Below are 112,478 nucleotides of genomic sequence, written 5' to 3' on the forward strand. Positions count from 1 at the left end.
TTCAGTCCCGATGAGAAGGCCGGCGTCAACGCTGCCATCGCCTTCAGCACCTGTTCCTGCGCCAAGCCGAACTGCTTAGCAGTCGCCTCCATGGCCGCGCCGTTTTGAGCCTGTAGCATCATGTCGAACAGCGGCAACATCGGCGATCCTCTTTCGGATGGAGCGAAGCATCTATACGTCACTATATCCGGAAACGTGCGTCCGCAAACCGGCTTTTTACCGCCGGTGGCGCAAAGTCACAGTGAAATCGGCAGGTTGCGGACGACAAGCGGTCGACGTCAGTACTGGTACTCGTCGAAGACGGGTTCGACCGAGCCGTTCCAGCGGCCCTTGTAGAGCGACAGGAGATCGTCCGCGAGCGTGGCGCGCTTGGCGAGTATTTCGTCCAGCGACCCGAGGAAGACACTCTCGTCCTGGCCCTCGCCATTGAGCCGTCCGCGGCGCTTCAGTCCCCCGCGCGAAATCGAAACGGTCTCCCGCGCGACGTCGTAAGCCGTGCCAGCTGCGAGCGGCGCGTCGAGACCGCCGGTCGGTACTGCGTTTCGAAGTGCGATCACGTCGGCATGCGACCAGGATGCGGTCAGCGCATCAGCGGCGTCCAGTGCATCCTGATCATAGAGCAGACCGACCCAGAAGGCTGACAGGGCACAGATACGCCGCCAGGGTCCACCATCCGCTCCGCGCATTTCGAGGAAGCGCTTGAGGCGTACGTCGGGGAACAGTGTCGACAGGTGGTTGGTCCAGTCGCCGAGAGTCGGTTCCCAATCCTTGATCTCACCCTTTAGCGCGCCGTTCATGAACTGGCGGAAAGTGATGTGGGTACAGTCGTGATAGCGCCCGTCGCGGACGACGAAATACATCGGCACATCGAGCGCCCATTCGACGTAGTCGGCGAACCCAAAATCGTCATTGAGCGTGAAAGCCGGCACGCCGGCGCGCGCATTGTCGGTGTCGCGCCAGATTTCGCCGCGCCAGGATCTGTAACCGTTCGGCCTGCCCTCGGTGAACGGCGAGGACGCGAAGAGCGCCGTCGCGATCGGCTGCAGTTTCATGCCGACGCGCATCTTCTTGCGCATGTCGGCTTCCGAGGAAAAGTCGAGATTCACCTGAATCGTGCAGGTGCGGTACATCATGTCGAGACCGTGGCTGCCGACCTTCGGCATGTAGCGCGTCATGATTTCGTAGCGAGATTTGGGCATCCGGGGCGTTTCGGCCAGCGACCACTTCGGGCTGCCGCCGATGCCCAGGAACCGGATGCCCATCGGCTCGGCGATCTCCCGCAGCATGGCGAGATGCTGGTTGGATTCCTTGCACGTCTCGTGCAGCGTCTCGACGGCGGCGCCGGACAATTCGAACTGACCGCCCGGCTCGATCGAGATGGCGCCCTGACCGCTGCCGCCGGCGAGGCCGATAATGTTCCCGCCGTCCATGATGGGTTCCCAGCCAAGCGTCTTTTGCATGCCGGTCAACAGCGCCGAGATGCTGGCCTCGCCGAAATACGGAACGGGAGAGTGGTCCGTCTTGAAGAAGGCGAACTTTTCATGCTCTGTTCCGATGCGAAACGCGCTTTCGGGTTTGCAGCCCCCGGCGAGATAGTCGGCGAGTTCTCCGACGGACTGGATGGGCGTCTGGTCGGTGGTGTCACGGGCCATGTGGAATACCTTGTGGCAGTGCCGGCCCGCGGGGGTCACGGCGTATCTCTGGCTGATTGGACCGGATTGAGCCGGTTCGCAAGTGAATTTCTTTCAACGGCTTGTCAAAGGCTGTAAACGGCGGCTCGCCCTGTTGTCGAAGCTATAGGGGAGTCAGGCCCAGTCCCCGACAGTCGCCTGGATAACGGCCATTGCCGCGACCGCCGCCGTGTCTGCGCGCAGTATCCGCGGACCGAGCGGGATCGCGGTGACGAAATCGCGGCTTCGCAAAAGCTGCCGTTCCTCATCTGAAAACCCGCCTTCCGGTCCGACGAGAAGCGCGAGTCTGCGTTCACGGATCGCCGAAAGCGCCGGGAGAGGGTTTTGCGTGCTGCTATCCTCGTCGCAGAAAATGATGCGCCGATCCGTCGGCCAGGCGTCGAGCAGGTCCTTGAGCTTCTGCGGCGCCTTTACCTTCGGAATTGCCAGCACCCCGCACTGTTCCGCGGCTTCGACGGCGTTGGCCTGGAGACGGTCGATGCTGCCGAGCTTGCCCTGCACGTGCTGGGTCATCACGGGTTGCAGAATGCCCGCGCCCATTTCGACCGCCTTCTGCACGAGGTAGTCCATCCGCCCGACTTTGAGCGGTGCGAAGAGAAACATCAGATCACAGGGCGAAGGTTGGGGTCGCGTCTGTTCCACAGCCATCATGACAATCTTCTTGCGGCTTGGAAACTCGACACGCGCTTTCCATTCGCCGTCGCGTCCGTTGAAAAGCAGCAGTTCGGTGCCTGCCTCGTATCGCAGCACGTTGGCGAGATAGTTGAACTGTTCCGGGCTCGCCTCGATCGAAGCTGCCGCCGAGAGAGCGGCTTCGATGTAGAGCCGCTGCATCTTGTAGTTCGCACGCATTGTCGTTCCGTTGTCCCTAGACGAAGACGGCGAACATAACCCAGTAGAGCACGGCGGCAAGGCCGGCCGATGCCGGAACGGTTACGATCCACGCCGCAACAATCGTCATGAAGTGGGAACGGCGGACAAGGTATCGGCGGCGCATCTCATCCGGGTTTGGTGGACGCCGGTCTTCGATCTCCCAGCGGTCCGCCTTCATCCGCATGTATTCCATGCGTCGCTTCGAGTTCCTCGTGTACCACTCGCGGAAGAAGCCGACACCGAAAACCGCGCCCACGGCTATGTGTGTGGAACTGACCGGAAGGCCAAAGGCGGAGGCGACGATGACGGTCAGCGCCGCCGAAAGCGCAACACAGAAAGCGCGCATCGGATTGAGCTTGGTGATCTGTTCGCCCACCAGCCTTATCAGGCGCGGACCGAACAGCAGAAGTCCGAGCGAGATGCCGGCTGCGCCGATCACCATGACCCAGAGAGGGATGTGAACATTCGAGGCGATCTCGTGGGATTGGGCTGAATAGACAATAGCCGAAAGTGGCCCGATGGCGTTCGCGACATCATTTGCGCCGTGGGCAAAGGATAGCAGCGCCGCCGAGAAGATCAGTGGCAGTTGGAACAGCCGCCGCAGTGACTGGTTCCGGTTTTCAAGTCCTTCGGACTGCCGCCGGATGAGCGGCACCGCGAGCACCCAGGAGGCGAAGCCGATTACAAGACCGATCAGGAGCGCGACCGGGAGCGTGATCGTCAAGACCCTGTTCAGCCCTTTCAGAGAGATGTAGGCCGCGAAAGCGCCGGCCATCACGGCGATCAGGACAGGAACCCAGCGACGCGCCGAGTCGATCTTGTCGTGCCGGTAGATGATGAATTCCTTGATGAAGGCGAGAAAGAGAGCCGCGACGATGCCGCCAAGCAGGGGTGAAATCACCCAGCTGGCCGCAATGCCACCCATCGATATCCAGTTGACGGCGGAAAAGCCTGCGGCGGCGATGCCCGCACCCATGACGCCGCCGACGACCGCATGCGTCGTCGAGACGGGTGCGCCGATCCATGTTGCAAGGTTTACCCACAGGGCCGAGGAGAGCAACGCGGCGAGCATGGCATAGGTGAAGGCATCGGCATTGCTGACAGAGGCGGGATCTATGATGCCTTTGGATATGGTGGAAACAACGTCGCCACCGGCAATCAGCGCGCCCGCCGTCTCGAACACGGCGGCGATGATCAATGCCGTGGTCATGGTCATGGCGCGCGAGCCGACCGCGGGGCCGACATTGTTGGTCACATCGTTGGCGCCGATGTTCATTGCCATATAAGCGCCGATGGCGGCGGCCGCCACCACGAGCAAGGCACCGGGTTTGTCCACGACGGTGACGCCGGCGATAAGCGTTGCGGCGATCAGGAAGATGAGCGAGAAACCGAGCGGAGCAAACCGGCGGGAAACGTGCTGCGTCGCCTCTTCCACATAGGTGATCTTGTCCAGATCCTTGTCGAGCGTGGGCTTGTAGAGCTTCGGCTTGGCCTTTGCCATAGACAGTATCTTTCCCGTCCGGGAGCCGGTTATCCGGCTCGGGAGCTATCGTTGTCGCAAGTTCGTGACATCTGGACGTCTTTCCGAATGGAAAACCTCCATCAATGGGGAGACTGCGTAACCGCAATCCCGGTCGCGATCAACATGACATTTCTGTGACAGGCTGATATTCTCAGGAATTCAGGGGCTTCCCGCTGCCAAGGCCATCATTTTTTGCGATTTGCTGCAGCTTGTGGAAAAGGACCTTCAATTCGGGTTCCTGCACCCGTGCGGCCGCCTCCTCGCAATTGACCCATTCCAGCCGACGGGAAGCTTTTTCGGGAAAGTCCTTGGACATGTCCTTCACTTCCAGCAGATGAACCTGCACCTGACAGGTGATCTTCAGGCCGCTATCCATGCCTTTCGGATAACGGAATGTGCCGAATGGCTCGCGCTCTGCCTTGCCTTTGACGCCAGCTTCCTCCCAAGCCTCCCGTTCGGCGACGGCGTGGGATTTCTTACCCTGCATCGGCCAGCCTTTCGGAATGACCCAACGTCCGGTATCGCGGCTCGTGACCAGCAGCACTTCGATGTCCTGTTGCTTCTTGCGCTTGCGATAGCAGATCGCGGCATATTGCTGGCGCGGTGGGCGGCGCAACATCAGCTGAACGTCATGGGCGATGCGGGTTATCAGGGTCAAGGTTGGCAAATCCTCCTACAGGAAAAGATAATGTACGGGGCTTGCGCGACAATGGTGTGCGCAGCCCATCAAGCAGAATCGATAGTTGATATGACTATCGCTGGTATCGTTTGCTACTGGTCTGGAACCGTCAAGCCGCGTTTTCTTTGCGCACCAACGGAAAAGTGACCATTATTGGTCGAGCCAGCGGCTGAGGCCTTCCACGATACCGTCCGCCTCGTCTTTGGTGGCGTGGTAGAAGCGGGGTTCGTTCCCGACGATACGCCTGAGTTCGTCCCGACCATTCCGCGGAATGATACCCCGGACATTGGGAAGCTCGAACATGGCTGCGTCATTGCCCGTGTCGCCGGCGACGACGACTTCGTCCAGGGCAATGTCCAGTCGCCCGCATATCCAGCGGAGTGCCATACCCTTATCGGCGGTGGCAGGAAGGATGTCGAGGTCGCGGTCGCTGGAGTAGACCACCTTCACAGACAAACCCTCCGCCCGCAGGCGCGCTTCCAGTTCGTCGAGGCTTTCTTCTGTCGCATCGTGAAAATACCAGCTGGACTTCAATGCGTGCTGATACCGGTCAGGTTGTCGCTCAAGGCCGGGCAGGCGCTGAAGCACAGCGGCGACCCGTTCGCTGTCGTAGTTTTCGCGCAGTGTCGCCGAATAGATATCTGACAGATCCGGGTCTTCGCCCGCGTGAAGCATCGTTCCGACGCCGCCGATCACGATATCGGCTTTTGGTAGGCCTTCGCCGGCCGTGAATTCCAGTATGTCGTCGACCAGCCGGCCGCTATTGTACACGAGCAGGGGGCGGGTGGACGCATCGAGAGTGTTCCAGAAATCGGCAAAGCGACGGGACGCGTCGCGGTTTCCCGCAAGCGTCCCATCGATATCCGATGAAAACAACCGGATCGCCATCAGTCGCCGTCGTTCCACGGTTCAGCCCAATCGCCCTCGTCCAACATGGCCTGCGCTGCCGGACGGCCCTCGACCAGCGAGATCATCTGCTGCGCGATCCCGGTCCAGGTAAACAGGCTTCGGGCCTTGTGAGCACCCATGCGTGACAGTCGACCGTAAAGCCGTGCGTGCTTGAAAGGCTTCATCATCGTAATGCCAAGATCCTCCTTGTCGAAAGGATCGGCGAAAAGGGCATGTCGGCCGTAGCTGACAGCACGGAAGAGACCGCCATGTACGGTAATGACGGTTGGCGTTCCGCTGGCCATGGCCTCGATGGCTGTCATGCCGAACGGCTCGTAGCGGCTCGACAGCACGAACATATCGGCGGCCCGGTAATAGTCGGGAAGATCTTCGTCCGCGATGAAGCCCGAGAAATCCACACGATCCTCAATGCCGAGTGTTTTTACACGTTCATGCAACTCGTCCAGGATCTTCTGCTCCTGCTCGTCCAGGTTCTCCCCGCCGAGCGCAAGATGCAGGCGCGCGTCCGGCACGCGTTCCGCCATCACCGAAAATCCGTCGATCAGAAGGTCGTAGCCCTTGTTGGTCGCAAGTCGACCAAGTGCCAGGACCACCTTGCCTTCGAACCCAAGGCGGTTGCGGATCATCTGTCGAGAAGCGTTCGAAACCGGATAGAAGCGATTGTCGTCATAGCCGGGCGGGATCATGTGCACGCGGCTCTTCGAAAGACCGTAGTCTTCCTGAAGCATGTCGAGCTGGATGGGCGTCGTCGCCACGACCAGCTGGCAGCTTCGGTAGATGATCAGCTCGTGCTGGATACGTTCCTTGAAATTAAACTCTTCCTCGAACTTGTCCGCACGCTCGGGATAGTCCGTCTCCATCTGGCGCTTTTTCCAAAGACCGAGAGAGTGTGGTGTGTGGATGTGCGGAATTCCCAACGCTTCCGACAGTCGCTGACCTGCCACGCCACCGTCCCAGTAGTGGCTATTCACGAACTGGTAGGTGAGTTGTTCGCGCTTTATGAAGCGCAACGCCTTCTCACCCCATTCAGTGAGGTATCGGTGCAGATATTCCTTGGGAATAAAGTCTTTTCCACCGCACGGTATGCGCACGACCCTGACAAGTTCGTCAACCTCGTCTATTTCCGGCTGGTCTTCGAAGCGACGCGTGTAGATGTCCACCTTGTGGCCGAGCTGCGCCAGTTTCTTGGCGAGCTCAAGCACGTAGACGACCTGGCCTCCTGTATCCGCCGCGCCCAGAGGTGGGTGGGCAGCCACATAGCCGTGGGTTGAAACCAGCGCAATACGCGGCACTTCGGACGTGTCGTTGTGTGTGTGCATGGTGATCCAATGTTAGAAATGTCTTGCTGCTGAAGCAAGATAAAAACGTTATGGGCTCCTATTTGTTCCTTGAAAGAGAATTTTTTTCCACCCTTGTGCCGGTAAATACTCCAGAGGCTGGCCAAACATCCCAATGTGTGGCGATCAGCAGAGTTTGGAGCGGATCAGCATCGGTTGAGGTGCTGCGTCAGGGAGTAGTTGGTCCCTGTCGTTGCAGAAGCCTCAGCCGCGAGACACGCCCGCGTTCGTCCGCACGTTCGGCATCATCGACAGCCTGCCTGACGAAGTCGATATGCGCCTGGGCAGCGCCCTTGGCGGCGGCCGCGTCGCTTGCCATGATCGCATTGTGAATGTCCAGATGCTGAGCGAGCAGGGCAGCGCCCGAATTGCCGTAGCGGAACACGGCCTGGCGATTGAAGAATATGCCTTCGCTGAGGAGCCGGTAGCAGGCGCGCATCGTGTGTAGCAGGATGATGTTGTGTGCTGCTTCGCCGATTGCGTTGTGAAACTCCACATCGGCTTTGAGTTCATCCTCCGCCCGTCCTTCGGCATGAGCCTTCCTCATGTCGTTCAGGATACGGGAAAGCAGCGCCTTGTCGGTGTCTGTTGCGCGGACGGCGGCCAGTTCGGCGGTCAGACCCTCGAGCTCCCGACGGTATTCCAGATAGTCCCGGCTGGCGCGCGGGTGGCGGGAGATCAGTTCGGTCAGCGGTCGGGAGAAAACCTGTCCGATGATGTCAGCGACAAACGTGCCGCCTCCATGATGGCTGACGAGAAGTCCGCGACCTTCGAGCTGCTTCAGCGCCTCCCTCAGGATCGGACGCGAGACGTCAAGTTCTGCGGCGAGGTCACGTTCCCCCGGCAACCGGTCGCCGTCGCGCAGCACGCCGTCAAGGATCAGGCCCTCGATCTGTCGCACCACCTCGTCCGCGGTGCGACCATGACTGATACCGGAAAACAGCTTGTTGTCGTCCACGGGCGGCCTCCTCAGAGGATGTCTACCGGTGCGCGGAGGTATGGTCAAATAATTGATCCACTTTGACGGCATCAGTGCGAAATGCGGCAAAAGAGTAGACTGCCGCAGGCCCCTGATATTTGTTAAGGATGAAGGAGACGGGCAACCGCTGGAGGGATCGCGTGGCAGGTGGTGGATTTGCGTTTCCGGTTGCACCGGAGCGGGCTCTTGTTCTGGGGGAGATACACGCGCGTCCATACGCGCTGGTCAAAACGAGCCGCGTCATTTTTCAACTTGCCTTTATGATGGACGGCGGCTCGGCTGTGCACCACTCCGTCATATCGGAACTCGCGCGCGCCCGCGGCGTCTCTCCGCCCGACAAGAATGCCAGGCATCACGCGATGGCCTGGGGTCAGGGCACGCTCCGGTGGGAGCGGCATACAGAGTTTTCAACCTTCTTCTGGGACGGACCTCTTCCGGAAAAATTCGGCGGCGAGGTGGCGGTCCATCCGTTTGGCGACGGTTTCTCGCCTCCTGGCTCCCTGATGTCTGGCATACGCCTCGAGATTCGTCCGGATGGTCCCGAGGCAGAGGCCGCGATTGCCTGCTTCGATCCGGCAAGTCTCTGCTACAGCGATCTGAAGAAGGGGCAGGCGGCGGTTCTCACGGACTTCTGTCAGGACGGTAACGGTTTGACGCAAATTTTGCTCATCGATCACGGCCTGACCGATGCGGGGCGGGGGGCGGTGGTGCAGAGGCTGCTCGACATCGAGACCTATCGCACGCTCGCGATGCTCGGGCTGCCGCTCGCACAGACGCTCTCGCCCGAGATGCGACGGATCGAGGACGGGCTGACTGCGGTGACGCAGCGGATGAAGGCGAACGCCCGGGAAGAATCCGACGCCATCTTGTCGGAGATCACTCGGCTTGCTGCCGAACTCGAGGCCAATGCCGCGCTCAGCCTATACCGTTTCGGCGCCTCGCGGGCCTATGATGGCATCGTCCGCGAACGGGTGCGCGCCCTCGATGAAAGCCCCGTGCCCGGTTACGAAACATTGGGCTCGTTTCTGGAGCGGCGCCTGGCGCCCGCCATGCGCACCTGTCAGTCCGTGGAAGAGCGCCAGGCGAACCTCTCCCGCAAGCTTGCCCGCGCGACGGGGCTCGTCCGCAGCTGGATCGACGTGGAGATGGAGCGCCAGAACGGCGACCTACTGGCCGCGATGAACCGGCGGGCGGAGATGCAGTTGCGCCTGCAGCAGACCGTCGAGGGACTCTCCGTCGCGGCCATCTCCTATTACGTCGTGGGCCTCTTGGGTTACCTCTTCAAGGCGATCCCGCACGAGATACTGCCGGTCGATCCGGCGATGCTGACGGGACTTTCGGTGCCGATCGCAATTCTGGGTGTCTGGTGGGTTGTCCGCCGGATCAGGCGGCATCACGACGTCTGATCCGGTCGTCTATCAGGCCGTTGCCTTGAGAGCGTGTCGTTTACCCTTGCCGATTGCTGGCAGAAAGATCGTCAGCAAGCCGAGCAGCGGCAGGTAGGAGCAGATCGTGTAGACGAATTCGATGCCCTGGCTGTCGGCGATCACGCCGAGCACGGCCGCGCCGATACCGCCGACGCCGAAGGCAAGGCCGAAGAACAGCCCGGCGATCATGCCGACGCGTCCTGGCACCAGTTCCTGGGCAAACACCACGATCGCCGAGAAGGCGGAGGCGAGCACGAAACCGATCACGACCGTGAGCACGATGGTCAGCGTGTAGCCCGCATAGGGCAGTGCGAGCGTGAAGGGCAGGGCGCCCAGGATCGAGAACCAGATGACGAACTTCGTGCCGAACCAGTCCGACATCGGGCCGCCCGCAATCGTTCCGACCGCCACCGCGCCAAGGAAGACGAACAGCAAAATCTGTGCCTGCTGCACCGAAACGCCGAAGCGCTCGATCACATAGAACGTGTAGTAGCTCGACAGGCTCGTCATGTAGAGGTGCTTGGAAAACACAAGCACGGCCAAAACGGCGATCGAGAACAGCACGCGGTTTCGCGACATAAGAATCTGCGGGATGGCGACGGGGCGTTTGGCGTTGGTCCTGCGATGATCCGCATACCAGCGCCCGACGCGCCAGAGGATCGTCATGCCGACAAGCGCGATGACGGCGAACCATGCGACGCTCTCCTGGCCGCGGGGCAGGACGATGAAGGCCGCGAGCAGCGGGCCTATGGCCGTGCCGAAATTGCCGCCCACCTGGAACAGTGCCTGAGCCAGTCCATGACGCCCGCCCGAGGCAAGCCGTGCGACGCGGGAGGCCTCGGGATGGAAGATTGAGGAGCCCAGACCGACGACGCCGGCGCCCAGAAGCAGCATCCAGTAGCTGTGCGCATAGGCAAGCAGCACGAGGCCAGTGAGCGTCGAGGCCATGCCGGCGGCCAGCGAATAGGGAAGAGGACGCTTGTCGGTGTACATGCCGACCAGCGGCTGCAGGAGCGAGGCCGTCACCTGAAACACGAACCCCAGCAGGCCGATCTGGGTGAAGTCGAGCGCGTAGCTTTCCTTGATCATCGGATATAGCGCCGGGATCAGAGATTGCATCGTGTCATTGAGCATATGGCAGATGCTGATCGCCATAATGATACGGAAGACAGTGTCTTCTGCCCCAGGGGCACCCACGCTCATCGTCGTATTGCTCACGGAGATGTTTCCTCGATTTGTTTTTCGTCATGTCATAGGTTGGTTGTCGTTCGGCGGCTTTCGTGATTTGGTCCAGTTGTTTTGCAAGTGGGCCAAGCCGGGAGCGCGCAGATGGATTTCGAGTTTCTGCACAGCCTGAGGGAAATCGACGGTGCCAATCTTCCGGTGAAGTCGATGGCGCGCCGCTACGCCGCTGGTCACCAGGTGCCTGCGCACAACCACAATCGCGCTCAACTGCTCTATGCCAGCGAAGGCGTGGTGATCGTCTCGACGAGGGAGGGACGGTGGATGATCCCGCCCGAGCATGCGCTGTGGATTCCGCCCCATGTGGAGCATGCGGTGGAGATGCTGGTGGATGTGAAGATGCTGTCGCTTTACCTCGCCGCCGATATCGTGCCCGGCCTGCCGGACGCCTTCCGGGTCATGAACGTGACCGACCTCGCGCATGAGCTGATCGTCGCCGCCGTCGAGCCCGCGCCGGAGGATGACGTTCCGGGACGGCTCGAACTGGTAACACCGCTGCTGTTGCACGTCATTCCAACGCTGCCGCAGGTGCCGCTCGGTTTGCCCTTTCCTGCCGATCCGCGCTTCGCCGCCCTTTGCCGCCGTTTCATGGCGTCACCCTCGCCCGATGTATCGATCGAGCATTGGGCGGCTGAACTCTCGATGAGTCGGCGATCCTTCACCCGTGCGTTCCGGCGACAGACGGGACTCAGTCTCTCCACATGGCGGCAACAGGCGTCGGTCTTTTCCGCTTTGCCGCGTCTGGCTGCCGGCGAACCTGTTACCGGTGTTGCGCTCGATATGGGTTACGACAGCATTGGGGCCTTCATCACCATGTTCAAGCGGGTGCTCGGCGCCTCGCCGCGCGCGTACCTGACAGCCCGCGGCGGAAATCGGTCTCAGCGTTCCCAGTAGGGGGTAGGGCCATAAAGGTCGGCGAGGAAGTCGATGAAGAGACGCACTTTTGCCGGCAGAAATTGCCGGCTCGGATAGACGGCGGAGAGCTGGACATTCGATGAACCTTCATAGTCCGGGAGGACCTGAACCAGCCTGCCGGCCCTCAGCTCGGGGCCGACATCCCATGTCGAGCGCAATGCAATCCCGAGGCCGGACATCACGGCCTCCCGTATCACTTCGCTGGAATTGGTGACCAGCATGCCCTCGGGGCGAATGTTGATCGTGCCCTCCGGTCCCTTGAGGCGCCATGAATCCTGGTTGTGGGCCGGCAGGCACCGATGGTGTTTCAAATCCTCGATCGCCTTCGGAACACCATATCGTTCGATGTATCCGGGCGCGGCGCATAGAACGCGTCTGACGGGCGCCAGACGCCGGGCGACAAGGCTGGAGTCGGTGAGTTCGGCGATCCGGATCGCAAGGTCGAAACCGCCGCCGACGATGTCGGTGAAGTCGTCCGAAAGCACGAGGTTGATAGCGAGCTCTGGATGGGTCTCCATGAAGCGGATCAGATGCGGCGCGATATGCATGCGCCCGAACGAGGTGGGCGCGGAGATTTTCAGTGTACCGCGCACCTCCGAGGAACGACCGGCGGCGAAGGCTTCCGCCTCTTCCAGACCTGCCAGCACCGCCAGCACGCGTTCATGAAAGCCCTGTCCAGCTTCGGTAAGGGAAATCTGCCGCGTCGTTCGCTGCAGCAGGCGAGTGCCCAGCCGATCCTCAAGTCGCTTGATGCGTTTGGAGACGACCGCGGGCGACAAGTTCAGCGCGCGTGCCGCAGTCGACATGCTTCCTGTCGAGATCACACGGGCAAAGACTTCCAGATCGCCGAGATTGGTCATGAGCTATTCTTTCCGAAATCGTCATAAGTCTATACCATTGGCGCCTTCGCGGGTGAAGTGGTAAAGAAATAATACCAATTGCGGGTGTGTGGCCGCATCGTGTATGCCTTTATCAAAAGGGAGGCCTTCATGACGGAAGCGATAGCGTTCATCGATCCCGATCCGACGATCCTGTCGCGGCGGGCCGAAATCGTTGCCGACCTTGCCGATTTCCTGCCGCCCGAGCGCTTGATCCACGAGCCTTTCGAGCTCGTGCCGTTTGAGACCGATGGATTTCTCGCCTATCGGCGTCGACCTCTGGCGGTCGCGCTGCCGGAGACCACGGCACAGGTGGCGGCGGTCATGCGTTATTGCCACAAGTATGGGATCCCGGTCGTGCCGCGCGGAGCCGGCACCTCCCTTTCCGGCGGCGCGATACCGCAGGAGGATGCGGTCGTGATCGGGTTGTCTGCGATGACCCGCATTCTTGAGGTCGACTACGACAATCGATGTGCAACGGTTCAAGCCGGTGTCACCAACCTGTCGATTTCCGAGGCGGTGTCCGCCGATGGTTTCTTTTACGCACCTGACCCATCGTCGCAGCTCGCCTGCACCATCGGTGGCAATATCGGCATGAATTCTGGCGGCGCGCACTGTCTGAAATATGGCGTTACGACCAACAACCTCCTGGGCGTGAAGATGGTGCTGGTCGACGGCACGATCATCGAGCTCGGCGGCAAGGCCCTCGATGCTGAGGGGCTTGATCTGCTTGGTCTCGTCTGCGGCTCCGAGGGCCAACTCGGCATCGTCACAGAGGCGACGGTCCGCCTGCTCGCCAAGCCCGAGGGGGCAAGGCCGGTTCTTTTCGGTTTTGACAGCTCCGAGGCTGCCGGTGCCTGCGTTGCCGATGTTATCGGCGCCGGAATTGTTCCGGTCGCCATCGAGTTCATGGACAAGCCGGCCATCGAAATCTGCGAGGCCTTCGCTAAGGCCGGCTATCCCCTTGATGTCGAGGCCCTGCTGATCGTCGAGGTCGAAGGATCGGAACAGGAAATGGAGGCGATGCTCGCCAGCGTCGTCGAGATCGCCAAGCGCCATGGCGTCCTGACCGTGCGCGAAAGCCAGTCGGCGACCGAGGCAGCGCTGATCTGGAAGGGGCGCAAATCCGCTTTCGGGGCGACGGGACGCATAGCCGACTATATCTGCATGGATGGCACCGTTCCGCTCGGGCAGTTGTCCTATGTGCTGCGCAAGACGGAGGAAATTGTAACGCGCTATGGCCTGCGTTGCGCCAACGTCTTCCACGCCGGCGATGGCAACATGCATCCGTTGATCCTCTACAATATCAATGACCCCGAGGACGCGGCGAAGGCCGAGGCCGCCGGTATGGATATTCTAAGGCTCTGCGTGGATGCTGGCGGCTGCCTGACCGGCGAGCATGGTGTCGGCATCGAGAAGCGAGACCTGATGCGCCATCAGTATACTGACGCCGACCTGGCTCAGCAGATGGCCGCCCGGGCAGCCTTCGATGCCGACTGGATCCTCAACCCGTCGAAGGTGTTTCCGCTCGAGGGGAGAGGCTGATGCTGTCGCCGAACACGGAAGCCGAAGCCGCGGATATCATCCGCGCGCACGCCGACAAACACATGCCGCTGCAAATCGTCGGCGGTGGTACTAGGGGTGGGCTGGGAAACACGGTTCGAGCCGATGCGGCGATTTCCTCTGCCGGCCTGACGGGCATCGTCGCCTACAACCCGGCCGAAATGGTCATCACCGCTCGCGCTGGCACCACGATTGCCGAGATCGAGGCGGCCTTGGCCAAGAACGGTCAGATGATGGCCTTCGAACCGATCGACCATCGCGGGATCATGGGGACAACAGGCGAGCCCACCGTCGGTGGACTGTTTTCCACCAATGCCTCCGGACCCCGCCGTCTGTCTGTCGGTGCCGCGCGTGACCACCTGCTTGGCGTACGTTTCGTCAATGGTCGTGGTGAGGCGGTCAAGGCCGGCGGACGGGTGATGAAGAACGTTACAGGCCTGGATCTCGTCAAGCTGCTCGCCGGATCGCATGGTACGCTGGGTTTCCTGACCGAAGTCACCTTCAAGGTCCTTCCGCGTCCTCGCCGCACCGAGACGCTGGTGCTCTCGGGGCTCGACGACGAGCTGGCGACAAAAGCGATGGCCGCGGCCATGGCGCTGCCGCTCGAAGTGTCCGGCGCCGCTCACCTGCCGGAAAGCGTCAGGGGTCGTTTCATCGGCGGCCAGTTGCCCGACGGTCCCGCGACCGTGCTTCGCATCGAAGGGCTCGACGCCTCGGTTTCGCTGCGAATGGAGAAGCTGACCGCCGCGATGAATGGCTTTGGTTCCGCCGAACGTCTTGGCCCTGACCAGACCGCCGGACTGTGGTCGCAGATTCGCGACGTCGCACCCTATGCCGATGGTACTATGCGCCCGCTATGGCGTGTCTCGGTCGCCCCGACGGCGGGTGAAAAGCTCGTCGCCGCCCTGCGGCTGGAAGCGGGCGTCGATGCCTTTTACGAGTGGCAGGGCGGTCTCGTCTGGATGCGTATGGAAGCCGACCCCGAGGCGGACCTCGTCCGGCGTTACGTGAAGGCGCTCGGCGGCGGCCACGCCACCCTTGTCAGGGCCGCGGCGCATGCGCGCGAAGCAACATCCGTTTTCCAGCCGCTGACCCCGGCCGTAGCCGCTCTCACGGAGCGATTGAGAGAAAAATTTGACCCGGCCGGCATCTTCAACCCCGGCCGCATGGCAAGAGGAGAAGCAGCGTGACCGACCCGTACTCGCAGATCCCGCAGCGTCCCGAGCAGAGCTGGTTGGAACCCGGCAAGCTCAATGTCCAGCTCGTCTACGGTCTCTATATCGCCAGCCTCGTGCTCGGCGTCAGCTCGATCGTCGGCGTCGTCATTGCCTATATCAATCGGGGCAAGCTCGGCGGCTGGGTCGAGACGCACTACACCTGGGCGATCCGCACCTCCTGGATCGGGCTTCTCTACTCGCTGATTTCGCTGGTGCTGAGCTTCATCGTCATCGGCGTGCTCGGCTTCATCGCCACGCTCGTCTGGTTCGTCGTCCGTGTCGTGATCGGGCTTCAAAAGGCTGGTCGCGAGGAGCCGATCAGCAACCCCGAGGGCTGGATCGTCTGAGGTCGAGACCTCGCAACTGGAGTACCATCGTGCAAACCAATTTCACCGCCGAGCAGCTCGCCGATCCGCATGTGGCGGAGGCCGAGGGTATTCTGCGCAAGTGCGTGCATTGCGGTTTCTGCACGGCCACCTGTCCGACCTATGTGACGCTCGGCAACGAGCTCGACAGCCCTCGTGGCCGTATCTACCTGATCAAGGACATGCTGGAGAACGACCGACCTGCCGACAAGGATACGGTCACCCATATAGATCGCTGCCTCTCCTGTCTCGCCTGCACGACGACCTGTCCCTCCGGCGTCGATTACATGCATCTGGTCGACCACGCCCGCATCCACATCGAAAGGACCTATCGCCGGCCGTTCATGAACCGGCTGACGCGTAACATCCTGGCGCTGGTGCTTCCGTATCCTGCACGGTTCCGCGCGGCCCTGACGCTTGCGAAACTCGGCCGTCCGTTCGCGGGCATCTTCAAATCGATCTCACTGCTGAAGCCGTTTGGCGCAATGCTGGAGTTGGCCCCGGCGAGGATACCGGCGTCGTCGTCTTTCGCCCGTCCGGCAACGCACACCCCAACGACTGCAAGACGCGGTCGGGTCGCCATCCTCACCGGCTGCGCCCAGCCTGTCCTCGATCCGAAGATCAACGAGGCAACCATCCGTCTGCTGACGAGGCTCGGTGTCGAGGTGGTCGTGCCCGAGGGTGAGGGTTGTTGCGGTGCGCTGGTCCACCATATGGGCCGGGAGGAGCAGTCGCTGGAGGCCGCTCGTCGTAACGTCGACGTCTGGATGCGGGAGCTCGAAGACGGTGGCCTCGACGCGATCATCATCACCGCATCCGGCTGCGGCACGACGATCAAGGATTACGGCCACATGCTGCGCCTCGACCCGGCCTATGCTGACAAGGCCGCCCGAGTCTCCGCGCTTGCGAAGGACGTGACAGAATACCTCGTTTCGCTGGATCTGCCGCTTCAGGAGAAGAAGGGCCTGACTGTTGCCTATCACTCCGCCTGCTCAATGCAGCACGGCCAGAAGATCACCATGCTGCCGAAGCTCCTTCTGAAGAATGCGGGCTTTGCGGTGAAGGACCCGGCGGAAGGGCATCTCTGTTGCGGTTCGGCCGGCACCTATAATATCCTCCAGCCGGACATCTCTGCCAGGTTGAAAGCCCGCAAGGTCAAGAACATCGAGGCGACGAAGGCGGACGTCATCGCCGCCGGAAATATCGGCTGCATCACCCAGATCGCGAGCGGCACCGCCATTCCAATCGTCCACACGGTCGAGCTGCTGGACTGGGCCTATGGCGGCGAACGGCCGGGGGCGCTGGCCGACCGGTGACCTGTCCCACGGTGATACGATTGCCCGCTCGGTCGCTAAGTTAGAAATTAAGAATTTCCCGATAAAGTCGTCGCTTGAGGGCATTCGACTTGCCACCTGGAGGAGGTGCGACATGAACGGACGTCTAGCGGCATTCGGCGCGATCGTTCTCGCCCTGTGGCCGGCTGTCGCCGCCGCGGATCTGGTCTATTGCGCGACCGACGACAAGTGGTTGAAGTTGTCGGTGGAGACCATGCTCTCCGATGACAAGGACAAAGAGCCCGTGCGATTTCGCGGAGCTATGTTGCTGAAGCAGGCGGCGATGCCGGGTGACCACAGGGCAATGCGTTTCAACGGATCGATGATGCGGCGATACTGGGGCGAGGGCGACGACGTGAAGCTTCGCCTGTCCTCCGAAAGTCGTTTCGGCAAGCCGTTGTTGACGCTGGATATTGATCTCGGCAATCGCCAGGCCGATATCGGCCGCATACGCTTCTCAGGATCCTATTCGATGGTATTGGACCCCCAGGCGAAACCGCAGTCCGGTACGGACGCCGCCCTGAAGGGCCAGCTTCTCTGTCAGGTCCGCTGATCACCAACTGTATGTGAGCCCGGCGTTGACCGCGTTCGTGAGGATGCGGGTCTTCAATGTCGCGCCGCTGTCGATCTCGGCGTCGACCCAGGAATAATTGCCCTTGTACTCCACGAATGCGGACCATGCATCCGTGAACCTGTAGGCGACGCCGGCCTGCGCCTGGATTGTCGGTCCACCGATCTGGTACTCGCTGGTCTCGTTGCCGTTACGCGTTACCTCGACATGCGGAATGTTGACGCCGGCGCCAGCGCCGACATAGGGCACGAATCTCGAGCCCTCGATCGGAAAACGATAGAGGGCATTGACGGTCAGAAGATTGATACCGTCGGTGAATTCGAAATGGTCCCAGCCGCTCTTAGCCAGCGTTTCATCGTCCGCGTAAACCTTGGCATGGGTGTAGTCGATCGACAGGCCGAGATTGGGTCGGCCGAAATCCTCCAGCCACCATGTCGCCCGCGCGCCGTAATAGGGCGGCATCGAAAACGACTTGCCCTCCCAGCCCGCCGTGAAGTCCGGCTCGTCCGAAACCTCGACCTCGCTGTGCGGCGCCGACTGAAAGCCGCCATAGATCGAAACAGCCATTTCCGCTTTTGCTGGCAGTGCTGCCATGAAAACGGCGAGGGAGATCCCGATGAGTGTCAGGGCAGGCTTCTGAAACATGAAAGGTGTCCGCGCTTGAATATATGCGGCGCACCTTACAGGCCTTTTGTATCGGTTATTTGTCTGCCTTTGTGACAGGCTCGAACAGCAACAAAAAAGGCCGGACAAGGCTTCCGCTGTCCGGCCAGATGAGCTGATTGGGTGCGGTCAACCGCCGAACATCGTGCGCAGAATGTCGATGCCCTTGTCCTGGAAGCTTACTTCGCCTTGGCGGTTTCCGGGTCCGACCACGATGACCTTGGTGCCGACATCGGCCCGAGCATAGAGATGCTCCACGTCCTTGTTCATCATGCGAATGCATCCGGACGACATGTTCTGACCGATGGTCCAGGGCTGGTTTGTCCCGTGAATGCGGAAGATCGTGTCGCGTCCGCCCTTGTAGAGGTACATCGCGCGTGCGCCGAGGGGATTGTCTGGGCCGCCCTTTTGGACGATCGGCAGGATATGGCCCTTGGCGGCTTCGCGAGCGCGCATCGATGCCGGCGGGCGCCATTCCGGCCATTCCGCCTTTCGGCCGATCTTCACCACGCCGGACCAGCCGAAGCCGTCGCGACCGACGCCAACGCCATAGCGGGTCGCGCGGTTCTTGCCTTCGACGTAGTAGAGAAACTTGTTGTTGGTATCGATGATGATTGTGCCGGGCTTTTCGTCCGTCACGAGATGCACTACGCGCCGCTTGTACTTTTCCGCCACCTGCTTCTTCTGGGCCACGAGGACCACGTCGCTGCGGCTGTCCGCAGGCACGGCGTTCCCGGCATTTGTAAACGCGTGTGCGGATACCGGCGTCATGACGCTGGTAATGGCCAAGGCAGCAGCGGCCGCGGCATTGACGTATTTCGACATGATAATCCCTCTCAATCCTCAGGGGCGAGAGGTTTACCCAAGTTTCGCCGCAATTCAAGGCCGAGCCGTCACGGTAAAGCGGAATTGAAGATCTTCCGGCAGTAAAGTTATGCCGGAAGATCAATCATTGGCAATTCAGATCACGATGACCTTGGTTCCGACGTTCACGCGCTCGTAGAGGTCGACGACGTCCTCATTGCGCATGCGAATGCAGCCGGAGGAAACACCCGAGCCGATCGTCCATGGCGCATTGGTGCCGTGGATACGGTAGAGCGTTGAGCCGAGATACATTGCACGCGCGCCGAGCGGGTTTTCGGGGCCGCCTTCCATGCGTGCCGGAAGGTAATGGCCCTTGGCAGCTTCTCGAGCGATCATCTCCTTCGGCGGCACCCAGCTCGGCCATTCGCGCTTCGCCGTGACCTTATGCGTCCCGGCCCATTCGAAGCCCGGTTTGCCGACCCCAACGCCGTAGCGGCGTGCTTGTCCGCCTTCCATCACGAGATAAAGGAAACGGTTGTTCGTATCGATCACGATCGTGCCCGGTTTCTGCGCCGTCTCGTAGGCGACGATCTGCGGCAGGAACTGCGGTTCGATCTGTGTCTTGACCGGATTGTTCGGCCGCACCGCGACCGGCTGCATCTGCTGTTGGCCGCGCAAGATCTGGCGGGCAGGCGATCGCGGTTGGGGCGCCGCCGGCCGCGCGTAGACCCGCGGGCGAACGTCGGCGCCGCCAAGTTGCATTACCCAGGGCGCGCTGAGATCGGGACTGACGATCACGGGTGGCCGCTGCTGATAGCGGTCATTGGCCGTGGCCGGATGCAACGTCGCCAGCACGAGGCCGGCTGCCAGAAGCAGGGGTGTCTTCATCATCGGATCTACTCGCTATTATCAACCGAAGGACGGGGAGCACGGTGCTCCATCCCCGCGATGCTGGCATCATGCACCTGCCCATTTGGTAAAGAGAGGTTCATGAAAAGGCCGCCGATCCCGTAAACCTTTCGTCAGGGTTAGCGCCCGGTTTTGAAATCCGGTGAACAAATGGTAAACGCCTCCGACCAAGACGGAGAATCATCCCGATGCACACCGACGGCCTGATCACCGGCGAAGACTGCCTTTCCCGCTGCTTCTGGCACGGTGGGATGGAGGATTACCGGCGCTATCACGACGAGGAGTGGGGCCGTCCCGTCACCGACGATCATCGCCTGTTCGAGAAGATCTGCCTCGAAGGTTTCCAGTCGGGTCTCTCGTGGCTGACAATCTTGCGGAAGCGCGAGGCTTTCCGGGATGCCTTTGCCGGCTTCGATTTCCGCAAGGTTGCGGTCTTCGGCGATGATGATATCGCCCGTTGTCTCGCCGATGCAGGCATCGTCCGCCATCGCGGCAAGATCGTCTCGACCATCAACAATGCCCGCCGCGCGGTCGATCTGGTGGCGGAATTCGGCTCGCTGGCGCGTTATTTCTGGAGTTTCGAACCGCCGACCTCGGAACGCCCCCCGACAATGGACTACGCCACGCTGAAGGCAAACCCGACCTCGCCGACCTCCGTGCGCCTGTCGAAGGACCTGAAGAAGCGTGGCTGGACCTTTGTCGGCCCGACCACCGTCTATGCCTTCATGCAGGCCATGGGCCTGGTCAACGACCATATCGAGGGCTGCTGCTGCCGCGACAAGGTCGAGGATATGCGTCGCGCCTTCAAACGGCCCTGACCTAGTCGATCGTGACCGCCAGCACGCGACTGATTTCGGTCAGCGACCGGCCTGACTGGCTTCGCCACGTGTTGAAGGCCTGCTGAACCGCCGCCATGTCCCGCGCCGAACTCGGGACCTTGTCGACCACGCCTTCCGCGATCAAGCGGTTCACGACGCTTTGCGACAGGATGAAACTCTCCAGGCCGGAGAACCGCAGGAAATACTGCCCTGTATTGCCGCCCAGCCTGGCGCCGCGCTTTTTCAGGAGATCCAGCAGTCCAACATAGTTCTCCGACGGCCAATCGGCGAAGAACCTGCCGGCGCTTCCATGTTCCGTCGCGATATCCGCGATGAACCGTGCGTTCTCCTGAACCGCCCTGATCTTCGGACCATGCCGCACAATCCGGCTGTCGGAAACGAGCCGCTCGAAATCCTCGTCGTGCAGCATGGCACATCGACCGATATCGAAGCCGTCGAAGGCAGCCTCGAACCCTGGCCACATGGCCTCCACGACCTTCCAGTTGAATCCGGACTGGAAGATGCACTTGGTCATCAGTGCCAGGAAACGGTCGTCCGGCGTGGCGATGATCTCTGTCCTCGGCTTTGGAAACTGCAGCGTCGCTTCCAGCTCGGCGGCACCCTTGCGCTCAACCGCCATCGCCCACAACTCATCGAACGTCCGCATGTCTCCCCCTCTTTGACGATAGTTAGCGAAGCTGTTCGATCAGGTCGGGCAGTTCACCCAGATGGCCGATCTCCCGAAAACGGGGGGCATCGGCGGGTTTGTCCACATGCTCCAACACCCAGGTCAGTTCGTGCGGCACGAACACGCCCCAGGCACCGGCGGCGATCGCCGGCACGACATCCGACTTCAGCGAATTGCCGATCATCATCGCCCGCTCCGGTCCCTCGCCGTGTTTGCCGAAGATCCGGCGGTAGGTGGTGGCGGACTTGTCGGACACGATCTCGACCGCGTCGAAATAGTCGCCGAGCCCCGACTGCGCCAGCTTACGCTCCTGATCGAACAGGTCGCCCTTGGTGATCAGCACGAGGAAATGTTTTCCGACAAGCGCTTCCAGCGCTTCCCGCGCATGCGGCAGGCATTCGACGGGATGGTTGAGCAGTTCGCGGCCGATCGACAGGATATCGGCAACCACTTTCGTCGGCACCCGCCCTTCCGTAATCTCAAGCGCCGTCTCGATCATCGAAAGCGTGAAGCCCTTGATGCCAAATCCGTAGTGGCTGAGGTTACGCTTCTCCGCCTCCAAAAGCCGTTCGGACACATGCTCGCCCTCGGCAAAGTCTGCGAGAAGCGAGCGGAAATGCTCCTCGGTCAGCCGGTAATACTGTTCGTTCTGCCAAAGCGTGTCGTCGGCGTCGAAACCGACAACGGTGATGGGATGCTTGCTCATCGGACGATCCGTCCTGTCTTGTCGCGTTCTGCGAACCATAGGAGGCGGTTGCGGCGAAGGGAAGGCCGTCACGGTATTCCGAGCACTGCGATGAGGATAAGGCTCAATCCGCCGAGCACCAGCAGCGAGATCACCGCAGCCAGCATCACGCGACCGCCGGCTCGTGCCGTATGGCGGATATCGACCGAAAGCCCCAGCGCCGCCATCGCCACGATCGTGAGCATGCCGGATGCCTCTGCCAACGGTGCAAGCGCCATCGGCGGAATGAGATCGAGCGACCGCATTGCCATGAGCAATGCGAAGCCGACAATGAACCAAGGTACCATGTGCCTGAGCGAGGGTCGCTGATGTCTCCCGCCGTGAATGAGGCCGAGTGCGAAGATCACGGGTCCGAGCATAAGCACACGTATCAGCTTCACCAGGGTTCCGGTCTGGATACTCGCGATACCGATCGGTGCGGTCGCGGCGAGAACCTGCGGCACGGCATAGACCGTCAGGCCGGCAAAGGTGCCGTACTGGATGTCGGAGAGGCCGGCGACGGTGTTGAGAACAGGCATGCCCAGCACGACTGCCACGCCCAGAACGGCGGTAAAGGCGATCGAAGCCGCCACATCGTCGGGTTTCGCATCGATCACAGGCGCCGTTGCAGCGATTGCCGAATTGCCGCAGATGGAATTGCCGCAGGCGATCAGCGTCGCGAGCTTGGGCGGCAAGCCGACAGCACGGCTGACCCAATAGCTGAGCAGGATCGAGACGACGACGGTGAGTGCGATCCCGGCGACTAGCCAGGCGCCGGCGCGGCCCAAGGCTTCGAGGCTGATCGATGCGCCGAGCAAGACCACCGCGCATTCCAGCAGGATACGGGCGGAAAAGTCGATGCCGGGGTCGAAGCGTCGGTGAAGACTGAATGTCGAGCGAACCAACGTCCCGACCACAATCGCCAGCACCAGGCTTTCAAGCCAGCTGCGGCCGAATACGCTGAACTCAAGCTTTTCCAGCATGACCGCCGCGAGTGTAACGAGAAGGCTGAGGGCAATGCCGGGCAGGTGACGGATGGATTGGGAAAGTTGGGGCATTGAGGATGATCCGTTGTTCATCCGCATTTCCCATACCTTCATGTGGCTTTCCATCGAATAGTATGTCAGTGTTCGTTCGATGAAATCGAATGATGCCGCCTCATGACTTTTGAACAACTTGCCATCTTCATCGCCGTGGCTGAACGCGAGCATCTGACGCGTGCCGCGGATGCAATCCATCTGACGCCATCGGCCGTCAGTTCCGCGATCCGCAAGCTTGAAGCTTTCTACCGGGTGACGCTGTTCAATCGTATCGGGCGCCGAATCGAACTGACGCCGGAAGGGCGCGCCTTCCTGCCGGAGGCCCGTGCGGTTTTGGCGCGTGCCAAGGCAGCCGAGCTCATGCTTGCTGAAATGGGTGGCCTTGCCCGCGGCTCGCTCGCCGTCCGGGCCAGCCAGACGGTGGCAAGCTACTGGTTGCCGCAAATGCTTATGCGCTTCCATGCCGATCATCCCGGTATCAACCTCGCCCTAACGACCGGCAATACGGCGACCGTGACGCGTGCCGTCCTCGATGGCGAAGCCGATCTGGGTTTTGTCGAGGGACCGGTCGACGAGCCGGCGCTATCCGTGACGAGGGTCGCCGACGATGAAGTCGTCGTGGTCGTGGCGCCGGATCACCCTTGGGCGGCGGGACAGGCGCTTGAATTCGGGTATCTGGCGGAGAGCGGACGCTGGGTCATGCGCGAGGCGGGTTCCGGTACGCGCGCCGTCTTCGAGGATGCCCTCGCGACGAACGGCATCGACCGTGCCCGGTTGGTGATCGTGCTGGAACTTCCGTCCAACGAGGCGGTCCTGTCGGCTGTCCGGACCAGTGGCTGCGCGGCTGCCGTTTCCCGCATCTCTGCGGAAACGCTCTTGTTGGAAGGGCATCTCGTCAGGGCGAACATTGCGCTCCCGGCGAGGCAGTTTTCGCTCCTGCGCCACAAGGAGCGCCGCGTCAGCAAGGCCGCGCAGGTGCTGACCGAACTCTGTCTTTCCGTGTCCGACGCGCCGGAGATGGCATGACCGGCCGGCCTTGCAATGCATGAACCGCTCTGCATGATGACGGGCTGATGGCCACCGGGAGGACCAAACGGCGTCGCCATCGACCAAGCAAGGCAGGCAGCGAGGAGTTTGGTACTTGAAGAAAACACGGATTGCGCTGGTCGGCCTCGGTATGGCCGTCACGCCCCACGCCCGGGGGCTAATCGATCTCGCCGACACCGTCGAGGTCGCCTACGCCTTCAGCCCGAGCGAGGCGCGGCGGCGGGCCTTCGGCGAGAAATTTCCGTTTCCACTTTGCGACGACATCGAAACGATCCTCGCGGATGATAGCGTCGACGCCGTCGCTATCTTGACACCGGCCAATACGCATGGCGAACTGGTCGAGCGCTTCGCCCGCGCCGGCAAGCACGTGTTTCTGGAAAAGCCGCTCGATATCACCACGGACCGCGCGGAAAAATTGGTGGCGGTCTGCCGAGAGGCTGGCGTCAAGCTTGGCGTGGTGCTGCAGCACCGGTTCCGCCCGGCGGGGGAGACGCTGGCGAAACTGATCCGCGACGGCGATCTCGGAGCGATTGTCGGTTGCTCCACCATCATCCGGCTCTGGCGTCCACAGGGCTATTACGATGAACCCGGCCGTGGAACCTTCGCGCGCGATGGCGGCGGTGTGCTGATGTCGCAGGGTATCCATACGCTAGATCTGATGCTGAGCTTGGCGGGACCCATCAGCGACGTAACCGGTTTCGCCGTCACGACGCCGGTGCATCGCATGGAGACGGAAGACATGGTCTGCGCCGCCGTGCGTTTCGAAAATGGCGCGATTGGCACGATAGACGCGACCACGGCCGCCTTTCCGGGTTTCGCCGAAGAAATCATCCTGACCTGCGAGAAGGGCACCGCCGTGCTGCGGGGAACGGAACTGGTCGTGCAATTGCAGAACGGCCGCCGGATTGCGATTGAACCCGACCGCTCGGCTGGCGGCACCGGCGCCGACCCGATGGCGTTCCCGCACGACTATCATCGCGCTGTGATGGCGGATTTCGTCGATGCGATCCGGAGGAACCGCGAGCCGAGAGTGACCGGCGAGGAGGCGCTCAAGGTCCATCGCCTGATCGACGCTCTCATTGAAACGGGCCGCACCGGCGGACCGATGCGGCTTTCTTCGTGAGACTTGCGGCTACTGCTGGCCGTTCTTCGCCAGCCAGTCCCGCATGAAGGCGATTTCGCCTTCCTGCGCAGCGATCACCTCTTCGGCAAGCTTTCGGATCTCCGGATCCGTGCCGTGTTCCAGCACGATCCGCGCCATGTCGATGGCGCCCTGATGGTGCGGGATCATGCCGCGCACGAAATCGACATCGGCATTGCCGCTATAGGCAATCGCCATGTCGGTATGCATGCGCGCATTGGCCTCTTCGAAGGCCTTGGTTGAGGGCGCGGCATCCTCCGAGTGACCCATCGCGGTATGGCCGCTGTGATCGGTGGCCTCTTGGGCATGGGCGATGCCAGCGACGGCGATGACGGTCGCGGCGAGAAGTGTCTTCAAGGACATGATGTTTCCCTTTCTGAACGGGACAGAATCTAAACTCTGCCGGCTTTCCGGCGGCTGCATTCGGTCGCGTCAGTAACGGGGAGGAGGATCGAGCGGTGCCCGTGTAAGCGAAACGAGGCGGATGGAGTTCCGCGCGGCTTCGGCGGCACGCGCCGGTTTGCCCGGCAGGGGCGAACGGAAATCCGCCGGCAAGGTCAGGCAAGCCGTGCAATGGGCCGTCGGCTTCAGGGTTTTCGCTGGAGCGTGCTTGGTACTATCGTTCATCACCGACTGGTCGGCTGTGTGCACAGCGGAGTGGGGACAATCCGCCTCCATCGTGCCTGCCGGCAGTTCGGCCATAACGGCGGCCGACGCCACGCCAACCATGGCGGTGAACGGCATGGCGCCGTAGGCAAGCGCCGAAAGGACCAGCAGGAGGCGGATCATCGCTGTCATGGCGTCGACTTTATCCGCCCTCGTGTCCAAAGTCAGGCGGCGTTTGGTCACATCGTGGTGTTCGTCGCGGCGATGACCGTATGCACGATCTTGTAGTCGCCGCTCTCCTCGCCAAGGGGCGCCACCGGCCATTCCCATTGTGCGCTATGATCCGGCGGAGTGACCCCGAACAGCAGATCGAACGCCTCATGCAGGTGCCCTGTCCGGTCGATCACAGCATACGATATGTCCGTGACCAGACACGTCGCGCAGGGCAGGTGTCGCATGCCCTCGATATGTGACGAAACGAGCGCATGTGCCGGGCCGGCCCAGTCTTTCCCTACCAGCTCCATCCGACGCTTCACCGCCATGCCCATCTGCGAGGCGAGATTGGCCGAAATGACGAAGTCGAGATAGGGAACCTGCCGCAGGAAGGCGAGCGGTTCCGGATCCTGCACGCCGCTGCCCGCATCGAAACCCGAAACATCGCGTTCGATCAATCGCACGTTATGCAGCCGCTGTCGCCGAAGCCTGAACCGCACGCTGGCGAGATGCACGAGGTCGACCAGCACCACCGTGTCGAAGATCTGCGACAATTCGCGGATCGGCACGTCGCGCAGCAAGCCGGAGCCGAGCACGACCGCCGTTCGCCTCTGCTTCAACGTCGCGGCGGCGGCAAGGATCGTCGCCTTCGTCTGGTCTTCGTGCCCGCGCCACGCCTTCGCGCAACGGTTCGCGCGGGACCAGAGGTTTACGGAATAGCGGATCGCACCGCGATGCGCGGGCGTGGTCAGCGGCCATGTCGCCGCATAATTCAGGACTTCGAGGATCATGGATTTTTATGTCTGCAAAAGGCGACTATTGCGTCCGGGCGTCGTTTGGCGCGTCGGGGCTTTCGCCGTCGACAGGCGCGGATGCATCAGGCTCGCGCGCGGCGCGGGTGATCACCATGTCGCTGAGATAGGCTTGGAGGCTGAGGCCCGCGTCGGCCGCCTGCTGCTCGAGCGCGGCGCGCATCTCTTCCGTCATCTCGATCGTCATCTGCTTCTTCAACGGCAGGCCCCCTCGTTTTAGAGGGTGAACATATCACCCGTTTGAAGCCTGTTCCAGCCTTCGCAAGTGTTCCGCCCCTTGCCGCCAAAACCTTGATCCTCTAAGACACCGGCACCTGAAAATCACAAGAAATCCGGTGCCCGCATCATGAGCGACAAGAACAAGAAGCCCCAGAAGCTGAAGGCCCGCCTGCCGCGTGGTTTCGTGGATCGCGAGGCCGCCGATATCAGGGCCGCCGCGGAGATGATGGAGAAGATCCGCGAGGTCTACGAGCGCTACGGCTTCGACCCGATCGAGACCCCGCTTTTCGAATACACCGACGCGCTCGGCAAGTTCCTGCCCGACTCGGACCGCCCGAACGAGGGCGTCTTTTCGCTGCAGGACGACGACGATCAGTGGATGTCGCTGCGCTACGATCTGACCGCCCCCATGGCTCGTCACGTCGCCGAGAATTTCCAGGAAATCCAGCTGCCCTACCGCACCTATCGCGCCGGCTACGTCTTCCGCAACGAAAAGCCAGGCCCCGGCCGCTTCCGCCAGTTCATGCAGTTCGACGCCGATACCGTCGGCGCACCGGGCGTCCAGGCCGATGCCGAAATGTGCATGATGATGGCCGACACGCTGGAAGCGCTTGGCATCAAGCGCGGCGACTATGTGATCCGGGTGAACAACCGCAAGGTTCTCGACGGCGTGATGGAAGCCATCGGGCTGGGTGGAGAGGAGAATGCCGGTCGGCGGCTAGGTGTGCTGCGGGCGATGGATAAGTTCGACAAGTTGGGAATTGAAGGCGTACGTTTGCTGTTGGGCAAAGGTCGAAAGGACGAATCCGGCGACTTCACAAAAGGTGCTGAACTCGATGATGAACAGATTCGAATTGTCACCAATGCGCTGTTTTTTTCACCATCAGAAACAGTCGAAGATGGTGCTATAGTCCATAGTAATCAGCGCGTTCTGGCGTTTCTAGCAGCTAACCAGCGGTCCAATGACTCGCTGCAGCAAGGCTATGACGAACTCTGGTCGATGTCCGAAATGTTCAGATCGGCCGGATATAAGGAAGATCAAATTCGAATTGACGTGTCCGTCGTCCGCGGCCTGGAATACTACACCGGCCCCGTCTACGAAGCCGAACTCACCTTCGACGTCACCAATGAAAAGGGCGAGAAGGTCGTCTTCGGTTCGGTTGGCGGCGGCGGGCGGTATGACGGTCTCGTCTCGCGCTTCATGGGTCAGCCGGTCCCGGCCACGGGCTTCTCGATCGGCGTCTCGCGCCTCATGACGGCCCTGAAGAACCTCGGCAAGCTCGGTCAGGACGACGTGCAGGGTCCGGTCCTCGTCACCGTCATGGATGGCGATGTCGAGAGCATGGGCCGTTACCAGCGTTTCACGCAGGCTCTGCGAGCCGAGGGCATCCGCGCCGAAATGTACCAGGGCAACTGGAAGAAGTTCGGCAACCAGCTGAAATATGCCGACCGCCGCGGCTCGCCGATCGCCATCATCCAGGGCGGCGACGAACGCGAACAGGGCGTCGTGCAGATCAAGGACCTGATCGAGGGCAAACGCCTGTCCGGCGAGATCACCGACAATGCCGAATGGCGCGAGGCCCGCGTCGCGCAGGAGGTGGTGCCCGAGGCGGAACTGGTCGCCAAGGTGAAGGGCATCCTCGCCGCCCAGGCGGAAGATCGCCGCCGGGCGAAGGGCGGCTGAAATGCCCCGGACCGACATGCCGGAATTCGCTGGCACCATTCTGCAGGAATTCGGCTCGCGTGGCACCACACGCGTCGACACGCCGGTGATCCAGCCGGCCGCCCCCTTCCTCGACATGGCAGGCGAGGATCTGCGTCGTCGTATCTTCCTCACGGAAAACGAGCGCGGCGACAGCCTCTGCCTGCGCCCGGAATTCACCATCCCCGTCTGTCTTCGCCATATCGAAACAGCAACAGGCACGCCGAAACGATATGCCTATCTCGGCGAGGTTTTCCGTCAGCGGCGTGAGGGCTCCAACGAGTTCTATCAGGCAGGCATCGAGGATCTCGGTGATCCCGCCGTTGCTGCCGCTGACGCAAGGGCGATCGCCGATGCGCAGGCAGTGTTGGCGCGCCTCCTCCCCGGTCGTCGTCTGTCGATAACGCTGGGCGATCAGAGCGTGTTCGAGGCAGTGGTCCACGCGCTCGGCCTGCCGGCCGGCTGGCGCAAGCGGCTCATCCACGCATTCGGTGACGCCGATCATATCGAGCAATTGCTGCTGAAGCTCGCCTCGCCGCAGAATGGCAGCGGACTGGAGCCACAGGTCGCGACCCTTCTTGCACGCGGAGACGAAAGGGCACTCATTGCCCATATCGATAAAACCATGCAGGAAACCGGCTATTCCACCAATGCCAGCCGCTCACCAACCGAGATCGCCCAGCGCCTGAAGGAGAAGCTGACGCTAGCCGAAACTCGTCTCGATGGCGCTGCACTTCTGCTTTTGCGCGAGTTCCTCTCGCTCGAACTGCCGTTGTCGGAAGCCTCCGCGGCACTCTCCGGTTTCGCCGATGCGGCGGGTCTGAGGCTGGGCGACGCGGTGTCGCGCTTCGACGAACGCGTCGCGGCGCTCGCCAATCTCGGCGTCGATCTCGAGGGGGTTGTCTATCGCGCTGCCTTCGGCCGTCCGCTCGACTATTACACCGGCCTTGTCTTTGAAATCGCGATGGAAGGCCAGGGCGCCATCCTCGCCGGCGGCGGTCGCTTCGATCGCCTGCTGACCTTGCTCGGCGCCGAAACCCACATTCCGGCGGTCGGTTTCTCGCTCTGGCTCGATCGCATCGAGAGCGCGAGGAGCGTGCCATGACGATCACCATCGCACTGCCGTCCAAGGGCCGGATGAAGGATGACGCCACCGCTGTCTTCGAGAAGGCCGGCATGAAGATCGCTGCCGTCGGCAATGACCGATCCTATCGCGGTCGCGTCGAAGGCTGCGATGATGTCGAGATCGCCTTTCTTTCAGCGTCGGAGATTTCGCGCGAAATCGGTAATGGTACGGTCGATTTCGGCGTGACGGGGGAAGACCTCGTACGCGAGGGACTGGCCGATGCGGATGGTCGCGTGGAATTCTGCGCGCGCCTGGGCTTCGGCCACGCCGATGTCGTGGTTGCTGTTCCGGAAATCTGGCTCGATGTCGACAGCATGGCCGATTTGGGCGACGTGGCGGCGGATTTCCGAACACGCCATGGCCGCCGCCTGACCATCGCGACGAAATACTGGCGTCTCACGCAGCAGTTCTTCTCCCGCCAGCACGGCATCCAGCTCTACCGCATCGTCGAAAGCCTCGGCGCGACGGAAGGTGCGCCCGCTGCCGGACAGGCGGACATCATCGTCGACATCACCTCCACCGGCTCGACGCTCCGGGCAAACCATCTGAAAATCCTGTCCGATAGCGTCATCCTTCGATCCGAGGCCTGTCTGGTTCGAGCCCGCAAGGCGGAGCATGAAGCTGACGCGACGGTGGCGCGGATCGTCAGCGCGATACAGTCGGTGCTCTGATGGATGAGGCCGAACGGATCGTTGGCCTTTACGAGCGGCATGCGGTTGCCTTTGATCGCATAAGAGGCCGGAACCTGTTCGAGAAACCATGGCTCGATCGGTTTGCGGAAGGCCTTTCGACGAATGCTGCGGTGCTCGATATCGGGTGTGGTTCCGGTGAACCGATGGCCGCCGAGCTTGTAGCGCGAGGACTGCGTGTCACCGGCATTGACAGCTCGGCGACGCTGATCGACCTCTGCCGCAGCCGGATGCCGGGTTCCGAATGGCTGGTGACTGATATGCGAACGATGGACCTTGGGCGGCGCTTTCAAGGTCTCATCGCCTGGCACAGCTTCTTTCACCTCACGCAGGATGACCAGCGATCTATGTTTGCCCGCTTTGCCGCGCATGCGGCGGCGCGCGCGATGCTGATGTTCACCTCCGGTCCCGCCGACGGCATAGCAATTGGTGAATTCGAGGGTGAACCTCTCTATCACGCGAGCCTGGCGGCGGAAGAATATCGGGTACTTCTGAAAGACAACGGCTTTGTCGTCGTCGATCACGTGGCGAATGATCCTGATTGCGGCGGGGCGACGGTGTGGCTGGCGCAAAGGGTATGAATTTGCCGGTCCCGCCAGCCTTCTGACCTGTCCCTACTTCATCGTGATATGGACCCAGCCGCCTGTTTCACCGGTCAGCACACCCTGGTCGGCCGGAGCAGGGCGCTCGAGAGCCTTGAAGAGAGTCTCGGTCTTCGTCCAATAAGGCACATACCATTCGCGATCGACATCCATGATCAGAACCCGGTCCGTTGCGGCATCATAGGCACCGATCGGCGACACGTGCGGTCCGTCCCAGTCTCCGGTAACCACACCCTGGTTGAAATAGACCAGCATGAGGTCCTTTGCCGATTCCTCGTTCGCGGCCAAGAGCGCGCGGAACGCATCAAGTGTCGCCGTCGTGTCCTTCGTCGGCTGCGCGGCCTCGACCTTCGCATCAATGTTGAATGCTTTCAGACTCTGGGCGGTATCCTCGGTGAGGTCGGCGAAGGTCACGCCGTCCCCCTCGTCGGCTGCCTGCTCGGCCCAGCGTTCATCCTTGGTCGCTTCCAGGAGGTTGTCCTGGGTCACGAGGGTGTCCTCGGCCATGGCGGGCAGTCCGCGAAGCGTGTTCACCGCAATCGTTACCGATGCGAGCGAGCATGCCGACGATGTTTGTTGGTGGATGTAGAACGGGGAAATTGCCCAGTAGTCTGGCGCGGCGGCGGTTTTGAGATAAGCGTGATCGGCCGTGATCGGTGTCGCATCGGCTCCAAGTTTCGGCTTCGGCGGGTCGGCCGCTATGGCAGCGCCATTCGCCGTCAGCAGTGCGATCGACAGGGTTGCTGTTCGTAGGAATGTCATGTCTGCCTCTCCGATCATTTGACGAGGCACTATCCCACAAAGGCAAGCGAAAACAAGAAGAGGCCGCCGAAGTTCTCCGGCGGCCTTCCGATCAGTTCTCGACGGTGTATCAGGCGATTGCGGTAGCGGCGCCGCGGCGGGCGTCGATCGAGTAGGCGCCGGCGCCGATGACGGCGAGAAGGATATAACCGCCGGCGAGGGTGATGTTCTTCATGACCATGATCTGGTTCAGCGTGTTGATCCAGCCGAGCGCGCCTTCCGGCCAGCCTTCGATGGCCACGGTGCCAGTGTGGAAGACGAGACCGGTGAAGACGCAGAAGAGCGCCACCGTCCAGGCGGTGATCCGGGTCTGGAAGCCGACGAGCAGGAAGAGGCCAGCGATCAGTTCATAGAGGCCGGCGAGGTAGGCAAGTGCGGTTTCTGCCGGGAGACCGGCGCCGGCGATCATGCCAGCGGTGCCGGCCGGATCGGCAAGCTTGCCAAAACCGGACATGATGAACATGAAGGAAAGCAGCACGCGGGCAAGAAGAATGAGCACGTTATTGGTCGAGGACATGTGTTTCTCCTGAAACGATGGAACGGACTTGCTATGCGCAGTGGCCGCAAGATGCGTTTTTTCCATCGTCTCGCATAGATAAACAACGATGCACATTTCGTTCGAGAAACGTGAACAGTAGTCTTTTAATGCTGCTGTCGTCTTACGCGAGCCGGGCGAGGGCGGCGGCGGAAATCTTGAACTTAGGAAACAGAAAGACGCCGGCCATGGTGCCGACTTCGGCCTGTTCCTCCAGTCCTGTCGATTCCCCGATGCAGAACACCGGCTGGCGTCGACCATCGCCGTGATGGATTGTCGTGGAGTAGCAGAAGGACGACGAGGTCGTCGCGGCTTGTTCGAAAAGTCCCAGGATGTGTGCCCTGTCCTGGGTTTCGTAACACCGCATCATGCTCAGCAGCCCACACTCGGGCCCATCCACACCGTGGAGCGCCTTTGCATATTCGCCAAGGCGGATGACGCCATTGGCAAGGTCGCCGACCCAGCCCTCGGCCATTGAAAATCGATTGATCAGGTCCAGGCCACTCTCATCCGTGGCGTTATGCGATGCGTCGAAGGCTTCATCTACGCTGGACTTGCATATTTTGAACAAGACGATCCCCCAAAAGTCTTAAGCCAAAGCAGGCTTCTCCGGCAGCGCGGAGAATTTTAAGAAGATTGCCGCCAACGGCCCCCCGGGGCGGCAAATTCAGTATCAGTTTTACGCTACTCGACCCCTCGACGATACGATTGCAACCAATCGTCGTCACCGGCCCCGCAATATGTTTCCGTCTGACGCATGTCCGATCGCCGCCGTTGATTTTTCCATCGGAAGCCCTCGGACATCGAAATATTCCGAACGACATCTAATGCGTTGGCGGGTGATTGAAACTCGGGCAGCGTTATAGTTGCTTTTTCCTCTTCGGCAATTCTTTTTTGCATAGCGACGAGAATGCTCGCCTAAGTCATTGTTTTTGCCGTTTGTGTACCATTTCGTTACAGTTCATTTTTCCACATGTCGCGTTCGACCGTCGGAACTCCCGGCGCCGCTGGCGTGGTGATGGTCGTAGACCCCTGGCCAGAATTCGCGTCTCGCGGATTGCGGTCTTCCTTTTTTAGAAACTCTAACATCACCGATATATAAATCAATTGCCGATTGAGCCTTCCCCTCGGGCCTGTTCTTTGCTTTTTGGAGTAAAGCCAAAGAAAAGGGCGGCCCGGAGACCGCCCTTCCAAATGAACCGGCTGGTTCAGATATGAGGCATATGCCTCACATCATGTCCATGCCGCCCATGCCGCCCATGCCGCCCGGCATGCCGCCGGCAGCTTCCTTCTTCGGAAGTTCGGCGATCATGGCTTCGGTGGTGATCAGCAGCGATGCAACCGAGGCTGCGTTCTGCAGGGCGGTACGAACGACCTTGACCGGGTCGACGATACCCATGGCGATCATGTCGCCATATTCCGACGTCTGGGCGTTGTAGCCGAAGTTGTCGGTGTTGCTTTCCAGGATCTTGCCGACCACGATCGAAGCTTCGTCACCAGCGTTGGTGGCGATCTGGCGAACCAGCGACTGCAGCGCCTTGCGGACGATGTTGATGCCGGCTTCCTGGTCGTCGTTCGCACCCTTGACGGTGATCTTAGTGGACGAGCGCAGCAGAGCCGTGCCGCCGCCGGGAACGATACCCTCCTGAACAGCCGCGCGGGTCGCGTTCAGGGCGTCGTCGATACGGTCCTTGCGTTCCTTGACTTCGATTTCCGTCGAGCCACCAACGCGGATCACGGCAACGCCGCCAGCGAGCTTGGCAAGACGTTCCTGCAGCTTTTCGCGGTCGTAGTCCGAAGTCGTTTCTTCGATCTGAGCCTTGATCTGGGCAACGCGGCCTTCGATGTCCGACTTCTGGCCGGCACCGTCGACGATCGTGGTGTTTTCCTTGGAGATCGAGACCTTCTTGGAGCGGCCGAGCATGTCGAGCGTGACATTCTCGAGCTTGATGCCGAGATCTTCGGAGATCACGGTGCCGCCGGTCAGGATCGCGATGTCTTCCAGCATGGCCTTGCGGCGGTCGCCGAAGCCCGGAGCCTTGACGGCAGCGATCTTGAGGCCACCACGCAGCTTGTTGACGACGAGCGTTGCGAGAGCTTCGCCTTCGACGTCTTCAGCGATGATGACGAGCGGCTTGCCGGTCTGGACGACAGCTTCGAGAACCGGGAGCATGGCCTGAAGGTTCGAAAGCTTCTTCTCGTGCAGCAGGATGTAGGCATCCTCCAGGTCAGCAACCATCTTTTCCGGGTTGGTGACGAAGTAGGGCGACAGGTAGCCGCGGTCGAACTGCATGCCTTCGACGACTTCGAGTTCGGTTTCAGCGGTCTTGGCTTCTTCGACGGTGATAACGCCTTCGTTGCCGACCTTCTGCATGGCTTCCGCGATGTCACGGCCAACCTGCGTGTCGCCGTTTGCCGAGATCGTACCGACCTGGGCGACTTCTTCCGAAGTCGAGATCTTCTTGGCCTTGGCCTGGAGGTCCTTGACGACTTCAGCAACAGCAAGGTCGATACCGCGCTTCAGGTCCATCGGGTTCATGCCGGCGGCAACGGCCTTGTTGCCTTCGCGAACGATGGCCTGGGCAAGAACGGTTGCGGTCGTGGTGCCGTCGCCGGCGATGTCGTTGGTCTTCGAAGCAACTTCGCGGACCATCTGCGCGCCCATGTTCTCGAACTTGTCTTCGAGTTCGATTTCCTTGGCGACCGATACACCGTCCTTGGTGATGCGCGGAGCGCCGAAGGACTTGTCGATGATGACGTTACGACCCTTCGGGCCGAGGGTAACCTTCACGGCGTCAGCGAGGACGTCGACGCCATGCAGCATCTTTTCGCGCGCGGTGCGGCCGAATTTGATTTCTTTAGCAGCCATATTCAAAACTCCCGGAGCTTAGCTCTTTGGTGAATTGTTGATGTGGGATACGGATCGGCAGATCAGCCGATAACGCCCATGATGTCGGATTCCTTCATGATCAGAAGGTCGACGCCATCGAGCTTGACTTCGGTGCCCGACCACTTGCCGAACAGGACGCGATCGCCGACTTTGACGTCGAGAGCCACCTGCTTGCCGTTTTCGTCGCGGGCACCCGGGCCGACGGCGACGATTTCGCCTTCAGCCGGCTTTTCCTTGGCGGTGTCCGGAATGATGATGCCGCCCTTGGTCTTTTCTTCGGACTCGACGCGCTTTACAACGACGCGGTCGTGCAGGGGGCGGAAGTTGGTGCTTGCCATTGTCTAATCCCTCGATCAAATGACATTGGCGGATCTCAGGGACCCGCGTGATGATGTTAGCACTCGCCATTGAAGAGTGCTAGCGACGTCGATTTAGGGATAGCATCGTGCGGAGTCAAGAACGGCTCCGAAAAAACCGTGAGCCGCACCTGATTGGGTGACTAGAGTGCGCGAGGCAGCGCTGGCGGTCAGAGCGGCATCATCTGAAACACGCCGAAATGCCCAGCTATGCGGTTCTCCGCCAGGAACGCAGCGGGTTCGAATTGCGTGCTCTCGTAGAATGCGTCGACGGCCGCCTTGGCCTGGCGGAGTGATGCCGCGTTTTCCCATTCCACCACCGTCACCACTTCGATCCGATCCTCGACTTCCATGATCGCGACCCTGTTGTAGAGGCAGCCGGACAGAGTGTCGAAATAGCCATGGATGAGCGCGAGACGGTCTGCAAAGGCAGCAAGGCTGTCGCGAGGGCAGTCGAAGCGATCAATACGGAAAATGCTTGCACTACGAGGAAACACGGAAGCGGCGTTCATGAGGGTTCTCCGGAAGAGTTGTCATTGAATACCGCAGACGATAGAACCTCAAGTAAACTTGAGATCAAGGGCAAATGATGACGAGTGGCAGGAAAATGACGGACGGGTTTCTGACGGTCGGCGAGGTCGCGTTGCGCGCCGGTATCGCCGTCTCCGCTCTTCACTTTTACGAGCGGGAGGGTTTGATCGGCAGTTGGCGGACTTCCGGAAACCAGCGCCGCTATCCGCGCGGCGTCCTTCGACGGGTCGCGCTCATCAAGACGGCGCAACGGCTCGGAGTGCCTCTCGCCGACGTCCGCGAAGCGCTCGCCACCTTGCCGCAGGACCGCTCGCCGACGGCCGCTGACTGGCGGCGGCTGTCAACCAATTGGCGTAGTAAGCTGGACGAGCGCATCCGCACGCTCGTGGCACTCCGGGATCAACTTGACACTTGCATCGGATGCGGCTGCCTGTCGCTGGATGATTGCCCGTTGCGCAATCCGGATGACAGTCTTCGCAAGGAAGGTCCAGGCCCGCGCCTTATGCCCTGATAGCGCTACGCGGCAAAAGACCTTGCCTTTGGCCTCCGCCTTTGCAATGTGGGCCGCTGACTTCATCGAACCGGGATCGGGGTACATGGCCGCGCGCATCGAAAACCTGAACGCTATCAGCGATCGTTATGACGTCGTGCTCTGCGACGTATGGGGCGTGCTGCACAACGGCGTGGACGCCTTCGCGTCGGCGTCGGACGCCCTGTCCCGCGCTCGGGAGAACGGCTTGACCGTCGTTCTTATCACCAATTCGCCTCGCCCGTCGCCGGGCGTCATCAGCCAGTTGCGGATGATCGGCGTCGCCGATACCGCCTATGACCGGATCGTGACATCGGGAGACGTGACCCGCACGCTGATCGCCGCAGGCCCGAAGAAAATCTTCTTCCTGGGGCCGGACCGGGACCTGTCGCTCCTTGATGGCATCGATGTCGTGCCGACAGACGTATCGGACGCCGAAGCCATTGTCTGCACCGGATTCTTCGATGACGAAAAGGAAGTTCCGGAAGATTATCACGAGATGCTTGCCGGCTTCTCCGCCAGGAGCATTCCGTTGATCTGCGCCAATCCGGATCTCATCGTTGAGCGTGGTAGCCGAATGATCCCGTGCGCCGGAGCCATCGCCGCCTACTACCAGCAACTGGGTGGAGCGACCCGGATCGCTGGAAAGCCGCACAGCCCGATCTACGAGGCATCGCTCGTGGCGGCCCGCGATGCCCGTGGCGGCGAGGTTGATATGACGCGCGTTGTCGCCATCGGCGACGGTATGCCCACGGACGTGCGTGGCGCTCTCGATTATGGCCTGGACCTGCTCTACATCTCCGGCGGCATTCACGCTGCCGAATACACCGTAAACGGTAAGCCGGACGAGGCGATCCTCAATGCTTGGCTCGAACGCGAGAATGCGACACCGAAGTACTGGATGCAGCGCCTCGCCTGAGAGAATTCCCGATGACGGTTTTTCATCGCAACGAGAAGAAGGACCTGCTGCCGGACCGCCTGAAAGGCGGTGTGGTCGCCATCGGTAATTTCGACGGCGTACATCGCGGACATCAGAGCGTGCTGGACCGTGCGCTGGAACTTGCCGGAGACCGCGGTGTTCCGGCGCTCGTGCTGACGTTTGAGCCGCATCCTCGCACTGTTTTCCGTCCCGATGCCCCTGTGTTCCGGTTGACGCCGGCGCCATTGAGGGCACGCCTCCTGGAGGCGATGGGTTTCCACTGTGTGATCGAGTATCCCTTCGACATGGAGTTCTCGCAACGCTCTGCCGAGGAGTTCGTGAGGACCATTCTTGTCGATTGGATCGGCGCCAGCGAAGTGGTCACCGGTTTCGATTTTCACTTCGGCAAGGGCAGGGAAGGAGGGCCAGCCTTCCTGATGAACGCGGGGAGCCGCCACGGCTTCGGCGTCACTCTCGTCGATGCGTTCCGGGATGAGGGATCTGAAGTGGTCTCGTCCAGCCGTATCCGCAAACTGCTGTCGGAGGGCGCCGTTTCCGAGGCCGCCGGGCTGCTTGGCTATCGCTTCACTGTCGAGGCGGAGGTCATCAAGGGGCAGCAACTGGGCCGGACCTTGGGCTATCCCACGGCGAACATGGCCCTTGCTGCAGAGTCTGAACTGAGGCCCGGCATCTATGCCGTCCGCTTCCGCCGACAGAACGGAACTCTCCACGACGGCGTTGCGAGCTTCGGCTATCGTCCGACGGTCACCGATCACGGCGCCGCACTGCTTGAGACCTATGTCTTCGATTTCGCAGGAGATCTTTACGGTGAACTCTGTTCCGTATCCTTCTTCGGCCACCTGCGGGACGAACTGAAGTTTGATGGACTGGAGCCCCTCGTCGCTCAGATACGGCAGGACGAAGATGAGGCAAGAGCGCTTCTTTCGGACGTGCGGCCGCTTGGCTCTCTGGATGCCTCCATTTCGTTCTGAATGCTGTTTTTCGAACGAGTTTTCGGCTAGTCCAAACGAGAATACGACTTCATCAATTATTCTGAAACCTGTTGCCTATCTAATGTAACAACACACAATTTAAAATAGAAGTGTTGGATGCTCGATCTCAGTACGGTCTTTCTTTATACCGCGCTGCTTAATCTCGCGGTTGCGATAGCGACAACAGTTGGCTGGCTGAGCAATCATCGTCAGAAAGAGCTGTTGATCTGGTGCCTTGCTGCCTGGTCCATCGTTGTCGGCGGCATGATGATGGCCATGCCGAAGACCGTTGGCTTGCAGGCGATCGAGTATATAGGTGGCATCGTTTATATCTGCATGGCCGGCCTTCTGGCGCTCGGCTTCAAGGAATTCTTCGGACTGCGCTACCGCTGGTGGGAGGCGTTCGTCGTCTCGCTAGTGGTGTCCATTTGCCGGGTTGGTCTGAAAGTCATGGATTTTCCGATTTCGGCCCACGTTCCTCTCATTTACCTTGGCACAGCGGCGAATCTGGTGTTCGCGGCGACCGTGATTCACCGGGCGACGCGTGGCAGGAAGCTGCCCTCCAGTCGCCTGGCGGTGGTGGTTTATAGCCTGTTCGCATTTGCCAATGCCGTGGTGGCCGCAATAGCGGCTGTATCTCCATTGCGCATCGAAGATGGTCTTCCGGTCGCGTCCTGGCTCGGCCCGACCAGTATTCTCCTTGCCATCTTCACGTTGAGCGCATTTCTGCTGACGATCGTCTTGAAGCTTGAACGGGTGAGCGAAGACCATCGCAGGCTCGCCGATACCGATTACCTGACGGGTATTCTCAATCGCCGCCGGTTCATGGAGGAGGCGGAACTGCTCTCACGCACAACGGGCGGCGCGATCGCGTTGATCGATATCGATCATTTCAAGCGCATAAACGATACCCACGGCCATGCTGGCGGGGATGATGCGCTGGTTCAGTTTTGCGAACATGTTGTCTCGGCAATGCCGGCGAACGCCGTCTTCGGCAGGTTAGGCGGAGAAGAGTTCGGTCTTTGCCTGCCGCGCCACGACCATGCGGCTGCGACCATCGTCCTCGAACATTTGCGGAGTGCGATCGCCGCCCGCGAAATCCGCTCCGGAAAGAGTGCGTTCTACCTTACATTCTCATGCGGCTTTACAGTCATGGATCGCGACGACCGGGCGCTTGACGCATGGGTGGTTGAAGCGGACCAAAGCCTCTACGTCGCCAAGACGGAGGGCCGCAATCGTGTTGTCGCGACTCCGGTCAATCGTGAGCCGTCGACCCCAACACACGTCTATTCCCGTACGGCCTGACCGACCGCGAAACCGTTTCGGGAAATAATAGTGCGCCCTTTGTCGGCCTCCGACATTCTTGTTCCCGACCTCTTCCTTTTCCCCGTAAAACCGCTTAAACAACCGCCACCATGACCCGGGTTTGGCTGCGTATCTCTATTCGAATTATTGGCCCGGCCTTCCGCGCGCTTTGAAAGCTGCCGGAGGGTCCGGGTTCTCGGCGCTTTTCCGGCGCCTCCTCAACCGCCAGATTTCCCGATTTTTTCCGGCGCATACGCGCCGCTGCGATGGCTAGATCATGACCGATACCGCTGAAAAAGTAGACTACTCCTCCACCCTCTATCTGCCCGAGACCGACTTCCCGATGCGCGCCGGCTTGCCGCAGAAGGAGCCGGAAATGGTGAAACGCTGGCAGGAGATGGGCCTCTACAAGCGCCTGCGCGCCTCCGCCGCCGGCCGCGAGAAGTTCGTCCTCCACGACGGCCCGCCCTATGCCAACGGCAACATCCATATCGGCCACGCGCTCAACAAGATCCTGAAGGACGTCATCAACCGCTCCTTCCAGATGCGCGGCTTCGACGCCAACTATGTGCCCGGCTGGGATTGCCACGGTCTACCGATCGAGTGGAAGATCGAGGAAGAGAACTACCGTTCGAAGGGCAAGGAAAAGCCCGACCTCAAGCAGCCCTCGGCGATGATCGAGTTTCGCAAGGAATGCCGCGCCTATGCCGAAAAGTGGATCGGCGTCCAGTCGGAAGAGTTCAAGCGTCTCGGCATCGAGGGCGACTTCGACAATCCCTACACGACGATGAACTTCCACGCCGAAGCCCGCATCGCCGGCGAACTGCTGAAATTCGCCAGCTCCGGCCAGCTCTACCGTGGATCGAAGCCGGTGATGTGGTCGGTCGTCGAGCGCACGGCGCTCGCGGAAGCGGAAGTCGAATACCAGGACTACGAGAGCGACACGATCTGGGTGAAGTTCCCGGTGACGGAAGGGCCGGCCGATCTCAAGGGCGACTTCGTCGTCATCTGGACGACGACCCCGTGGACCATGCCGGGCAACCGCGCGATCTCGTTCTCCTCGCGCTTCGCCTACGGTCTCTACAAGGTCAAGGCGGCTGAAAACGACTTCGGTCCGCAGCCCGGTGAAAAGCTGATCTTCGCCAAGCGGCTCGCAGACGAATGCGCCGCCAAGGCCAAGGTGACCTTTGAATTGGTTCGCGATATCGAAGGCGATGAACTCGCATCGATCACCTGCGCCCATCCGCTCGCCGCACTCGGCTACGACTTCAAGGTGCCGCTCCTCGACGGCGACCACGTCACCGACGACGCTGGTACCGGTTTCGTGCACACCGCGCCCGGCCACGGCCGTGAGGACTTTGACGCCTGGATGGACAATGCCCGGGCGCTTGAGGCTCGCGGCATCTCGTCCCGCATCCCCTTCACCGTCGACGATGCCGGCTACTACACCAAGGATGCTCCTGGTTTCGGCCCGGATCGCGCAGGAGGTCCGGCGCGCGTCATCGACGACTCGGGCAAGAAGGGCGACGCCAACAAGGTCGTCATCGAAGCCCTGATCGCCGCGAACAACCTGTTCGCTCGCGGCCGCCTGAAGCACACCTATCCGCATTCCTGGCGCTCCAAGAAGCCTGTGATCTTCCGCAACACGCCGCAATGGTTCGTCTACATGGACAAGGACCTCGGCGACGGCTCGACCCTGCGCTCGCGTGCCCTCAAAGCCATCGACGAGACCCGCTTCGTGCCGGCCATGGGCCAGAACCGCCTGCGTTCGATGATCGCCGACCGTCCGGACTGGGTTCTGTCGCGCCAGCGCGCCTGGGGTGTGCCGATCTGCGTATTCGCCGATAGCGATGGCAATGTGCTGAAGGACGAGAAGGTCAATGCCCGTATCCTCGAGGCCTTCGAGGCCGAAGGGGCGGACGCCTGGTTCGCCGAAGGCGCCAAGGAGCGGTTCCTCGGCAACGAGCATGATCCGGCCAAGTGGACCCAGGTCATGGACATCCTCGATGTCTGGTTCGACTCGGGCTCGACCCACGCCTTCACGCTCGAAGACCGACCGGACCTCAAGTGGCCGGCCGACGTCTATCTCGAAGGCTCCGACCAGCATCGCGGCTGGTTCCATTCGTCCCTGCTCGAAAGCTGTGGCACGCGCGGCCGCGCACCTTACAACGCCGTCATCACCCATGGCTTCACCATGGCGGAAGACGGCCGCAAGATGTCGAAGTCGCTCGGCAACCAGGTCTTCCCGCAGGACGTGATGAAGGAGTCGGGCGCCGATATCCTGCGTCTCTGGGTCATGACCACCGACTACTGGGAAGACCAGCGTCTCGGAAAGTCGATCATCCAGACCAACATCGATGCCTACCGCAAGCTTCGCAACACCATCCGCTGGATGCTCGGCACGCTCGCCCACGACAAGGGCGAGGAGATCGACTATGCCGACATGCCCGAGCTCGAAAAGTTGATGCTGCACCGCCTGTCGGAACTCGACGGCATGGTGCGTGAAGGTTACGACCAGTTCGATTTCAAGAAGATCACCCGCTCTCTGATCGATTTCTCCAACATCGAGCTGTCGGCCTTCTACTTCGACATCCGCAAGGACGCACTCTATTGTGACGCGCCGTCGTCGCTGCGTCGCCGGGCGAGCCTCGCGGTCATCCGCAAGCTGTTCGATTGCCTGGTGACATGGCTCGCGCCGATGCTTCCCTTCACCATGGAAGAGGCCTGGCTGTCGCGTAATCCTGCCGCCGAGTCCGTTCATCTCGAACAGTTCCCGGCCGTTCCCGCCGAATGGCGCAACGACGCGCTGGAAGCGAAGTGGGCCAAGATCCGCGACGTGCGCTATGTGGTCACCGGCGCTCTCGAAATCGAGCGCAAGGACAAGCGCATCGGTTCCTCGCTGGAAGCCGCCCCGGTCGTCCATGTCGCCGATCCGGAACTGCTTGCAGCGCTCAACGGGCAGGACTTCGCCGAGATCTGCATCACCTCCGCTATCACGGTCGTGGGTGACGAAGGTCCGGCGGATGCTTTCCGCCTGCCGGAGGTGGCCAAGGTCTCGGTCGAGCCGAAGCTTGCCGAAGGCAGGAAGTGCGCCCGCTCTTGGCGGATCACCACCGATGTCGGCTCCGATCCCGATTACCCGGATGTGTCGGCGCGCGATGCGGCGGCACTTCGGGAGCTTGCGGCGCAACGTTAAGGAAAAGTCACCGGATGATTTGCGCTTTCGCGGGTCATCCGGTAAATTTGCCTGAAATTGGCCGGAATTTTCCGTCAGGCGGTGGACAAAGGTCGTCTGTACGGCGGGCCGGCAAGGCTGGAAGGTTTTCATGATCAGGGCAGACGCGTTTCGAGTAACCGCTGGTTTGGCGGGCATTTTGCTGGGTTGCGTGGGGCTGACGGGCTGCGTGGGGAGCCCGACCTACGGCACCGACAAAACGGCAATGGAGCAATTGGTCGATGACCTCGGGTCAGCCGTGTCCGTCGGGGCGTCACCGAACAAGAACGCCAACGTCAAATACAATCCACGTCCCGAACTCGTGATGCCGCCGTCTTCGGCGCAGACCGCGCTCGTGGCGCCGCAGCCCTCGGTCGCCAATCGCGAACTGAACCCGGAATGGCTGGAAACGCCGGAAGAGGCGCGCGAACGTCTTCGCAAGGAAGCGGACGAGAACGCCGACAATCCGAATTACAAGTCACCGCTGCTTGAAGGCTACGGCACCAGGGGAACGATGACCGAGAGCCAGAAATGGGAAGCCTTCCGCGAAGCGCGTCAGATCCAGAAGGGCGCCTATCTCGATCAGCGCCGTTTCCTCGCCGACCCGCCGACGCAGTATCGTACGGCGTCGGACCCGGCCGTTCTCGAGGACTTGGGTGAGCCGGAACTCAAGAAGGAGCGGCGCCGCAAGAAGGAAGCCAAGGCCGCGCAGCAGACCAGCCAGTGGTGGATTCCCTTCCAATAAGCTGAATTCCAAAGGTACTATCATAGGCAGGCCCATGGCCTGCCTTTTTCTTGAGGTGACCATGAATTTTGAGGTGCGCGACTCCACGCCGGCCGATGTAGGCACGATCCTGCGTTTCATCACCGAACTCGCCGACTATGAGAAGGCGGTCGATCAGGTCGAGGCGACGGTCGAGAGCCTGACCGCCACCCTTTTCGGGCCCGGCGCGGTCACCAGAGCGGTGCTACTGGAGGCCGATGGTGTTCCGGCCGGCTTTGCCGTCTGGTTCTACAGCTATTCCACGTGGCAGGCCAGAAACGGCCTCTATCTGGAGGATCTCTACGTCTCGCCCGACTATCGCGGATCTGGTGCAGGCAAACTGCTGCTGCGCCATCTGGCGAAAGTGGCGGTCGAAAGCGGATGCGGGCGGTTCGAGTGGAGCGTCCTCGACTGGAACGAGCCGGCGATCCGCGTATACGAGGCGATCGGCGCAGAGCCGCAAACGGAGTGGATACGCTACCGTCTCGCGGGTGACCAACTCCGCGATTTCGCCGCCGGATAGATATGTCTGGCTCAAGACAGGTTTCGGGTCTGTCGTCCGATCAGCGCAATATGCAGAAGGTGTACGACCGGGCCGACCACCGATAAAATCAGCAGCGCGATGTCGCGCTCGGCAAGCTCGGTTTCAAGCGCTATCACAAGCAGCATGATGGCCGAGATCAGCAGCGGCGTCAGGGAAAGAGCCACCAGCCGCGGCGCGGTCCAGTTGACCCTGCCGGATACGGACCATTGCATCGGCAACCGTCGCATGCCCGGCGCGACGATGAAGTAGGCTGAAGCCGATATCGCTCCCATGCCGAGCACAGCCAGAATGGCGACCAGGATCATCCCACCTCCCTCTTCTCTAGGAAGAATGAGCGAAGCAGCTCCGCTGCCTCGCTTTCGGCCAGCCCAGAATAGACGTCAGGCGCATGGTGGCAAGTCGTCTGGGTGTAGAAGCGCCCCCCATTGTCGACACCGCCGCCCTTCGGATCCTCGGCGCCGTAATAAAGCCGGCGGATACGGGCGAAGGAAATCGCCGCGGCGCACATCGCGCAGGGTTCGAGCGTGACGTAGAGATCGGCGCCCGACAGTCGCTCCTGACCAAGCAGCGCGCTCGCGGCGCGTATGGCCTCGATCTCTGCATGCGCGGTGACGTCGTTCTTCTCCCGTGTCCTATTTCCGCCTCGCCCGATGATCGTTCCGTCGAGCACCACGACCGCGCCGACCGGCACTTCGCCCCGCTCTGCGGCTGCCTTTGCCTCCGTCAGCGCGGCCTGCATGAACCCGTGCGATTCCGCCATATGACGAATTCCTCTTAACCCCGGCGTCCTGACCTGATAGGAGACGGACAAAGCTCAAGGCAAATATCAAATGACATCCAAAGACAAGCCCAGAAAATCCGCAACCGGGCCATCCGGTCGCGGCGGAAAAGACGCAACACGCAAGCCCGCGCCGGACAAGGCGAAACGGTCGCCAAAGCCCACCGCAATGGCAGCGGCTGCCACTCCTGCCGCCGATGAGGCAAAGCCGGAACGGATCTCGAAGCTGTTGGCCCGTGCCGGCGTCGCATCCCGTCGCGACATCGAACGCATGATCATGGACGGCCGCGTGCGGGTTAACGGAAAGGTCCTGGACACGCCGGTGCTCAATGCCACGTTCGCCGATCGCATCGAAGTGGACGGACAGCCGATCCAAGGCATCGAGCGGACCCGTCTCTGGCTTTATCATAAGCCTGCCGGTCTGGTGACCACCAATTCCGATCCGGAAGGTCGTCCGACCGTCTTCGAGAATTTGCCGGAAGATTTGCCGCGCGTCATGTCTATTGGTCGCCTCGATATCAACACCGAGGGACTTCTACTTCTCACTAATGATGGCGGACTGGCGAGGGTGTTGGAACTTCCGACCACCGGCTGGCTCCGGCGCTACCGTGTCCGGGCCCATGGCGAAATCGACCAGGCGGCGCTCGACGCGCTGAAGGATGGCATTGCCGTTGACGGCGTGCTCTATGGATCGATCGACGCCACGCTCGATCGCTCGCAAGGTCGCAACGTCTGGATCACCATGGGTCTGCGCGAAGGCAAGAACCGCGAGATCAAGAACGTGCTTGGTGCGCTCGGCCTCGATGTAAACCGTCTGATCCGCATCTCCTACGGTCCGTTCCAGCTCGGCGATCTCGGCGAAGGCAAGGTCGTCGAGGTGCGGGGCCGCATGCTGCGCGACCAACTTGGGCCACGACTGATCGAGGAGGCCAAGGCCAATTTCGAGGCGCCGCTTCACGACCGCAAGGCCGTCGACGCCGAGGATGAGACCGAAAAGCCCGCCAAACGCGCGAAGCCAGCCCGTGAATGGGGTCGTGACGACCGCGAGGCGGCCCGTGACCGTCTCGACACGCGCAAGCCTGAGGGCCCTCGTGGTGACCGGAAGGGCAAGTCCGAAGGCTTCCGTCGCGATGATCGGGACCAAGGACGTGGCGGTGTTGGCGACCGGCCGAAGCGGACGCCCGCGATGAAGAGCCGTACGAGCAATGTCTGGATGGCGCCTGGCGCCCGCCCCATAGCGGAAAAAAAAGCCGGCGACGAGTCTGCTTCCGCCAAGGCTCCGCGTCGCGAGGCGGCAGGTCCCGGCAAGCGCTATGGGCGGGACAAGGACGGAAAGCCGACAAAGGGAATGACGCGCTTCGATCCCGATCGGAAGAGTTTCGATGACCGCGGTCGCCGCGACGAGGGGCCGCGGGTTCAGGTGAGCCGTGCCCGCGACGAGGATGGCGAATGGATCCGCGCCGAGTCGCCCGCCAGCAATCCGCGAGGCGGCGACGATGGCAAACGCGGTTTCGGTGAACGCGGTCCCCGGCGAGATTTCGGCGATCGGCCGGAGCGAGGCGATCGTCCGAAATTCGATCGCGGCGAGCGTTCGGGTGCGCCGCGGGGTGATCGGCCGACATTCGACCGAGGCGACCGCCCGGCTGGCGATCGCGCCGATCGTCCGCGTGGAGCCAAGCCGTTCGGGGATAAGCCGAAGGGTGGAAAATCGTTTGGCGGCAAGCCCGCCGGTAAATCCTTCGGCGGCAAGCCGGGTGGCAAGCCTTCCGCAGGCCGTCCCGGCGGCAAGGGACTTGGCGGCAAGCCGTCGGGCGGCGGCCGTGGTCCCGGTCGTGGTCAGAGGTAAACCGCTGTGAGGGTAGTCGGCGGTGAATTCCGTGGCCGCTCGCTGGCCACGCCGAAGTCCAATGCGATCCGACCGACGACGGACCGGGCGCGCGAGAGCCTTTTCAATATTCTGGCGCACGCTTATCCCGAAGCTCTGGACGGGACCCGGATACTCGATCTGTTCGCCGGTACCGGTGCCGTCGGCATCGAAGCGCTGTCGAGGGGATGTCGATCGGCACTGTTCGTCGAAAACAGTGTCGAGGGACGCGGCCTGATCTGGGAAAACATCGATGCCTTGGGCCTGCATGGCCGTGCGAGGATGTTGCGTCGGGACGCGACATCACTCGGGTCGGTCAGTAACATGGAGCCGTTTCATCTCCTCTTTGCCGATCCGCCCTATGGCAGGGGTCTGGGAGAGAAGGCGCTGAAAGCTGCGTTTCAGGGTGGCTGGCTGTTGCCCGACGCTCTTGTCGTTCTGGAAGAAAGCGCGGATGTGACCGTCGTCCTCGATCCGGTTTTCAGGCTGATCGAGGATCGCGATTTCGGCGATACACGCATGCATTTCTACCGCTACAAGCCGACCTGATGCAGGAGGCTCCATCAGGCCGGCTGAGAGAGATTACTCCGTGACAGACAACGCCACTCCGTCCCTGAGCAAAGCGAATGATCCGACGGTGGCTATTGCGCTCGGTGCGGGCGGTGCCCGCGGTTTTGCCCACATTTCCGTCATCGAGGCGCTCGACGAGATGGGCATTCGCCCTGTCTGCATCGCCGGCGCGTCGATGGGAGCCTTGATCGGTGCCGGCATGGCGGCCGGAATGCGCGGCCGGGAAATTCGGGAATATGTTCTCGAAACGGTAGGGAAACGGTCGACAGTCGCCAATCGTCTCTGGAATCTGGGGCCGGGAACCATGCGGGACGCGCTCGGCGGCTTTCGGCTGGGGCAGTTCAACCTGGAACGCATCCTAGCCGCGTTCTTGCCGCCTGAACTGCCGGCGGACTTCTCTGCGCTGCGTATTCCGCTGAAAGTGGTCACCACCGACTATTATGCCCAAAGCGAGTCGATCCGTGAGGAAGGAGCGCTGCATCCTGCGCTCGCCGCGTCTGCCGCGATACCGGTACTTTTCATGCCGGTCGAGATCGATGGTCGCATCATGGTCGATGGCGGCATCGTCAATCCCGTACCCTATGAACACCTTCGGCCTCTGGCGGACATCGTGATCGCCGTCGATGTCGTCGGAGCCCCGGATGGGGAGGGCGTGCCCAATCGCTTCGACAGCCTTTTCGGCGCATCGCAACTGATGATGCAGTCCATGATCGCACTCAAACTCAAGCTGTCAAAGCCGGACATCTTCCTGCGGCCGCCCGTCAACGCCTTCCGGGTTCTGGATTTCGTCAAGGCCCGTCAAGTGCTGGAAGCAGCGGATGGCGTAAAGGATGATCTGAAGCGGCAGATCGAGACCGCGATCGAGGTGCGCCTTCGCAGTGCGATCGCCTAGCGATCCATCTCCTCGCCAACGGCCTCGGGGAAGCGAGCAGCAGACTCCCCGTCGTCGCTCTGCCGCTTCGGCTTGACGAGAGGCTCGGGACGCACCGGTCGGTTGTGGAGCATGTGACGTCCTGCCAGGATACCCTCGGCAGCCTGTATTTGCAGCCTCTCCTCATCGCGGACGCGAATGTCGTCCAGGATCGCTTGTGCTTCGGTCTCTGTCATTCCGAGTGCTTCTAGCGTTTTGCGACCAAAAAGCAGACCCGATTCCAGCGTCTCTCGCAGTTCGTATTCGACGTCGCGCGACCGGAGCGACAGGCTATGGATACGGTCGTAGGAGCGGACGAAGAGCCGCGCCTCGGGATACTCCTCCTTCAGGAGGTCGACGATCCGATCGGTGGTTTCCTTCTTCTGCGTACAGATCGCGACGATCTTCGCGCGTTCGATGCCGGCGGCGCGCAGCACGTCGAGCCGCGTTCCGTCGCCAAAATAGATGCGAAAGCCGAAGGAGGCGGCCTGACGAACACGGTCGACGGAATCGTCTATGATCGTCACGTCCCTTCCGCTTGCAAGCAGGATTTGCGCCGCAATCTGACCGAAGCGGGAGAAGCCCACCATGATGACATCGGCATCGGCGCCTTCGAAATCCTCGTCCATCTTCTCAGCCGCGTCTTCCGTTTGAAGACGCCGCGCAAGGATTGCACCGAGCGGCGTCAAGGCCATCGTAAGTGTCACCATCGAGATGAGCATGGAGGCAGTCGCCCCCGATAGCAGTCCGACAGTGGTCGCGGTGGTGAACAGCACAAAACCGAACTCGCCGCCCTGGGGCAGAAGGAAGGCGACGCGGATCGCGTCGTCACGGCTCGATCCGGTGGCGCGGCAGAGCAGATAAAGGACGATCGCCTTCAGGATCATGATGACCAGTACGCCGCCGACGATCAGAAGGAGATTGTCGAGGATCACGTCGATCTGCATCGACATGCCAACTGCCATGAAGAACAGCGCCAGCAGGATGCCGCGGAACGGCTCGATATCCGCTTCAAGCTCGTGGCGATAAGACGACTCCGCGAGCATTACGCCCGACAGGAAAGCGCCCATGGCCATGGAGAGACCGGCGACCTGCATCAGAGTTGCGGAACCTATCACGACGAGCAACGCTGCTGCGATCATCACCTCTCGCGCGCCTGTCCTGGCGATGACGCCGAACATCGGCGTCAGGATGTAGCGACCGGCAACGAGCATAGCCACGATCGCGCCAACCGCGATTGCCGCTTCCTGGTAGAAGGGCGTCTCCGCCCCCTCCGCCTGGCCTCCGAGAAGGCTGACCATCGCAAGCAGTGGGACGATGGCGAGGTCCTGCAGCAGAAGAATGGAAAAGGCTCGCTGGCCATACCGCGTGTTTCGGTCGCCCTGGTCGTTCAGAAGCTGGAGCGCGAAGGCCGTGGACGAAAGCGCAAGGCCAAAGCCGATGACGAGGCCACCGCGCCAGTCCACCAGTCCCATCAACACCGGAAGGACGGACAGGATCAGCCCGCTGACGACCACCTGTGCCGTGCCAAGGCCGAAAATATCGGCGCGCATGTGCCAGAGGCGCGATGGTTTCAGCTCAAGGCCGATGATGAAGAGCAGAAAGACGACACCCAGTTCGGACACGCTGAGGATTTCCCCCGTCTCCGAAATGAGGTGCGCCAGCGGTCCGATGACCACGCCCGCCGCCAGGTATCCAAGCACCGTGCTGAGGCCCAACTGCCGAAACAAGGGCGCTGCCACCACCGCTCCGCCGAGCAACAGAAGCGTTTCGGTGAACATGACGTGCGAGGTGCTCATGCCTGGTTGTTCCTATTTGGGTGGCAATCCGGGGGAGATGAACCCTTTTTCCGGTATTCGACGCCGGCGGCCTTGATGACCGTTGTATTGCACAATAAATGGTGCCGGAACGAAAGGCCAAGCCATGTCTTCTGAAATCGACTCCGGAAACCTTCTGTCGCGTGCCGAGCAATTGGTCAACCTGGCGCGCGCCGCCGGCGCGGATGCGGCCGATGCGGTCGTTGTCCGGTCGCGGTCGCGGTCGGTATCTGTCCGCCAGGGCAATGTGGAGTCAACGGACTCCGCTGAAAGTGACGACTTCTCGTTACGGGTTTTTGTCGGCAAGAAGGTTGCCAGCGTGTCCGCCAACCCGGGCTTCGATCTCAAGGCCTTGGCAGAACGAGCCGTGGCCATGGCGCGCGTTTCTCCGGAAGATCCGTTCGCGGGACTGGCGGACGAGACCGATCTTGCCCGAATGCCTCTGGATCTTGAACTCTTCGATTCCACGGAGATGTCGAGCGAAGCCTTGACCGAGGCCGCACTTGCCATGGAAGCGGCCGCTCTGGATGTTTCAGGGGTCAGCAAGTCTGCCGGGGCTGGCGCGTCCGCCGGCATGGGTGGGCTCGTGCTGGTCACCTCACACGGCTTCTCCGGCAGCTACAAGGCCTCACGCTTCGGCCGGTCCGTTGGTGTCATCGCGGGCGAAGGCACGAAAATGGAGCGCGACCATGATTTTGACAGTCGTCTCTACGCCGCCGAACTGGATGCGCCCGAACTGATCGGACGTCGCGCCGGTGAACGTGTGGTGCGGCGCCTGAATGCACGTCAGGCGGATACGGGGTCGAACATCACGGTCGTCTTCGATCCGCGTGTTGCACGGGGATTTGTCGGACACATAGCGGGCGCCATCAACGGCGCGGCCGTCGCGCGCAAGACCTCCTTCCTTCGCGATCGAATGGGTGAGCAGGTCTTGAAGAAGGGCATCAACATCACCGACGAACCGCTGCGTGTTCGTGGCCCCGCCTCTCGCCCCTTTGACGGCGAAGGTGTGCGGGGAGAGCGATTGGTCATGATCGAAGACGGTGTTCTCAAGCACTGGTTCCTGTCTTCCTCCACAGCACGGGAACTTGGCCTGCGCACCAATGGTCGCGGCGCTCGCGGTGGAACGACGGTCTCCCCTTCATCCACGAACCTCGCATTGGAGCCCGGAGATATGTCACCGGAGGATCTGATCCGGTCGATCGGTACTGGCTTCTATGTAACCGAGCTCATCGGGCATGGCGTGGACATGATCACCGGCGAATACAGTCGGGGCGCCAGCGGTTTCTGGATCGAAAACGGCGAGCTGGCGTATCCCGTATCCGAAGTGACGATCGCATCGAACTTGAAGGATATGTTCATGCGATTGACCGTGGCTAATGATATCGATCGTAAGTTCGGTGTGGCCGCTCCCACGATTGCGATCGAAGGGATGACACTGGCCGGCCGCTGAACCGCCGTAGACTAGGGGTAAGGCCGATGGTGGCCCTCGCACAAACTGACTGGCTCGCCGACCTCGCTTTGATCGGCGAGGCTGCCCGCCGCGCAGGCGAGGTGGCTTTGTCGTATTTCGGGCAGTCGCCCGATGTCTGGTTCAAGAACGAGGGCCGTTCACCCGTCAGCGCGGCCGATCTCGCCGCGAACGAGATGCTGGAAACCATGCTCCGTGGTGCGCGACCCGGTTATGGTTGGCTTTCAGAAGAGACCGATGACGACCCCGCCCGGCTCTCCCACGATACCGTATTCGTCGTTGATCCGATCGATGGCACGCGTGCTTTCATTGCAGGTGAAAGAACCTGGTGCGTCAGTGTCGCCGTCGTTCATGAAGGGCGGCCGGTGGCAGCGGCACTGTATGCTCCGGCGCTCTCCGAGGAATATCTTGCATCAACCGGAGGCGCCGTCCGGAAGAACGGCGAGCCAATCGAGGTCGCGGGGCGCGATGGGCCTCGCCTTCGCGTCGCGACGCCGCAAGACATGCTGAACACGATAGATCCGATGTTTCGCGAGGGACTGGAGCGCGTAGCCCATATTCCCTCGCTCGCTTACCGTATCGCCATGGTGGCGGACGGGCGGATACACGCCACGTTCGTCAAGCGCAACTCTCATGATTGGGATCTCGCCGCTGCCGATCTCATCCTCGAACGCGCCGGCGGTCGTCTCACCGATAGCGCGGGAAGCACCTTGCAGTACAACCGGCCGGAAGTGCGTCACGAGGTGCTTTGTGCCGCAGCCGCCCCGTTGCTGCCATCCCTTCTCGCACAGCTTGCGCCAGCCTCTCGCGGTTGACCTTTGGAGCGAAATCGCGCAGATGAAATGTCGGTGAAATCATACTGGAAAGAACATCGCTTATGACGGAAACCGACGGTAAGAAGCAGCTTCTTCACCTGGTCTTTGGAGGCGAACTGTCGAGCCTTTCGGAGGTACAGTTCCGTGATCTCAATTCGCTGGATATCGTGGGCATTTTCCCGGATTATGCGAGTGCGCTCGCAGCCTGGAAGTCCAAAGCGCAGCAGACCGTGGACAACGCCCATATGCGTTATTTCATCGTCCACATGCATCGCCTGCTGAACCCGGCCGATACGCAGTGAGAAATCCGCGCCCGGAAGCTGTCGTTTCCGGGCGCCTCTATTTTAGCATAGTTATTGCGCATTGGATTTGTATGACAAACGGCAGAACGCCGGCAGACCCCTCCTCGAGAGTGATTGGGTAATCGGAGTATGAGCAGCGGGATGGCATCGGTCGCTCTTGCCGCCTATCGATGGGCCAGCGTCGTCGTCTATCCATTGACGGGGCCGTTTCTGGCCGTGCGCGCTGCCAAGGGCAAGGAAGACCGGGCCCGTCGAGCCGAACGGTATGGGTATGCCAGCCTGCCGCGTCCGGTCGGGCCGCTTGCGTGGGTGCATGCCGCCAGTGTCGGCGAGACGCTTGCTGTGGTGCCGCTGTTGAAGGAACTCCGTCGGCGCGAGATAAACGTCTTGCTGACCACAGGCACGGTCACCTCTGCAGAGCTGGTCAAGACGCGCCTGAGCGACGATATCATGCACCAATACGTTCCTCTTGACGTCAAGCCGGCCATCAAGCGGTTCCTGAGATATTGGAGGCCGGATCTGGCAATCTCGGTCGAGTCGGAGATATGGCCGGTGACAATGATAGAGCTGCAGCGCCGGCACGTGCCGCAGATCCTCGTCAATGCCCGCATTTCGGACAGGTCATTCGAACGTTGGCGCAATCATGCCTCGATTTCGGAGGCTCTGTTCGGCAAGCTTGCCCTGGTCGTCGCGCAGTCTGACCTCGATGCCGAGCGTTATCGCGATCTTGGTGCCTGGCCGGTGACAATCGCAGGCAACATCAAGGTCGATGCCGAGGCGCCTGCTTGTGATGCGGCCCTCGTGGAGCGCTACCGGCAACAGATCGGCCGTCGCAAGAGTTGGGCGGCGATCTCCACCTTTGAGGGTGAGGAAAAGGTGGCTTTGATGGTCCACCGCGCCCTTAAGGCGCACACCGGTCTCCTCACCATTGTCGTTCCACGTCATCCCGAGCGGGCTGACGACCTGGAAAAAATGATGCTGGAAAAAGGCTTCAAGATTGCACGCCGCAGCCGTGGTGACGTCGTGACCGACGATACCGACATCCTGCTAGGCGACACGATCGGTGAAATGGGCCTTTATCTTCGATTGACGGAAGTCGCCTTCGTCGGGCGTTCGCTGACGGCCGAGGGAGGGCAGAACCCGCTTGAACCGGCCATGCTGGGAACCGCCGTCTTGTCCGGCCCCCACGTTCAGAACTTCCGTGACTCCTACCAGAAGCTTGTGCGCTGCGGGGCTGCCCGTATCGTGCGGGACCCTGAAATGCTGGCCAAGGCCGTCCATTTCCTCAATACAAATGATCTGGCGCGCCACAAGATGATGGATGCAGGCACCGAATGCCTGCAGGACATGCGTGGCGCACTCGCCGCGACGATGAAGGGTCTCGAGCCCTTCATAAACCCGCTGACCGTCAAGGCACGGCTACAGCCGAAAGTGGCTTCGTGATGACAATCCTGAAAGATACGGCTTTGCCTCGGGATGAACGCCTGTCCAGTATCGAGGGCATTCTGTTCGACAAGGACGGCACCCTTCTGGATTTCGACGACAGTTGGGGGCCGGTCAACCGCGAAGTCGCGCTGCTCGCGTCCGGTGGCGACGCTGCGCTTGCGAGTACTCTTCTCAGGGCTTGCGGCATGGACCCCGAGACCGGCCACATCGTGCCAGACAGCCTGCTTGCTGCGGGTAACACGCGGGAAATAGCCGCAGGTTTCGTGTCAGCCGGCTCGCTCCTCGATGTGGAATGGCTGGTTCCCCGGATCGATGCCATGTTTGCGGGTGCTGCCGAAAAATCCGTGCCGGTCACCGATCTGGCAGAGTTGTTTGCCACGCTCAGTCGCCGGGGACTAAGGCTGGGCATCGCCTCCAGCGACAACGAGCTCTCCATCCGCCGGACAGCGGAGCGTTTCAGTCTTACGCCCTATGTCGATTTCATCGCCGGCTATGACAGCGGCCACGGCGTCAAGCCGCAGCCGGGCATGGTGCTCGGCTTCTGCGCGGCGACCGGCCTTGATCCTGCGCGCGTGGCCGTGGTCGGCGACAACAACCACGATCTACACATGGGCCGCAATGCAGGGGTCGGATTGAAGATCGCGGTGCTTTCAGGCACGGGATCGCGCGATTCACTTTCCGCATGCTGCGACATCATGGTGGACGACGTTTCCCATCTGCCCGGGCTTTTTTCGGTTCAGGCGGGCGAAGTCTGATCTCCTGTGACGGCTGACGCTTGCCGTCGCGTATCAGTTTCGTCTAAGTGGCATCCTTGGCCGGGGGGCACATGGGAGAGGCGAAGGATGATATCGGAAGCACCTCCGTTCTGGTGGACCGAAGCTGACTGGCGTGCAAGGCTCCTCTATCCGATCTCGCTGCTTTATGGTGCGGTTGCGGGATGGCGCATGCGAAACGCCAGTCGCAATGCCGTCTCGGTTCCCGTCATTTGCGTGGGCAATTTCACCGTCGGGGGGGCGGGCAAGACGCCCACCGCCCTCGCGATCGGCCGTGCCGCCAGCGCCAGGGGATTGAAGCCCGGTTTTCTGAGCCGGGGATATGGCGGTACTCTCGACGTGACCACGATTGTTGATCCTGAGCATCACCGCGCTGTCGACACGGGTGACGAACCGCTGCTTCTCGCCCGCGAAGGTGTGACTGTCATTACCCGTCGGCGCATAGCCGGCGCGCGTCTGCTCGTGGAGCAGGGCGTTGATCTGATCATCATGGATGACGGGTTCCAGAGCAACACGCTGCTTGCCGATGTCTCGCTCGTCGTCGTCGACAGCTATCGGGGCATTGGCAACGGACATGTCATGCCGGGCGGCCCCGTTCGCGCACCGATATCCACACAGATGAACCGTCTCTCCGCAATTTTGAAGGTCGGGGATGGTCCTGCCGCCGATGCTCTCGTGCGCAGAGCGTCGCGGGCGGGACGGGCCGTTCACATCGCTTCCGTGAAACCCCGACAGGATGCGGGTCTCGCAGGGGCTCGTGTTCTCGCCTTCGCCGGCATCGCCGACCACGGCAAGTTCTACCGCACGCTGGAATCCTTGGGCGCGACGATCGTCGAGCGGCGCGATTTTGCCGATCATCAGCATCTGGGCGACGACGAGATCGACGATCTGCTGGCAAAAGCCTCAGCGGAAAATCTGCAATTGGTCACGACGGCGAAAGATATCGTCCGGCTTCGCCATCACCATGGCAAGGCCGAGGAACTCGCCACGCGTTGCAAGGTTGCCGAAATCGATATGGTCTTCGATGATCCCTCGGTTCCGGACCGTCTCATCGACGAGGCGATCACAGCATGCCGCGATCGCCTGCTGAGAGACGCCAGGGACGAGGCGAAAAGATGATCAGCGCCGTTGGTTCGGCAGTGTCCCGGCTCTTTTTTCCGCCTCGAACGATGCCGCGGCGTCAGCATAGGGTTCCTGACGTCTGACGCTCCAGTACTTGAGTTCGTCGAGGATGATCGGGCGACCGGTCATCGCGCAGACGACATGGGTGCCAGGCGAGAGAATCTGGAAATCGGCATCGAGATAGCGGACCTTGGCCTCCCTGTTTCCGCCGCCTTCGAACCGGTTCATCATCGCTTTTCCTCTACGCTTGCGCCTGGACTGAAATAACGTGCGCAGGAGTTGAATTCCAGAAAAATCGCGCCGTCTCATCAACTGCGCCCGAACAGCCGCTCGATATCGGAGAGCTTGAGTTCCACATAGGTGGGGCGTCCATGGTTGCACTGGCCGGAGCCCGGTGTTGCCTCCATCTGGCGCAGGAGCGCGTTCATTTCCTCAACCCGCAGAACCCGGCCGGAACGGACCGAGCCATGGCACGCCATTGTCGCCGCCACATGGTCCAACTTTGCCGCCAGTCCGTTGGCCGTGTCCCATTCGGCGACCTCGTCTGCGAGCTGTCGCACCAGGGCAGCAGCATCCACCTCGCCAAGCATTGCCGGTGTTTCCCGCACCGCGATCGCTCCGGGCCCAAAACGCTCGATTGCAAGCCCCAGGCGGTCCAGTTCTTCCGAATGCGCCGCCAGTCTATCGCAATCCTCCTCCGGAAGATCGACGATCTCGGGTATCAACAGGCCTTGCGAAGGTAGCCTCTGGCCGCGAAGTGCCTCTCGCAGGCGTTCGAAAACCAGGCGTTCGTGCGCGGCGTGCTGGTCGACGATGACGAGTCCATCCTCCGTCTGGGCCACGATATAGTTGGCATGGACCTGCGCCCGTGCAGCGCCGAGGGGATGAGCCGCCGCCGGCTGTTCTCTCGCCTCGGGCGCGGGGGCGGTCAGTGGCTCGCTTCGTGCCGCAGGGACGGATAATACGTCGAACCGCGCCTGGGATGGCGCCGAGAAGCCGGACGCGGAATACGACACCGGCCGGGTGGGGGACGAATTGGCGTCCCAGTTGGCCGCCTGTCTCGACTCCGGCCGGAAGCCGGGTCGAAAGGCACGTATCATGCCCTCCGCTCCGGTGGTCGAAGCCCGGTCGCCCTCCCGGTGCAACGCCTCGCGAATGGCGCCGACGATCAGGCCCCTGACAAGCCCGGGATCGCGGAACCTGACGTCGGACTTCGCTGGATGGACGTTGACGTCGACGAAGGCGGGATCGAGCGTGATGGCAAGCGCGGCGACGGGATAGCGGCCTTGCGGAATGGTCTCCGCATAGGCACCCCGGATGGCCGACAGGATCAGTTTGTCTTGAACAGGCCTTCCATTCACGAACGCATACTGATGCGCCGAGTTGCCGCGATTGAACGTCGGCAGGCCGGTAAAGCCCGTCAGTTGCACATCCTCGCGTTGCGCGTCGAGTTCGATCGCATTGGCCCGGAACTCCACCCCGAGGACCTGGGCGATGCGTGCCAGGTGGTCGTCTCCTGTAGCCGGCAGTTCCAAGGTCGAACGATCGCTGCCCGACAGTGTGAAGCGGACTTTCGGAAAGGCGATCGCCAGCCGTTTCACGGTTTCGGTGATGGCGGCTGCCTCCGCCTTTTCCGTCTTCAGGAATTTCAGCCGCGCCGGCGTGGCGAAAAAAAGGTCGCGGACTTCCACCACCGTTCCGGGATTGGCCCCTGTCGGACGGATGGGTGACACCCTGCCACCGACGACGCTGATCTCCGCGCCTTCCCCCATGTCGCCGCGGCGGCTGGTGATCGAAAGCTTCGCCACCGAACCGATGGAGGGCAGCGCTTCGCCCCGGAATCCGAGGCTGCGAATATCCTCGAGCGAGCCGTCCAGCTTGGATGTGCAGTGCCGCCTCACGGCCAGTTCCAGGTCGGCGGCATCCATGCCGGAGCCGTTGTCCGTCACGCGCAGGAGACTCTTGCCGCCGCCAGCGGTCGCGATCTCGATCCGCGTCGCCCCGGCATCGATGGCGTTCTCGACCAGTTCCTTGGCGGCACTTGCCGGCCGTTCGATGACCTCGCCGGCCGCGATCTGGTTAATGAGGGTTTCAGGCAGTTGTTTGATGACCATGCACTATTTTCGCGGATTCGAGCCGTCGAGGAAAGGGCGATGCCGTGACAGCCTGTGCATGACCATGCGGTTCCTTGCAACCGTCCTTTAAGATCGCCTTAAGGGAAGGGTTATAACTTTAATCGTGAATGGTCGATCCGGACCGAGGAGGGGAGTGGCGTGACTGCCGGGTTATCTGAGATGACCGGCGCGAAACGCAATCTCTGCGGTGTGCAACCCCGGCGGCGGCACGCGGTGATGTCAAAGGGTCGGAGCCCGCGTGAGGGGTATTGAGGCGTGGACTTAAGCGAGTTGGCCAAGGTTTCGGGAAGACAGTCCGATCCGGCTGCCGCGTCCGCGGTGGAACTTCAGGCTGGTTTGCTAGATGCCATGGAGGAGGCGCTTGGGGCCGCTTTCATCGTCTACGACGGTAATGACCATATCGTTCATTCAAGCCGGCAGATCGGACATTTTTTTCCTGTCGCCCCACATTTCCTGAGGCCGGGAACACGCCTGCGCGATTTCCTCGGAGCCGTCTACGACAGGAAAATCGCAACCAATCCTGCACGATCGGCGACGGAAAGTGCTGGTCGCGAAGAGTGGATCGCCGAAAGCATAGCGACCCATTGGAAAGAGCGAACCGATTTTCAGCAGCAGGATGCGCTTGGACGCTGGCTGCGCTTTTCCAGGCGCAGGCTCCCGAATGGCTACGGTCTTTGCATCGTTACCGACATCAGTGAACAGAAGAAGCGCGAGGAACAGTGGCGAGCCGATATCGAACGGGTCCAGCTGACAGAGGAGATTCTCGACAATCTGCCATATCCTGTCGTGGTTCAGGATCGGAACATGACGGTTGTCGCGGTCAACAAGTCGTTCTGCAGTATGTGGAATGCCAATTATGAAACCGCTCTTGGCAATCCGGTCGCGTCGGTCTTCGACGAGCCTTTGGCCAGTGGGATGGTGGCGGCTTGCCGCCACACGCTTGACACCGGCGTTCCCTCCGTCGTGGCTGAAACGATAGCGTACGAAAATGGCGAAAGGGATGAGGTCAGGATTCGCAGCCACCGCGTCGGGAAGCCGGGTCGGTACTTCGTGGTCAGCGGGTTCGAGAGCGAGCTTCAACATCAGGACCATGATGGACCCCACAATCCCGCTCCGTCGCGGCAGAATACCCTGAAGCGTGTCGAGGTGTCGGCCGTACGGCCTTCACCAACTGTGCTTGCCGGCCGAAAAGTGGTGATCGTCACAGCCGATTCCGCCTTCGACGCAGCTTGCATGAAGGTCTTGACCGCAATGGGCGCCGAGACGTGCTCCGTGCGAAATGAGCGAGAGGCCGAAGCTCTTTTCGAGGTTGCGGCATCCGTAGCCGTTGTCGTGGATTTCGCCGTCGTGGATACGCAGATGGACCTGCGCTGCCTGGAAATTGCCGATTGCCACGCACGCGGCGTCATCGCCCTTGATCGCTACCGGATCGATACCGACCTTGCACCGCGTCTGCTGGGGCAAGTCAACGATCAGCCGCCAAGAGCACCTCTCGCGGATGATTGGGAAATCTCGATCCCGGAACAAGGACACCCTGTCGGGCATCAGTCGACTCCCGACGTTCTGGTAGCAGAGGACAACCCGGTCAACCAGATCGTCTTCTCTCAGATCCTGGAGGGGTTGGGTTACCGTTACCGGATCGTCGATACGGGCAACGAAGCCGTCCGCCTCTGGGAAGAATTGCGCCCTGCCATCGTGCTGATGGATCTGACATTGCCTGGGCTGAACGGTATTGAGGCCACCCGCGAAATTCGCCGCAGGGACGAATGCCTGGGCTATGCGACGCCGATCGTGGGTGTGTTGGTGCAGGCATTCGACAACACCGCCGACGACTGCATCGCCTCGGGAATGAACGACGTCGTGGTGAAACCCGTGAGCCCTGACATGATCGATGCCGTTTTGCGCCGTCTGGCACCGACACTGGCTTCAAAGACGCTTTCCTGATCGCCGGAAGCTGTGTCAATACCCGCGAACGGAGGATGCAAGGCGAGTGTTGATCCGCGGGATCGCTATGATTTTCTTAAGGTTTCCGACGCATTCTCGTTTTCGAAGACTGGGATAACCTGGAAAATCGAATGCCAGAGCCCGACGCAATATTGCCGGTCCCCACTCCAACCGACCTGCATGCAATGGCCTATACGGACTTGTTGACCGGGCTCGGCAACCGCTATCGCTTGCGCGACAAGGTCCGATTGCTTGCCGCCGAGCGGGCGTCAGATCCCGCTCCGTTTGCCGTGTGCATCGTCAATCTGGACGGCTTCAAGCCGATCAACGATCTTTTTGGCTCCCATGCCGGCGACGAAATTCTCTGTCAGGTCGCGCACCGCCTGAAAGCCTGCATCCCCGATGGCGCGACCGTGACGCGTCATGAGGGCGACGAATTCGCGATCGTACTGCCATTGGTCTTCGAGCGTATCAGCGCTGAACGCGTCGGGCAGATGATCAAGGACGTCCTTTCGGCGCCCTATGATCTCGGCGATCGAAACGTTCGCCTCTCCGCTTCCCTCGGCTTTGCTATTCATCCCTTCGCAGGCAGCGATTTCGACGAACTGATGAAGAGCGCGGAGACCGCGCTTTACCGGGCCAAACGCCGGGGACGCGGCAATATTGTCGTCTATTCCAGCGAAATCGCCAACGAAATGAAACGGGCGACAGAACTTGAGCAGGCGCTGCGCAATGCGATCATCAAGGATGCGGTCGACGTTCATTTCCAGCCGATCGTGCAGTTGAAGGGCGGCAACGTTGTCGGCTTCGAGGCGCTGGCGCGATGGAACGATCCGGACCTTGGCTTTGTTTCGCCAGCCGTCTTCGTTCCGCTGGCAGAGGAACGTGGTTTCATCGACATGTTGTCCGACGCACTTCTGCGCAAGGCGGCCGAAGCCACGCTCGCCTGGCCGCGCGATCTCTTCCTGTCGTTCAACCTTTCGTCCGCGCAGTTGACCGATCCGAGAACGGCATCGAACACGCTGTCTATTCTGACAAGCGTCGGTTTTGACCCGCGTCGGCTCGAGATGGAAATCACCGAAACCGCCGTGATGACGGCACCTGATACGGCCCGCCGCGTGATTGCGGATCTTCGCCAGGCTGGTGTCCGCATCTCGCTCGACGACTTCGGAACGGGGCAGTCGAGCCTCGGACGTCTGCGTGATTTTACCTTCGACAAGGTCAAGATCGATCGTAGTTTCGTTTCCTGCATCATCGACGACAGGGCTTCCGAACATATCGTCAAGGCGGTGATCGCGATGTGCAACGGTCTTGAGCTGGAGGTCGTGGCGGAAGGGATCGAGACGGAAGCGGAGGCCTTGAAGCTTCGTCAGATGGGTTGCGGCATGGGGCAGGGCTATTTCTTCGGCAAGCCCGCGGACGCAACGGCAACCTTGCGCTATCTGCAAAGCCATCATCACGAGTTTACCGTCGTTGACCGCGGTTGAAGCCGTACCGACCGTTCTCGCGTCTACCTGTCACGACCCTGACTGACGAGCCAGTCCCGCACCCGCGCCGCATGCGCATTCAGTTCACGCGCTTTCGGCCAGACGACGTAGAAGGCGAGATCCGAACGAAGCGCGTGGCCGCCCACCTCGATCAGTTGCCCTGATGCAACCTGCCGCTCGATGAGATGCCGCCAGCCGAGCGCCACACCTTCCCCTGCGAGAACCGCCTGGATGACGAGAACGTAGTCGTTGATCGCGAGCCGCCGGCCACTGGGCCGATACGCTATGCCGGCGCTTGCGAACCATTCGGGCCAGCTGCAGGCCTGGCGCACAGGTTCCTCCAGCCAGATCAGCCGATGCGTCACGAGATCCTCGGGGCTGGAAGGCATGCCATGGGCGTCGATGTAGCTGGGGCTGGCGACGGCGCTGATGGTCTCCGGCGCGAGAAGTTCGGCGTTGTATTCCGGCCAGTCCGCCGGATCGCCACCCCGCACGCCGAGCGGTATCGCCTCCTCCATCAGGTCGAGATCACGCACGCTGGTCTGGATGCGCAGGTCGATATCCGCGAGATCGGTGCGAAGTTTGCCAAGACGAGGCAGCATCCACATGGACGCAAACGCGGTGGAGGCGGCAAGTGTTACATTGGCCTGGCGGCCCTTCGCCCTCAATTCCTCCGCCGAACGGCTGATCCGGGAAAGTCCTGCTGAAACGTCGGCGTGAAACCGCTCACCCGCTTCGGTCAGTTTGGCCGCGCGATGCAGACGAAGGAACAACGGCGTTCCCAACTGATCCTCGAGATTACGAATGGCATACGAGACCGCGGCCTGTGACAGCCCCAACTCTTCAGCTGCCCGCGTGAAATTTTCATGCCGTCCCGCCGCCTCGAAGATGACGAGGCTGTTGGGAGAGGGCAGTTGCCGACGGACGTGTTCCATAAATACAGCTTATTGCATTCCTCGATATTTTCCAGCGTCACAAAGATTTTTTCGGCGGATAGCATCAGCCCAAACGAAGGGAGAACTATCATGTCGATGGACATCGTCGAACCGGAACAGAGGGAAAAGCGCAGCCGCGGCGGCCGTTCCAATCGCCGAGAGGCGGGATCGATGGTTGTGAAGGTGCCGTATATCCGCCGCAGCATCCCGACCTACGACATTCTCTCCGAGGAGAATCTAATCCGGATTGAGCAAACGGCGGACCGCATTCTCGCCGAGGTAGGGATCGAGTTCCGAGACGATCCGCAGGCTCTGGAACTTTGGCGCAAGGCCGGAGCCAAGGTCGATGGAGTCCTCGTGCGGTTCGAACCCGGAATGTTAAAGGAGATCGTCTCGTCGGCGCCGGCGACCTTTACGCAGCATGCCAGAAATCCGGCCAACAATGTCGAGATCGGCGGCGGCAACGTCGTGTTCTCCCCGGCCTATGGCTCACCCTTCGTCATGGATCTGGATAACGGCCGCCGTTACGGCACGATCGACGACTTCCGCAATCTGATCAAGCTCGCCCAGTCGAGCCCCTGGCTGCATCATTCCGGTGGAACGATCTGCGAGCCGGTCGACCTGCCGGTCAACAAACGCCATCTGGAGATGGTCTACAGCCATATCAAATATTCCGACCGCGCTTTCATGGGCTCAGTGACGGCAGAAGAGCGGGCGGAAGAATCCATCGCGATGGCACGCATCCTGTTCGGTGCCGACTTCGTCGACAGGAACTGCGTGATCCTCGGCAATGTCAATGTCAACTCGCCGCTCGTCTGGGATGGTACGATGACGAAGGCGCTCCGGGCCTACGCCCGCGCCAACCAGGCGGCGGTGATCGTTCCGTTCATCCTGGGCGGCGCGATGGGCCCAGTCACCAATGCCGGAGCGATCGCGCAGTCCTATGCCGAGACCTTGGCCGGCTGCGCGCTGACACAGCTGGAACGCAAGGGCGCGCCGGTGATCTTCGGTAACTTCCTGTCGTCAATGTCACTGCGGTCGGGCTCGCCGACCTTTGGCACACCGGAGCCGGCGATTGGCTCCATGGTTATCGGGCAGCTCGCGCGGCGGCTTAAACTGCCGTTGCGTTGCGCCGGCAATTTCTCGAACTCCAAGTTGCCGGATGCCCAGGCGCTGCAGGAAGGCGTGATGTCGATGATGTCCGCCATCCATTGCGGTGCCAACTTCATCCTGCATTCCGCCGGCTTCGTCGACGGACTGCTGTCGATGTCCTACGAGAAGTTCATGATGGACTGCGATTTCTGCGGTGCGCTCCATTCCTATCTGGCCGGCGTCGTGGTCGACGACAACACGCTCGCCATGGATGCCTTCCTGGAAGTCGGACCCGGCAGCCACTTCCTCGGCTCCGCGCATACCATGCGCAACTATACCTCGGCATTCTGGGATTCGGCCGTCTCCGACAACGAGCCGTTCGAGAAGTGGAACGAGGCCGGCGGCACGGACATGGCCACGCGCGCCAATCGGCTATGGAAGAAGACGCTCGCCGAATACGAGGCGCCGCCCTTGGATATCGCCATCGACGAAGCGTTGCGCGACTATATCGACCGTATCAGCCGGGACCGGCCGGATGCGTGGTATTGAACGGGACCCGACTACTGCATGACCAACAACAAGGATCCATTGCTCCAGCCCTTCCAGCTGAAGCATCTGACCCTCAAGAACCGGATCATGTCGACAGCGCATGAACCGGCTTATTCGGAAGGCGGCATGCCGACGGATCGCTACCGCCTCTACCATGTGGAAAAGGCTAAGGGCGGCATCGCACTGACAATGACGGCCGGCTCAGCAAGTGTCAGCCGGGATTCGCCGCCCGCCTTCGGCAACCTGCTGGCTTGGAAAGACGAGATCGTCCCCCACCTGAAGCGGCTCGCCGACGACTGTCATAGCTATGGCACGGCGGTCATGATCCAGCTCACCCATCTCGGGCGCCGGACGAACTGGAACAAGGGCGACTGGTTGCCGGTGCTTGCGCCGTCCCCGATCCGTGAGCCGGCCCACCGGCACTTCCCGAAGGAGATCGAGGACTGGGATATCGAACGCATCGTCGCCGACTACGCGAGCGCGGCCCAGCGCATGCAGGAGGCGGGTCTCGACGGTATCGAGTTCGAGGCCTATGGCCATCTGATGGACAGCTTCTGGTCGCCGGCCACCAACCGGCGGGAGGACGAGTTCGGCGGCTCGCTGGAAAACCGTATGCGCTTTTCCAATATGGTCGTTGATGCCGTACGACAGGCGGTGGGACCCGACTTCATCGTCGGAATCCGCATGGTTGCCGACGAGGATTGGGACAAGGGTTTGTCGCGTGAGGAGGGCGTGGAGATCGCCCGACGTTTTGCGGCGTCCGGAAAGATCGATTTCCTGAACATTATTCGCGGCCATATCGATCACGATGCGGCGCTCAACGACGTTATTCCGATCCAGGGCATGGCTGCCTCGCCGCACCTCGACTTTGCGGGAGAGGTGAGGGCGGCGACGAGATTTCCGGTCTTCCACGCCGCCCGGATCGCCGATGTCGCGACTGCCCGTCATGCCATCGCAGAGGGCAAGCTCGACATGGTCGGCATGACCCGTGCCCATATCGCCGACCCGCATATTGTCAGAAAGATCATCGATGGCCGCGAACAGCAGATCCGTCCCTGCGTTGGTGCCACCTATTGCCTCGATCGCATCTATGAGGGCGGAGAAGCACTCTGTATCCACAATGCGGCGACCGGCCGCGAGGGGCTGATCGCTCATGAGATCGCGAGAGCGGAAAAGCCACGGAAGGCTGTAGTGATTGGTGCGGGGCCTGCCGGACTGGAGGCAGGCCGCGTGCTGGCCGAACGCGGCCACTCCGTCGAACTGTTCGAGGCGACCGGCAAGGCCGGCGGACAGATCAACCTGATGGTTCGCAATCCGCGTCGCAAAGAGATGATCGGAATCGTCGACTGGCGTCTCGCTGAGCTGGAACGACTGGGTGTTCCCATTCACTATGACACCTATGCTGGTGCTGAGGATGTGCTGGCGCTTTCCCCGGACCTTGTCGTCGTCGCGACCGGCGGCTTCTCGCAGTCTCCGGAGTTGGACGCCGGCGATGATCTTGTTGTCTCCTCCTGGGACATCCTGGCAGGTACCGTGAAGCCGGAAGGACCAGTTCTGCTGTTCGACGACAATGGCGGCCACCAGGGCATGAGCGCGGCAGAAGTCATCGCCAATGCCGGGGTTGACCTCGAAGTCGTCTCGCCAGAGCGTTTTTTCGCGCCTGAAATGGGAGGTATGAACCACGTTCCCTATGCCAGACTTTTCGCCGAAAGGGGTGTCCGAATAACCATCAACACGCGCCTAAAGTCGGTCAGGCGCGAGGGAAATGGCCTCGTTGCGACGCTCGGGTCTGATTTTTCCAAAGGCACGATGGAGGAGCGTCGCGTGGCGCAGGTTGTCGTCGAGCACGGAACGGCCGTAAACGCCGATCTGTATTTCGAACTCAAGCCGCATTCCCGAAATATTGGTGCAGTCGACTATCCCGCCCTTGTGGCCCGACGTCATCCACTCCCGAAGCGTAACCCGGAAAGCGGGTTCGATCTCATACGCATCGGCGACGCGATTGAGAGCCGCAACATCCACGCATCGATTTACGACGCCTTGAGGTACTGCTCGCTTCTCTAGCAAAAATCGGCATGACAAAATGGATTGATAATGAAAAGGCGGCGCCGAAGCGCCGCCTTAAAGATTACGAATTCGGCTGGGGTTTAGTTGCCCGTCGACGAAGTCGTGGTTTCATCTGTCGGCATCGTAGTTGAGTCCGAAGCGTCTGCCTGCTCTTCGAGCGTCGTGAATTCCGGAGCCGCCTTGAGGGTTTCAGCCGTCTCCATCGTTGTGAGACGAACGTCCTCGCCATCGCCGTCCTGAGAAATGGTGATCTTGCTCATCGGCAGGGCGACGTTCTTCTCGCCGATTCCGAGGAAGCCGCCGACACCGATCACAGCAGCGGCAACACGGCCATCCTTCTCGATGATCAGATCATTGATGTCACCGATGCTGTCCTCGCCGGTATAAACAGGGGCACCGATGAACTCGTTGGCGCTAACCTGAGTAGCCGACTGCTCGGTCAGGTAGGTATCCGTCGTTTCGGTCTGCGCGAGCGGCTGTGTTGCAGCACCCGACGACATCGAGTCAGTCGACGAAGTAGCCGGAGCTTCGGTAGCCGGAGCGGCAGGCGCCGTTGCGTCCTGGGCCATGGCGACCGGAGCGATGGCGGTGGAACCCAGCAGGGCGGCGGCGGCGATCAGGTTGAGCGACTTTTTCATATCGGTATCCTTTCCTCTCGGTTGACTGGCGCGGTGTGCGGGAGGAGCACGCCGCGCCGGTTCGGCAGGAAAATGCGCGTAACCGACTGGAGTTCCGAAAAAAAACGCCGGTGGCAAAATTGCTGGCAGGCGGAACCCAATGCTATTTGACGCGTTTGGGCCGCCCTCTCAACCCTTTGACTCAGAGACGGAAATCGGGTTCGGCGCGGCCTTTCACGGCAATGCCGAGATCGAAAGTCTGGCCGTCGCCGTCGGTCGCCGTATCGCCAAGGCCGTCACGGGCGGACGTAACGAGAAGCCGATCCAGTCCGCCACCGATGAAAGCAGGGCAGGTAACCTGTTTCGCCGGCACGGCATAGCTCTCGACGTGGCGTCCCGCGGGATCGTAGCGGTCCACGCATCCCGCCCCCCAACGCGCGTTCCAGATAAATCCATCCGCATCACAGACCGAACCATCGAAGTCCCCGTCTCGGCCCTGTCCATCGACAAGTACCGTAGGCGCGGCGGTTGGCATTCCCGTCGCCGGATCGACGGCCACCGACATCAGTTTGCCGGCTTTGGAGTCGGTGAAATAGGCCGTCGCCCCGTCGGGAGAAAAGCAGATGGAATTGGGGATCGAGACGCGCGGATACAGCAGCGTCACGGACTTGCCGCGGACGTGATATATAGCTCCGGCTTCGTCCTCGCCCGACTTGCCCATGGTCCCGATCCAGAGCGCTCCGCTCTGGTGCATGCGTCCGTCGTTGGAGCGGTTCCAGGGCTTGTCAGCCTCCAGCTCTGCCAAAATGGAAAGTTCTCCGGTCGCGACTTCTCGGACGAACAAACCGTCTTCGGCGGCGATCAACTGGCGTTCGCCATCAATTCTCGCCAATGCGCTGGCCATGAACGGCAATCCATGAACGGTCTTTCGTCCTGAAGGCAGGTGCAGTTCGTGAAGGGCCTTGCCCTTGATATCGAACCACCACGCCGTCTCACGACCCACGTCATAGGTCGGACCTTCCCCCAAAGTGAGGCCGGCAGCGCAAAGAACCTTTCCACCAAATGGTGTGCTCTCTATCATGGGTAGTCGTCCTTCTTCTCAAGAATGGCAGTCACGCCCGATCGGGGAGGTTGACCCGATACCATAAAAGACGCGACTAGACTGCTGCTGGCTTGTAAGGCTATGTTCGCGCGTTGAAAAGAACGAGATTCGAATTTTATCTGACGCATCTGCTCACTACTTCGATGTAACCTGTTTAGTTGTGGGTGGTCTATCTTTCATTTTTACTTTTCGGAGATTTGGATTGTATCGGATCTTTCCATCGAGAATGCGTGATAGATTGGGTTTCGCCTGTTTTTCACATATTCCTACATGTACATTTTTGCAGCGCACATAAATTCCAAAACGCGTTCATGATAACCGAGAGTTTAGTGGCAGTCGTCTAAAGCTTGCCACGGTTCGAGATAAGAAGAGCCGGATATGTCCGAAGTCGAAAGTTATTCCGCACAACGACCCATAGGGGCGTTGATTGACGAATTGATCAGTTACAAAACCCAGTTCGACGTCTTTCGTTTCATGAAACGCGCAACGGAAATTTTCGGCGCGCGAACATTCATGGTGTTCAATCTTCCTGCTCCCACGTCTCTGGATCTCTCCAGCAACTCGATCATCACCAATTGGCCCGCGGAACTGTTGAGTGCGTACGACCAGACCCAACTGCTGAGCGACAGTCCCGTTATTCTGCATTTGCGAACATCGACCGTGCCTTTTCAGTATGATTTCGACAGGCCTGGTGGACGCTTCACGTACTCGCGCCCATTTGAGGAGCCGCGAGACCTGTTTTGCCGCTTCGGACTGCCACGCGGCGCGCATTTCCCGGTGCACGATTCCTCCGGAAGCCGCGGCGCCGTCTCCTTTGCCGGAGATCGTCCTCCATTTTCACTCAGTGAGCTCATCGAGCTTAGCTATCTGTCCATGTATGTCTACAATCGTCTCGCGGAGATACGCGACATGGACAATCGCGCCACCGAAATGCTGACCGAGCGCGAGATCGATTGCCTGAACTGGACGGCCGCTGGCAAAACGAGCGTGGAAATCGCCGAAATCCTCGGGCTCTCGGAACACACGATCAACCACTATCTCAACAGGGCGACGAAGAAGCTTGATACGGTCAACCGAACCCAGGCCGTAGCAAAGGCCTTGCGCATAGGCCTCATCAAGTAGTCGTGCTCCTCGTCCGGACCTCGCCGATGTTGCCGATTTTTTGGGCGACACCGGCGGCAATATAGGCGTCGCGCCATCAAAAACGCATCAGAGTAGCCCGAAACGGGCAAAACAGCTGAGTTAGGCGAATTGGCACGGTTTCTGCATTCCGTAACGGCAGGTCCAGAGGGGACTGGTACGAGAAGCGCCGCCAGAGGCCGCTCCGATCGGGCCGTCGAACCGGAATGGTTCGGCGGCCCCCAATCTTCGAGAGATCTGTGCGTCACAGCCCAATCCGTTTTTCCAGTTGGCGAAAAACGCCCGCTCCACTATCTACGCAGGAGATCGATGTGGAGTGGCAGGCATGACCGACGTGACCAAGAGCGCAATCCTTGAAAAACTGAGGACCGTTCGCGGGCCAGATCTCGAGGGCAACATCGTCGATCTGGGCATGGTGTCGGACATCTTCATTTCCGACGGTAAGGCTTACTTCTCCCTCAACGTGCCGGCGGCCAGAGCCAGAGAACTTGAGCCGCTGCGTGCCGCGGCGGAGAAAGCCGTCAAAAGTGTTGATGGCGTCAAGGGCGCGCTCGTGACACTGACGGCGGAGAAGAAAGCGGGCGCGGCTACCGAAGCGCCGCCGCCACCGCACTCCCATGCAGGTCACTCTCATGGCGCAGCTCCCGCCCGCCCTGCCAAGGCCGGCGTTCCAGGCATCAGCACGATCATCGCCGTCGCCTCGGGCAAGGGCGGCGTCGGCAAGTCGACCACGGCTGTCAATCTCGCACTCGCGATGAAAGCAAACGGCCTTCGCGTCGGCATACTTGATGCCGATGTCTACGGACCTTCAATGCCGCGACTGCTTGGAATTTCCGGGCGGCCGAAGCAGATCGAGAACCGCATCATCGTGCCTATGGAAAACTATGGCATCAAGGCGATGTCCATGGGCTTCCTGGTGGACGAGGGAACCGCGATGATCTGGCGTGGTCCGATGGTGCAGTCGGCGCTTATGCAAATGCTGAGGGAAGTCGCCTGGGGGGATCTCGATGTCCTCGTTGTCGACATGCCGCCCGGCACCGGCGATGCACAGCTGACGATGGCGCAACAGGTTCCACTGACCGGCGCTGTCATCGTCTCCACGCCGCAGGATCTCGCGCTCATCGATGCGCGCAAGGGCATCAACATGTTCAAGAAAGTCGAGGTGCCCGTCCTAGGCGTCGTTGAGAACATGAGCTACTTCATCGCTCCCGACACAGGCGTCCGTTACGACATCTTCGGCCATGGTGGGGCAAAGGCCGAGGCGGAGAAGATCGGGGCACCATTCCTTGGCGAAGTTCCACTGACGATCGCCATCCGCGAGACCTCGGATGCCGGTACGCCGGTTGTCGTCTCGGATCCCGATGGTCCGCAGGCCCGTGTCTACCGCGAGATAGCGGCAAAGGTCTGGTCGGGTGCAACGGGAGCCCCCACGCGCGCGGCGCCCGCGATCGTTTTCGAGTGAAAGAGACAAATCGCCTCGTGTGGGAGGCATCGACCAAGTCGTTGAAGCGAGCGGTCGAGCAGGCATGGAGGCCGGATCTTGATCAGAGCCTATCACGTCAATGGGCGGGCGGAGGAGATTTCCCCCGCCAACCCACAGACTGAACTTGCGAGTGATATCGTCTGGCTAGACCTGATACGCCCGGATCGTGATGAAGAAGCGCTCGCTGAAAATCTTCTCGGCATTCCCCTTCCGACGCGCGACGATCTGAAGGACATCGAACCGTCGAGCCGTCTCTATGTCGAGGATAGTGCTGTCTACATGACGGCGTCGCTGATCTGGAAAGTCGAGACGGAACTGCCGGAACTGACAGACATAGCTTTTATCCTGGCCGGGCACCGGCTGGTGACGATCCGTTACGCCGAGCCGCGTGCCTTCGAACTCTTCAGTGCCGGTCTTCTGCGAACGCCCGGCCGCTGCAAGACCGGACCGGAAATGGTCGCCCGTCTGCTCGAGACGATCGTTGATCGGACCGCCGAGATTCTTGAGCTCGCGGTGGCAAGGGTCGACGCGCTTTCCGGAGCGGTCTTCGTCAGCCGGAAGGAGGCAAAACGCCGCGCTCCGAAATTCCTGGAAGACAAGCTTCTCGACATCGCCAGTCACCACCGGCTGGTCAGCAAGGCGCGTGACAGCCTCGTCTCGCTGTCACGCCTCGTGATTTTCCTGCGTTCGCTGCAACTCGTGCACAAGGACCAGGAGGCGGACGCCCTTTGCCGCACGGTCGCCCGGGACATCCAGTCGCTTGCCGAGCATGCCGGCTTCGTTGCCAATAACATCACCTTCATGCTAGATGCGGCCCTCGGTCTCATCAACGTCGAGCAAAACGCCATCATCAAGATCTTTTCGATCGCGTCCGTGGTGTTCTTGCCGCCGACCCTCGTGGCATCGGTCTACGGTATGAATTTTCATTTTATGCCGGAACTCGACTGGAACCTTGGCTACCCCTTTGCCCTTTTCCTGATGCTGATGTCTGCCGTCATCCCTTTTTTGTTGTTCCGCTGGAAAGGCTGGCTCTGAAAGCCAGGTCGCCCCATGAATTCAGAACCCGAACTTGCTTCGGCTGAACCTGCCTCGGTGCGCAGGCTGCTCGCGCTCGCGCTCGGTTCCGTCGGTGTCGTCTATGGCGATATCGGCACCAGTCCACTCTATGCCTTCCGTGAGGCGCTTAAACCGATCGGGCATGACGGAGTTACGCGCGTCGAGATCATTGGCCTGATCTCCCTGATGATCTGGGCGCTCACCATCATCGTCACGATGAAGTATGTTCTTTTCCTCCTGCGCGCCGACAACGACGGCGAGGGGGGAACGCTTTCGCTGCTGGCTCTTCTGTCGAAAAAGGCAAGCCGCCACGCCTCCGCCTTCATGGTGCTCGGCCTGATCGGTGCCGCGCTCTTTCTCGGCGATGCGATGATTACGCCTGCGCTCTCGGTACTTTCCGCGGTCGAGGGGCTGAAGCTCGTCGCGCCCGACATGTCCGGCTATGTTCTTCCGATCTCGGCCACGATCCTCGTCCTGCTTTTCGCGGTGCAGTCGCGCGGGACCGAGGCCGTGGCAAATTTCTTCGGGCCGGTTACCGCGCTGTGGTTCTTGGTCATGGCGGCGGGCGGTCTGCTACATATCTCCGACGACTTCGGCATCATGGCAGCCTTCAATCCCTGGTATGCCGTGAGCTTCATGATCCGCGAAGGCTTTGTCGGTATCGTTGTGCTTGGAGCGGTCTTCCTGACCGTCACAGGCGCCGAAGCACTCTACGCCGATCTCGGACATTTCGGCCGCAAGCCGATCCAGCTGGCCTGGTTCGCTCTGGTGTTCCCGGCCCTCGTGCTGAACTATCTGGGGCAGGGCGCCCTGGTTTTGAAGCATCCCGAACGGGCCAGCGATCCCTTCTTTCTCATGTTTCCGGATTGGGCTTTGCTGCCTGTCGTCATACTCGCCACGGCCGCCACCATCATCGCCAGCCAGGCCGTGATCACCGGTGCCTTTTCCATGGTTCGACAGGCAATCCATCTGGGCTTTCTGCCGCGCATGCAGATTTTTTTCACCTCGGAAACCCATACCGGGCAGATCTACCTACCAGCCGTAAATACCCTGCTTCTGTGCGGGGTCGTCGCGCTCGTCCTCCTCTTCGGAAGCTCCGAGGCGCTTGCAACGGCTTACGGCATATCCGTCACCGGAGCGATGGTCGTTACCACCATCATGGCGTTCCAGTTCGTGAAGACCCGCTGGGCTTGGCCAACTCCGCTGTCGATTGCTGTCCTTTTGCCGCTGCTTCTGCTGGAAATCGTGTTCCTGGGAGCCAACGTGCTCAAGATTCACGATGGCGGTTATGTGCCGGTTGCCTTTGCGGCGTGCTTCACAATTCTGATGTTGACGTGGCGAAGCGGCAGCCGGATTCTGTTCGAGAAGACACGACACGCCGACATCCCGCTTTCGTTCTTCGTCGAAACGATCGAGCGTGGCGGCGAGCACGGGCCGGTGATCGTCCCGGGCACCGCGATTTTCCTCACCAGTGATCCCCAGACTGCTCCGGCCGCTTTGCTCCACAATATCAAGCACAACCATGTCATTCACGAGCGGAACATCATTCTGACCATCAAGACGGTGGGAAGGCCCCGTGCAACGGATGAGCAGCGTTTCGAGGTCGAGACCATTTCCGAGCATTTCTCGCGTGTGGAAATACGGTTCGGTTTCATGGAGACGCAGAATGTCTCGCGGGCGCTTGCAAGCCTGAGACGCGGCGGGCTCAAGTTCGATATCATGTCGACCTCCTTTTACCTCGGTCGTCGAAAGCTGGTTCCCGATGCCAAATCCGGCATGCCCTATTGGCAGGACAGGGTCTTCATCGCCATGGCCAACGCCGCTGCCGACCCGTCCGATTACTTCCGGCTGCCTGCGAACCGCGTGATCGAACTGGGCTCGCAGGTGATTATCTAGAATGTCCGATTCACGGCAATGTTATCTTCGCGGTCAAGGCTTCCGCCCCGGATGGAAGAGCGGCTCCATTAGCGTTAACTGCGCGTCAAGGTTAATGAGGCATTTTCTTCAGGTCTGACCGATGTGCGTATGGAGTTCCGGTTTTGCCTCCGAAGACCCGTTTGACGAGAAGCCCCAAGTCCGCTGCTGCCGACTGGGTATCGCCCGTACTGTTCGGCCTTTCCGCCTGGCTCGCCTTCCCCTCCATGGCCGCGCACGCGGATTTGGCGGCCATGATCGCCGGCTTGGACGGCAATGGCGCGGCCCGCTGGCGCATGGTTTTGACGGAGTCTCCCGCCGGTTCCGTGCACACGGCCGAACTGGTTTTCAAGGATGGTGCGCCAGCCGCGGCGGTTTCCGGTGATGCAGGCATGGTTATGCCCGACGGCAGGACAATCGCGTTCTCGGAATTGCACAAGCCCACCGTGGAAACCCCGGACGAAGCCCGTGTGACCCGAAGCCTCAAAAAGAGCCGGGTCGTTGCCGTGGAGCCGATGTTGCCGCCGAAGGCGTTTACCGCTGGATCGATCCTGCAGCGCACGTCCTCTCTGATGCAACCGGTGGAGAAACATGGCGAGCAGACGGCCTTCGTCAGGACCAAACCCAAGAATGTCGAAGTGGCGAGCTTCTACCATCGTCAGGACGAGCCCAAGGCCGTCGGCGTTCCGACCATGCTGGCGGATCTCGTGACCAATCGTCAGGCGGATGTTCTGGCGACCGCCTATGCTCCGCCCAAGCCGGACTATGCTCGCGTATCACCGTTTGATTCGATTCTGGCCTCTCCGGACTCCGGACGGTTTCGGCCGAAAATCTCGCCGCAGGATCATGCCTGGGCGGCAAATGTGCTTCCGGCGGAGGTGTTTTCCGCCAAGGAGCAACAGTGTCTCGCCTCCGGCATCTATTTCGAGGCCCGTGGGGAAACCGTGAAAGGGCAAGCGGCGGTCGCTCAGGTGATATTGAACCGTGTGCGTAACCCCGCTTATCCCGATACCATTTGCGGCGTCGTCTACCAGAATGAGGATTGGCGGAACCGCTGCCAGTTTTCCTTCGCCTGCGACAACATCAAGGACCGCGTAAACTCCAAGTATCACTGGAAAATCGCCCGAGAAGTCGCGCTCGCGGTCACCGCGGGCAAGATCTGGTTGAATGAGGTTGGCTCGGCTACCCACTATCATGCCGTTTACGTACGTCCCGGCTGGGCTCGCACCATGAAGAAGGTCGGACGCATTGGCTTGCATGTCTTCTACAGAACATATGGTGGCGGCTGGAGCTGACAGGCCCCTGATATCCTGCACGCAAGCTTCGGCAGGGAGTCGCGCCGGTGCTGCGGCGAAGTGGCCTGTTTTGCCGACTGTCATTCGGGTGGAATCTGTGAACTAGGCGTAAGCGATTGATTTAGAACAATATATTTGTTCTGAATCTACCCTTTCGTATGCCTTGACTATAGTGCCTCGCAAAATTATGGTGCGCCCGACTTCAAAACGGGCCGGACGCATATATTTCCGAGCCGTTTGCTTATCTGTTTCGGGCGCTAAATGTGATCCTGTAGCGGAAATCGGACGGAGGAAATGCTATGTCTGGCGACCACGAAGAAAGTCTGGAAGAGCGCCGCAGGCGTCTTGGCACCGAGCTTGCCGGGATACGTGCGGAGGCGAGGGACGAAGAGGCGAACGAAGCAAGGTCCGAGCAGAGCCGCAAGGGTTATGCGCAGGCCATGAAGCTTTCGAGCGAATTCATCTCCGCCATCATTGTAGGTGCGCTTCTCGGCTATCTGTTCGACCGTTTTGTCGGTACGGCGCCCTGGGGACTGGTTGTTCTCCTGCTCCTGGGCTTCTGTGCCGGAGTACTGAATGTTCTTCGCTCCGCCGGCGTCGTGGCCGCGCCCCATCCGGCGGACCGCAAGACAGGAAAAAGACCGGGTGAGGGCTAAGGCGGAAACGCCGGCGTCCGAACCAAGATCGAGAGAATTCCGCTTCGGCGGCAAAGCGAGAGAGCAACACGGTGGCAAACGATCCGACTCATCAGTTCCTGGTCCAGAAGATTGTACCGATCGAAATCGGCGGAATTGATTTCTCGTTTACCAATGCTTCGCTGTTCATGGTCGCGACTGTCGGTGCTGCCTCGGCGTTTCTCTACTTTTCCACCGCAAGCCGCGGCCTGATTCCGAACCGCATGCAGTCGGTTGCGGAGATGTCCTACGAGTTTATCGCATCCATGCTGAGGGAAGGCGCAGGAAGCGCGGGAATGAAATTCTTCCCGATGGTCTTCTCGCTCTTCATGTTCGTTTTGACCGCGAACCTGCTCGGCATGGTGCCGTATTTCTTCACCGTCACCAGTCAGATCATCGTCACCTTCGCGCTGGCGCTGTTCGTCATCGGAACGGTCTTGGTCTATGGCTTCTACAAGCACGGCCTCCACTTCCTGCAGTTGTTCGTTCCATCGGGCGTTCCCGGCGCGCTTCTGCCGCTTGTCGTGGCGATCGAGGTTATTTCGTTCCTGTCGCGCCCGATCTCGCTGTCGGTTCGTCTGTTCGCCAACATGCTGGCGGGTCACATCACGCTCAAGGTGTTCGCGGGCTTCGTTGCCTCGCTTGGAACCATGGGCGCACTGGGCATCGGCGGAGCCGTACTTCCCCTTATCATGACGGTCGCCCTGACCGGTCTCGAGTTCCTCGTCGCCTTCCTGCAGGCTTATGTCTTTGCGGTACTCACCTGCATGTACCTCAACGACGCGATCCATCCTGGCGGGCACTAAGGATAACGACATTGGCGTCCTGAGGCGTCAGTCATCAGCCGCAACAACCCATTCGAAGGAGTTTTCACATGGAAGCGGAAGCAGCAAAGTTCATCGGCGCGGGTCTGGCTTGCTTTGGCATGGCCGGTACGGCTCTCGGCCTCGGCAATATCTTCGGCAGCTACCTCTCGGGCGCCCTGCGGAACCCGTCTGCCGCTGACAGCCAGTTCGGCCGCCTCGTATTCGGCTTCGCCGTTACGGAAGCTCTGGGCATCTTCTCGCTGCTCATCGCTCTCCTCCTCCTGTTCGCCGTCTAATAACGGCCGGGATCGGGATCACGGCAGGCGCTGACGCGTCCGCCGTGATCTCACGCTTTTGAAGTACACCTGGAGGTGAGCATGCTCGTGACCCCCGCCTTTGCCCAGGAAACTCCTGCAGAAGGCCAGCTTCACACGGAAACCGGTGTTGCCCATGACGAGGGCCACGGTGGCGGCGTATTCCCGCCGTTCGACCAGTCGACGTACGCCTCCCAGCTTCTGTGGCTGGTGATTACGTTCGGCCTTTTCTACATGCTCATGCAGAAGGTCATCGTCCCGCGCGTCGGTGGCATCCTTGAAAACCGTCACGACCGGATAGCCCAGGATCTCGACGAGGCTGCGCGCCTGAAGTCTGAGGCCGACGCCGCCATCGAGACCTATGAAAGAGAATTGAGCGCCGCGCGCGCCAAGGCTGGTCAGATCGCCGCAACCGCGCGCGATGAAGCCAAGGCCAAGGCCGACGCTGAGCGTGCGGCCGTCGAGGCCGAACTGAATGCGAAGCTGACGTCTGCGGAAGCCCGCATCGCCGAGATCAAGACCAAGGCATTCGCAGAGGTCGATGAAATCGCCAGTGACACGGTCACAGCCATCGTCGATCAGTTGATCGGCGCCAAGGTCACCAAGGCTGACGTGAAATCGGCCCTGACCGCATCCGGCAAGGAGGCCTGATCCTATGCATTTCGATGCAACCTTCTTCGCCTTTGTCGGCCTCATCCTTTTCTTTGCTCTGATCGTCTACCTGAAGGTGCCGGGTATGGTGACCAAGTCGCTCGATGAGCGCTCGGACCGCATCCGTGACGAACTGGCGGAAGCCAAGCGCCTCCGCGAGGAAGCGCAGCATGTGCTTGCCGAATACCAGCGCAAGCGCAAGGAAGCTGAAGCCGAAGCCGCTGGCATCGTCGCTGCTGCAGAACGCGAGGCAGCCATGTTGGCAGCTGAGGCCAAGCAGAAGACTGAGGAATTCGTGGCACGGCGCACGGCTCTCTCCGAGCAGAAGATCAAGCAGGCAGAGACGGACGCCGTAAACGCCGTACGCGCCGCCGCCGTCGACCTGGCAATTGCCGCCGCCGAAAAGGTGCTTGCCAAGAAGACGGATGACGCCGTCAGGGCTGACCTGTTCAAGTCCGCCATCGGTGAGGTAAAGTCTCGGTTGAACTGATCGTGGCCTGAACGCCGTCGCGTTGAAATTCAGGGAGCCTCGGATCGTTCGATCCGGGGCTCTTTTTCGTTGGAGGATCTGCATGCTGGAGAATCTGCGATTGACCGGATTTGGTCTCATAAGCGCCTGCGCAATAGCCGTCCCGCTCCTGACAGTCGGACCAGCCACCGCTGCGCAGAGCGTCGACGGCGACGCCTGCGACATCTGGGCGTGGTCGATTGATGATGATCCAAAGGGTCTCAACGTCCGGAGCGGCCCCTCAACGGCTCATGGCGTGATAGCGGTCCTGCCGCCGCCAAAGCGGAAAGAGGGTTACGTCTTCCGGACGGAAGTGGAGGTCAAGGAGAGCCAGGCCGGTTGGTTCCGGATTACCCAGGCTGTCGTTCCCGACTATTTGGATGAGGGTGGCGACCAGACGGTCTTCGAAGGGGAAGGATGGGTATCCGGCGGCGGTCTTGGATTGCTGCTCAACCGTATCAAACTATACGAAGCGCCATCCACCGAAGCGACGGTGGTCGCAGAACTTCTTGATGGAAATGTGGATGGTCCTGATAGCTTTACCGTCGAACGGCTATACGCCTGTACCGGCTGGTGGGTTGAGGTGGAGGCGACGCTCGGGGAACGGCGGCACCGGGGCTGGGCGAGTGGGACATGTTCAAACCAGGTGACGACCTGTCCCTGACGCGCGGGACTCTAGTCCTTGCGCAACGGCCGGAAGCTCATGCGATGCAGGACGCAGGCGCCGTGGACGACGATCGCGTCACGATGCGTGACGGTCGCATATCCGGCATGGGTTTCGAAACCGTAGGCCGGGAATACGCGACTTGCTCTGGCCATCATCCTGTCGCGCGATACCTTTGCGACGATCGATGCCGCAGCGATGGAATAGGAGCGGCCATCTCCCTGAACAAGGGCGTCGGCGCCGCAAGGGAGGCCTGGCGGTATGTCCCGGCCGTCTGCCAGAACATGCGCAGGCGGCACGGGTAGGCCAGCCACTGCACGTCGCATGGCGTCCAGGCTCGCCTTGCGGATGTCGATCCTGTCGATGAGTTCGGCGCTGGAGGAGGCGATGCTCACAGTGGCGCGCAGAAGGATTTCATCGAACAATTCGTCCCGTCGCGCTGCCGTCAGCTTCTTCGAATCGTCCAGCCCGTCCGGGATATCGTCGGGATCGAGGATGACGGCTGCGGCCACGACCGGACCCGCAAGCGGGCCGCGACCCGCTTCATCGGTGCCCGCGACCGGCCATATGCCCCTTCTGTGCAAACGCATTTCCGTCGAGAAATCCGGTCCCTTTGGAAGGCTCTCGAATAAAGGCGGAGAATCGGGCGGCGTGCGAAACTTCATGCGGCAGAAGTTGCACGCCGCCCGACCACCTGCAAGCCCCCGGTTCGGCGGTGCCAGGGAACTGAACATCCGCCGAGGCGGCGTCCAGGGGCTCGACCGGCGCTGGGCGGGGATGGGCGCGCCGGTAAGGGAATGAACATGCGACGCGGCGTCTTCCGCCGCGCTCTAAAGCAGTGACAGTTGCACGCCACTGCCAGTGGGCGGCACGAAGAGATCATCGCGCATCTGAATGCCACGACGAATGAGGCCGAGGCGCTTGGTCGCCATCTCGAACCTGCGGCTGATCTGCCAGGCATAGGGACCGGCTCCCTTCATGCGCTTGCCGAACTCCGCATCGTAGTCCTTTCCGTCCCGCATCGACCGAACGAGCGACATGACGTGGCGGTAGCGATCCGGATAGTTCTGCAGCAGCCAGTCGCGAAACAGAGGGCTAACCTCAAGCGGCAGGCGAAGCAGCACATAGCTTGCCTCGCTTGCGCCGGCGGCCTTGCCCGAATCCAGAATGCGCTCGATCTCGTGATCGTTGAGCGCCGGGATAACAGGAGCGACCATGATGGCAGTCGGGATGCCCGCTTCCGAAAGCGCCTTCACAGCCTCAAGCCGGCGCGTCGGCGTTGACGCGCGTGGCTCCATCGTCCGTGCCAGCTTGCGGTCCAGTGTCGTCACCGAAATCCCAACCTTGGCGAGACCGCGTGCCGCCATGGAGGAGAGGATATCGATATCGCGCATCACCAGCGCGGATTTCGTCACGATCGCAACCGGATGATTGGCGCGGTCCAGCACTTCCAGGATTTGCCGCATGATTCGCCATTCCCGTTCAACCGGCTGGTAAGGATCGGTATTGGTGCCGATTGCGATTGTCCGCGGCTTGTAGCCAGGCTTTGAAAGTTCACGCTCCAGAAGCTTTGCGGCATCCGGCTTGGCAAACAGTTTCGTTTCGAAATCGAGACCCGCCGACAAGCCCATGTAGCTGTGTGTTGGCCGTGCAAAGCAGTATATGCAGCCATGTTCGCAACCCCGGTAGGGATTGATCGAGCGATCAAAGGGAATATCCGGCGATTCGTTCCGCGTGATAACGGTCTTTGGGCGCTCCACCTGCACCTCGGTGCGCAGGACCGGCATGTCCTCGAAGCTCTGCCAACCGTCATCAACTGCCACCCGCTCGGTGGGTTCAAAACGTCCAGCAGGGTTGAGACCCGCCGCCCGCCCGCGACGTCGCGACAAGTCGACCCGCAAGCCGGAAGCGTTGACCAGTGCATCGGCAATATCCGCCGTATTCGCAGGCTGGAAGGCAGCCTGCGCCATGGAAGTCAGTTCGCTCATCGTTAAATCTCCCGCGGGATGTCAGTCCCGTGTCAGTGACTTTATTCCTAATGCGGAAAGGAGAACAATGCAAGAACAAAATTGAAAATCTCGGTGTGGCAATTCTTTGTGCAATGCGATAACAATGGGCAATGCTGACAGTGATTATGGAATGCCGCGATCATGAACCTGAGCTTGCGCAAACGCTTGCGGGCTTGGTGGCCGGAGCTGTCGAGGGTTTGGTGAGCGATGTCGTGATTTTGGATCACGGCTCCACGGACGGTTCTTCCCGTGTTGCGGAGGCGGCCGGCTGCCGCTTTTATGAGCAATGGGACATGCAAGAGGTTGTGCGCGCCGCGCGTGGCGAATGGCTTTTGGTGGTGGAGCCCGGTGCTCGTCCAGCCGGTAGCTGGATAGACGAGATTTGCGAGTACATAGCGCTGAACACGGCGCCTGCGCAGTTTTCTCCTTCACGTAATCATCGCCTTCCGCTGCTGCGTCGCCTTGGACGAAAAGCCTCTCCCCTTGAGGACGGACTTCTTCTGTCAAAACGACAGGCCATGGACCTTGTCAAAAGCGGGACAAAACTTTGCGAACTGCCGCGCGGGTTGCGGATGCGCTCGCTGTCAGCGGAACTCGTGCCGGCACGCGTTGCACGTCAAACCCGTGCCGGCTTGCAGCAGGCGCTCAGAGGATGAAGTCGCCGCGCGACATGCTGGCCAGGCCGTTCATGTCGATCTGAAAGTCCGCGGACCGGTCTCCATTGACGTCGGCGCTAAGGATGCCGTTGTCGTAGCGCAACTGGCCGGCTGCCGAAAATGCAGCGTCACCAATAAAGCTGAAAGCTTGGTTTCCGCTGCGCGTCGTGTTCGCATCCAGCGTGGAGAGGTCGATCTTGTCGCCCTGGCCACGGTTGAAATCGGTAATGATGTCCCGGTTGGCAGCGCCGTTTGCGCTTTCGTTCAGCGCATTGTAGTCGAACCTGTCGGCGCCGCTGCCGCCTGTCAGTTGGTCCTTGCTGCGCCCTCCGGTCAGCACATCAGCCCCCCCATTCCCCTCGATTTCGTCGCGTCCGTTGCCGCCAAAGAGTTGGTCATTGCCGCCGAGACCAAGCAGCAGATCGTTGCCATTCAGACCCTCAAGCTTGTTGGCCCCGTTCGTGCCGTTGATTGCGTCGTTCGCATTGGTTCCGGCTGCATCCTCGATGCTGATGAGGGTCTCGAACCGGTTGTTGCCGGTCTGCGCCAGTCCCGTGGCAAGATCGATCGTGACGCCGGAGCCACCCAGAGTGGAGGAATCGTCGCGCGGTTCATAGGTAATACGGTCGCGCCCGGAGCCGCCGTTGAAGACGTTCTGCCACCCTTCGGAGGCGAACTTGTCGTTTCCGGCGTCGCCGAAATAGCGGCTCTTGAACGTGCTGACGGCGATCAGGTCGTTGCCGTCACCGCCGCGGACCACGTCGCCGATATCGCTGCCAAAGGAGCCGAAGCCGGTCCCGACATAGGTGTCATTGCCGGACCCGAGACGGATGTCGTTGCCGGATTCCTTGGCATTGGTCACGCGGTCGTTTCCCGACCCCGCATCGACGAAATTGCCACCGCCCAAATCGTCGCTTCTGTTGATGATGATCGTATCGTTACCGCCGAGGGTAAAGAGCCTGAACTCGATCGTGCTGGAAGTATTGCCCTGTACGAAACGGTCTGCACCCGAGGTGCCGCGAAAAGTCTGTCCCATGAACGTGTCTCCCTTTGCTCTGGATCACGTTCTATCGTTTTTTTTGCCCGCGCTAGGTGTCGCGCGTCACACCCTCGCCGACTGCCAGAAAAGGTCCGCCAACGAGAAGCTTCTACATCATCCCCGTCGCCGCAGATGTTCGTCGAGACGCGGCATGATCTCGACGAAGTTGCAGGGCATGTGGCGATAGTCGAGCTGCCATTTGAGGATACCGTCCCAGGCATCCTTGCAGGCGCCCGGAGATCCAGGCAGAACGAAGATGAAGGTGGAGTTTGCAACGCCGCCTGTCGCACGAGATTGTATCGTCGATGTTCCGATCTTGTCGTAGGAAATTCGGTGGAAGACTTCCGAAAAGCCATCCATGCGTTTTTCGAACAGGGGCTCCACCGCCTCGGGCGTCACGTCTCTGCCTGTAAATCCGGTTCCGCCCGTGGTGATCACCACGTCGATCTCGTCGGAAAGTGTCCAGGCATGGACGCGCGCTGCAATCCGGTCCTTGTCGTCGGGAACGATGGCCCGGTCGACAAGACGGTGACCCGCGTCCGTGATTCTTGCTGCCAGTGTGTCACCGGATTTGTCATCGGACAGCGTACGCGTGTCCGAGACGGTCAGGACAGCGATTCCGATCGGCAGAAAGGGCCGGGTATCATCAATGCGCGTCATGGTTTGGTCCCTGCAATAGTGCGCGTCAGCAGCACATACCAGTCCGGTTTGAAAGCGGAAAGGGCAAGGGCGGCCTTGAGTGCCGCCGCGTCGTCGCTGTAAAGACCGAAGCACGTTGCTCCCGAGCCGGACATCCGCACCAGTTGCGCTTCACTTTGCCGAAGAAGTTCTCTCGCCTCCGCGATTTCTTGGACAAGTGCTACCGCGGGCGTTTCCAGGTCGTTTCTCAGGGTCGAGAGCGCGGATATCCAGCGCCCCCCCTCTTGACCGTCCGGAAGCTCTCCAATCGGCAAATTGTCCCGCCGCTCCAGCCCTCGGAATACCTCTGGTGTCGAAACCGCTTTCAGCGGATTGACGAGAACCATAGGGAAGGATGGCATGGCGACGGGCTCCAGCGTCTCTCCGATGCCACGTGCCCGCAGTGGAACCGAGGCAAGACACATTGGAACGTCCGCGCCCAGCCGCAAGGCGATGCCAGTCAGGGTGGTATCGTCCAGTCTGGCGTTCCAGAGACGCATCAGTCCGCGCAGCGTGGCCGCGGCATCCGCTGACCCGCCGCCGATGCCGGAAGCGACCGGAAGCATCTTTTCAAGCGCGATCATCACCGGCGTGTATGGCTGACCGGTGTCATCAAGCGCGGCACGCAGCATATCGCGCGCTTTGACCACCAGATTGTCGCCATGCTCCGCGCCTTGCAGGGACAGCAGCCCCCCAAAGCGGCCTCCCAGTTTGAGGTCATCCTCGTCGCTTTCCTGAAAGACCAGTTCGTCGCCGTCCTCCGCGAACGTGACGATGCTGTCCAGCAGGTGATAACCATCCTCACGCCTGCCGGTCACATGGAGCGCAAGATTGACCTTTGCGGACGCGGTTTCGCGGATTGCGCCCTGTTCACTGAAGTGCATGAGGTCAAGACTTCTTGTCGACCTCGGTGGTCGCGGCCGGCGTCTCCACCGGCTTTTCCGCTGTTTCGCCAGCCTTGTCGAGAGGCGGCAGGCCGTTGGCGATCTTGGCTTCGATCTTCGGGATTTCTGCCGCTTCGGGAGATGACGCCAGCGCCCGCTTCCATTGGTAGACGGCTTCCAGCGTTCGTCCCACACGCCAATAGGCGTCACCCAGATGGTCGTTGATCGTTGCATCGCCGGCTCTGAGCTCAACCGCCCGTTCAAGCTCGGAAACAGCCTCTTCGAAACGCCCAAGGCGATAATAGGCCCATCCAAGCGAGTCGACGATGTACCCGTCGTCCGGCTTCAGCTCCACCGCTTTGCGGATCATGTCGAGGCCTTCTTCCAGGTTATCGTTCATGTCGACCCAGGAATAGCCAAGATAATTAAGCACCTGCGGCTGGTCGGGGTTCAATTCGAGCGCCTTGCGGAAATTGGGTTCCGCCTGCGGCCACTTCTTCAGGCGCTCATAGGCAATGCCCCTTTGGAAAAAGACCGGCCAATGCCCCCGTGTCGGGGTCGGCCCGATCATCGCCGCGGCCTTGTCATAGGTTTCCGCCATAGCCTCGTAGTTCTTTGCGTCGGAAAACACGCTGCCAAGCGCGAGATAACTGCGGAAATCGGATGGATCTGCATCGATCAGCGACTGCAGGTGCTGCGTCGCTTCATCGGTCTTGCCTGTCTGCGCGAGCGCGAGACCCAGTTGCATTTCCGAAAGCCGCCGCATCGGTGAGTCTTCCGGTACAGAACTGTAGTAAGCGATCGCGGCGTCCGTCTTATCCGCTTCCTCGGCAATGCCACCGAGCATGATCAGCGTGTCCGCCGACTTTTGATCGAGAGCCCGGGCAAACTGCAGATAAAGCATCACGGTGTCTTCCGCTCCGGGGCGGTTGAGGGCACCGGCGATCGAGAACAGAACACCGGAAGCACCCTCTGAGGCGTTCGTCACGACGGGATCGAGTTTCTTGCCAGCATTGATACGGTCACGAAGCGCCTTGAAGGGAGCGTAGTCGTTGAGCAGCGCGTCTCCGGCCGAGACAGCATCGAGCGCCTTCTGCTTGTTGCCCTGATTGGCCTCGACGGTTGCCAGGGCAATCACGGCGCGTACGAAGAGATCGGTTGCCGTTGCGGCACCTTCACGGTCGGTTACAGCACTCGTCAGATGCTTGCGCGCGGTATCCGCATCCCCAAGCATCGCTGCCGCCACACCCGCGTTGTAGTTTTTGAAGATGGCATACCAGGGCGGGCCATCCAGCGCAGCCATCTGGGCAACGGCTTCTTTCCCCTTGCCTGCACCGAGGCGAGCCCATCCGCTCAAGAGCGAATTGATCAGCCGGTCGAGATCGTTCGGACCCTTGTAGGAGAGGATTTTCTCCGCCGTGTTGTATTCACGGTTCCTGATGGCGTGGAGGCTTCGAGCCACCGTCGTCACCCGTTCGACCGAAGCATCGTTCTTCAGGTCATTGGCATAGCGGATTGCGGCGTCGAAGTCGCCGTGCATGAACAGCGCAAGCATCAGCCGTTCGCGAATCTCCACATTGCCCGGCTCTGATTCGAGAGCTTTCTTGTAAAGCGCGACCGCATTCTCGTAGTCCCTGTCCGCATCGGCGGTTCGCGCCGCCAGGAAGGCGCCTGCGAAGGTATCCACTTCGGCGGGATTGAATACCGTCTCCGTCTTCTCCTCAACGGCGGGTGTCTGGGCGGCTGTTGCCGACAGTCCGGCGAGGGATATCAGTGCGGCGAACGCGACGCTGGAGAACAGACGGGTGGCAAGATTTTGCCGCATGAACAGAGCCTTTCAACGAGCGACGCCGGCTGTTGCCGGCAACAAAAGCGATCCGGGATGCGCGAAACGATTCCCGAACACCATGGCTTTTTTGAAGCGGGGTCGCAAGGCAGCGCCGGTTTTCGCCTCAGTTCACGCGTTCGATACAGAAGTCGATGACTTCCAGCAGCGCTTTCTTCCATGGACCTTCCGGCAACGGCGCGAGCGCGTCGCGGGCGATCGTGCCGTAGTGAACCGCGCGAGCGATCGTGTCGCCGAGGCTACCGTATTTGTTGATCAGGCCGAGTGCCTTCTCGAGCTGCTCGTCGTCGGACTGGCCACCCTCGATGGCATCGCGCCAGAATTGCCGCTCCTCCTGCGTGCCGCGTCGATAGGCAAGAATCACCGGCAAGGTGATCTTGCCCTCGCGGAAATCGTCGCCGACGTTCTTGCCGAGATCGGCCGCCTTGCCACCGTAATCGAGCACGTCATCCACGAGCTGGAATGCCAGGCCGAGGTTCATGCCGTAGGATTTCAGCGCGTTCCGCCCGGCCTTGTCTGTGCCCGCGATGATGGGCCCCACTTCCGCCGCCGCCGCAAAAAGAGCTGCTGTCTTGGCCCTGATCACCTGCAGGTAATCGTCTTCCGTCGTCTCCATGTTCTTGGCGACGGAAAGCTGCAGAACTTCGCCCTCGGCGATGACGGAGGCTGCCGTGGAAAGCACATCCAACGCCTCGAGAGAGCCAACCTCCACCATCATTCGAAACGCCTGGCCGAGAAGGAAGTCTCCCACCAGCACGCTTGCCTGGTTGCCCCATATCATCCGGGCTGTCGACTTTCCGCGGCGCATGTCGCTCTCGTCGACCACATCGTCATGCAGAAGTGTCGCGGTGTGCATGAACTCGACGCTTGTCGCGAGCTTCACGTCGCCGTCGCCCTCGTAGCCGTAGAGCGCGGCCGAGGCGAGTGTCAGCATCGGCCGCAGCCTTTTGCCACCTGACGAAATCAGGTGGTTTGCGACCTCCGGGATCATCTGGACGTCGGATCCGGCCTTGGAAAGGATCAGCTGATTGACGCGCTCCATCCCCGGGCGGGTCAGATCCACCAGTGGTTTGACCGAAGCCAGTTTGTTTTTGTTTTCGCCGAGCGGTATGACTACACCCACCGGAACGCACTCCTGTTCACACGTGGGACAGACAATAGTAAACGGGTTACGCCGACGGCAAGAGGCGAATTGTCTCGTCTGGTCCAAATCACGGGAGTTTTAGAGGAAATGAGGGAGCTGATCCGCACCAACGATCCTGTTGTCTTGAGTTTTGCGGAGAGTTTGATGCGGGATGCTGGAATTCATTGCCTGATCGCTGATCAGGCAATGAGCATCATGGAGGGTTCGCTGGGCATGCTTCCGCGGCGCTTTCTCGTTGAGAACGATAGGGAGAGCCAGGCGCGCCGGATTCTATCCGAAGCCGGTCTCGGCGCCGAATTGCGCGACGATGGGTAAGGATATGGTAGTGCCGGCCCCAGCCATCGCCGAAACCGTCGATGCTTTCCATCGCGGCCGCTTCTATCTGGTGCAGCCGTCAGGGCGTGGGCATCGGGCCGGCATGGACGCAATGTTGCTGGCATCCCTCGTCGACGCTTCCGGACCCATCCGCGTCGCCGATCTCGGCGCAGGCGCTGGGGCAGCGGGCCTTGCCGTTGTGTCCCGGCTATCTTCGGCTAGCGCCGTTCTGTTTGAACGCTCGCCGGAGATGGCGGAATTCGCGCGCAAATCCCTGGTTCTGCCGGAAAACGCCGGGCTTGCCGACCGCGTCTCGGTGGTCGAAGCCGACGTGACACTGACCGGCAAGGCCCGCAACGATGCGGGTCTTGTCGACGACAGCTTTCACCACGTCATCATGAATCCGCCGTTCAACGACGCGGCGGACCGTGCCGCACCCGACCGGCTGAGGGCCGAAGCGCACGCGATGACAGGTGATCTTTTCGAAAGCTGGATACGGACGGCGGGCGCGATCATGATGCCCGGTGGTCAGCTTTCGCTGATTGCCCGTCCGCAATCGATCGCGGAAATCCTCGACGCCTGCGGTCGGCGCTTCGGCGGGATCGAGATCACGCCACTACATCCGCGTCCAGGCGAAAACGCGGTTCGCATCCTCCTGACCGCGATCAAGGGATCGCGCGCTCGCCTGCAACTGCGTCCGCCGCTCGTCATGCATGATGATCCGAGCTCGCATTCCTTCTCCGCCTTTGTCGACGACCTCAATAACGGGCGCGCAGCTTATCCGCGCAAATCCTGACGATTTTCAGGACCGTGTATTGAGTTCGACCCTGCTGACATTACATGTCCCTCACAATGTAATTGCAGGAAGTACGGAGCATGATGGAGCGTTTGAAGAGTTTGTTGCCGGCCCGGTTCAGGAAGAAGAAGACCGTCATCCCGGTTGTTCGCCTTGAAGGCGCGATCATGACCGGAGGCAGCAAGTTCAAGCCGGCACTCAACCTTGCAAGTGTCGCTCCAATGCTCGAGAAGGCGTTTTCGAAGAAAGATGCTCCGGCCGTTGCGATCGCGATCAATTCGCCTGGCGGCTCGCCCGTGCAGTCTCGCCTGATCTTCGAACGCATCCGCGCTTTGGCGGACGAAAAGAAGAAGACGGTTCTCGTCTTCGTCGAGGATGTCGCGGCCTCGGGCGGCTATATGATCGCGCTCGCCGGTGACGAGATTCACGCCGACCCGACGTCGATCGTCGGTTCGATTGGTGTTGTCTCCGGCGGCTTCGGTTTCCCGGAAATGCTGAAGAAGATCGGCGTCGAACGCCGCGTCTATACAGCCGGTGAAAATAAGGTGATCCTCGATCCCTTCCAGCCCGAGAAGGAAAGCGACATCGAATATCTGAAGTCGTTGCAGGTCGAAATCCACCAGGTGTTCATCGATATGGTGAAATCTCGTCGCGGTGCACGTCTCGCGGACGATCCGACGTTGTTTTCCGGCCTGTTCTGGACCGGGATAAAGGGTTTTGAGCTCGGTCTTGTCGATGGTCTTGGTCATATGCGCCAAATTGTTCGCGAGCGCTATGGCAAGGAGGCGAAACTCGAACTCGTCACCGGGTCCCGCGACTTCTTCGGCCGCCGCACGCCGGGTGTCTCCGGTTTGTCGGCGGAACGCATCGCTGCAGCTGCTGCTACCGGCCTTGCCGAGACTGTTGAGGAAAGGGCATTGTGGAGCCGTTTCGGGCTTTGATCGGCTGAGGGGGATTTATGCCGCAACTCGTATTCCTGCTTTTGCTCGTCGGTGGCGCGCTGCTGCTCTATCGTCGGTTCGTCGCCGACGCTCAGAAGCTGCAGAAGCGGTCCCAGGAGATGCAGAAGGAGCAGGAAAACGGCGCGATCGGCACGTTGGTGAAGGACGAGAAGACGGGGGAGTATCGCGTGAAGCGCGATGATGAGTGATTTGAGCTCGATGGCGCGCGCCTGTCGCATCCCTTGACCCATGAACGCCATCGTGGCACCAGTCGGGCTAATTTCCAGACCCAGTTGCCGGACCGAAAATTCAATGACCGATACCAGCCTCGCCCCGCACATGGACCCGAAGCGATCCTTCCAGGCGCTGATCTTGACGCTGCACAACTACTGGGCAGACAAGGGCTGCGCCGTTCTGCAACCGTACGACATGGAAGTCGGCGCCGGCACCTTCCACCCGGCGACGACCCTGCGTGCGCTCGGCCCCAAGCCCTGGAAGGCCGCCTATGTGCAGCCGTCGCGCCGCCCGTCCGACGGCCGCTATGGCGAAAACCCGAACCGTCTGCAGCACTATTACCAGTATCAGGTAATCCTGAAGCCGAACCCGTCGAACCTGCAGGAACTCTACCTCGGCTCCCTAAAGGCCATCGGTCTCGATCCGCTGCTGCATGACATCCGGTTCGTCGAGGACGACTGGGAAAGCCCGACGCTCGGCGCCTGGGGGCTCGGCTGGGAGTGCTGGTGCGACGGTATGGAAGTCTCGCAGTTCACCTATTTCCAGCAGGTCTGCGGCATCGAGTGCTCGCCCGTCGCGGGTGAGTTGACCTACGGTCTCGAGCGCCTCGCAATGTATGTCCAGGGTGTCGACAACGTCTACGACCTGAATTTCAACGGTCGCGAGGGCGAGGAAAAGATCTCGTATGGCGAAGTCTTCCTGCAGGCAGAGCAGGAATATTCCCGGCACAATTTCGAGTTCGCCAACACCGAGATGCTGCATCGTCATTTCATCGATGCCGAGAAGGAATGCCAGGCGCTTCTTGCCGCCGGCGCGCCCGCTGACAGCGAGAACCAGCGCCTGCACAAGTGCGTGTTCCCCGCCTATGACCAGTGCATCAAGGCATCTCACATCTTCAACCTGCTCGATGCCCGTGGCGTGATTTCCGTGACGGAGAGGCAGAGCTATATCGGCCGTGTGCGCGCGCTCGCCAAGGAATGCGGAGAAGCCTTCCTGTTGACCGATGCCGGCGGTGTAAACTGGGGCAGGGCGGCCTGAGGCGAAACGAATGCCGCTTGAACGACTGCGTCGACGACTGAGGATCGCGGTCTTTTTCTGGCGGCTATCGGCAGTCGTCACTGGCATTCTGGTGGTCATTGGCGGTGCCGGCGCGCTCTATCTGTCCGCTTTAAACCATCAGTTGGCGATCGGGACTTGGATCGAACGCGCGCTGTTCGACCGCAGTTCGGTTGTAGCGATCGTTACATGGCTGCCGCTTTTTGATCTCAGCCTGATCGGCCTATCGATCTTCACGATCTATTTCTGGCTGCGCTGGATCGCCGTCGCAGTGAGGGCCGCCCGGTCGGTCGAGAGCGGTGCTGTTCGGTATTCGCCTGCGGTCGCGGTTCTGGGTTTCCTGGTGCCGGTAGTGAATCTCTGGATGCCGCTCTACACGCTGTTGGACCTTGAGCACTTCGCCGCATCTGTGAACGGCGAAAAGGCGAGCCCCTTCGTCGTGAGGCCTACGATGGTGGTTTTGCTTGGCTTGTTGGCTTTAGGGCTCATCCGCTCCGTTGGCCTTCACGCGGTCGATGACTTCTCGATGCCGGAGGAGGGGCGCTGGATGATGCTCGGCGTAGCGCTTGCCGCGATCATGGCGCTCATTCTGCTGATGGTCCTCGCCTCCATCATGAGCGATTTCAATCGAGCCGCGGACAGGGTGCTTGTCGACGGGCCGGAGGCAAGCGTATTAACGCATGACTTTGGTACGGCGAGCGGCTAGTTTCCGCCCCATCACAGGTTGGGAGGGGTTCCTTCATGTATGTCACGCTTGCAATTCTGGTCGCAATCGCGCTCTACGCCATCGTCATCTACAACGGATTGGTGAAATCCAGGCAGATGGTCGAGGAAGCCTGGTCTGGTATCGACGTTCAACTGAAGCGTCGCGCCGATCTCATTCCGAATCTGATCGAGACCGTGAAGGGTTATGCTACCCACGAGAAGACGACGCTTGAGGAGGTTGTCGCCCTTCGCAACAAGGCGCAGTCGGTTCCGACCGGCGATGTCGAAGGTCGAGCCCAGGCTGAGGGGCTGCTCGGCCAGGCATTGGGCCGGGTGATAGCACTCGCCGAAGCCTATCCGGATCTGAAGGCCAACGAGAACTTCCTCGAATTGCAGCGCTCTCTTGAAACGGTCGAGGGCGAAATCCAGATGTCGCGTCGCTACTACAATGGAGCCGCACGCGATCTCAATGTCAGGGTCGAGAGCTTCCCGTCCAATCTGGTCGCTGGCCAGTTCGGCTTTTCCAAAAAGCCGTATTTCGAGATCACCAACGAGGCGGACCGCGCTGTGCCCGCCGTGAAATTCTAATTGCGGGATATCCGCTTCGAGACCACGCATGAAAACTGACAAGCTGACCATTGTTCCGCCCGGCGGCCCTCTCACCGGGCGTGTGAGCCCGCCCGGGTCCAAGTCGATCACCAATCGCGCCCTGTTGCTGGCCGGTCTTGCGAAAGGGACGAGTCGGCTGACGGGCGCGCTGAAGAGCGACGATACCCGCTATATGGCGGAAGCCCTGCGCGCGATGGGTGTGATTGTCGACGAGCCGGATGCCACGACCTTCGTCGTCACCAGCATGGGTGAACTGAAGCCCCCGGCCGGACCGCTTTTCCTCGGCAATGCCGGCACGGCCACCCGCTTTCTGACGGCAGCGTTAGCGCTGGGCAACGGACGCTACGTCGTCGATGGCGACGAACACATGCGCAAGCGGCCGATCAAGCCGCTGGTCGATGCTCTGAAATCGCTCGGCGTCGCGATCGATGCGCCGACCGGCTGCCCGCCCGTGACCATCGACGCAACCGGTGCATTCACCAGCAATCGCGTGGTCATCGATGGCGGTCTCTCCAGCCAGTACGTTTCCGCCCTGCAGATGGCCGCGGCCTGCGGATCGGAACCTTTCACCATTGAGCTCGCCGGCGCCGAGATCGGCGCGCGCGGCTATATCGAGCTGACGCTCGCCGCCATGCGTGCGTTTGGGGCGAAGGTCTCCCAGCCGACGCCGGCTTCCTGGCGCATAGAGCCCACCGGTTATGCGGCGACCGATTTCCACATCGAGCCCGACGCCTCTGCAGCCACCTATCTCTGGGGCGCCGAAGTCCTGACCGGCGGTACGATCGACATCGGCACGCCCGCCGAAACGTTCACCCAGCCCGACGCGAAGGCCCATGCGGTGATCGCCGCCTTTCCGCATATGCCTGCTGTCATCGACGGCTCGCAGATGCAGGATGCCATTCCGACCATCGCGGTGCTCGCCGCCTTCAACGAGACGTCGGTGCGTTTCGTCGGAATCGCCAACCTGCGGGTCAAGGAATGCGACCGCATCCGGGCGCTGTCGACGGGCCTCAATAACATCCGGCCGGGCCTTGCGACGGAGGAGGGGGATGACCTTATCGTCGCCTCCGACCCGGCGCTCGTGGGTCAGACCCTCCCTGCCGAGATCGACACCTTTGCCGATCATCGCATCGCCATGAGCTTCGCGCTCGCCGGCCTGAAAATCTCCGGCATCACGATTCTCGATCCCGGCTGCGTTGCCAAAACATACCCTGCGTACTGGGATGCCCTGTCCTCGCTTGGCGTCAAATATTCCTGATGTGTCGGGGAACATTCTGATCGTAAAGGCATTTTCCGCTGGCCTTGGCGCGCAAGGGCGTGCGCCGCATTTCAGGGGAGTATGTTCATGAGCCGCACCAACGGTCTTTATCTCGTCATCGGCGCTCTGGTTGTCGCCGTCATCGGCCTCGGCGCTTACGTCTATCAGGAAGAGACCGAGCCGAAGGGCGTCGAACTCAGCATTGGCCAGAACGGCATTTCCGTTGAGGAAAACTGACGGACGGGAAGGCGGGCCGCAACTCGCGGCCCAGCCTCTTTGAGGGTCTCGGTGGATGTTCCATCAAGCGACCCTCTCCCTTATAAGAAGACCTCCATAACGGAGGCATTTCATGAGATCGCTTTTCGGCCTGGTTCTGACGCTCGCCGTCAGTCTACTTCTGCTGCAGCAACCTGCCCTCGCCGAGGAATATATCCAGTCCTACCATTCCGACATCGCCGTTGAGCAAGACGCCTCGCTGACGGTAACCGAGACCATAACGGTCAACGCTGAGGGAAATAACATTCGTCGCGGCATCTTCCGCGATTTTCCGCTGCGGACGAGGTCTCAGGACGGCCGGATCGTCGATGCGGATTTCGAGCTGATCTCCGTCGAGCGGGATGACGAGCCGGAAGACTATCACACAGAAACGATTTCCGGCGGCATCCGCATCTATGCCGGATCGGCGGATGTCCTGCTCGAACGGGGCCTTCATACCTACCGCATCACCTACACCACCGATCGCTGGATCCTTCGCTATCCCGAGCAGGACGAACTCTACTGGAACGTCAACGGCACTGGCTGGCAGTTCCCGGTAAGGCGGGTTTCGGCGACCGTGACGCTGCCCGATGGTGCTCGTCCGACAGAAACCGATTATTTCACAGGAGGTTACGGCGAGGAGGGCAAGGGCGCCCGCGCGCGCAGCGAGGGAAATATCGCCCGCTTCGAGACGACGCGGCCGCTTGGGGCCAATGAAGGTTTGACGATTCTGGTGGGCATTCCCAAGGGTGTGCTGGCGGAGCCCTCGGATGCGCAGCAGCTGCGCTGGTTCTGGCGCGACTACGCGGCCGCCTTCATCGGCTTCGGCGGTCTCGCCGTTGTATTCTTCTATTATCTCCGATCCTGGATGTTCGTGGGACGCGATCCCGCCTCCGGTGTCATCGTTCCACGCTGGGACGCTCCGGATGGCCTCTCGCCGGCGCTGGTCAACTACGTCGACAACAAGGGCTTCTCCGGCGCCGGCTGGACCGCCTTCTCCGCCTCTGCCATCGATCTTGCAGTGAAGGGGTATGTTGAATTGGATGACCTCGACAGGGAGGTCACCATCAGGCGAACCACGAAACCGGTCCCCGGCGACCTTCCGGCAGGACAGCGTGCGCTGCTCAAGGAGGTCGACGCTGCCGGCGGTATCTTCATGATCGACAAGGAAAACGGCCCGGCGGTCCAGAAGGCCGGCAAGCGGTTCCGTGACGCGATCGAGCGCGAACATCGCGGCAAGTACTACAAGCACAATGCCGGCTATGTGTTCGGCGGCGTGGCGATCAGCGTCGTCTTCCTCGTCGCGCTGTTCTTCTTCGGCAATATTCCGGAGGATTCCGTACCGCTTATGGTCCTCCCGATCTTCTTCTCCGCCTTCTTTGGTTTCTTCTCGATCAATGTCGGTCAGAGTTTTCGCCGTGGACGATCGCTTGCCTCCCGTATCGTCTCGGTTCTCATGATCGCCTTTTTCGGGTTCGCGGCGATCTCCACCGCTGGGACGATCGTCCTGACTGTTATCTTCGAGGTCATTGAGGCAGGCGGGCTTGCAGCGCCGATCGCGGTCGCTGGCATCGTGCTGTTGAATGTCGTCTTCTACTTCCTGATGGGCGCTCCCACCCCGCTTGGGCGCAAGCTGATGGACGGGATCGAAGGGTTGCGCACCTATCTGACGCTGGCCGAGAAGGACCGGCTGAACATGGCCGGCGCGCCGACCATGTCGCCGCAGCACTTCGAGACGCTCCTGCCCTATGCGGTGGCTCTCGGCGTCGAGAAGCCATGGACGAAAGCCTTCGAGGCCTGGCTCGCGACAGCTGCTGCCGGTGCCGCGGCCGCCACCGCCTACAGCCCCGCGTGGTATCACGGCGGCTCCATGGGCGATTTTTCAGACCGTATCGGCGGTTTTTCCTCCTCCATGGCGTCGACCATCGCGTCCACCATCCCGCAGCCGAAGTCGAGTTCCGGCGGTGGCGGCAGTTTCTCGGGCGGCGGTGGCGGCGGCGGCGGCGGTGGCGGCTGGTAGGCCAGCGGACATGATCATGACGAAGCGGGCCGATCGTGTTCTGGCTGTGATCGCGTTACTGGCGATCTTCATGCTGTTGGCGGCGTTCTTCAGCAGCGACCGCTTTTTCGAATGGGCGTTCGAGCGGCACCAGAACACGGCATCCTGGGCCGTTCGTCCGCTGCTTTTGCTGCCGCTTTGCTACAGCGCGTGGCATCGGTCGATGGCGGGCGTCATGCTGAGTGTCCTGGCGATCCTGTCATCCATGTTCTGGTTTCCGACACCGGATGAGGTACGGCCGGATGTCGAGAAGTTCCTTGCGATGGAAAGAGCGGTGTTGCGAAATGGCTGGACGTCGTCCTCGATGGCCGGTTTGGCCGCGATCCTCCTCTATGCCACCGCGTTGATTGCCGCCTTCTGGCGTCGGTCATGGCGTCTGGGACTTGCGGTGGCGCTTCTCGGAGCTGCCGGCAAGATAGGGTGGAGCGTGGCCGCTAGCCCAGGGGCGGGCAGCGCGGTCGTCCCCTTCGCGCTCGTCGGTGTCACAGCCCTGGTGGCCGGCCTCCTGCTTTGGCGTAGGCTTTTGAACTAGCGGCCATCCGCCAGTCGCTGCGCATCCCCTCAGTTTCCCTTGGCTTTTCCCCCACGGCTTGCTAAGTCCGCCGCAACCCCAAGCAACCGACGAAGCTGTTTCCCATGCCCGATCTTCTGCTCGAACTCCGCTCCGAGGAAATTCCCGCCCGCATGCAGCGCAAGGCGGCCGGCGACCTGAAGAAGCTCGTCACCGACGCGCTGGTCGAGGCCGGTCTGCATTACGAGGGCGCCCGCGAATACTGGACGCCGCGTCGGCTGACGCTCGATATTCGCGGCCTTTCCGCCCGCTCGGCCGATGTCCGCGAGGAAAAGAAGGGCCCGAGCGTCAGCGCGCCGCAGCAGGCGATCGAAGGCTTCCTGCGCGGTGCAGGCCTTTCATCCATCGATCAGGCCGTGGTGAAGACCGACCCGAAGAAGGGCGATTTCTACGTCGCCTATCTCGACAAGCCGGGCCGCGCGGCGGAAGAAATCGTCGCCGAGGTCATGCCCGGTATCATCCGCACCTTCCCCTGGCCGAAGTCGATGCGCTCCGGCGCGGCCTCCATGCCGAAGGGCTCCAGTTACGCCGGGATTGAAGGCAAGGGTTCGGAAAGCCTGCGCTGGGTCCGCCCGCTGCAGTCGATTGTCTGCACCTTCGGCACCGAGCACGACGAAACCCAGGTCATCCCCTTCGAGATCGATAGCATCGTGGCCGGCAACGTCACCTACGGCCATCGCTTCCACGCGCCCGAGGCGATCACCGTGCGCCGCTTCGACGATTACGTCTCGAGCCTCGAAAAGGCGAAGGTCGTGCTCGACGCAGAGCGCCGCAAGCAGATCATTGCGCAGGATGCCGCGAACCTTGCTTTCGCCAACGGCCTGGACCTCGTCGAGGACGAGGGGCTTCTGGAGGAAGTGTCCGGTCTCGTCGAATACCCACATGTGCTGCTCGGCACCTTCGAGAGCGACTTCCTGTCGATCCCGGCCGAGATCATCCGTCTGACGATCAAGACCAACCAGAAGTGCTTCGTTACCCGGCCGACCGGCGAGACGGACAAGCTCTCCAACCACTTCATCCTCGTCTCCAACATCGAGGCGAAGGACGGCGGCAAGGAGATCATGCACGGCAACGGCAAGGTCGTGCGCGCGCGGCTCTCCGACGCGCTCCACTTCTGGAAGCGCGACCAGGGCGACCTGCCGGACCTCGAAACGTTGAAAGCCTCGGCCGAAAAATTCGGCCTCGACCTCAAGAAGCCGCTCGACCAGCGCATGGCAAAGCTCGACGCGCTGAACGTCACCTTCCACGCCAAGCTCGGCACGCAGGGCGAGCGCGTCGCCCGCATCCGCGATTTGGCGAGGGAACTCGCCCCGATCGTCGGAGCCGACGCCGCGCTCGTGGATCGCGCCGTCGTGCTTGCCAAGGCCGACCTGCGCACCGAGGCTGTCGGAGAATTCCCCGAACTCCAGGGCGCCATGGGGCGCAAGTACGCGCTTTTGCAGGGCGAAGATGCCTCCGTTGCCGCAGCCATCGAGGACCACTGGAAGCCGAACGGCCCCTCGGACCGTCTGCCGGAAGACAAGGTGGGGCTGACGGTGGCGCTGGCGGACAAGCTGGATACGCTCGTCGGCTTCTGGGCGATCGATGAGAAGCCGACTGGATCGAAGGATCCCTATGCGCTGCGGCGTGCAGCGCTTGGTGTGGTGCGTATGATCTTGGAAACTGGCATTCGGTTAGGGCTAGTCAAACCACTGACCGAAGTAAATCTGTCCTTCTACCCAAATGCAAAGCGAGTTGACGCAAGAGCGCTTTTGACATCCATCAATCCCTTGAGAGGCGGGTTTGAAGAGGAGGCTCTTTATGAGAGAATCTCTGACAGTAATGATTATTCGAATGGGGTCTTTGTCCCTAGACCTTCGGTTTATTCGCTCCTCTCCTTCTTCCACGACCGCCTAAAGGTCTACCTCCGCGATCAGGGCGCCCGCCACGACATCATCGATGCGGTGCTCACCCCAGAGTCTGACGACCTGCTGATGGTCGCCCGGAAGGCCGAGGCGCTCACCGCCTTCATCACCTCGGAAGACGGCATCAATCTGCTGGCCGGGACAAAGCGCGCGACGCAGCTTCTCGCCGCCGAGGAGAAGAAGGGGACTGTCGTCGCCGACGCCGTGTCCGAGGCGCTGCTAAAGCTCGACGCGGAAAAGGCGCTGTACGCGGCGATCAAGGTCGCGACGACCGAAGCCGCCGACGCCGTGGCGAAGGAAGATTTCCGCTCCGCCATGCAGGCGCTGTCGAAGCTGCGCGGCCCGGTCGATACCTTCTTCAACGATGTTCTGGTCAACGACGAGGACGCCGCCATCCGCGCCAACCGCCTGGCCCTCCTGAAGGCCATCCGCGAGGCGACCGGAACAGTCGCGGACTTCTCGAAAATATCAGGCTAAGCATTCCTGGCCCCGCTTCGGCGGGGTCTTTCACGACCTGACAACCGTTTCCCGACACCGGCGACCTGTGATATCGTTCGACCTCAGGCAGACGGAGACTTCCGCATGAACAAGCCAGTTCAGGTCACCATCGCAGAACCTTACGACAGCTTCATCGACGCCCAGCTCGAAAGCGGGCGCTTCAGTTCGCCCGAAGAGGTGGTCGAGGCCGGCCTCCGTCTTCTGAAGGAGGAAGAGGCCCGTGTGGAATGGCTGCGCAACGCCCTGATCGAGGGGGAGAATAGCGGGCCATCCGTGCCCTTCGAGCCCGAAGACCTTATGGCATCGGTTCGCGAGAGATGGAAGAACCGTGGCTGAGGTTCGACTCAGTCCTGCTGCGCGTCAGGACTTTCTCGACATCGGCGACTACACCCGTGATCGTTGGTCCGAGATACAGGCCGAGCGGTACCTGAGGCAAATTCTGAGCATGATTGCCGAAATTGGGGCGCATCCGTTCTCTGGTGGCGAGGTGACATCCTTGAGAACAGGCTATCGTCGTCGTCGTTGCTGCTCGCATCTTATCTTCTATGTCATTCAGGAAGACGGCATGGTCGAAGTCCTTCGCATACTTCACGAAAGAGCCGATACGTTGCACCAACTGGACGACTAATCTCATGCCCGCCAACATCCTCATCAGCGCCTGCCTTCTCGGCCGTCCCGTTCGCTATGACGGCAAGGGCAAGCCTCTGTCGCATCCCGCCATCGAGCGTTGGTCGGCGGAGGGAAGGCTGGTCGGCTTCTGTCCCGAGCAGGCCGGCGGCCTGCCGACTCCGCGTCCGCCCGCCGAGATCGAGAACGGCATGACGGGTGAGGATGTCCTCACGGGACGGGCGCGCGTGATTGAGATCACGGGCGGTGACGTGACGGCACAGTTCATCGCCGGCGGCAACAAGGCGGTGGCATATGCCCTGGAGCGGGGGTGTCGCTACGCTCTGTTGATCGACGGTAGTCCGTCCTGTGGCTCAGGATTCATCTATGACGGCTCGTTTTCTGGCGCGCGCCATGAGGGCCAGGGCGTGACGGTGTCGCTTCTTCGCCGCGCCGGCATCATAGTCTTCTCCGATCGCGAGATCGACGGGCTTGTCGCACGGATCGATACCGCCGGCGAATAAACTGATGCCGTCCCTTTATTTATTAGACTGAGTGGTCTAATAAATAAACATGATACTGATCGAGCAGGCAAACAAGGTGGAGGCTGGTGGCGACCAGCCGCGTAAGCGCGGCCGGCCGCCGCGTGACATTGTCGATGCCGAAGTTCGAAGGCGACTTGTCCGGTCCGGCCTGATTTTCCTGACGGAGAGGGGTTATTCCCCCGTTGGCCTCGATGAAATCCTGCGTCATGCCGGCGTGCCCAAGGGCGGCTTCTACCACTACTTTTCCAGCAAGGCCGATTTCGGCCGCGTGCTGATCGCAGCCTATCATGCCTATTTCGCCGAGAAACTGGACCGCTGGTTTCTCGATGAAAGCCTGTCGCCGCTCTCGCGCCTGCGGGCCTTCGTCGCCGATGCAGAGCAGGGCATGGCGCGCCACGATTTTCGCCGCGGCTGCCTGATCGGTAATCTTGGCCAGGAGATGGGTGCGCTACCCGAGGAGTTTCGCGACTTGTTGGTCTCCGCCCTCGATGGTTGGCAATCCCGCACCGCTCGATGCCTTCGCACCGCGCAGGCGGAAGGCGAGATCGCCAGTCGACACGATCCCAACGCGCTTGCTGCATTCTTCTGGATCGGCTGGGAGGGAGCGGTGCTACGCGCCAAGCTGGAACGCCGCGCTGATCCACTGTCGGCTTTTGCCGACGGCTTCTTCGCCATGCTCACCTGAACACGGGAGGTTCTGATGTTCGATGCAATCCTGATCGAGAAGACCCAAGCGGGCCAGACGGTTCGCCTCACGTCCATGGATACGGCGCAACTGCCCGCCGGTGATGTGCTGGTCGAGGTCGCCTGGTCGACGCTGAACTACAAGGACGCCCTGGCCATGACCGGTGCCTCGCCGGTCGTACGCAGCTTCCCTATGGTGCCGGGTGTCGATCTGTCGGGGACTGTCCTTGAAAGCGACAATCCCGCCTTCAATCCGGGCGACCGGGTCGTGCTGAATGGCTGGGGCGTCGGCGAAAAACACTGGGGCGGCCTTGCCGGCCGCGCGCGCCTCGACGGAGACTGGCTGGTGCCGCTGCCGGAAGGCATCACCCTGCGCCAGGCCATGGCGATCGGCACGGCCGGCTACACCGCGATGCTTTGCGTGATGGCCCTCGAAAAGCACGGCGTCACCCCGGAAAGCGGCGAAGTGGTGGTGACCGGCGCCGCCGGAGGCGTCGGCAGTGTCGCTGTGGCCTTGCTGGCGAAACTCGGTTACGACGTCGCGGCCGTGACCGGACGTCTGGATGAATCCGACTACCTGACCAGCCTCGGCGCCCGGACCATTGTCGACAGGGCGGAACTGTCCCAGCCGGGGCGGCCACTGGCCAAGGAACGTTGGGCGGGCGGCATCGATGTCGCCGGTGGCGTCGTCCTCGCCAATGTTCTTGCTGCCACCCGTTATCGCGGTACGGTTGCCGCCTGCGGCCTCGCCGGTGGTATGGACCTGCCGACGACGGTCGCACCGTTCATCCTGCGGGGCGTCACGCTTGCCGGTGTTGATAGCGTCATGTGCCCAAAGCCGGACCGCATCGCCGCCTGGCAGCGCCTGGCCAAGGATCTGGATTTCGACAAGCTTGATGCGATGACCACGGAATTGCCGCTGGCCGACGTCATCGCTCGTACGCCGGATTTCCTCCAAGGCAAGGTACGCGGCCGCGTCATCGTGCCCATCAATCCCGCGCTCAGATGAAGGCTGCCTGCCTCATTCCGGCATTGCCAACCCCGTAGACGGATCTTCGCGCCGATGACACGCCGCCTTTCCGACATGCCGAATTGGACCTACCTGCTCCAGGAGTTCGAGGCGCTCTATCGCTTCGGTTCCGCGGGGGGCAGCAAGGCGATCCGCAGCCATCGCAAGCGCGTGCGCGAAATCCTCGCCGGCATCATCGACGCGGACCCGCCGCTTCTTGATCGGGAGCCGGCGTCGAAACCGGTGGTCGCGCATTTCGGGCGCGCCATCGATCTGGGCAAGCGTAGTGTGATGGCCAATTTCAGCCGGGCGCTGGAGCGGTTGCAGGAAGAACTGACCTGGGAATATGGCTACGTGCGGGTGCCGAAGACGCTCGAACGCAAATACGCCTATTGCGAAGTTCTCGGACCAAAGGGGCCCGTCAAGTCGGATGCGCTTATTCTCGGCTTCGTACTCTTCGCTCCGAACACCACCTATCCGCAACACAGTCACAAGGGTATCGAGGAGAGCTACCTTTCGATCGCCGGTGCCTGGTCGGAAAACGATGCTGCCGTCTACGCGCCGGGTTCGCTGATCCTCAACAAGGCCGAGCAAGAGCACCGGATCACGATCGGAGAAACCGAGCCCTGCCTGCTGGCCTATGCCTGGGTCGGTCCAAGCGAGCGCCTGGCATCGCCCGGCATGACGTTCTCTGCGACCCGCAAGCCGAAGTGAGGAAAGACAGCGCCCGAACATAAAAAGACCGCCGGAATTGCTCCCGGCGGTCTTCGGCGGTGGATGCCTTTAATCAGCCGGCTCGACGCATCTGCTGGGCTGTGTTGTTGAGGTTACTGGCGGACGAGCCGGAGACCTTGAAGCTGCGGATGAGGCTCAGCAGGTCGCCAGTGTCGTTGGCAAGCACTTCCGCCGAAGCCGTGGTCTCTTCGGCCATGGCGGCGTTCTGTTGGGTCGCCTGGTCGAGTTGGTTCATCGACGACGAGATCGAGCGCAGAGTCGTGTCCTGTTCCTGGGCGCTGTGCGAGATCTTCGAGACGATGTCGTTGGCGCTCGCGATCTGATCGGAGATCCGTTTCAGCGCCTCGCCGGCTTCGCCGACCAGTTGCACACCCTGTTCGACCTGCTGCGAGGACCGGGCGATCTGATCCTTGATCTCCTTTGCTGCGGCGGCGGACCGCTGGGCGAGTTCCCGCACTTCCTGGGCTACGACGGCGAAACCCTTGCCGCTTTCCCCAGCGCGAGCAGCCTCGACACCGGCGTTCAATGCCAGCAGGTTGGTCTGGAAGGCGATTTCGTCAATCACGCCGATGATCTTGGTGATCTCGGCGGAGGACTGCTCGATGCCGCTCATTGCGCTGATGGCGCGGCTGACGATCTCGTCGCTCTGGCGCGCCTCGGCGCTGACCGAGCCGACGCGGGTGGCCGCGTCGCGGGCGCCATCTGCCGTCTGGCGTACAGCGACAGTCAGCTCGTCCAGCGCGGCAGAGGTCTCTTCGAGATTGGCCGCCTGGCGCTCGGTACGGCTCGCAAGCTCGCCGGATGCGCGCCGGATTTCTTCCTTGGAGACGGCGATGTCATTGCCCTTGAGGTTGACGCGGGCCATCGCTTCTTCAAGACGGGCAAGGGCGTCGTTGAAGTTATCGCGCAGCGCCGCATATTTCGGTCCTAGGTCGGCACAGCGAACGGTCAGGTCGCCGTCCGCGAGCTTTTCAAGCGACTGGCCGATGGTTGAAACCACGTGCGCCTGCTGGCGAGCTTCGGCGAGCTGCGCCTCGGCATTCTGGCTACGCTCGCTGTCGAGCTCGCGCTTTTGTTCTTCCTGGCGGGCAGCCATGGCATGGCGTTCGCGTACTTTTTCCTGCAGCGACCGCGTTGCCTTGGCCATCATGCCCACTTCATTGCCCATCTCCGTGTGCGGGATGGCGATTGTCACGTTCTCGTCCGCGACCGCTTCTAGCGACCTGTGGATCGCGGCGAGAGGAACCGTAATCCCGCGAATGACGTACCAAGCGGCGGCGGCGAGCAGCAGCATGACAAAAAAACCGATACCTGAGGCTTTCAGGATCATATTGCGAATCTGGGCCTGGAGGTCGTCGACGTAGACACCGGTGGCCAGAACGATGCCCCAAGGCTCGAATGCTTTTGCGTAGGAACTTTTGAGATAGTTGCCCTCGGGCTGACCCGGCTTGACGGTGCTGTAATAGTCGACAATGCCACCGCCCGCTTTACCCACGCTCACCATTTCGTCCCGGTACATATGCCCGGTCTGATCGGGCTTGCCCTTGCCGCTTTCTCCGACCTTGCTAGCAACGGGATGGATGCGCATCACCACGTCGTAGTCGTATGCGAAGACATAGCCATCGGGATTGTACCGTATGGTCGATACCGCCCGATACGCCTGTTCCTTCGCCTCTTCAGTGGTCAGCTCGCCCGCCTTTTCGCGATCATGGTAGGACTGCATGATGGAGAGTGCGGATTCCACTTGCGTCCGAAGCATCGCATAACGCTCGGCATAGATCGAATCGGTCGCCATCTGGATCTGGTAGTAAATCAGACCGGCTGTGGCGACGACCATGCCTATGACCAGCAGGAAGAGCTGGCGGGAAATCTTCAAGTTTTTCATTGGTCGGCCTCGGAAGGGAGTAAGACGAAGAGCTGGCGACGTCCAATCATTTGACGTTTGCCAAAATTGCATGGGCTCCGGGCCGTCATTGCCTCGTGCACGATCCATTCAGAAGAACATTACCGCGCAATAGGTAATAAAACGATAAAATTGTCTGTAATCCGCCTGATGTTGGTCGTAGACGTGATCGTTGTGGGTTGCTTTCACTAAACGTTCAGCGTGTCGATACTTGGCGCACGTATTGATCGCCAAGCGCCAAGGAAAGAGGCCGCCGGAGAGTTCGTCCGGCGGCCTTCTGGCGGTAAATACGTGTAATCAGCTTGCGCGGCGCATCTGATGGGCGACGTGGTGAAGGCCGCTGGTAGACCCACCGGACACTTTGAAGCCGCGGATTAGGTTAAGCAGCTCCTCCGTATCGACCGCGAGCGCCTCGGCCGAAGCCGTGGTCTCCTCGGCCATCGCGGCGTTGTGTTGGGTCGCCGAATCGAGCTGGTTCATAGATGACGAGATTGAGCGCAGCGTGGTGTCCTGCTCGGCCGCCGAATGGGCGATCTTGGAGACGATGTCACTTGCCGACTTGATCTGGTCCGAGATGCGCTTCAGCGCCTCGCCGGCCTGGCCGACGAGCTGCACGCCGTTTTCCACCTGGCCGGATGAGTTGGAGATCTGGTCCTTAATCTCCTTGGCGGCAGAGGCCGAGCGCTGCGCGAGTTCACGGACTTCCTGGGCGACGACGGCGAAACCCTTGCCGCTCTCGCCAGCGCGCGCCGCTTCCACCCCGGCGTTGAGTGCCAGCAGGTTCGTCTGGAAGGCGATGTCCTCGATCACGCCGATGATATTGGCGATCTGCTGCGAAGACTGCTCGATGCCGCTCATGGCGTCGATTGCTTGCGAAACGATCCCGTCGGACTTCGAAGCCTCGGCGGCAACGGTGCCTACACGCTTGGCTGCTTCCTGGGCACCCTCGGCCGTCTGGCGAACGGCAACAGTGAGTTCGTCAAGGGCCGCCGATGTTTCTTCGAGATTTGCGGCCTGGCGCTCGGTGCGCTGCGACAGTTCGTTGGAAGCACGGCGGATCTCCTCCTTGGAACCGCCGATGTCGATCCCCTTGGCGTTGACCTTGGCCATGGCGGCCTCGAGGTGGGAGAGTGCCTCGTTGAAGTTGTCGCGCAGTGCCGCATATTTGGGGCCGAGATCACCGCAGCGGATCGTCAGGTCGCCGGTGGCGAGCTGTTCGAGGGCAGCGCCGATGGTCGAGACGACGCGGGCCTGCTGCTCGGCTTCGGACCGTTGCATATCTGCGTTCTGCTGACGCTCGGCGTCGAGCTGATGCTGCTGCTCTTCCTGACGGGCGGCCATCGCGTGGCGTTCGCGCACCTTCTCCTGCAGCGAGCGCGTGGCCTTCGCCATCATGCCGACTTCATTGCCCATGTCCGTATGCGGTATGGCAATCGCAACGTTCTCGTCCGCGACCGCTTCTAGAGACTGGTGAATGGCCTTGAGGGGCTTTGTGATGCCACTGATCAGAATGTAAGCGCCAATTAGGCCGAGTACGACAACTATACCGCCGATCGTACCAGCTTCGACGATCATCGCATTGATCTTCACCTGCAGGTCGTCGATATAGACGCCGGTGCCGACGACGATCTTCCACGGCTCGAACGCTTGGCTGTAGGCCGCCTTCAGATACACGCTGCCATTCGGCTCCGTCGGCTTTTCCCAATAGTATTCGGTTACGCCGCCGCCAGCCCGACCCTTGGCGATCATTTCCTCACGAAACAGATTGCCCATCTTATCCGGCTGGCCCGCCTGTTTCAGGCCGACCTGCTTTTGAACCGGGTGGAAAAGCATCGTCACGTCATAGGCGAGACCAAAGAGGTAGCCATTTGGCTCGTACTTCATCGATGTCAGGGTCTTGAAGGCTTCGGCCTGCGCCTGCTCCAGGGACAGCTCACCACTTTTCACGCGCTCGTCGTAGGCCTTCAGAATGGCGATGCCGCTCTCCACCTGCGTGCGCAGCATGTCCGTGCGCTCCGCATAGATGGCGTGAGACGCCGTGCGGATCTGGAAAATCGTCGCAATGCCGAAAGCAATCATCAGCGCGCCGATCAGCGCGAACAATTGTTGTGAAATCTTGATGTTCTTCATTTTATCCTCGCAATATCAAATTTGTTTTTGCGAAGCGCGAAGAGGGTTCCGTGATGCGGAGCGCTCTTCGGCTCCAGGCCGAAACCTCCCATGGCCTCGGAATCTCCCCTAGAAATGCATGGATTATAGGTAAAATTCTATGAATTGACGTGGCCAAAAATCCAACGATAAGAAATCGTATAAAGGCGATGCAGTTGGGATCGACGGGCCTAAAAAAGAAACGCCCCTGCCGAGGCAGGGGCGTTGGACCGTCTTGCGGCGGTCATCCCCGACGGCCTGGATCGTTGGGCCGGGTGGGGCAGGGAAGGGCGATCCGAACGAGCCTCAGGGTAGCCGAAGTTCGAAGGATGCCAGATCCAAAGTCTTTGTCTGATCGATGGCCGCGGTCGTCGCGGTGCGGTCGATCTCCGATGCCATCGCCATGGCGGTGCCGCTGGCATCTGTCTCCCAGTAGGGAGCCTTGCTGACGAACACCACAGGCGAACCGCCCATCCAGGATTCGGTGCGCAACAGCGTACGCTGGCCATCGCGCTCGACCATTTCCACCTTCTGGGCGCCAGCCGGCAATGCCGGAACGACGTAATCCGCCACCCCTTCCCTTGGCTTCAGCGGTGGGCAGGACTGGCATCCGATTTGCGTGATGCTGGAAGCCGTCACCGGAGCCGATGCAACGACCTCAATGGATGACGCCGCAGCCGGAGCTGCAACGCTGAGCGTCGCGATGGCGGCGAGCATAAGGTGGCGCATGACGAAGACTCCCCTTGATCTTTACCCAGGAGAATATGCGCCGTTCGTTTCCATCGGGTCACGACGAATGGTAAAATTTGAATGAGTTGACGATTTTTGCCGCGCCTGATCAGGCTTTTTCGCGCTCAATCGCCCGCCAGCCGATATCGCGGCGGCAAAAGCCGTTCTCCCAGGAGACGCTGTCCACGAGGGCGTATGCTTGTCGTTGCGCTTCGGCGACGGTCGGTGCGAGTGCAGTTGCGTTGAGGACCCGGCCGCCGGTGGCAACGAGCTTGCCGTCTTTCAACGCTGTCCCGGCATGGAACACCTTGGCACCGTCAGTCTCGGTGGGGATAGCGTTGATCGCCGTATTCTTGTCGTAGGAACCGGGATAGCCGCGCGAGGCCAGCACAACCGTCAACGCCGGTTGATCATGCCATTCGGCGCGCACCTTATCGAGTGTACCGGTGGCGCAGGCGTAGAGGATCGGCAGCAGGTCGCTCTTCAGCCGCATCATCAGCACCTGGCATTCCGGGTCTCCGAACCGGACATTGTATTCGATCAGCTCCGGCCCTTTTTCTGTGATCATCAGGCCGGCGAAAAAGACGCCCGAGAAGGGGTGACCCATTTCCGCCATACCGTGCATCGTCGGTGCTATGATCTCCCGCATGGTCCGGTCCACCATCTCCGGCGTCATCACCGGTGCAGGAGAATAGGCGCCCATGCCACCGGTGTTGGGTCCGGTATCGCCATCGCCGACCCGTTTGTGGTCCTGCGCGGCGGCAAGTGGCAGCAGCGTCTTGCCATCGCAAAGGCAAAAGAAGCTTGCCTCCTCGCCATCGAGAAAGGCCTCGACCACGACCTCGGCGCCGGCGGCACCGAACGCACCCTCGAAGCAATCGTCGATCGCCGCGAGCGCCTCGTCGATTGTCATGGCGACCGTCACACCCTTGCCGGCGGCGAGGCCATCCGCCTTGATCACGATAGGCGCACCCTGCTGGCGCACATAGGCCTTTGCCTTCGGCGCGTTGTTGAAGCGCTGGTAAGCGCCGGTCGGAATGTTGAAGCGGGCGCAGATATCCTTGGTGAAGCCCTTCGAGCCTTCGAGCAGGGCTGCGGCAGCGGAGGGACCGAACACGGCGATGCCTTCGCCACGCAGAACATCAGCCAGGCCTGCAACAAGCGGTGCTTCCGGGCCGACGACAACGAAGTCGATCGAGCGTTCCCTACAGAAGGAGACGACAGCGGCGTGATCATCCACATCGACCGAAACAAGTTCGGCGTGCTCTGCGATTCCGGGATTGCCGGGTGCGGCGAAGAGCGTCGTCAGGAGGGGCGACTGGGCGATCTTCCAGGCCAGCGCATGCTCGCGTCCGCCAGAACCGATCAACAGTACCTTCATTGCCAGATCTCCGCTTGCCTTGATAGCCGGCGGTTAAGGGGGGACGGTGGAAAGGTCAAGGAAAAAGCCGCCGCCGCCCTGGTCGCTTTCCTGTGGAATCGTTGCCTGCGCCGTTGCCTTGCCGTTTTCGCGAACTACAGTCCGCCCACACTTTGCGAAGGAACCCCACGCCTCATGGCTGACGACATCAAGTCCATTTCCGGAATAATCGCTGCGGAGATCAAGGCGCGGCCAGAACAGGTGACCGCCGCGATCGGCCTTCTCGATGAGGGCGCGACCGTGCCCTTCATCGCGCGCTACCGAAAGGAAGTGACCGGCGGTCTCGATGATACCCAGCTTCGCGATCTGGCCGAGCGGTTGACCTATCTTCGCGAGCTCAATGCCCGCCGCAAGTCGATCTTCGAGTCGATCACCTCGCAGGGCAAGATGACCGACGAACTGGCCGTGAAGATCGCGGGAGCCGTGACCAAGGCGGAGCTGGAAGACCTCTATCTCCCCTACAAGCCGAAACGCCGGACCAAGGCCGAAATCGCCCGCGAACGCGGCCTTGGCCCGTTGGCGGAGGCGATCCTGACCGACCGCATGGTCGATCCGGCAAAACTAGCCGAAGCCTATGTGGCCGGGGAAGTGACGGATGTGAAAGCGGCGCTGGAGGGTGCCCGCGACATCGTCGCCGAGCAGATCTCGGAAAATGCCGACCTGCTCGGACGCCTGCGCCAGGACATGCGTGATCGCGCGATCCTCTACTCGAAGGTCGTGGATGGGAAAGCCGAAGCCGGAGAAAAATTCGCCGACTATTTCGATCATTCCGAACGCTGGGCGACCGTTCCGGGTCATCGTGCGCTTGCCATGCTGCGTGGCTGGAACGAGGAGATGCTGACGCTGTCGATCGAGATGGATCGTGACGACGTATCGCCCGTCAAGCCTGCGCAGCGCACCATCGCTGCGGCGCTCGACATCCGCGAACGCGGCCCCGCAGACAAGTGGCTTATGGATGTCGCAGGATGGACGTGGCGCGTAAAGCTTTCGATGTCGCTGTCGCTCGACCTAATGCGGGAACTGCGTGAGCGGGCCGAAGAGGAAGCTATTCATGTCTTCGCCCGCAATCTCAAGGATCTTCTGCTGGCCGCTCCCGCCGGTTCGCGTCCCACGATGGGGCTTGATCCCGGTATCCGCACCGGCGTGAAAGTCGCGGTCGTCGACGGCACCGGCAAGGTGGTCGAAACCACGACGGTTTATCCGTTCCCGCCGAAGAACGACGTGCGCGGCACCCAGGTCGAACTTGCCTCAATGATCCGCAAGCACAAGGTCGAACTGATCGCGATCGGCAACGGCACTGGCAGCCGCGAAACGGAAAAACTGGTTGCCGACATGCTGTCGCAGTTTCCGTCGACGCAGCCGAAGCCGACCAAGGTCATTGTGTCCGAGGCGGGCGCCTCCGTCTACTCGGCCTCCGAGCTTGCAGCAAAGGAATTCCCGGGACTCGATGTTTCTCTGCGCGGTGCCGTCTCGATCGCCCGCCGGCTGCAGGACCCTCTCGCCGAGCTCGTGAAGATCGAGCCCAAGTCGATTGGCGTCGGCCAGTACCAGCACGATGTCGACCAGGGTAAACTCGGCCGCTCGCTCGACGCCGTGGTGGAAGATGCGGTGAACGCCGTTGGAGTCGACCTCAACACGGCTTCGGTGCCGTTGTTGTCGCGTGTATCCGGTTTGTCGAACTCGATTGCAGAGGCGATCGTTTCGCACCGGGACGTCACCGGTGCGTTCGAAAGCCGCAAGGATCTCCTGAAGGTCGCGCGTCTCGGTGCCCGCACCTTCGAACAGTGCGCCGGCTTCCTGCGCATCCCGAACGGCAAGGAGCCACTTGATGCATCCTCCGTGCACCCGGAAGCCTATGACGTTGCCAAGCGCATCGTCGCAGCCTGCGGCCGTGACCTTCGCTCATTGATGGGGGATAGCGCAGCACTCAAGAAGCTGGATCCCCGCCAGTTCATCGACGAACGGTTCGGATTGCCGACGGTGAAGGATATTCTTTCGGAACTGGAAAAGCCAGGCCGCGATCCACGCCCGTCATTCAAGACCGCGACTTTTGCCGAAGGCGTAGACGAGATCACCGATCTCAAACCCGGCATGACGTTGGAAGGGACGGTGACCAACGTGGCCGCCTTCGGCGCTTTCGTTGATATCGGTGTGCATCAGGACGGCCTCGTGCATGTCTCGCAACTCGCAGACCGGTTTGTGAAAGACCCGCACGAGGTAGTGAAGGCGGGCGATGTCGTGAAGGTGCGCGTCGTCGAGGTAGACGTGAAGCGCAAGCGCATTGCCCTGTCGATGCGTAAGGACGGGGGCGAAGCACCGCCTCCTTCGATGCGCGAAAACCGGGGCCCTTCCGCTGGGCGGCAGGCACCGGGGCGTGCACCCTCTCGACCCGAGCAGAATGCCGTCGGTGGTCTTGGCGCGGCTCTCATGGATGCGCTTCGCAAGAAATGAGCGGTTTCGCGGCGCCCCGTCCAGCGAATCTGATCATTTGTTAAGAAAATATGAAGCCTGCAAATGCATCCCAAGCTTGTTTCTTGGGCTGCATGCGCTAACCTCTTGGCATTGGTATCTGTTAAAAATACTGTGTTGTGGAGGTGTTGATGGCCTCATCACTCCGTATTCTTCTCGGTCGCATTATTCGACAAGGCAATTTGAAGGTCGTCGGTGCGGATGGTCACATCCAGCATTTCGGCGATGGCAGCGGAAAACCGCTGACAATCCGCTTTACCGACCAAAAAGCCGAAGACGAGCTTTACAGGGATCCGCAGCTGAAGCTCGGCGAGATCTACATGGACGGTCGCCTCCTCGTCGACGAGGGGGAGATCTATGACCTTCTTGCGCTGGTGAAGTCCAACACGCTTGCTGAGGACCTGTCGTTCGGCATGGTCTGGCGCGGTGTTGCTAGACTTGCGTGGCAACGCTTGAGCGCCGTCATTCCGGTCAACCGCAACAAGCGCAATATAGCGCACCATTACGATCTCTCGGCCAGGCTCTACGACCTCTTTCTCGATCCGGACTGGCAATACTCCTGCGCTTACTTTAACCCGCCCGGGATATCTCTCGAGGAAGCGCAACTCGCCAAGAAACGGCACATCGCGGCCAAACTCATGGCCGAACCGGGCCAGACAACGCTCGAGATCGGCTCCGGCTGGGGCGGCATGGCCCTCTATCTCGCGGAATGCTGCAATGTCGAGGTCACCGGAATCACGTTGAGCGAGGAGCAGCTCAAGATATCCCGGCAGCGGGCGGCAAAACGCGGCCTGGCAAAGAACGTCCGCTTCGAGCTCGAGGACTACTATAACCTGCCGCCCAGCAAACGATACGACCGTATCGTCTCGGTAGGCATGTTCGAGCACGTCGGACGTCGCAACTTCCAGCGATATTTCGACAAGGTGAACGACGTGCTCGCCGATGACGGCGTCATGGTTCTGCACTCGATCGGCCAGCCCTATCCGGCCTTCATGAATAATCCCTGGATCGAAAAATACATCTTTCCCGGCGGCTATATCCCGTCCCTGGCCGAGGTGCTGCCGCGCGTGGAAAAGGCCGGCCTCCTGGTCGCCGACATCGAAATCCTGCCGATGCACTACGCCTACACCCTGCGGCAATGGCGCGAGCGTTTCATGGCCCGGAAACAGGAAGCGATTGCCCTCTATGACGAACGCTTTGTGCGGATGTGGGAGTTTTATCTGGCCGGATCGGAAATGGCCTTCACCCACGAGAGCTTCTTCATCTTCCAGATGCAGATCGTGAAAAGCCGCACGGCAGTTCCGGACAACCGCGACTACATCTATGAGCGGGAGAGGAAGCTCAAGGAGATCGAGCAGCAACGCTCGCCGCTTGACCGGATTGCGGTGTGAGTGTTGGCGCACGCTCCTATCCTCGTCGTCTTGACCGGGCCTGCCGGCAAGCCTAGACCTTGCCCCGTTCGGACGTATCGGGAGCTTTGCCATGACGCACATCGACGATCTCAATGACCGCGTCGTTGATGCGCCTTCAGACAACTGGGTTTACAAGGTCTTGCCGCGCCCGGTCTGGCCGTATGCGCAACTGGCGCGTTGGGACCGGCCGATCGGCTGGCAGCTGCTGATGTGGCCGTGCTTGTGGTCTTCGGCGCTTGCGGCAAACCATCTCGCCGCTGGTGGCGTCCTCGATCTGCGGATTTTCGTCTTCCATCTGGTCCTGTTTGTCATCGGGTCGATCGCCATGCGCGGCGCCGGCTGCACCTACAACGATCTGGTCGACCAGAACATCGAT

The 112,478-nt window shown here is 61.0% G+C and carries 112 protein-coding genes (2 of these 112 cut by a window edge); 67 read left to right on the plus strand and 45 right to left on the minus strand.

The window, feature by feature from the left end:
- From J5J09_RS04435 to J5J09_RS04470, 8 genes are all read right to left on the minus strand, one after another.
- Window positions 1-140, minus strand: partial view of a DUF937 domain-containing protein gene (locus tag J5J09_RS04435; protein ID WP_208548479.1) — the start only. It extends 757 nt beyond the left edge of the window; 140 of the gene's 897 nt are visible here — the first part of the coding sequence; its start codon is at window positions 138-140; its stop codon lies off the left edge, out of view.
- 138 nt (window positions 141-278) lie between these two features.
- The gene (locus tag J5J09_RS04440; RefSeq protein ID WP_208548480.1) at window positions 279-1,652 is read right to left on the minus strand and encodes a glutamate--cysteine ligase; all 1,374 of its coding nucleotides are present in this window, start codon (window positions 1,650-1,652) and stop codon (window positions 279-281) included.
- 153 nt (window positions 1,653-1,805) lie between these two features.
- On the minus strand, window positions 1,806-2,543 hold the full coding sequence (locus J5J09_RS04445; RefSeq protein ID WP_208548481.1) for a 16S rRNA (uracil(1498)-N(3))-methyltransferase: 738 nt from the start codon (window positions 2,541-2,543) through the stop codon (window positions 1,806-1,808).
- 16 nt (window positions 2,544-2,559) lie between these two features.
- Window positions 2,560-4,065 (minus strand): inorganic phosphate transporter, encoded by a 1,506-nt coding sequence (locus J5J09_RS04450; RefSeq protein WP_208548482.1) that lies wholly within the window; start codon window positions 4,063-4,065, stop codon window positions 2,560-2,562.
- Between the two features lie 172 nt (window positions 4,066-4,237).
- Complete coding sequence (locus tag J5J09_RS04455; RefSeq protein WP_208548483.1) at window positions 4,238-4,744, minus strand: NUDIX hydrolase; 507 nt, start codon at window positions 4,742-4,744, stop codon at window positions 4,238-4,240.
- Window positions 4,745-4,915: 171 nt separating this feature from the next.
- Window positions 4,916-5,653, minus strand: a complete 738-nt coding sequence (locus tag J5J09_RS04460) for an HAD-IIB family hydrolase (protein WP_348646416.1) — start codon at window positions 5,651-5,653, stop codon at window positions 4,916-4,918.
- Entirely contained in the window at window positions 5,653-6,993 is a 1,341-nt protein-coding gene (locus J5J09_RS04465) for a glycosyltransferase family 1 protein (RefSeq protein WP_208548484.1), read from the minus strand. The genes J5J09_RS04460 and J5J09_RS04465 overlap by 1 nt, the downstream gene beginning before the upstream one ends.
- A gap of 187 nt (window positions 6,994-7,180) precedes the next feature.
- Entirely contained in the window at window positions 7,181-7,969 is a 789-nt protein-coding gene (locus J5J09_RS04470; RefSeq protein WP_348646417.1) for a FadR/GntR family transcriptional regulator, read from the minus strand.
- A gap of 161 nt (window positions 7,970-8,130) precedes the next feature.
- On the opposite strand from J5J09_RS04470, the gene J5J09_RS04475 reads away from it, so the two are divergent.
- Entirely contained in the window at window positions 8,131-9,396 is a 1,266-nt protein-coding gene (locus J5J09_RS04475; RefSeq protein ID WP_208548486.1) for a DUF3422 family protein, read from the plus strand.
- Window positions 9,397-9,408: 12 nt separating this feature from the next.
- Here J5J09_RS04475 and J5J09_RS04480 read toward each other — a convergent pair whose 3' ends face one another.
- Window positions 9,409-10,620 carry an MFS transporter gene (locus J5J09_RS04480; protein WP_208553068.1) on the minus strand — a complete coding sequence of 404 codons (1,212 nt, stop codon included), beginning with the start codon at window positions 10,618-10,620 and terminating at the stop codon, window positions 9,409-9,411.
- 126 nt (window positions 10,621-10,746) lie between these two features.
- On the opposite strand from J5J09_RS04480, the gene J5J09_RS04485 reads away from it, so the two are divergent.
- Entirely contained in the window at window positions 10,747-11,553 is an 807-nt protein-coding gene (locus J5J09_RS04485) for a helix-turn-helix transcriptional regulator (protein WP_208548487.1), read from the plus strand.
- Here J5J09_RS04485 and J5J09_RS04490 read toward each other — a convergent pair.
- Window positions 11,538-12,434, minus strand: a complete 897-nt coding sequence (locus J5J09_RS04490; protein WP_208548488.1) for a LysR family transcriptional regulator — start codon at window positions 12,432-12,434, stop codon at window positions 11,538-11,540. The genes J5J09_RS04485 and J5J09_RS04490 overlap by 16 nt on opposite strands.
- A gap of 129 nt (window positions 12,435-12,563) precedes the next feature.
- Between J5J09_RS04490 and J5J09_RS04495 the strand changes: the two genes are divergently transcribed.
- The 5 genes from J5J09_RS04495 (at window position 12,564) to J5J09_RS04515 (ending at window position 17,484) form a co-directional block, all read left to right on the plus strand.
- A complete protein-coding gene (locus J5J09_RS04495) occupies window positions 12,564-13,997 on the plus strand; it encodes an FAD-linked oxidase C-terminal domain-containing protein (protein ID WP_208548489.1) in 1,434 nt (477 codons plus the stop codon).
- The gene (glcE, locus tag J5J09_RS04500; protein ID WP_208548490.1) at window positions 13,997-15,205 is read left to right on the plus strand and encodes a glycolate oxidase subunit GlcE; all 1,209 of its coding nucleotides are present in this window, start codon (window positions 13,997-13,999) and stop codon (window positions 15,203-15,205) included. Before J5J09_RS04495 ends, glcE begins: the two co-directional genes overlap by 1 nt.
- Entirely contained in the window at window positions 15,202-15,579 is a 378-nt protein-coding gene (locus J5J09_RS04505; RefSeq protein WP_208548491.1) for a hypothetical protein, read from the plus strand. Before glcE ends, J5J09_RS04505 begins: the two co-directional genes overlap by 4 nt.
- Window positions 15,580-15,608: 29 nt before the next feature.
- Window positions 15,609-16,913: a glycolate oxidase subunit GlcF gene (gene glcF / locus J5J09_RS04510; protein WP_208548492.1), complete on the plus strand. Its 1,305-nt coding sequence runs from the start codon at window positions 15,609-15,611 to the stop codon at window positions 16,911-16,913.
- 112 nt (window positions 16,914-17,025) lie between these two features.
- A complete protein-coding gene (locus J5J09_RS04515; RefSeq protein ID WP_208548493.1) occupies window positions 17,026-17,484 on the plus strand; it encodes a hypothetical protein in 459 nt (152 codons plus the stop codon).
- Here the strand turns inward: J5J09_RS04515 and J5J09_RS04520 are convergent, their stop codons facing one another.
- The 3 genes from J5J09_RS04520 to J5J09_RS04530 all read right to left on the minus strand — a co-directional run bounded on the left by J5J09_RS04520 (window position 17,485) and on the right by J5J09_RS04530 (window position 19,860).
- On the minus strand, window positions 17,485-18,096 hold the full coding sequence (locus J5J09_RS04520; protein WP_246745909.1) for an outer membrane beta-barrel protein: 612 nt from the start codon (window positions 18,094-18,096) through the stop codon (window positions 17,485-17,487).
- A gap of 198 nt (window positions 18,097-18,294) precedes the next feature.
- Window positions 18,295-18,990, minus strand: coding sequence for a L,D-transpeptidase (locus J5J09_RS04525; protein WP_208548495.1), 696 nt, complete (start codon window positions 18,988-18,990; stop codon window positions 18,295-18,297).
- A 135-nt stretch (window positions 18,991-19,125) separates the two neighbouring features.
- Window positions 19,126-19,860 (minus strand): L,D-transpeptidase, encoded by a 735-nt coding sequence (locus J5J09_RS04530; RefSeq protein WP_208548496.1) that lies wholly within the window; start codon window positions 19,858-19,860, stop codon window positions 19,126-19,128.
- Between the two features lie 206 nt (window positions 19,861-20,066).
- On the opposite strand from J5J09_RS04530, the gene J5J09_RS04535 reads away from it, so the two are divergent.
- A complete protein-coding gene (locus J5J09_RS04535; protein WP_208548497.1) occupies window positions 20,067-20,696 on the plus strand; it encodes a DNA-3-methyladenine glycosylase I in 630 nt (209 codons plus the stop codon).
- A 1-nt stretch (window position 20,697) separates the two neighbouring features.
- Here J5J09_RS04535 and J5J09_RS04540 read toward each other — a convergent pair whose 3' ends face one another.
- From J5J09_RS04540 to J5J09_RS04550, 3 genes are all read right to left on the minus strand, one after another.
- Window positions 20,698-21,363, minus strand: coding sequence for a DNA-3-methyladenine glycosylase I (locus tag J5J09_RS04540; protein ID WP_208548498.1), 666 nt, complete (start codon window positions 21,361-21,363; stop codon window positions 20,698-20,700).
- Between the two features lie 22 nt (window positions 21,364-21,385).
- A complete protein-coding gene (locus J5J09_RS04545; protein ID WP_208548499.1) occupies window positions 21,386-22,090 on the minus strand; it encodes an HAD family hydrolase in 705 nt (234 codons plus the stop codon).
- A gap of 68 nt (window positions 22,091-22,158) precedes the next feature.
- Window positions 22,159-23,166, minus strand: a complete 1,008-nt coding sequence (locus J5J09_RS04550; protein WP_246745784.1) for a YeiH family protein — start codon at window positions 23,164-23,166, stop codon at window positions 22,159-22,161.
- 102 nt (window positions 23,167-23,268) lie between these two features.
- Here J5J09_RS04550 and J5J09_RS04555 point away from each other — a divergent pair, with 102 nt between their 5' ends.
- Both J5J09_RS04555 and J5J09_RS04560 read left to right on the plus strand, forming a co-directional pair.
- Window positions 23,269-24,174 carry a LysR substrate-binding domain-containing protein gene (locus tag J5J09_RS04555; RefSeq protein ID WP_208548500.1) on the plus strand — a complete coding sequence of 302 codons (906 nt, stop codon included), beginning with the start codon at window positions 23,269-23,271 and terminating at the stop codon, window positions 24,172-24,174.
- Window positions 24,175-24,289: 115 nt separating this feature from the next.
- Complete coding sequence (locus J5J09_RS04560) at window positions 24,290-25,318, plus strand: Gfo/Idh/MocA family oxidoreductase (protein ID WP_208548501.1); 1,029 nt, start codon at window positions 24,290-24,292, stop codon at window positions 25,316-25,318.
- Between the two features lie 9 nt (window positions 25,319-25,327).
- Here J5J09_RS04560 and J5J09_RS04565 read toward each other — a convergent pair whose 3' ends face one another.
- The 4 genes from J5J09_RS04565 to J5J09_RS04580 all read right to left on the minus strand — a co-directional run bounded on the left by J5J09_RS04565 (window position 25,328) and on the right by J5J09_RS04580 (window position 27,166).
- Window positions 25,328-25,699, minus strand: coding sequence for a DUF305 domain-containing protein (locus tag J5J09_RS04565; protein ID WP_208548502.1), 372 nt, complete (start codon window positions 25,697-25,699; stop codon window positions 25,328-25,330).
- A 69-nt stretch (window positions 25,700-25,768) separates the two neighbouring features.
- Window positions 25,769-26,134, minus strand: a complete 366-nt coding sequence (locus J5J09_RS04570; RefSeq protein ID WP_208548503.1) for a hypothetical protein — start codon at window positions 26,132-26,134, stop codon at window positions 25,769-25,771.
- A 47-nt stretch (window positions 26,135-26,181) separates the two neighbouring features.
- Window positions 26,182-26,946, minus strand: coding sequence for a hypothetical protein (locus J5J09_RS04575; RefSeq protein WP_208548504.1), 765 nt, complete (start codon window positions 26,944-26,946; stop codon window positions 26,182-26,184).
- 25 nt (window positions 26,947-26,971) lie between these two features.
- Window positions 26,972-27,166 (minus strand): hypothetical protein, encoded by a 195-nt coding sequence (locus J5J09_RS04580; protein WP_208548505.1) that lies wholly within the window; start codon window positions 27,164-27,166, stop codon window positions 26,972-26,974.
- A gap of 147 nt (window positions 27,167-27,313) precedes the next feature.
- Between J5J09_RS04580 and hisS the strand changes: the two genes are divergently transcribed.
- The 4 genes from hisS to J5J09_RS04600 are packed head-to-tail and all read left to right on the plus strand — an operon-like array spanning window position 27,314 to window position 31,284.
- On the plus strand, window positions 27,314-28,870 hold the full coding sequence (gene hisS, locus J5J09_RS04585) for a histidine--tRNA ligase (protein WP_208548506.1): 1,557 nt from the start codon (window positions 27,314-27,316) through the stop codon (window positions 28,868-28,870).
- Between the two features lies 1 nt (window position 28,871).
- Window positions 28,872-29,993: an ATP phosphoribosyltransferase regulatory subunit gene (locus J5J09_RS04590; protein WP_208548507.1), complete on the plus strand. Its 1,122-nt coding sequence runs from the start codon at window positions 28,872-28,874 to the stop codon at window positions 29,991-29,993.
- A complete protein-coding gene (gene hisG, locus J5J09_RS04595; protein WP_208548508.1) occupies window positions 29,990-30,685 on the plus strand; it encodes an ATP phosphoribosyltransferase in 696 nt (231 codons plus the stop codon). The genes J5J09_RS04590 and hisG overlap by 4 nt, the downstream gene beginning before the upstream one ends.
- Window positions 30,685-31,284: a class I SAM-dependent methyltransferase gene (locus J5J09_RS04600; protein WP_208548509.1), complete on the plus strand. Its 600-nt coding sequence runs from the start codon at window positions 30,685-30,687 to the stop codon at window positions 31,282-31,284. Before hisG ends, J5J09_RS04600 begins: the two co-directional genes overlap by 1 nt.
- A gap of 33 nt (window positions 31,285-31,317) precedes the next feature.
- Here the strand turns inward: J5J09_RS04600 and J5J09_RS04605 are convergent, their stop codons facing one another.
- The 6 genes from J5J09_RS04605 to J5J09_RS04630 form a co-directional block, all read right to left on the minus strand.
- Window positions 31,318-32,067, minus strand: coding sequence for a phytochelatin synthase family protein (locus tag J5J09_RS04605; protein ID WP_208548510.1), 750 nt, complete (start codon window positions 32,065-32,067; stop codon window positions 31,318-31,320).
- A gap of 109 nt (window positions 32,068-32,176) precedes the next feature.
- Window positions 32,177-32,623 (minus strand): DoxX family protein, encoded by a 447-nt coding sequence (locus J5J09_RS04610; protein ID WP_208548511.1) that lies wholly within the window; start codon window positions 32,621-32,623, stop codon window positions 32,177-32,179.
- Window positions 32,624-32,765: 142 nt separating this feature from the next.
- Window positions 32,766-33,212 carry a hypothetical protein gene (locus J5J09_RS04615; RefSeq protein ID WP_246745785.1) on the minus strand — a complete coding sequence of 149 codons (447 nt, stop codon included), beginning with the start codon at window positions 33,210-33,212 and terminating at the stop codon, window positions 32,766-32,768.
- A gap of 657 nt (window positions 33,213-33,869) precedes the next feature.
- Complete coding sequence (gene groL, locus J5J09_RS04620; RefSeq protein ID WP_208548512.1) at window positions 33,870-35,510, minus strand: chaperonin GroEL; 1,641 nt, start codon at window positions 35,508-35,510, stop codon at window positions 33,870-33,872.
- 62 nt (window positions 35,511-35,572) lie between these two features.
- Entirely contained in the window at window positions 35,573-35,869 is a 297-nt protein-coding gene (groES, locus tag J5J09_RS04625; protein WP_208548513.1) for a co-chaperone GroES, read from the minus strand.
- Between the two features lie 188 nt (window positions 35,870-36,057).
- Window positions 36,058-36,399 carry a hypothetical protein gene (locus J5J09_RS04630; protein WP_208548514.1) on the minus strand — a complete coding sequence of 114 codons (342 nt, stop codon included), beginning with the start codon at window positions 36,397-36,399 and terminating at the stop codon, window positions 36,058-36,060.
- Between the two features lie 95 nt (window positions 36,400-36,494).
- Between J5J09_RS04630 and soxR the strand changes: the two genes are divergently transcribed.
- The 7 genes from soxR to J5J09_RS04665 all read left to right on the plus strand — a co-directional run bounded on the left by soxR (window position 36,495) and on the right by J5J09_RS04665 (window position 44,663).
- The gene (gene soxR / locus J5J09_RS04635; protein WP_246745786.1) at window positions 36,495-36,929 is read left to right on the plus strand and encodes a redox-sensitive transcriptional activator SoxR; all 435 of its coding nucleotides are present in this window, start codon (window positions 36,495-36,497) and stop codon (window positions 36,927-36,929) included.
- A gap of 85 nt (window positions 36,930-37,014) precedes the next feature.
- The gene (locus tag J5J09_RS04640) at window positions 37,015-37,866 is read left to right on the plus strand and encodes a TIGR01459 family HAD-type hydrolase (protein ID WP_208548516.1); all 852 of its coding nucleotides are present in this window, start codon (window positions 37,015-37,017) and stop codon (window positions 37,864-37,866) included.
- Window positions 37,867-37,877: 11 nt separating this feature from the next.
- Window positions 37,878-38,858: a bifunctional riboflavin kinase/FAD synthetase gene (locus J5J09_RS04645; RefSeq protein WP_208548517.1), complete on the plus strand. Its 981-nt coding sequence runs from the start codon at window positions 37,878-37,880 to the stop codon at window positions 38,856-38,858.
- Between the two features lie 117 nt (window positions 38,859-38,975).
- Window positions 38,976-40,163, plus strand: a complete 1,188-nt coding sequence (locus J5J09_RS04650) for a GGDEF domain-containing protein (RefSeq protein WP_208548518.1) — start codon at window positions 38,976-38,978, stop codon at window positions 40,161-40,163.
- A gap of 277 nt (window positions 40,164-40,440) precedes the next feature.
- The gene (gene ileS, locus J5J09_RS04655; protein ID WP_208548519.1) at window positions 40,441-43,359 is read left to right on the plus strand and encodes an isoleucine--tRNA ligase; all 2,919 of its coding nucleotides are present in this window, start codon (window positions 40,441-40,443) and stop codon (window positions 43,357-43,359) included.
- 130 nt (window positions 43,360-43,489) lie between these two features.
- Complete coding sequence (locus tag J5J09_RS04660; RefSeq protein WP_208548520.1) at window positions 43,490-44,122, plus strand: hypothetical protein; 633 nt, start codon at window positions 43,490-43,492, stop codon at window positions 44,120-44,122.
- 61 nt (window positions 44,123-44,183) lie between these two features.
- Entirely contained in the window at window positions 44,184-44,663 is a 480-nt protein-coding gene (locus J5J09_RS04665; protein WP_208548521.1) for a GNAT family N-acetyltransferase, read from the plus strand.
- 11 nt (window positions 44,664-44,674) lie between these two features.
- Here the strand turns inward: J5J09_RS04665 and J5J09_RS04670 are convergent, their stop codons facing one another.
- On the minus strand, window positions 44,675-44,989 hold the full coding sequence (locus J5J09_RS04670) for a hypothetical protein (protein WP_208548522.1): 315 nt from the start codon (window positions 44,987-44,989) through the stop codon (window positions 44,675-44,677).
- Complete coding sequence (locus J5J09_RS04675) at window positions 44,986-45,444, minus strand: nucleoside deaminase (RefSeq protein WP_208548523.1); 459 nt, start codon at window positions 45,442-45,444, stop codon at window positions 44,986-44,988. The genes J5J09_RS04670 and J5J09_RS04675 overlap by 4 nt, the downstream gene beginning before the upstream one ends.
- A 70-nt stretch (window positions 45,445-45,514) precedes the next feature.
- On the opposite strand from J5J09_RS04675, the gene J5J09_RS04680 reads away from it, so the two are divergent.
- The 3 genes from J5J09_RS04680 to J5J09_RS04690 are packed head-to-tail and all read left to right on the plus strand — an operon-like array spanning window position 45,515 to window position 48,788.
- Entirely contained in the window at window positions 45,515-47,308 is a 1,794-nt protein-coding gene (locus J5J09_RS04680; protein ID WP_208548524.1) for a pseudouridine synthase, read from the plus strand.
- A gap of 6 nt (window positions 47,309-47,314) precedes the next feature.
- Window positions 47,315-47,875 (plus strand): 16S rRNA (guanine(966)-N(2))-methyltransferase RsmD, encoded by a 561-nt coding sequence (rsmD, locus tag J5J09_RS04685; protein ID WP_208548525.1) that lies wholly within the window; start codon window positions 47,315-47,317, stop codon window positions 47,873-47,875.
- A 40-nt stretch (window positions 47,876-47,915) separates the two neighbouring features.
- The gene (locus tag J5J09_RS04690) at window positions 47,916-48,788 is read left to right on the plus strand and encodes a patatin-like phospholipase family protein (protein ID WP_208548526.1); all 873 of its coding nucleotides are present in this window, start codon (window positions 47,916-47,918) and stop codon (window positions 48,786-48,788) included.
- On the opposite strand, the gene J5J09_RS04695 is transcribed toward J5J09_RS04690, so the two are convergent.
- The gene (locus J5J09_RS04695) at window positions 48,785-50,605 is read right to left on the minus strand and encodes a monovalent cation:proton antiporter-2 (CPA2) family protein (RefSeq protein ID WP_208548527.1); all 1,821 of its coding nucleotides are present in this window, start codon (window positions 50,603-50,605) and stop codon (window positions 48,785-48,787) included. The two genes, J5J09_RS04690 and J5J09_RS04695, sit on opposite strands and share 4 nt — an antisense overlap.
- A 124-nt stretch (window positions 50,606-50,729) precedes the next feature.
- Between J5J09_RS04695 and J5J09_RS04700 the strand changes: the two genes are divergently transcribed.
- From J5J09_RS04700 to lpxK, 6 genes are all read left to right on the plus strand, one after another.
- A complete protein-coding gene (locus J5J09_RS04700; protein WP_208548528.1) occupies window positions 50,730-52,076 on the plus strand; it encodes a TldD/PmbA family protein in 1,347 nt (448 codons plus the stop codon).
- 26 nt (window positions 52,077-52,102) lie between these two features.
- The gene (locus J5J09_RS04705; RefSeq protein ID WP_208548529.1) at window positions 52,103-52,909 is read left to right on the plus strand and encodes a 3'(2'),5'-bisphosphate nucleotidase CysQ; all 807 of its coding nucleotides are present in this window, start codon (window positions 52,103-52,105) and stop codon (window positions 52,907-52,909) included.
- A gap of 62 nt (window positions 52,910-52,971) precedes the next feature.
- Window positions 52,972-53,211: a DUF4170 domain-containing protein gene (locus tag J5J09_RS04710; protein ID WP_208548530.1), complete on the plus strand. Its 240-nt coding sequence runs from the start codon at window positions 52,972-52,974 to the stop codon at window positions 53,209-53,211.
- Window positions 53,212-53,340: 129 nt separating this feature from the next.
- Window positions 53,341-54,654: a lipid IV(A) 3-deoxy-D-manno-octulosonic acid transferase gene (gene waaA, locus J5J09_RS04715; protein WP_208548531.1), complete on the plus strand. Its 1,314-nt coding sequence runs from the start codon at window positions 53,341-53,343 to the stop codon at window positions 54,652-54,654.
- Complete coding sequence (locus J5J09_RS04720; protein ID WP_208548532.1) at window positions 54,654-55,412, plus strand: HAD family hydrolase; 759 nt, start codon at window positions 54,654-54,656, stop codon at window positions 55,410-55,412. Before waaA ends, J5J09_RS04720 begins: the two co-directional genes overlap by 1 nt.
- Before the next feature lie 87 nt (window positions 55,413-55,499).
- Complete coding sequence (lpxK, locus tag J5J09_RS04725; RefSeq protein ID WP_208548533.1) at window positions 55,500-56,549, plus strand: tetraacyldisaccharide 4'-kinase; 1,050 nt, start codon at window positions 55,500-55,502, stop codon at window positions 56,547-56,549.
- Here lpxK and J5J09_RS04730 read toward each other — a convergent pair whose 3' ends face one another.
- Both J5J09_RS04730 and mutL read right to left on the minus strand, forming a co-directional pair.
- On the minus strand, window positions 56,550-56,780 hold the full coding sequence (locus J5J09_RS04730; protein ID WP_208548534.1) for a DUF2093 domain-containing protein: 231 nt from the start codon (window positions 56,778-56,780) through the stop codon (window positions 56,550-56,552).
- 80 nt (window positions 56,781-56,860) lie between these two features.
- Entirely contained in the window at window positions 56,861-58,666 is a 1,806-nt protein-coding gene (gene mutL, locus J5J09_RS04735) for a DNA mismatch repair endonuclease MutL (protein ID WP_208548535.1), read from the minus strand.
- Between the two features lie 291 nt (window positions 58,667-58,957).
- Between mutL and J5J09_RS04740 the strand changes: the two genes are divergently transcribed.
- Both J5J09_RS04740 and J5J09_RS04745 read left to right on the plus strand, forming a co-directional pair.
- Entirely contained in the window at window positions 58,958-60,631 is a 1,674-nt protein-coding gene (locus J5J09_RS04740) for a response regulator (protein WP_208548536.1), read from the plus strand.
- Window positions 60,632-60,762: 131 nt separating this feature from the next.
- Window positions 60,763-62,118, plus strand: a complete 1,356-nt coding sequence (locus tag J5J09_RS04745) for an EAL domain-containing protein (protein WP_208548537.1) — start codon at window positions 60,763-60,765, stop codon at window positions 62,116-62,118.
- 23 nt (window positions 62,119-62,141) lie between these two features.
- Here J5J09_RS04745 and J5J09_RS04750 read toward each other — a convergent pair whose 3' ends face one another.
- Entirely contained in the window at window positions 62,142-63,053 is a 912-nt protein-coding gene (locus tag J5J09_RS04750; RefSeq protein ID WP_208548538.1) for a LysR substrate-binding domain-containing protein, read from the minus strand.
- A gap of 96 nt (window positions 63,054-63,149) precedes the next feature.
- Between J5J09_RS04750 and J5J09_RS04755 the strand changes: the two genes are divergently transcribed.
- Window positions 63,150-64,694 carry a trimethylamine methyltransferase family protein gene (locus J5J09_RS04755; protein WP_208553086.1) on the plus strand — a complete coding sequence of 515 codons (1,545 nt, stop codon included), beginning with the start codon at window positions 63,150-63,152 and terminating at the stop codon, window positions 64,692-64,694.
- 18 nt (window positions 64,695-64,712) lie between these two features.
- Window positions 64,713-66,758 carry an NADH:flavin oxidoreductase gene (locus J5J09_RS04760; RefSeq protein ID WP_208548539.1) on the plus strand — a complete coding sequence of 682 codons (2,046 nt, stop codon included), beginning with the start codon at window positions 64,713-64,715 and terminating at the stop codon, window positions 66,756-66,758.
- An 83-nt stretch (window positions 66,759-66,841) separates the two neighbouring features.
- Here J5J09_RS04760 and J5J09_RS04765 read toward each other — a convergent pair whose 3' ends face one another.
- Together J5J09_RS04765 and J5J09_RS04770 are read right to left on the minus strand one after the other, a co-directional pair.
- Complete coding sequence (locus J5J09_RS04765; protein ID WP_208548540.1) at window positions 66,842-67,399, minus strand: PRC-barrel domain-containing protein; 558 nt, start codon at window positions 67,397-67,399, stop codon at window positions 66,842-66,844.
- A 181-nt stretch (window positions 67,400-67,580) separates the two neighbouring features.
- Window positions 67,581-68,459 carry an SMP-30/gluconolactonase/LRE family protein gene (locus J5J09_RS04770; protein ID WP_208548541.1) on the minus strand — a complete coding sequence of 293 codons (879 nt, stop codon included), beginning with the start codon at window positions 68,457-68,459 and terminating at the stop codon, window positions 67,581-67,583.
- Between the two features lie 399 nt (window positions 68,460-68,858).
- Here J5J09_RS04770 and J5J09_RS04775 point away from each other — a divergent pair, with 399 nt between their 5' ends.
- The 11 genes from J5J09_RS04775 to J5J09_RS04825 all read left to right on the plus strand — a co-directional run bounded on the left by J5J09_RS04775 (window position 68,859) and on the right by J5J09_RS04825 (window position 78,985).
- Window positions 68,859-69,602 (plus strand): autoinducer binding domain-containing protein, encoded by a 744-nt coding sequence (locus J5J09_RS04775; protein WP_208548542.1) that lies wholly within the window; start codon window positions 68,859-68,861, stop codon window positions 69,600-69,602.
- Window positions 69,603-69,945: 343 nt separating this feature from the next.
- Window positions 69,946-71,082, plus strand: a complete 1,137-nt coding sequence (apbC, locus tag J5J09_RS04780; protein ID WP_208548543.1) for an iron-sulfur cluster carrier protein ApbC — start codon at window positions 69,946-69,948, stop codon at window positions 71,080-71,082.
- Between the two features lie 78 nt (window positions 71,083-71,160).
- The gene (locus tag J5J09_RS04785; RefSeq protein WP_208548544.1) at window positions 71,161-72,138 is read left to right on the plus strand and encodes a magnesium transporter CorA family protein; all 978 of its coding nucleotides are present in this window, start codon (window positions 71,161-71,163) and stop codon (window positions 72,136-72,138) included.
- Window positions 72,139-72,153: 15 nt separating this feature from the next.
- Complete coding sequence (locus J5J09_RS04790; protein WP_208548545.1) at window positions 72,154-74,055, plus strand: potassium transporter Kup; 1,902 nt, start codon at window positions 72,154-72,156, stop codon at window positions 74,053-74,055.
- A 161-nt stretch (window positions 74,056-74,216) separates the two neighbouring features.
- Entirely contained in the window at window positions 74,217-75,368 is a 1,152-nt protein-coding gene (locus J5J09_RS04795; protein WP_246745787.1) for a cell wall hydrolase, read from the plus strand.
- A 299-nt stretch (window positions 75,369-75,667) separates the two neighbouring features.
- Window positions 75,668-76,024, plus strand: coding sequence for an AtpZ/AtpI family protein (locus tag J5J09_RS04800; RefSeq protein WP_208548546.1), 357 nt, complete (start codon window positions 75,668-75,670; stop codon window positions 76,022-76,024).
- Window positions 76,025-76,095: 71 nt separating this feature from the next.
- Window positions 76,096-76,848, plus strand: coding sequence for a F0F1 ATP synthase subunit A (locus tag J5J09_RS04805; protein WP_208548547.1), 753 nt, complete (start codon window positions 76,096-76,098; stop codon window positions 76,846-76,848).
- Window positions 76,849-76,916: 68 nt separating this feature from the next.
- Window positions 76,917-77,144 (plus strand): F0F1 ATP synthase subunit C, encoded by a 228-nt coding sequence (locus J5J09_RS04810; protein ID WP_028750571.1) that lies wholly within the window; start codon window positions 76,917-76,919, stop codon window positions 77,142-77,144.
- Window positions 77,145-77,225: 81 nt separating this feature from the next.
- Window positions 77,226-77,813 (plus strand): F0F1 ATP synthase subunit B, encoded by a 588-nt coding sequence (locus J5J09_RS04815; RefSeq protein WP_208548548.1) that lies wholly within the window; start codon window positions 77,226-77,228, stop codon window positions 77,811-77,813.
- 4 nt (window positions 77,814-77,817) lie between these two features.
- Window positions 77,818-78,303, plus strand: coding sequence for a F0F1 ATP synthase subunit B (locus tag J5J09_RS04820; protein ID WP_208548549.1), 486 nt, complete (start codon window positions 77,818-77,820; stop codon window positions 78,301-78,303).
- Window positions 78,304-78,385: 82 nt separating this feature from the next.
- Window positions 78,386-78,985 carry an SH3 domain-containing protein gene (locus tag J5J09_RS04825; RefSeq protein ID WP_208548550.1) on the plus strand — a complete coding sequence of 200 codons (600 nt, stop codon included), beginning with the start codon at window positions 78,386-78,388 and terminating at the stop codon, window positions 78,983-78,985.
- Window positions 78,986-78,996: 11 nt separating this feature from the next.
- On the opposite strand, the gene J5J09_RS04830 is transcribed toward J5J09_RS04825, so the two are convergent.
- Window positions 78,997-79,650, minus strand: a complete 654-nt coding sequence (locus J5J09_RS04830; protein WP_208548551.1) for a ribonuclease HII — start codon at window positions 79,648-79,650, stop codon at window positions 78,997-78,999.
- Window positions 79,651-79,815: 165 nt separating this feature from the next.
- Entirely contained in the window at window positions 79,816-80,973 is a 1,158-nt protein-coding gene (locus J5J09_RS04835) for a PA0069 family radical SAM protein (RefSeq protein WP_208548552.1), read from the minus strand.
- A 131-nt stretch (window positions 80,974-81,104) separates the two neighbouring features.
- On the opposite strand from J5J09_RS04835, the gene J5J09_RS04840 reads away from it, so the two are divergent.
- Complete coding sequence (locus tag J5J09_RS04840) at window positions 81,105-81,650, plus strand: glycosyl transferase (protein ID WP_208548553.1); 546 nt, start codon at window positions 81,105-81,107, stop codon at window positions 81,648-81,650.
- On the opposite strand, the gene J5J09_RS04845 is transcribed toward J5J09_RS04840, so the two are convergent.
- The 5 genes from J5J09_RS04845 to J5J09_RS04865 form a co-directional block, all read right to left on the minus strand.
- Window positions 81,640-82,686, minus strand: coding sequence for a calcium-binding protein (locus J5J09_RS04845; protein ID WP_208548554.1), 1,047 nt, complete (start codon window positions 82,684-82,686; stop codon window positions 81,640-81,642). The genes J5J09_RS04840 and J5J09_RS04845 overlap by 11 nt on opposite strands.
- A 117-nt stretch (window positions 82,687-82,803) precedes the next feature.
- Entirely contained in the window at window positions 82,804-83,349 is a 546-nt protein-coding gene (moaB, locus tag J5J09_RS04850; RefSeq protein WP_208548555.1) for a molybdenum cofactor biosynthesis protein B, read from the minus strand.
- Window positions 83,346-84,251 carry a 4-(cytidine 5'-diphospho)-2-C-methyl-D-erythritol kinase gene (locus J5J09_RS04855; RefSeq protein WP_208548556.1) on the minus strand — a complete coding sequence of 302 codons (906 nt, stop codon included), beginning with the start codon at window positions 84,249-84,251 and terminating at the stop codon, window positions 83,346-83,348. Before J5J09_RS04855 ends, moaB begins: the two co-directional genes overlap by 4 nt.
- Before the next feature lie 4 nt (window positions 84,252-84,255).
- Window positions 84,256-86,076, minus strand: coding sequence for a tetratricopeptide repeat protein (locus J5J09_RS04860; RefSeq protein WP_208548557.1), 1,821 nt, complete (start codon window positions 86,074-86,076; stop codon window positions 84,256-84,258).
- Between the two features lie 127 nt (window positions 86,077-86,203).
- Complete coding sequence (locus J5J09_RS04865; protein WP_208548558.1) at window positions 86,204-87,220, minus strand: polyprenyl synthetase family protein; 1,017 nt, start codon at window positions 87,218-87,220, stop codon at window positions 86,204-86,206.
- A gap of 108 nt (window positions 87,221-87,328) precedes the next feature.
- Between J5J09_RS04865 and J5J09_RS04870 the strand changes: the two genes are divergently transcribed.
- The 18 genes from J5J09_RS04870 to J5J09_RS04955 all read left to right on the plus strand — a co-directional run bounded on the left by J5J09_RS04870 (window position 87,329) and on the right by J5J09_RS04955 (window position 102,000).
- A complete protein-coding gene (locus tag J5J09_RS04870; protein WP_208548559.1) occupies window positions 87,329-87,556 on the plus strand; it encodes a DUF2007 domain-containing protein in 228 nt (75 codons plus the stop codon).
- Window positions 87,557-87,560: 4 nt separating this feature from the next.
- Window positions 87,561-88,352, plus strand: a complete 792-nt coding sequence (locus J5J09_RS04875; protein WP_208548560.1) for a tRNA1(Val) (adenine(37)-N6)-methyltransferase — start codon at window positions 87,561-87,563, stop codon at window positions 88,350-88,352.
- An 80-nt stretch (window positions 88,353-88,432) separates the two neighbouring features.
- Window positions 88,433-89,293, plus strand: a complete 861-nt coding sequence (locus tag J5J09_RS04880) for a S49 family peptidase (protein ID WP_348646419.1) — start codon at window positions 88,433-88,435, stop codon at window positions 89,291-89,293.
- Window positions 89,294-89,310: 17 nt separating this feature from the next.
- Window positions 89,311-89,502 carry a hypothetical protein gene (locus J5J09_RS04885; RefSeq protein ID WP_208548561.1) on the plus strand — a complete coding sequence of 64 codons (192 nt, stop codon included), beginning with the start codon at window positions 89,311-89,313 and terminating at the stop codon, window positions 89,500-89,502.
- A 130-nt stretch (window positions 89,503-89,632) separates the two neighbouring features.
- Complete coding sequence (locus tag J5J09_RS04890) at window positions 89,633-90,565, plus strand: glycine--tRNA ligase subunit alpha (RefSeq protein ID WP_208553094.1); 933 nt, start codon at window positions 89,633-89,635, stop codon at window positions 90,563-90,565.
- Window positions 90,566-90,575: 10 nt separating this feature from the next.
- Window positions 90,576-91,289, plus strand: coding sequence for a DUF4328 domain-containing protein (locus tag J5J09_RS04895; RefSeq protein WP_208548562.1), 714 nt, complete (start codon window positions 90,576-90,578; stop codon window positions 91,287-91,289).
- A gap of 35 nt (window positions 91,290-91,324) precedes the next feature.
- Window positions 91,325-91,876, plus strand: coding sequence for a LemA family protein (locus tag J5J09_RS04900; RefSeq protein ID WP_208548563.1), 552 nt, complete (start codon window positions 91,325-91,327; stop codon window positions 91,874-91,876).
- Window positions 91,877-91,904: 28 nt separating this feature from the next.
- Entirely contained in the window at window positions 91,905-93,155 is a 1,251-nt protein-coding gene (locus J5J09_RS04905; RefSeq protein ID WP_208548564.1) for a 3-phosphoshikimate 1-carboxyvinyltransferase, read from the plus strand.
- A gap of 87 nt (window positions 93,156-93,242) precedes the next feature.
- Window positions 93,243-93,392, plus strand: a complete 150-nt coding sequence (locus J5J09_RS04910) for a hypothetical protein (protein WP_208548565.1) — start codon at window positions 93,243-93,245, stop codon at window positions 93,390-93,392.
- A gap of 112 nt (window positions 93,393-93,504) precedes the next feature.
- Entirely contained in the window at window positions 93,505-95,430 is a 1,926-nt protein-coding gene (locus J5J09_RS04915; protein ID WP_208548566.1) for a DUF2207 domain-containing protein, read from the plus strand.
- A 16-nt stretch (window positions 95,431-95,446) separates the two neighbouring features.
- Window positions 95,447-96,001, plus strand: a complete 555-nt coding sequence (locus tag J5J09_RS04920; protein ID WP_208548567.1) for a hypothetical protein — start codon at window positions 95,447-95,449, stop codon at window positions 95,999-96,001.
- Between the two features lie 104 nt (window positions 96,002-96,105).
- Window positions 96,106-98,421 carry a glycine--tRNA ligase subunit beta gene (gene glyS / locus J5J09_RS04925; RefSeq protein WP_208548568.1) on the plus strand — a complete coding sequence of 772 codons (2,316 nt, stop codon included), beginning with the start codon at window positions 96,106-96,108 and terminating at the stop codon, window positions 98,419-98,421.
- 105 nt (window positions 98,422-98,526) lie between these two features.
- Window positions 98,527-98,778: a type II toxin-antitoxin system ParD family antitoxin gene (locus J5J09_RS04930; protein WP_208548569.1), complete on the plus strand. Its 252-nt coding sequence runs from the start codon at window positions 98,527-98,529 to the stop codon at window positions 98,776-98,778.
- Window positions 98,771-99,070: a type II toxin-antitoxin system RelE/ParE family toxin gene (locus J5J09_RS04935; protein ID WP_208548570.1), complete on the plus strand. Its 300-nt coding sequence runs from the start codon at window positions 98,771-98,773 to the stop codon at window positions 99,068-99,070. The genes J5J09_RS04930 and J5J09_RS04935 overlap by 8 nt, the downstream gene beginning before the upstream one ends.
- 4 nt (window positions 99,071-99,074) lie before the next feature.
- Window positions 99,075-99,572: a DUF523 domain-containing protein gene (locus J5J09_RS04940; protein ID WP_208548571.1), complete on the plus strand. Its 498-nt coding sequence runs from the start codon at window positions 99,075-99,077 to the stop codon at window positions 99,570-99,572.
- A gap of 49 nt (window positions 99,573-99,621) precedes the next feature.
- A complete protein-coding gene (locus J5J09_RS04945; RefSeq protein WP_208548572.1) occupies window positions 99,622-100,278 on the plus strand; it encodes a TetR/AcrR family transcriptional regulator in 657 nt (218 codons plus the stop codon).
- A gap of 15 nt (window positions 100,279-100,293) precedes the next feature.
- Complete coding sequence (locus J5J09_RS04950; protein ID WP_208548573.1) at window positions 100,294-101,286, plus strand: MDR family oxidoreductase; 993 nt, start codon at window positions 100,294-100,296, stop codon at window positions 101,284-101,286.
- Between the two features lie 54 nt (window positions 101,287-101,340).
- Window positions 101,341-102,000 carry a dimethylsulfonioproprionate lyase family protein gene (locus tag J5J09_RS04955; protein WP_208548574.1) on the plus strand — a complete coding sequence of 220 codons (660 nt, stop codon included), beginning with the start codon at window positions 101,341-101,343 and terminating at the stop codon, window positions 101,998-102,000.
- A 73-nt stretch (window positions 102,001-102,073) separates the two neighbouring features.
- Here J5J09_RS04955 and J5J09_RS04960 read toward each other — a convergent pair whose 3' ends face one another.
- From J5J09_RS04960 to purD, 4 genes are all read right to left on the minus strand, one after another.
- On the minus strand, window positions 102,074-103,906 hold the full coding sequence (locus J5J09_RS04960; RefSeq protein ID WP_208548575.1) for a methyl-accepting chemotaxis protein: 1,833 nt from the start codon (window positions 103,904-103,906) through the stop codon (window positions 102,074-102,076).
- Between the two features lie 315 nt (window positions 103,907-104,221).
- On the minus strand, window positions 104,222-106,054 hold the full coding sequence (locus tag J5J09_RS04965; RefSeq protein ID WP_208548576.1) for a methyl-accepting chemotaxis protein: 1,833 nt from the start codon (window positions 106,052-106,054) through the stop codon (window positions 104,222-104,224).
- 324 nt (window positions 106,055-106,378) lie between these two features.
- Complete coding sequence (locus tag J5J09_RS04970) at window positions 106,379-106,801, minus strand: plant virulence effector HPE1-like domain-containing protein (RefSeq protein ID WP_208548577.1); 423 nt, start codon at window positions 106,799-106,801, stop codon at window positions 106,379-106,381.
- Window positions 106,802-106,910: 109 nt separating this feature from the next.
- The gene (gene purD, locus J5J09_RS04975) at window positions 106,911-108,182 is read right to left on the minus strand and encodes a phosphoribosylamine--glycine ligase (protein WP_208548578.1); all 1,272 of its coding nucleotides are present in this window, start codon (window positions 108,180-108,182) and stop codon (window positions 106,911-106,913) included.
- Window positions 108,183-108,356: 174 nt separating this feature from the next.
- Between purD and J5J09_RS04980 the strand changes: the two genes are divergently transcribed.
- The 3 genes from J5J09_RS04980 to ubiA form a co-directional block, all read left to right on the plus strand.
- Window positions 108,357-110,672 carry a Tex family protein gene (locus J5J09_RS04980; RefSeq protein WP_208548579.1) on the plus strand — a complete coding sequence of 772 codons (2,316 nt, stop codon included), beginning with the start codon at window positions 108,357-108,359 and terminating at the stop codon, window positions 110,670-110,672.
- 149 nt (window positions 110,673-110,821) lie between these two features.
- Window positions 110,822-112,081, plus strand: a complete 1,260-nt coding sequence (locus tag J5J09_RS04985) for a cyclopropane-fatty-acyl-phospholipid synthase family protein (protein WP_208548580.1) — start codon at window positions 110,822-110,824, stop codon at window positions 112,079-112,081.
- A gap of 91 nt (window positions 112,082-112,172) precedes the next feature.
- Window positions 112,173-112,478 carry the beginning of a 4-hydroxybenzoate octaprenyltransferase gene (ubiA, locus tag J5J09_RS04990; protein ID WP_208548581.1) on the plus strand. The gene runs 648 nt beyond the window's last position, so 306 of the gene's 954 nt are visible here — the first part of the coding sequence; it begins with the start codon at window positions 112,173-112,175; the stop codon falls past the right edge of the window.

Origin of the sequence: Ciceribacter sp. L1K22 (assembly GCF_017599385.1) — a bacterium.
Taxonomy (GTDB): domain Bacteria; phylum Pseudomonadota; class Alphaproteobacteria; order Rhizobiales; family Rhizobiaceae; genus Allorhizobium.

Excerpts from the sequence above, each read along its gene's own strand:
- J5J09_RS04485 (WP_208548487.1), top strand. The coding sequence starts at position 10,747 with ATGGATTTCGAGTTTCTGCACAGCCTGAGGGAAATCGACGGTGCCAAT.
- J5J09_RS04600 (WP_208548509.1), top strand. The coding sequence starts at position 30,685 with ATGGATGAGGCCGAACGGATCGTTGGCCTTTACGAGCGGCATGCGGTT.
- J5J09_RS04825 (WP_208548550.1), top strand. The coding sequence starts at position 78,386 with ATGCTGGAGAATCTGCGATTGACCGGATTTGGTCTCATAAGCGCCTGC.
- J5J09_RS04920 (WP_208548567.1), top strand. The coding sequence starts at position 95,447 with ATGACGAAGCGGGCCGATCGTGTTCTGGCTGTGATCGCGTTACTGGCG.
- J5J09_RS04875 (WP_208548560.1), top strand. The coding sequence starts at position 87,561 with ATGGTAGTGCCGGCCCCAGCCATCGCCGAAACCGTCGATGCTTTCCAT.
- J5J09_RS04915 (WP_208548566.1), top strand. The coding sequence starts at position 93,505 with ATGAGATCGCTTTTCGGCCTGGTTCTGACGCTCGCCGTCAGTCTACTT.
- J5J09_RS04650 (WP_208548518.1), top strand. The coding sequence starts at position 38,976 with ATGCTCGATCTCAGTACGGTCTTTCTTTATACCGCGCTGCTTAATCTC.
- apbC (WP_208548543.1), top strand. The coding sequence starts at position 69,946 with ATGACCGACGTGACCAAGAGCGCAATCCTTGAAAAACTGAGGACCGTT.
- ileS (WP_208548519.1), top strand. The coding sequence starts at position 40,441 with ATGACCGATACCGCTGAAAAAGTAGACTACTCCTCCACCCTCTATCTG.
- J5J09_RS04630 (WP_208548514.1), bottom strand. The coding sequence starts at position 36,399 with ATGAACGCCGCTTCCGTGTTTCCTCGTAGTGCAAGCATTTTCCGTATT.
- J5J09_RS04760 (WP_208548539.1), top strand. The coding sequence starts at position 64,713 with ATGACCAACAACAAGGATCCATTGCTCCAGCCCTTCCAGCTGAAGCAT.
- J5J09_RS04970 (WP_208548577.1), bottom strand. The coding sequence starts at position 106,801 with ATGCGCCACCTTATGCTCGCCGCCATCGCGACGCTCAGCGTTGCAGCT.
- J5J09_RS04445 (WP_208548481.1), bottom strand. The coding sequence starts at position 2,543 with ATGCGTGCGAACTACAAGATGCAGCGGCTCTACATCGAAGCCGCTCTC.
- waaA (WP_208548531.1), top strand. The coding sequence starts at position 53,341 with ATGAGCAGCGGGATGGCATCGGTCGCTCTTGCCGCCTATCGATGGGCC.
- J5J09_RS04695 (WP_208548527.1), bottom strand. The coding sequence starts at position 50,605 with ATGAGCACCTCGCACGTCATGTTCACCGAAACGCTTCTGTTGCTCGGC.
- J5J09_RS04755 (WP_208553086.1), top strand. The coding sequence starts at position 63,150 with ATGGACATCGTCGAACCGGAACAGAGGGAAAAGCGCAGCCGCGGCGGC.
- J5J09_RS04670 (WP_208548522.1), bottom strand. The coding sequence starts at position 44,989 with ATGATCCTGGTCGCCATTCTGGCTGTGCTCGGCATGGGAGCGATATCG.
- J5J09_RS04480 (WP_208553068.1), bottom strand. The coding sequence starts at position 10,620 with ATGAGCGTGGGTGCCCCTGGGGCAGAAGACACTGTCTTCCGTATCATT.
- J5J09_RS04700 (WP_208548528.1), top strand. The coding sequence starts at position 50,730 with ATGTCTTCTGAAATCGACTCCGGAAACCTTCTGTCGCGTGCCGAGCAA.
- J5J09_RS04960 (WP_208548575.1), bottom strand. The coding sequence starts at position 103,906 with ATGAAAAACTTGAAGATTTCCCGCCAGCTCTTCCTGCTGGTCATAGGC.
- J5J09_RS04555 (WP_208548500.1), top strand. The coding sequence starts at position 23,269 with ATGACTTTTGAACAACTTGCCATCTTCATCGCCGTGGCTGAACGCGAG.
- J5J09_RS04545 (WP_208548499.1), bottom strand. The coding sequence starts at position 22,090 with ATGAGCAAGCATCCCATCACCGTTGTCGGTTTCGACGCCGACGACACG.
- J5J09_RS04605 (WP_208548510.1), bottom strand. The coding sequence starts at position 32,067 with ATGACATTCCTACGAACAGCAACCCTGTCGATCGCACTGCTGACGGCG.
- J5J09_RS04930 (WP_208548569.1), top strand. The coding sequence starts at position 98,527 with ATGAACAAGCCAGTTCAGGTCACCATCGCAGAACCTTACGACAGCTTC.
- J5J09_RS04950 (WP_208548573.1), top strand. The coding sequence starts at position 100,294 with ATGTTCGATGCAATCCTGATCGAGAAGACCCAAGCGGGCCAGACGGTT.
- J5J09_RS04895 (WP_208548562.1), top strand. The coding sequence starts at position 90,576 with ATGCCGCTTGAACGACTGCGTCGACGACTGAGGATCGCGGTCTTTTTC.
- groES (WP_208548513.1), bottom strand. The coding sequence starts at position 35,869 with ATGGCAAGCACCAACTTCCGCCCCCTGCACGACCGCGTCGTTGTAAAG.
- mutL (WP_208548535.1), bottom strand. The coding sequence starts at position 58,666 with ATGGTCATCAAACAACTGCCTGAAACCCTCATTAACCAGATCGCGGCC.
- J5J09_RS04800 (WP_208548546.1), top strand. The coding sequence starts at position 75,668 with ATGTCTGGCGACCACGAAGAAAGTCTGGAAGAGCGCCGCAGGCGTCTT.
- J5J09_RS04535 (WP_208548497.1), top strand. The coding sequence starts at position 20,067 with ATGCACACCGACGGCCTGATCACCGGCGAAGACTGCCTTTCCCGCTGC.
- J5J09_RS04870 (WP_208548559.1), top strand. The coding sequence starts at position 87,329 with ATGAGGGAGCTGATCCGCACCAACGATCCTGTTGTCTTGAGTTTTGCG.
- J5J09_RS04815 (WP_208548548.1), top strand. The coding sequence starts at position 77,226 with ATGCTCGTGACCCCCGCCTTTGCCCAGGAAACTCCTGCAGAAGGCCAG.
- J5J09_RS04820 (WP_208548549.1), top strand. The coding sequence starts at position 77,818 with ATGCATTTCGATGCAACCTTCTTCGCCTTTGTCGGCCTCATCCTTTTC.
- J5J09_RS04495 (WP_208548489.1), top strand. The coding sequence starts at position 12,564 with ATGACGGAAGCGATAGCGTTCATCGATCCCGATCCGACGATCCTGTCG.
- J5J09_RS04640 (WP_208548516.1), top strand. The coding sequence starts at position 37,015 with ATGGCCGCGCGCATCGAAAACCTGAACGCTATCAGCGATCGTTATGAC.
- J5J09_RS04835 (WP_208548552.1), bottom strand. The coding sequence starts at position 80,973 with ATGAGCGAACTGACTTCCATGGCGCAGGCTGCCTTCCAGCCTGCGAAT.
- soxR (WP_246745786.1), top strand. The coding sequence starts at position 36,495 with ATGACGGACGGGTTTCTGACGGTCGGCGAGGTCGCGTTGCGCGCCGGT.
- J5J09_RS04885 (WP_208548561.1), top strand. The coding sequence starts at position 89,311 with ATGCCGCAACTCGTATTCCTGCTTTTGCTCGTCGGTGGCGCGCTGCTG.
- J5J09_RS04645 (WP_208548517.1), top strand. The coding sequence starts at position 37,878 with ATGACGGTTTTTCATCGCAACGAGAAGAAGGACCTGCTGCCGGACCGC.
- glcE (WP_208548490.1), top strand. The coding sequence starts at position 13,997 with ATGCTGTCGCCGAACACGGAAGCCGAAGCCGCGGATATCATCCGCGCG.
- J5J09_RS04980 (WP_208548579.1), top strand. The coding sequence starts at position 108,357 with ATGGCTGACGACATCAAGTCCATTTCCGGAATAATCGCTGCGGAGATC.
- J5J09_RS04565 (WP_208548502.1), bottom strand. The coding sequence starts at position 25,699 with ATGTCCTTGAAGACACTTCTCGCCGCGACCGTCATCGCCGTCGCTGGC.
- J5J09_RS04660 (WP_208548520.1), top strand. The coding sequence starts at position 43,490 with ATGATCAGGGCAGACGCGTTTCGAGTAACCGCTGGTTTGGCGGGCATT.
- J5J09_RS04665 (WP_208548521.1), top strand. The coding sequence starts at position 44,184 with ATGAATTTTGAGGTGCGCGACTCCACGCCGGCCGATGTAGGCACGATC.
- J5J09_RS04765 (WP_208548540.1), bottom strand. The coding sequence starts at position 67,399 with ATGAAAAAGTCGCTCAACCTGATCGCCGCCGCCGCCCTGCTGGGTTCC.
- J5J09_RS04840 (WP_208548553.1), top strand. The coding sequence starts at position 81,105 with ATGCTGACAGTGATTATGGAATGCCGCGATCATGAACCTGAGCTTGCG.
- hisS (WP_208548506.1), top strand. The coding sequence starts at position 27,314 with ATGAGCGACAAGAACAAGAAGCCCCAGAAGCTGAAGGCCCGCCTGCCG.
- J5J09_RS04965 (WP_208548576.1), bottom strand. The coding sequence starts at position 106,054 with ATGAAGAACATCAAGATTTCACAACAATTGTTCGCGCTGATCGGCGCG.
- J5J09_RS04450 (WP_208548482.1), bottom strand. The coding sequence starts at position 4,065 with ATGGCAAAGGCCAAGCCGAAGCTCTACAAGCCCACGCTCGACAAGGAT.
- J5J09_RS04770 (WP_208548541.1), bottom strand. The coding sequence starts at position 68,459 with ATGATAGAGAGCACACCATTTGGTGGAAAGGTTCTTTGCGCTGCCGGC.
- lpxK (WP_208548533.1), top strand. The coding sequence starts at position 55,500 with ATGATATCGGAAGCACCTCCGTTCTGGTGGACCGAAGCTGACTGGCGT.
- J5J09_RS04905 (WP_208548564.1), top strand. The coding sequence starts at position 91,905 with ATGAAAACTGACAAGCTGACCATTGTTCCGCCCGGCGGCCCTCTCACC.
- moaB (WP_208548555.1), bottom strand. The coding sequence starts at position 83,349 with ATGACGCGCATTGATGATACCCGGCCCTTTCTGCCGATCGGAATCGCT.
- J5J09_RS04845 (WP_208548554.1), bottom strand. The coding sequence starts at position 82,686 with ATGGGACAGACTTTTCGCGGCACCTCGGGTGCAGACCGTTTCGTACAG.
- J5J09_RS04540 (WP_208548498.1), bottom strand. The coding sequence starts at position 21,363 with ATGCGGACGTTCGATGAGTTGTGGGCGATGGCGGTTGAGCGCAAGGGT.
- J5J09_RS04710 (WP_208548530.1), top strand. The coding sequence starts at position 52,972 with ATGACGGAAACCGACGGTAAGAAGCAGCTTCTTCACCTGGTCTTTGGA.
- J5J09_RS04810 (WP_028750571.1), top strand. The coding sequence starts at position 76,917 with ATGGAAGCGGAAGCAGCAAAGTTCATCGGCGCGGGTCTGGCTTGCTTT.
- J5J09_RS04550 (WP_246745784.1), bottom strand. The coding sequence starts at position 23,166 with ATGCCCCAACTTTCCCAATCCATCCGTCACCTGCCCGGCATTGCCCTC.
- J5J09_RS04940 (WP_208548571.1), top strand. The coding sequence starts at position 99,075 with ATGCCCGCCAACATCCTCATCAGCGCCTGCCTTCTCGGCCGTCCCGTT.
- J5J09_RS04730 (WP_208548534.1), bottom strand. The coding sequence starts at position 56,780 with ATGAACCGGTTCGAAGGCGGCGGAAACAGGGAGGCCAAGGTCCGCTAT.
- J5J09_RS04745 (WP_208548537.1), top strand. The coding sequence starts at position 60,763 with ATGCCAGAGCCCGACGCAATATTGCCGGTCCCCACTCCAACCGACCTG.
- J5J09_RS04860 (WP_208548557.1), bottom strand. The coding sequence starts at position 86,076 with ATGCGGCAAAATCTTGCCACCCGTCTGTTCTCCAGCGTCGCGTTCGCC.
- J5J09_RS04720 (WP_208548532.1), top strand. The coding sequence starts at position 54,654 with ATGACAATCCTGAAAGATACGGCTTTGCCTCGGGATGAACGCCTGTCC.
- J5J09_RS04705 (WP_208548529.1), top strand. The coding sequence starts at position 52,103 with ATGGTGGCCCTCGCACAAACTGACTGGCTCGCCGACCTCGCTTTGATC.
- J5J09_RS04675 (WP_208548523.1), bottom strand. The coding sequence starts at position 45,444 with ATGGCGGAATCGCACGGGTTCATGCAGGCCGCGCTGACGGAGGCAAAG.
- J5J09_RS04790 (WP_208548545.1), top strand. The coding sequence starts at position 72,154 with ATGAATTCAGAACCCGAACTTGCTTCGGCTGAACCTGCCTCGGTGCGC.
- J5J09_RS04880 (WP_348646419.1), top strand. The coding sequence starts at position 88,433 with ATGATGGAGCGTTTGAAGAGTTTGTTGCCGGCCCGGTTCAGGAAGAAG.
- J5J09_RS04855 (WP_208548556.1), bottom strand. The coding sequence starts at position 84,251 with ATGCACTTCAGTGAACAGGGCGCAATCCGCGAAACCGCGTCCGCAAAG.
- J5J09_RS04460 (WP_348646416.1), bottom strand. The coding sequence starts at position 5,653 with ATGGCGATCCGGTTGTTTTCATCGGATATCGATGGGACGCTTGCGGGA.
- J5J09_RS04490 (WP_208548488.1), bottom strand. The coding sequence starts at position 12,434 with ATGACCAATCTCGGCGATCTGGAAGTCTTTGCCCGTGTGATCTCGACA.
- J5J09_RS04985 (WP_208548580.1), top strand. The coding sequence starts at position 110,822 with ATGGCCTCATCACTCCGTATTCTTCTCGGTCGCATTATTCGACAAGGC.
- J5J09_RS04465 (WP_208548484.1), bottom strand. The coding sequence starts at position 6,993 with ATGCACACACACAACGACACGTCCGAAGTGCCGCGTATTGCGCTGGTT.
- J5J09_RS04830 (WP_208548551.1), bottom strand. The coding sequence starts at position 79,650 with ATGAAGTTTCGCACGCCGCCCGATTCTCCGCCTTTATTCGAGAGCCTT.
- J5J09_RS04945 (WP_208548572.1), top strand. The coding sequence starts at position 99,622 with ATGATACTGATCGAGCAGGCAAACAAGGTGGAGGCTGGTGGCGACCAG.
- J5J09_RS04515 (WP_208548493.1), top strand. The coding sequence starts at position 17,026 with ATGAACGGACGTCTAGCGGCATTCGGCGCGATCGTTCTCGCCCTGTGG.
- J5J09_RS04890 (WP_208553094.1), top strand. The coding sequence starts at position 89,633 with ATGGACCCGAAGCGATCCTTCCAGGCGCTGATCTTGACGCTGCACAAC.
- J5J09_RS04775 (WP_208548542.1), top strand. The coding sequence starts at position 68,859 with ATGTCCGAAGTCGAAAGTTATTCCGCACAACGACCCATAGGGGCGTTG.
- J5J09_RS04520 (WP_246745909.1), bottom strand. The coding sequence starts at position 18,096 with ATGGCAGCACTGCCAGCAAAAGCGGAAATGGCTGTTTCGATCTATGGC.
- J5J09_RS04955 (WP_208548574.1), top strand. The coding sequence starts at position 101,341 with ATGACACGCCGCCTTTCCGACATGCCGAATTGGACCTACCTGCTCCAG.
- hisG (WP_208548508.1), top strand. The coding sequence starts at position 29,990 with ATGACGATCACCATCGCACTGCCGTCCAAGGGCCGGATGAAGGATGAC.
- J5J09_RS04530 (WP_208548496.1), bottom strand. The coding sequence starts at position 19,860 with ATGATGAAGACACCCCTGCTTCTGGCAGCCGGCCTCGTGCTGGCGACG.
- J5J09_RS04900 (WP_208548563.1), top strand. The coding sequence starts at position 91,325 with ATGTATGTCACGCTTGCAATTCTGGTCGCAATCGCGCTCTACGCCATC.
- J5J09_RS04680 (WP_208548524.1), top strand. The coding sequence starts at position 45,515 with ATGACATCCAAAGACAAGCCCAGAAAATCCGCAACCGGGCCATCCGGT.
- J5J09_RS04440 (WP_208548480.1), bottom strand. The coding sequence starts at position 1,652 with ATGGCCCGTGACACCACCGACCAGACGCCCATCCAGTCCGTCGGAGAA.
- purD (WP_208548578.1), bottom strand. The coding sequence starts at position 108,182 with ATGAAGGTACTGTTGATCGGTTCTGGCGGACGCGAGCATGCGCTGGCC.
- J5J09_RS04750 (WP_208548538.1), bottom strand. The coding sequence starts at position 63,053 with ATGGAACACGTCCGTCGGCAACTGCCCTCTCCCAACAGCCTCGTCATC.
- J5J09_RS04575 (WP_208548504.1), bottom strand. The coding sequence starts at position 26,946 with ATGATCCTCGAAGTCCTGAATTATGCGGCGACATGGCCGCTGACCACG.
- J5J09_RS04525 (WP_208548495.1), bottom strand. The coding sequence starts at position 18,990 with ATGTCGAAATACGTCAATGCCGCGGCCGCTGCTGCCTTGGCCATTACC.
- J5J09_RS04610 (WP_208548511.1), bottom strand. The coding sequence starts at position 32,623 with ATGTCCTCGACCAATAACGTGCTCATTCTTCTTGCCCGCGTGCTGCTT.
- J5J09_RS04910 (WP_208548565.1), top strand. The coding sequence starts at position 93,243 with ATGAGCCGCACCAACGGTCTTTATCTCGTCATCGGCGCTCTGGTTGTC.
- glyS (WP_208548568.1), top strand. The coding sequence starts at position 96,106 with ATGCCCGATCTTCTGCTCGAACTCCGCTCCGAGGAAATTCCCGCCCGC.
- J5J09_RS04570 (WP_208548503.1), bottom strand. The coding sequence starts at position 26,134 with ATGACAGCGATGATCCGCCTCCTGCTGGTCCTTTCGGCGCTTGCCTAC.
- J5J09_RS04590 (WP_208548507.1), top strand. The coding sequence starts at position 28,872 with ATGCCCCGGACCGACATGCCGGAATTCGCTGGCACCATTCTGCAGGAA.
- groL (WP_208548512.1), bottom strand. The coding sequence starts at position 35,510 with ATGGCTGCTAAAGAAATCAAATTCGGCCGCACCGCGCGCGAAAAGATG.